Source organism: Rhodoferax sp., assembly GCF_023700745.1.
Classification (GTDB): domain Bacteria; phylum Pseudomonadota; class Gammaproteobacteria; order Burkholderiales; family Burkholderiaceae_C; genus Rhodoferax.
This window is the reverse complement of record NZ_JAMPYG010000006.1, coordinates 55707-153501: the sequence shown is the minus strand read 5'-3', so window position 1 is coordinate 153501 and position 97795 is coordinate 55707. Positions and strand designations below refer to the sequence as shown.

Below are 97795 nucleotides of genomic sequence, written 5' to 3'. Positions count from 1 at the left end.
GCGAGCTTTTGCACCGCCACGGGCGAGTCGAATGACGACCATGATGTATCCTTTGGGGAAGTGGAATAACTTCCACGAAAATTGGCATTTAACCTGGCGTTTGAGACACGCGACATAACCACCCGGTTATGCGACACGCCAGACAGCCGCACATTATATCGTTCTTCACTACCATGCCCATTATTCGTCCCGGCCAATTCAGCGACATTGCACAAATTACAGCCATTTATGCCCACCATGTGTTGCATGGCACAGGAACTTTCGAGGTCGATCCGCCCACTGAGGCGGACATGGCACAGCGGCGGGCAGATGTCTTGGGCAGGAATTTGCCGTATTTGGTCGCGGTGGAGGGCCCTCAGGTGCTGGGATTCGCCTATTGCAACTGGTTCAAACCTCGCCCCGCTTACCGGTATTCGGCAGAAGATTCCATTTATCTTGCCCCAACCGCGATGGGGCAGGGGTTGGGTCGTTCATTGCTGGCCGAACTGATCAGTCAGGCCGAGCGTGCCGGCGTGCGCAAACTGATTGCCGTGATTGGAGACTCCAATAACCTGGGTTCCATTGGTGTCCACCAAAGCGCTGGCTTTGGCCATGTCGGCACACTCAAGTCATGCGGATGGAAGTTCGAGCGCTGGCTGGATGTGGTGCTGATGGACAAGGCCTTGGGCCTGGGCGATAGCGCTGCCCCGTTATGACACGGGACAAAGCGCATCAAAACACTTGCAAACTGATCCAGTAAGCCACCGCAGCGACAAACGCACTGGCCGGAATGGTCAGAATCCAGGCCCAGATGATGTTGCCGGCGACGCCCCAGCGCACGGCGCTGGCACGCCTCGTGGCACCCACGCCCACAATCGCACCGGTGATGGTGTGCGTGGTCGAGACAGGTACACCCAGTGCAGTGGCCAGAAATAAGGTGATGGCGCCGCCGGTTTCGGCGCAAAAACCACCAACCGGTTTGAGTTTGGTGATTTTTTGCCCCATGGTTTTCACAATCCGCCAGCCACCAAACATGGTGCCCAAGCCAATGGCCGAGTAGCAGATCAAAATGACCCAGGTCGGTGGACTCTGGTCTGCCACGTTGGTATAGCCGGTGGCGATCAACAACATCCAGATGATGCCGATGGTTTTTTGGGCATCATTGCCGCCATGGCCCAGGCTGTAAGCCCCAGCGGATACCAATTGCCAACGTCTGAACCATTTGTCAACCTTGAGGGGCCGGAAATTGCGAAAACTCCACGACACCAGAATCATCATGGCGGATCCCAGTAAAAAACCCAGCAGGGGAGAAACAAAAATAAATAGCACCGTTTTCAGGATGCCGGCAGAAATCAGGGAATCGACACCCGCCTTGGCAATGGCCGCACCCACAATGCCGCCAATCAAGGCGTGTGAAGAACTGCTGGGGATGCCGTAATACCAGGTGATGAAATTCCAGGTAATGGCGCCTACCAAAGCACCAAATACGACATGGGTGTCCACTACGCCTGGCAATACGATGCCTTTACCTACTGTGGCCGCCACACTCAAATGAAAAACAAAAATGGCTATTACATTGAAAAATGCAGCAAAAACAACGGCTTGGCCTGGTTTGAGGACGCCCGTGGAGACCACGGTGGCAATGGAGTTGGCGGCATCGTGAAAGCCGTTCATGAAGTCAAAAATAATGGCCATCAATACCAGAACAACTACCACCCATAACGCGGTTTGTACAGTTTCCATAGTTCTGAGCCTCGTGCCAATCAGGAGTTCTCGAGGACAACACCCTCGATCAGGTTGGCCACGTCTTCACAGCGGTCAGTTATGGTCTCCAGCAATTCGTAAATGGCTTTGAGTTTGATGAGTTCGCGGACATCAGGCTCTTCACGAAACAATTTGCTCATGGCGGTGCGCATGACCCGGTCGGCATCGCTTTCCAGCTTGTCAATTTCGTCGCAGGTTTTCAGTGCGGCATCGGCGGTGGAGGCATCGGCTATTTTGCTCAGCAATTGCACCGCATCACGGACACGCTCACAGCATTTCACGCTCAGATCGGTGAGCCGGCTGATCTCATCGGTCATGTGGTGTATGTCATACAAGGCCATGGTCTCGGCAGAATCCTGAATCAGGTCGGCCACATCATCCATGGTGTTGATCAGGCTGTGGATTTGTTCCCGATCGATAGGTGTGATGAAGGTCTTGTGGAGGGCTTTATTGACCTCATGGGTGATGCGGTCTGCAGCGCCCTCGGCATGGTTTACTTCACGGTGGTATTTTTCTCGCAGGGTCAGATCGTTGTAATTGGCAACGAGCTTGGAAAATGCATAAGCTGCCTCGACGATATGGTTGGCGTGTTGGTTGAATAGTTTGAAAAAATTGGTGTCGCGTGGAAGCAGTTTGCCAAAAAACACGGGGAACTCCTTGGGAATATTTCAATACCATGACGGTTTGATGATGGGCATGAGTTTAACTGTCAGCCAGTCAACGCCAGAAACAAAAACGCCTCGCAGCTGCAACTGCGAGGCGTTTTAAAACTGGCCGGCATCATTCAGATGCCAGCTCCTCAAGGTCATTTAGACCGCGGCAGTATCTTTCACAGACGCCGCTGCGTCGGTGTAATCCTGTACCTTGTCGAAGTTCAGGTATTGGTAGATTTTGCTGCTGGCCGCTGTCAAGACACCCATGTCGGCCATGTATTCTTCCTTGGTCGGAATCCGGCCCAGCTTCGAGCAGATGGCGGCCAGTTCGGCGCTACCCAGGTAGACATTGCTGTTTTTGCCCAAGCGGTTCGGGAAGTTGCGGGTGGAAGTGGAGAACACGGTCGCGCCTTCCTTGACCTGCGCCTGGTTGCCCATGCACAGGCTGCAGCCCGGCATTTCCATGCGGGCACCAGCAGAACCCAGCACGCCGTAATGGCCTTCTTCGGTGAGTTGTTTGGCATCCATCTTGGTGGGCGGTGCCATCCACAGCTTGACCGGGATGTCACGCTTGTTTTCCAGCAACTTGGAGGCGGCGCGGAAGTGGCCAATGTTGGTCATGCAGGAACCGATGAATACCTCGTCGATTTTGGCGCCGGCCACGTCGGACAGGGTTTTCACGTCGTCCGGGTCGTTCGGGCAGGCCACGATCGGTTCATGAATGTCAGCCAGGTCGATTTCGATCACGCTGGCGTATTCGGCATCTGCGTCGGCCTTGAGCAAATCTGGTTTGGCCAGCCAGGCTTCCATGGCCTTGATGCGGCGGTTGATGGTGCGCACATCCGAGTAGCCATTGGCAATCATCCACTTCAACATCACGATGTTGCTGTTGATGTACTCGATGATGGGTTCTTTGTTCAGGTGCACGGTGCAACCGGCGGCACTGCGCTCAGCCGACGCGTCACTTAGCTCGAAGGCTTGCTCGACCTTGAGGTCGGGCAAACCTTCAATTTCAAGAATGCGGCCGGAGAACACGTTTTTCTTGCCCTGTTTGGCCACGGTGAGTTCGCCGGACTTGATGGCGTACAAGGGGATGGCGTTGACCAGGTCACGCAGCGTGACGCCGGGCTGCATCTGGCCTTTGAAGCGTACCAGCACGCTCTCGGGCATGTCGAGCGGCATGACGCCCGTGGCCGCGCCAAACGCCACCAGGCCGGAACCTGCGGGGAAGCTGATGCCGATGGGGAAGCGGGTATGGCTGTCGCCGCCGGTGCCCACGGTGTCGGGCAACAGCATGCGGTTGAGCCAGCTGTGGATGATGCCGTCGCCCGGACGCAGCGGAATGCCGCCGCGGTTGCTGATGAACTCGGGCAACTCGTGGTGCATTTTCACGTCCACCGGCTTGGGGTAAGCCGCAGTGTGGCAGAAGGATTGCATCACCAGGTCAGCGCTGAAGCCCAGGCAGGCCAGGTCTTTCAACTCGTCACGCGTCATTGGGCCGGTGGTGTCCTGCGAGCCGACACTGGTCATTTTGGGTTCGCAGTAGGTGCCCGGCAACACGCCCTGACCTTCGGGCAAGCCGCAGGCGCGACCAACCATTTTTTGCGCCAGGGTGAAACCCTTGCCTGTGGCTTTGGGGTTTTGCGGCAGGCGGAACAGGGTCGACACCGGCAGACCCAGGGCCTCGCGCGCCTTGGCGGTCAGGCCGCGGCCAATGATCAAGGGAATGCGTCCGCCGGCGCGCACTTCGTCAAACAACACCTCGCTCTTGAGCTTGAACTCGGCAATGACTTTGCCGTCTTTCAGGGCTTTGCCCTCATAGGGGCGCAGTTCAATGGTGTCGCCCATGTTCATCTGGCTCACGTCGAGTTCGATCGGCAGGGCCCCGGCATCTTCCATAGTGTTGTAGAAAATGGGGGCAATCTTGGCGCCTAGGCAGACACCGCCAAAACGCTTGTTTGGCACAAACGGGATGTCTTCCCCGGTGAACCAGAGTACGCTGTTGGTGGCCGACTTGCGGCTGGAGCCGGTGCCGACCACGTCACCCACGTAGGCGACCAGGTTGCCACGGGCGCGCAAGTCTTCGATGAACTTGACTGGGCCGCGCTTGCCGTCTTCCTCGGGCGTGATGCCGTCACGCTTGTTTTTCAGCATGGCCAGAGCGTGCAGCGGAATGTCCGGGCGGCTCCAGGCGTCAGGTGCCGGTGACAGGTCATCGGTATTGGTTTCGCCCGTGACCTTGAGCACGGTCAGCGTGATGCTTTGCGGCACTTCGGGGCGGCTGGTGAACCACTCGGCATCGGCCCAGCTTTGCAGCACGGCTTTGGCGTGCGCGTTGCCTTGATCTGCCTTTTCCTTGACATCATGGAACTGGTCGAACATCAACAGGGTTTTCTTCAGGGCGTCAGCCGCCACGCCTGCAACTGCAGCGTCGTCAAGCAAATCGATCAAGGGCGTCAGGTTGTAGCCACCCAGCATGGTGCCGAGCAATTCGGTGGCTTTTTCACGGCTGATGAGCGTGCACTTTTCGGTGCCGTGTGCTACGGCAGCCAGGTAGCTGGCCTTGACCTTGGCTGCATCATCCACACCGGCGGGGACGCGGTGCGTGATCAGCTCCAGCAGCGTGGCTTCTTCACCCTGGGGCGGGTTCTTGAGCAGTTCGATCAACTCAGCGGTTTGCTGGGCCGTCAAGGGCAGTGCGGGGATGCCGAGAACGGCGCGTTCGGCGACGTGGGCGCGGTAGGCTTGCAACATGGTCAACTCCTTATCAATCAAAAAATACAATCAGCGGTAACAGGACAAGTGTCTGTCACGAGTGACAGACAGGGGGCAAAAAGGAGCGGTTTGATCATCAGGCAGAGAAAAAAACCTGGGCGGGATCATGGGCTGGCAACCTGGCGGTTTGGTGGGCACGCACCAGCACCTGCCAAAAATAGCGGTAACTGGCACGGTCATGCAAATGACCTTCGATTGAAATGGGCGCCCAGTCGGCAGCGTGCGCAGCACAAACAATGCGACTGGCCTGGTCCACTTCATTGGCTGCTGGCGCAAAGGCCGCCAGAATGGGGCGAATCTGATCCGGGTGGATGCTCCACATGCGGCCAAAGCCCAGAGCACGACTGGCGTACCTGGCTGCAGCTTCCAATTTTGCAATGTTTTTAAACTCGGTCACCACGCAATGAGAGGCTGTCTTGCCAAAGGCATGACATGCTGCAGTGATCGCCAACTTGGCACGCAACACCAAGGGGTGGCTGAACTGGTCGAGGTCTTCGGGCCGACTGAGTTCCGACGTACTCATGGCGCTTGCAGGAATCGCACCACCATGGGCCGAAACATAGTCCATCAGGCCAAAACTGAGTGATTCAACGCGGGGGTGCGCGGCAATGGTCGCCACGTGGTGTACCGCCAGCGGTGATTCGATCAGCACATGTATTGGCAAGGGTGTGGTACGACCGTTGGTTTTCAGCGCTTGATCAATGTGGGTCAGGGCGTGCTCGATGTCTGCTACGGTGTCCACTTTGGGGATCATGACATGGCACAGGGCCTGCGCAGAGCGCCCGATGATGGTCGCTACATCCTGCGCAAACGCGGGGTGGTCAACCGGATGCACCCGGGCCGCAACTCTGGGGCGACTCTGGGGCGGCTGCTTCTGGCTGGCAGCCCATGCGTTGGTAGCCAGCTCAGCGACCATTTGCGCATGGTCCTGCGCGCCGCCCACGGGCGCACCATCTTCGCAATCGAGTGTCACATCAAACGCACAAGTACCCAGTTCTTGCGCCAGCTCGGTTTGCAAAGCCAGACTTTTGACCATGCGCGACTGGATGCCACAATAGTGGTCGCACACTGGCAGCGGTGCCACCGCTGCCGGGCCCAGTAATGCGTCGTGTGGAGAGGTCACGAGCCTGACTTTGAACTGGATTTACAACAGGTGGGCTACGCCGGCCTGCTCGTCCTGCAGTTCTTTGAGTGTTTTGTTGATGCATTCCTGGCTGAACGCGTCGACCGACAAACCTTCGACCAACTTGTACTCGCCGCCAGCACAGGTCACCGGAAAACCGAACATGGTGTCTTTCGGAATGCCATACTCGCCATTGGAAGGTATACCCATGGTGACCCATTTGCCGTTGGTGCCCAAAGCCCAGTCGCGCATGTGGTCGATCGCTGCGTTGGCAGCCGAGGCAGCCGACGACACGCCGCGCGCGGCAATGATGGCGGCGCCACGCTTGCCGACGGTGGGCAGGAATGTGTTGGCGTTCCAGTCGGCGTCGTTGATCATGTCCTTGACGCTTTCGCCATTGATGGTGGCAAAACGGTAGTCGGCGTACATGGTGGGCGAGTGGTTACCCCAAACTGCCATTTTTTCGATGTCAGCGACTGCTTTGCCGATCTTGGAGGCCAGTTGGCTCAAGGCACGGTTGTGGTCCAGACGCAGCATGGCGGTGAAGTTCTTGCGTGGCAGATCGGGTGCGCTCTTCATGGCAATGTAGGCGTTGGTGTTGGCAGGATTGCCCACCACCAGGACGCGCACATCGCGGCTGGCCACGGCATTCAGGGCCTTGCCCTGGGCGGTGAAAATTTCAGCATTCACAGCCAGCAATTCTGCGCGTTCCATGCCCGGGCCACGGGGACGTGAACCAATCAGCAAGGCGTAATCCACGTCCTTGAAAGCGGTCATGGGGTCACTGTGGGCTTCCATGCCAACCAGCAATGGGAATGCGCAATCCTGCAATTCCATCATCACGCCTTGCAAGGCTTGTTGTGCTTTCTCAACGGGGACTTCCAGCAGGCTCAAAACGATGGGCTGATCCTTGCCGAGCATTTCACCTGAAGCGATACGAAACAGGATGGCGTAACCAATTTGACCTGCGGCACCAGTAACGGCTACACGGACGGGTTTTTTGCTCATGGTGGAATCTCCAAAAGGTTGAGGTAAAAATTCAGTGGGCGTAGGGCAAACAGGACATGGCCAGCCCCTTAGCGTGCGAAGTGTACTCTGGAAAACCCTGAGTTGTCAATTTGTCTTATGTCTTATATAAGATATGATTCGAGCAAAATGGCAATGCCGCAAATCGAGACAAATACAACATGCAAACCTTTCCTGAACCTGTCATTGAGCCCGTCTTGACGTCACCGGAGTCCGCCATTTCACAGGCCTCCTCGGCAACACCGGCATTCAGTCCGCTGTACCAGCAGATCAAGGGGTTGATCCTCAACAGTCTGCGTGTGGGTGAATGGAAGCCTGGTGAAATGATTCCCAGTGAAATGGATCTGGCGGGGCGCTTCCATGTAAGTCAAGGCACGGTGCGCAAGGCGATTGATGAGTTGGCTGCCGAGAATTTACTTTTGCGGCGTCAGGGCAAGGGCACTTTTGTCTCCACCCATGCCGAGCAACAGGTGCAATTCAGGTTTCTCAAATTAGTGCCTGACAGTGGGACCCGGGGCAGTGAAGGTCCGGCACAGCGCGACATCATTGAATGCAAGCGCAGTCGCGCCGCTGCCGATGTGGCGCGGGCATTGGCCTTGCGCCACGGTGATACGGTCCTGCAGGCCAGGCGGGTGCTCAGCTTTGGTGGGGTCCCCATCATTCTGGAAGATATCTGGTTGCCAGCAGCGCCGTTCAAAGGCTTGACCGCCGAGCAGCTGGCCAATTACCAGGGGCCCATGTACGCCTTGTTTGAGACCGAATTCAATGTCCGCATGGTGCGTGCCGAAGAAAAAATACGTGCCATTGCCGCAACGCAATTGCATGTGCAGCACCTGAACGTGGCGCTCGGCACCCCCTTGTTGAGCGTTGAACGTGTCGCCTATACCTATCGTGATGAGCCTATGGAACTGCGTCGGGGTTATTACCGAACCGACACCCATCACTACCATAACGCGCTGGGTTGATGAATAGTTTTTTAGCCGGATGTCAGCTTGAAGTCCGTTTGACGTGTCATTCTGGTAAAAGAAGACAAAGTGTTGACTGACATCAAACGAATGATGGCTTCGGCGCTTGACGCATTGCAATAGAATTTGTAAGTTATCCATTTACTCAGGGTTACCACGTTGTTACCCCCAACCATGAAAGCATCGTATGTCTGAATCAGCGGCCAGCACAGCAAAAAAACGTCCCGAGTTCTACAACATTGATGGCAAATCCCTGATCAGCTACCGATGGCCGCTGGCATCCATTGCTTCAGGCATGCACCGTGTCAGTGGTGCCATTCTGTTTTTCCTGATGCCTTTCATCATCTGGATGTTTGACAACTCCATTTCTTCAGAAATTTCTTTTTTGAAATTCAAGGCAGCCTTTAATGAGGGTATGCTGGGTTTGCCCGGCTTTATCTGGAAGCTCGTGGTTTTGGCCATCATCTGGGCCAGTCTGCACCACTTTATCGCCGGCATGCGCCACCTCTGGATGGATACCCACCACGAACACGTGACCAAGGATTTTGGTCGGCAAACCGCTGCGGTTGTTCTGGTGCTCACTCTCTCGTTGACACTGGTGTTGGGTGCCAAGCTTTTTGGTCTTTATTAAACCGAATGTCCCCGGACAGACTGCTGCCAGCTGCGTTGTGCAAGCGCTGTTCTGAATTGATTAAAAAAGGAGTTTGAATATGTCTGTTAATTTCGGATCCCATCGTCTGGTTGTTGGTGCCCACTACGGCATGCGCGACTGGCTGTCACAACGCGTCACCGCTGTCATCATGGCCTTGTTCACTGTGCTGGTGCTGGCGCAACTGATTTTCAGCAAGGGTCCGATCGGCTATGAGCTGTGGGCTGGCATTTTTTCGCCGCAATGGATGAAGTCGCTGACCTTTCTGGTCATTCTTTCCATGCTTTACCACGTCTGGGTTGGCATGCGCAACATTTTTCAGGATTACGTCAAACCCTATTGGGTGCGTTTCGTCATGCACGTGTTTGCCATTGCCTGGCTGATCGCCTGCACCGGTGGCGCTATTGAAGCGCTGTGGCGCTTGTAAACCTTTCTTTCCAACAAGGAAGTCATTGCGCACCCGGTCAATCGTCAGAGTGTGCTGTACCCAATCATCAAGACAAAACAATTACCATGACTGCAACCTCCAAACTTCAAAAGCGTAAATTTGACGTCGTCATCATCGGTGCTGGCGGCGCTGGCATGAGTGCTTCGCTGCAACTGGCCAATGCCGGCCTGAATGTCGCCGTGCTGTCCAAGGTGTTTCCCACACGATCTCACACCGTTGCGGCCCAGGGTGGCATCGGCGCCAGTCTGGGCAACATGGCCGAGGACAACTGGCATTACCATTTTTACGACACCATCAAGGGATCTGACTGGCTGGGTGACCAGGATGCGATCGAGTTCATGTGCCGTGAGGCACCCAAGGTGGTCTATGAGCTGGAACACTTCGGCATGCCGTTTGACCGCAATCCCGATGGCACCATTTACCAGCGTCCTTTTGGTGGCCATTCCAGCAATTACGGTGAAAAACCGGTGCAGCGCGCCTGCGCTGCAGCGGACCGTACCGGCCATGCCATGCTGCACACCCTTTACCAGCAAAACGTCAAGGCCAGAACCAATTTCTTTGTCGAATGGATGGCACTGGATTTGATTCGCGATGCCGATGGCGATGTTGTCGGCGTCACGGCACTGGAGATGGAAACCGGTGAAGTCCACATTCTGCAGGCCAAAAGCGTGATGATGGCTTCTGGCGGCGCAGGCCGCATCTTTGCGGCATCAACCAATGCCTACATCAACACGGGTGATGGTTTGGGCATGGCCGCACGCGCCAATATTCCGCTGCAGGATATGGAGTTCTGGCAGTTTCACCCGACTGGTGTGGCCGGTGCAGGCGTGCTGTTGACAGAGGGTTGCCGTGGTGAAGGCGCCATACTGCGCAACAGCAACGGTGAACGCTTCATGGAGCGCTATGCACCTACGATGAAAGACCTGGCACCACGTGATTTCGTGTCGCGTTGCATGGACCAGGAAATCAAGGAAGGACGCGGTTGCGGACCTAAAAAGGACTACATCAACCTGGACATGACGCATCTGGGTGCCGAGACGATCGCCCTTCGCTTGCCGAGTGTGTTTGAAATCGGCCATAACTTTGCCAATGTGGACATCACCAAAGAACCCATTCCGGTGATCCCGACCAACCACTACCAGATGGGCGGTATCCCCAGCAACATCTACGGCCAGGTTGTTGTTCCTGGCAGCAGTGGCGCACAGGAAGTTGTCAACGGTTTGTACGCCGTCGGCGAGTGCGCCTGTGTCAGTGTGCATGGTGCCAATCGGTTGGGTACCAACTCCTTGCTGGATATCGTGGTTTTTGGTCGTGCCGCAGGCTTGCATATCATTGACTTCAATGAGAAAAACAAGGAGCACAAAGAGCTGCCGGCCAACGCTGCCGACATTTCCCTGGAGCGTCTGGACCGGCTGAATTCGGCTACGACGGGCGAATATGCACAGGTTGTCGCCAACGACATGCGCGACATCATGCAACAACACGCCAGCGTGTTCCGGACCCAGGCCAGCATGGACGAGGGAGTTGCCAAGATTGCCCAATTGCGTCAGCGTGTCACTGATATCAAATTGACCGACAAGTCACAAATTTTCAATACCGAGCGCATCGAGGCACTCGAAGTTGAGAACATGATTGAAGTCGCGCAGTCAACCATGGTGTCGGCAGCCGCACGGCATGAATGCCGTGGTGCCCACAGTGTGGCGGATTACGACCGGCCTGCCGATGACCCGACGTGCCCGCTGGGTCGGGACGATGTCAATTGGCTCAAGCACACCTTGTGGGACAAAGCGACCAACAGCCTGAGTTACAAGCCGGTTAACCTCAAGCCGCTGACAGTGGCTTCCGTGCCACCCAAAATCCGTACCTTCTAAAGTTCGGCTTTGCTGCCTTTGACCCTCATCGATATCTTGCAAGACCGATCTTCAAGCGTGCCTGCATCCAAGGAAGAAAATCATGGCTAAACGTACTATTCAAATTTATCGCTACAACCCCGACACCGATGTCAAGCCGTATATGCAGACCATCGAGATTGAACTTGATGGCAGTGAGCGCATGTTGCTCGATGTTTTGACCAAGCTGAAAGCGATCGATCCAACACTGTCTTACCGACGTTCGTGCCGTGAAGGTATTTGTGGCTCGGACGCCATGAACATCAATGGCAAAAATGGCTTGGCCTGTCTGGTCAACATGCTGACGCTGCCCGATACCATCGTGCTCAAGCCGCTGCCTGGCCTGCCTGTGGTGCGTGACCTGATCGTCGACATGACGCTGTTTTTCAAGCAGTACCACTCGATCAAACCTTACCTTGTCAACGACACCCGGCCACCAGAAAAAGAGCGCCTCCAAAGCCCGGAAGAGCGTGAAGAACTCAACGGCCTCTACGAGTGTATTTTGTGCGCCAGTTGCTCCACCAGCTGCCCTGTGTTCTGGTGGAATCCAGACAAATTTGTCGGCCCGGCAGGTTTGTTGCAAGCCTACCGCTTTATTGCTGACAGCCGTGATGAAGCCACCAGTGAGCGTCTGGACAATCTGGAAGATCCCTACCGTTTGTTCCGCTGCACCACCATCATGAACTGCGTGGATGTCTGCCCGAAAGGCCTGAACCCGACCAAGGCGATTGGCAAGATCAAGGAACTGATGGTGCGTCGCGCCATCTGATGCGGCACTGATGGACACCACTGGCATGGAGACAGGCGACGCCTTGATCGATGAAAGAGTGCTGAGCAAACTCAAGTGGCGCTGCCGCCGGGGTCTGCTCGAAAACGATATTTTCATCGAGCGTTTCTTCAAGCGATTCGAATCCACGCTCACCGTCAAGCAGGCGCAAGGTCTGAACGTTCTAATGGATTTAAGCGATTCAGACCTGCTGGATTTGCACCTTGGGCGCAAAACTTTGGCGCAACTGGATGCCAATCTGGTTCAGGACGAAGTTTGCGAAGTTTTAAGTATGTTAAAAAAACCACCTGAAAGGTCACTATGAAGCTAGCTGAAAATAAAGCCACCCTGTCGTTCAGTAACGGCACTCCAAGTGTCGACTTGCCGGTTTACCAGGGTACCGTAGGTCCGGATGTGATCGATATTCGCAAGCTCTATGGCCAAAGCGGGATGTTCACTTATGACCCGGGTTTTTTGTCAACGGCGTCGTGCCAGTCGGCCATCACCTACATTGATGGTGACAAGGGCGAACTCCTGTACCGTGGCTATCCCATCGAGCAATTGGCAACGCAGTGCGATTACCTCGATACCTGCCATTTGTTGCTCAAGGGTGAATTGCCCAACCTGCAAGAGCGCCAGGACTTCCACAAGCTCGTCATCAACCACACGATGGTCAACGAGCAGATGCAATTTTTCCTGCGTGGTTTCCGCCGCGATGCACACCCGATGGCGGTGCTGACCGGCCTGGTGGGTGCCCTGTCGGCCTTTTACCATGACAGCACCGACATCAACAACCCCGCGCATCGGGAAATTTCAGCCATTCGCCTGATTGCCAAAATGCCCACGTTGGTGGCCATGGCCTACAAGTACGGTATTGGTCAGCCCTACATGTACCCGCAGAATGACCTCAGCTACGCTGGCAACTTCCTGCGCATGATGTTCGGTACACCGTGCGAAGAGTATGTTGTCAACCCGGTGCTGGAGCGCGCCCTGGACCGCATCTTCATTTTGCATGCTGACCACGAGCAGAATGCTTCCACCTCGACTGTGCGCCTGTGCGGCTCGTCCGGCACCAACCCGTTTGCGGCGATTGCGGCGGGTGTGGCCTGCCTCTGGGGTCCGGCCCACGGCGGCGCCAATGAAGCCTGCCTGAATATGCTGGAAGACATTCAGCGCCAGGGTGGTGTTGCCAAGGTGGGTGAATTCATGGAGCAGGTCAAGGACAAGAACTCCGGTGTCAAGCTGATGGGCTTCGGTCATCGGGTTTACAAAAACTACGACCCACGCGCCACCCTGATGCAGGAAACCTGCAACGAGGTGCTGCAAGAACTCGGGTTGGAAAATGACCCCTTGTTCAAACTGGCCAAGGAAGTTGAGAAAATTGCCCTCGAAGACGATTACTTTGTGTCGCGCAAGCTCTACCCGAACGTTGATTTTTATTCTGGTATCGTCCAGCGCGCCATCGGCATCCCTGTCAACCTGTTTACCGGTGTCTTTTCACTGGCACGTACCGTTGGCTGGATCGCCCAGCTCAACGAAATGATCAGCGACCCCGAATACAAGATCGGCCGTCCGCGCCAGTTGTTCACAGGTGCAGTGACTCGTAAAGTTTTGCCCGTGGCTGAACGCTAAATAAACCTGCGTTCCCGAAAACCCGCCGACTGGCAACAGCGGCGGGTTTTTTTACGGTCATGATGGACGGCGTCTCAGCCGTTTAAAATCTGCAATTCACCGAGGAAACCACATGGGACGCACCCTTTACGACAAACTCTGGGACGAACACGTCGTCCATACCGAAGAAGACGGCACCGCACTGCTCTACATCGATCGCCATCTGGTACACGAAGTCACCAGCCCGCAGGCGTTCGAGGGTCTGCGGCAGTCCAAACGACCCGTCTGGCGTATCAGTTCGATCGTGGCCACGGCAGACCACAATACCCCCACCACCGGCTGGGAGCTGGGCTATGACGGCATCACCGACCCCACCAGCAAAGAACAGGTTTTGACGCTGGACGCCAACATCAAGGAATATGGTGCGGCTGCCTATTTCCCGTTCATGTCGCGGCGCCAGGGCATCGTCCATGTGATTGGCCCGGAAAACGGTGCCACGCTGCCCGGCATGACGGTGGTCTGCGGCGATTCGCACACCTCCACCCATGGCGCTTTCGGTGCTTTGGCGCACGGCATTGGCACCAGCGAGGTCGAGCACGTCATGGCCACGCAAACGCTGCTGGCCAAAAAAGCCAAGAACATGCTGGTGCGGGTCGGGGGTGTTTTGCCGCGCGGCTGTACCGGCAAGGATATTGTGCTGGCGGTGATCGGGAAAATTGGCACGGCTGGCGGTACCGGCTACACCATTGAGTTCGGCGGTGCTGCCATCCGTGCACTAAGCATGGAGGGGCGCATGACCGTTTGCAACATGGCGATCGAAGCCGGTGCCCGTGCAGGTTTGGTGGCCGTGGATGAAAAAACCATTCAGTATGTGAAAGGTCGACCTCTTGCCCCAGGCTACGACGCGCCCAATGAGCCGGCCGCAGCCGTGGAGTGGGAACAGGCGGTGGCCTATTGGAAAACGCTGCATTCGGATGCAGATGCTCACTTTGACGCCGTGGTCGACATTGATGCCTCGCAGCTGGTGCCCCAGGTCACTTGGGGCACCTCGCCCGAGATGGTGTTGGGCATTGATGAGCGGGTTCCTGATCCCGAACGCGAAAAAGATGCCAGCAAGCGCGGCGCCATCGAACGTGCCTTGGCCTACATGGGGCTGGAACCGGGCAAAGCGCTCAACGACCTGTACGTGGACAAGGTATTTATTGGCTCCTGCACCAACAGCCGGATTGAAGACATGCGTGAAGCGGCCGCCATCGTGAAGACACTGGGTCGCAAAGTGGCACCCAACATCCGGCTGGCGATGGTGGTGCCGGGCTCCGGTCTGGTCAAGGCGCAGGCGGAGCGTGAGGGTCTGCACGAGATATTTCGTGCCGCTGGTTTTGAGTGGCGTGAGCCCGGTTGTTCCATGTGTCTGGCCATGAATGCCGACCGGCTGGAGCCCGGAGAACGTTGCGCTTCCACCAGCAACCGCAACTTTGAAGGCCGTCAGGGTGCCGGGGGCCGCACCCATCTGGTCAGCCCTGCGATGGCAGCAGCAGCAGCCATCTATGGTCATTTTGTTGACGTGCGCAAAATTGTCTAACCTACGCCTCAAGGACACCACCATGAAATCATCGACCGCTTTGTTGATCGCTGCCGCGCTGCTGGCTCTGGTCGGCTGCAATACCGTCAAAGGCGTAGGTCAGGACCTGCAAAAAGCAGGTGAAACCATCGAAGATGCCGTCAAAAAGAAATAGGACAAACCATGCAAAAATTCACCTTGCTCAAAGGTCTGGTTGCCCCGATGGATCGGGAAAATGTGGATACCGATGCCATCATTCCCAAGCAGTTCCTCAAATCGATCCGAAAAACCGGCTTTGGTCAAAATCTGTTTGACGAGTGGCGCTATCTGGATGCGGGCTACCCCGGACAAGACCCTGCCAGTCGCAAACCCAACCCGGACTTTGTCCTGAATCAGCCGCGTTTCCAGGGTGCCTCCATTTTGCTGGCGCGCAAGAACTTTGGTTGTGGTTCCTCCCGTGAGCATGCCCCCTGGGCACTGGACCAGTTTGGTTTTCGCGCCATCATTGCCCCCAGCTATGCCGACATCTTCTTCAACAACAGTTTCAAGAATGGCTTGCTGCCCATTGTGCTGACTGAAGTCCAGGTGGCGCAATTGTTTGACGACGTGGCGGCTTTCCCAGGCTATGCCCTGACCATTGACCTGGAACGCCAGCGGGTGATCAAACCCAACGGTGAGGAACTACCGTTCGAGGTGCAGGCCTTCCGCAAATACTGTTTGCTCAACGGTCTCGACGACATCGGCCTGACCTTGCGCCATGCCGACAAAATCAAGGCCTTCGAGGCCGAACGCCTGGCGCAAAAGCCCTGGTTGGCGCATAGCATGCTGGCCTAAGTTATTCAAATCATTCATCACAACCATGAAAATTGCAGTTTTACCCGGCGACGGAATTGGTACCGAAATTGTGGCCGAGGCCGTCAAGGTCCTTCAAGCCCTGGATTTACGTTTTGAAATGGAGACTGCACTGGTCGGCGGTGCTGGCTATGAAGCCCATGGTCATCCTTTGCCCGAGTCCACCCTGAACCTGGCCAAAGAGGCTGATGCCATCCTGTTTGGCGCTGTTGGTGACTGGAAATATGACACACTCGACCGCCCGTTGCGTCCGGAACAGGCTATTCTGGGCCTGCGCAAGCATCTTGGCCTGTTTGCCAATTTCCGTCCGGCAATTTGTTACGAAGAACTGGTGAATGCGTCCAGTCTCAAACCGGAACTGATTGCGGGTCTGGATATCCTGATCATTCGCGAATTGACCGGCGATATCTACTTTGGGCAGCCGCGCGGCCGACGCATTGCCACTGACGGACATTTCCCCGGTGCCGAAGAAGCCTTTGACACCATGCGCTACAGCCGTCCCGAGATCGAACGCATTGCCCATGTGGCATTCCAGGCGGCCCGCACGCGCAAGGCTGCCGGTTCAGAAGGGCGTGTCACCAGTGTTGACAAGGCCAACGTGCTGGAAACCTTCCAGTTCTGGAAAGACATCGTCACCGAGGTCGGCCTCCAATACCCCGATATTGCGCTGGACCACATGTATGTCGACAATGCCGCCATGCAACTGGTGCGGGCGCCCAAGAAATTCGACGTGGTAGTCACCGGCAACATGTTTGGTGACATCCTGAGTGATGAAGCCTCCATGCTGACGGGTTCGATCGGCATGTTGCCTTCGGCCTCCATGAATGCCAATAGCCAGGGCCTGTTCGAGCCGAGCCATGGCAGCGCGCCCGACATTGCCGGCAAGGGCATTGCCAATCCGTTGGCGACCATTTTGAGCGCGGCCATGATGCTGCGCTTCAGCCTGGACCAGGCGGAGGCGGCTGGCCGCATTGAAGCTGCCGTCAAGGCGGTGCTGGCCCAAGGCTTGCGCACGGCCGACATCTTCAGTGCGGGCAGCACCCGCGTCAGCACCCGTGAGATGGGTGACGCGGTGGTCAGGGCATTGCAGTAAAACTATTTAATTGATCTGAAAAGGATGCGTGATGAAAGTTGGTAACTTGGTTGGTTTGGTGGGCTGGCGTGGCATGGTGGGCTCGGTGTTGATGGACCGGATGCAGTCCGAGGGAGATTTCGCCCTGATCGAGCCAGTGTTTTTTTCCACTTCCAACGCGGGCGGTGCGGCACCGTCATGGGCCAAGAATGAGACCACGCTGAAAGATGCGTTTGATATTGACGCGCTCAAAAAATGCGACATCATCATCAGTGCCCAGGGTGGTGACTACACCACCGAGGTTTTCCCGAAATTGCGCGCCGCGGGCTGGACCGGTCACTGGATCGACGCAGCGTCAACGCTGCGCATGAAAGACGATGCCATCATCATCCTGGATCCGGTCAACCTGCCGGTCATCCAGACCGCCCTGAAAAAGGGTGGTAACAACTGGATTGGCGGCAACTGCACGGTGAGCTGCATGCTGATGGGTGTTGGCGCCCTGTACAAGGCGGGCCTGGTCGAGTGGATGAGCACCCAGACTTATCAAGCGGCCAGCGGTGGCGGTGCCCAGCACATGCGCGAGTTGCTGACGCAGTTCGGCACCCTCAATGCCGAAGTCAAGGCCTTGCTCGACGACCCCAAGTCCGCCATTCTGGAAATTGACCGCAAGGTGATCGCCAAGCAGCGCGCCCTGAGCGCCAGCGAGACGGCCAACTTTGGCGTTCCGCTGGGGGGCTCGCTGATTCCCTGGATCGACAAAGACCTCGGGCTGGGCAAGCAGTCGGACGAGCCCGGCTGGGGCATGTCGCGCGAAGAATGGAAGGGTATGGCCGAGACCAACAAGATATTGGGCCAGGGCGCGGTTTTTGGCAGCGCCGAGACGCCCGTGGATGGTTTCTGCGTGCGTGTCGGAGCCATGCGCTGCCACAGCCAGGCGCTCACCTTCAAACTCAAGAAAAACGTGCCTTCGGCAGATATCGAAGCCCTGCTCGCTGCCGACAACGAATGGGTCAAGGTGGTGCCCAACACCCGTGAAGCAACGGTCAAGGACCTGACGCCGGTGGCGGTCACTGGTACCCTGAGCATTCCTGTGGGCCGTATCCGCAAGCTGGCCATGGGGCCCGAGTACGTGGGTGCCTTTACTATTGGTGATCAGCTGCTGTGGGGTGCCGCCGAGCCCTTGCGTCGGATGTTGCGAATCTTGCTGCAAGCCTGAACGGTGTCAGATGCACCTGCATGAAAGACATGGGATGCATCTGAAGGCCACCCGGGAGCTCATTTCACCCTATAGAATCGCCAGCTGACAGCCCCTGTGTCCATACCGCTGAGCGCATATCGGCGTGTGTCATTTAAGGGCATTGAGGCTTGGGCGTGTTCCTGTCTTTTACGGGTTGAAAACTGGAGTAAAAATTGATTGTTAAGTCCTGTCGATGGGAACTCAAGGCCGTGACGTTTGCAACGCTTTTGGCTTTGAGTGGAACCAATGCGCTGGCCCTGTCGCTTGGACGAATCACCGTTCAATCTGCTTTGGGTGAGCCTTTGAATGCTGAAATTGACATTCCGGATATCAATGCGGAAGAGGCGGCCTCGCTCAAGGTTCAAGTTGCTTCGCCGGCAAATTTCAGGTCTGCAGGGCTTGATTACAGCCCGGTTCTGACCGGCCTCAGGATGGTGTTGCAAAAACGACCTGATGGCCGTACCTACTTGCGCCTGAGCAACGATCGATTGGTTCAGGAGCCATTTGTGGACCTGATCCTGGATGCCGGTTGGCATAGCGGCCGCGTGGTTCGCAACTACACCATGCTGTTTGATCCACCCAATATGCGTCCGACGCCGATGGCGCAGCCACTGACTTCAACTTTGCCTGCGCCCCTTGCCGCACCATCATCCGTGACCGTGCCCCGGCAGGCTCTGCCGCCGCGTTCTGCACCACAGGCAAGTCCGCCTGAAAGGCGCCAACCCGCAGTCGCCGTTGAGCCTAAATCTGCGCCGGCGGTGGCCAGCAACGCGAGTAAAAAGGTGACGGTGCGAGCGGGCGATACCGCCAGCAAAATTGCCAGGACCCACATGGTGTCCAATGTGTCCTTGGATCAAATGCTGGTGGCCATGCAGCGCGGCAACCCCAATGCTTTTATTGAGGGCAATGTCAACCGTATCAAAGCTGGCGCTATCCTGGCGCTGCCCACTGAAAAGCAGGCCACGGTGGTTTCTGCAACCCAAGCCAGCCAAATCATCACAGCGCAGAGCCAGGACTTCAATCGTTACCGGCTTTCGCTTGCCAACAACGCGAATGTGACTGATCTGGCTCCTGCCGAGCGCAACGTCAGCGGTACCATCAAGGCCACGGTGGAAGACAAAAAACCGGCAGCACAAATACCCGACAAGCTGACCTTGTCCAAGGGGTCGGTTCAAAGCACGACGGACCTCGAACAACTGGCTTTGGACCGCAATGCCGAAGACAGTGCCAAACGGGCCGCACAGATCAGTCAAAACACCAGCGAACTCAATCAACTGGCGCAAACAGCTGCATCCCTGGCTGCTGCTGGTGCAGCTTCAGGTACAGCCAATGGCTCTGCAGCTCCGATGGCTGTTGCACCTGTCTCGGCACCTGGCGCTGAAAAGCCGGTTTCTCCGAAACTCGCAACGATGCCCCCGGCCATCGTGCCTGAGCCAGCCTCCAGTTTCTTGGATGCGCTGATGGACAACCCCTTGTTGCCGGCAAGTGCCACCTCCCTGCTGGCGTTACTGGCCGGTTTGGGTTTTTACAAAGTCCGTCAACGCCAGAAACAAGCAGCAGCTGACGATGACTCCTTTATTGAAAGTGCTTTTCAGGCCGAGTCATTTTTTGGCAACAGTGGTGGCCAGAAAGTGGACACGCAAGAGTCATCGGTGACAAGTTCTGCGATGGTGTACCCAAGCAGCCAGCTGGATGCGGTAGAAGATACAGATACCGACCCGTTGACTGAGGCCGATGTTTACCTGGCTTACGGACGTGACGAACAGGCGGAGGACATCTTGAAGGAAGCCCTGCGGAAGCAGCCTGAGCGCTTGGCGATTCATCAGAAACTGTTGGCCATCTATGCCAAACGCGAGGATGCTGCATCTTATGCAGCCATGGCGGCCCTTGCTTATCCCCTGCTGAAAAACAACGCACCTCAATGGGCTCAGATTTGTACGACCGGGCTGGTGTTGGAACCAGGTAACACCATGTACCTGGCGGGAGGGCAACCGGTCGCCGAGACGGCCGCATCGCCAATGCCACCTCTGCCTGCTATCCCGTCGGCGGGTGCGACGGAAGTTGCGCTCAGCGGGATTCATGACACCGCGGCTGACCATGCGCTGGATCTGGATTTTGATCTTGATTTTTCGCTGGATGAACCGAAGCCGATTGATGTGGCGGGATCTGCCGGGTCAGCGCTGCCTGTCATCGCAGAGAGTTCTCTGCCAGAACCGGAGACGGCTTCAACCAGTTCCGGGCCAGTGGGCGAAGCCACCGCCCCGACGGCTGCCAGCCAGCCCCTCGACATGATGGAATTTGACTTTGACAATTTGTCGCTTGACCTGGACGACAATGATGTCGTGCCGACCCAGCAGCCATTCATGACCAATGCTGATGCGCTGGAATCTAAATTGGCACTGGCCAAAGAATTCAGGGCAAATGGTGACGATGAAGGTGCACGTGAATTGATTCAGCAGGTTATCAACGAGGCTGATGATGGTCCCCTCAAGGCCCGGGCACAACTGGTGCTGAGCCAAATTTGATGGTCGTCACGGATGGGACGTGAGCCGCCCGCACTTGTCCGTGTCGCATTAGGGATCAGCTACCACGGCGGGCATTACCAGGGTTGGCAAAGCCAGCCGTCCGGGCAAACCGTGCAGGACCAACTCGAAAAAGCCTTGTCACGTTTTGCCAATCACCGGGTTTCCACCCTGTGCGCGGGCCGCACGGATGCGGGTGTACACGGCCTGATGCAGGTGGTGCATTTCGACACCCCGCTGGATCGCCCTGAGGCCGCCTGGGTGCGCGGCCCCAACGCCTTGCTGCCACGCGACATCGCGGTGCAGTGGGCCAGGGTGGTGCCCAGGGCGTTTCACTGCCGTGCCAGTGCGACCTCGCGTCGTTATGTGTATGTGGTGTTGCAGTCGCCGGTGCGCCCCAGTCTGGATCAGGGCCGGGTGGGCTGGGTCTACCGCCCCCTGCAAATCGATCTGATGCAGCAGGCCGCGCAACAACTCATTGGTGAGCATGATTTCACCTCGTTTCGGGCCAGTGCCTGTCAGGCTTTGTCGCCCGTCAAGAACATGCTGCGCATTGGAATTTCCCGGCGTGGTGCCTATTGGCGTTTCGAGTTTGAGGCCAATGCGTTTTTGCATCACATGATCCGCAACATCATGGGCTGCCTGCTCTACATTGGCGAACAGCGCCAGCCCGTGGAATGGATGCAGCAGGTCATGCAAGCGCGCGACCGCGATGCCGCCGCGCCCACGTTTTCACCCGACGGCCTGTACTTTTTGGGGCCCCGTTATGACCCACAATGGGGTTTGCCCGAAGATTCCCTCTTGCTCGATGGATTGCCATGAACCCGACTGTCGAACCGGCCTTGCCGGGCCTGCACCGCACCCGCATCAAGATCTGCGGCCTCACCCGCGAGGCTGATGTCGACGCTGCCGTGGCCGCAGGCGTTGATGCCCTGGGCTTTGTGCTGTACACCAAAAGCCCGCGCGCTGTCGCTGCCGCGCGTGCGGCAGAACTGGCCCGTCGACTGCCGCCCTTCGTCACGCCGGTGCTGCTGTTTGTCAACGAAACGCTGGCCAACATCACTGCTGCCAGCGCCCAGGTGCCGGGTGCCATCCTTCAATTCCATGGTGACGAATCGCCGCAAGCCTGCTGGGCCGCCAGTGTGCAGTGCCAGCGTCCGTACCTGCGTGCGGCACGAATTCCCCTGGGGGAAGCCGGCCGCGGCTTTGATCTCTTAAAATTCGCGCAAGATTATTCACAGGCCCAAGGCCTCCTGCTCGACGCGCAAGTGGACGGGTATGGCGGCGGCGGGCACGCATTCAATTGGTCACTGCTTCCTCCAAACGTCAACGCTCACCTCGTCTTGAGTGGTGGGCTGAACGCTGCCAACGTGATCGACGGCATCCTGCAGCTGCGCCCGCGCTGCAAAACGCTGTCGGTTGACATCAGCTCCGGGGTCGAGGTGCCGGGACAAAAAGGCATCAAGGACCCCCTCAGAATCCGTGAGTTTGTTGCCGCCGTCCGTCAGGCAGACCTTCAACTCAATTTAGTCAGGCCCTAACCCATGTTTACTTACCAACAACCCGACCTGCGCGGTCACTTCGGCATCTATGGTGGCAGTTTTGCCTCCGAGACGCTGACCCATGCCATCAACGAGCTCAAGGCGGCTTACGCCAGGTACCAGTTCGACCCTGAATTTGTCGCTGAATTCAACTACGAGCTGGCGCATTTTGTCGGTCGCCCCAGCCCGGTTTACCATGCCGCGCGTATGAGCCGGGAGCAGGGCGGGGCGCAAATTTTCCTGAAACGTGAAGACCTCAATCACACCGGCGCGCACAAGATCAACAACACCATTGGCCAGGCCATGCTGGCCAAGCGCATGGGCAAGCCGCGCATCATTGCTGAAACCGGCGCCGGCCAGCATGGCGTGGCCACCGCCACCATCTGCGCGCGCTACGGCCTCGAATGCGTGGTCTACATGGGCAGCGAAGACGTCAAGCGCCAAAGCCCCAATGTCTACCGCATGAAATTGCTCGGCGCCACCGTGGTGCCAGTCACCAGCGGCAGTTGCACACTGAAGGACGCGCTCAACGAAGCCATGCGCGACTGGGTCGCCAACGTTGACAGCACCTTCTACATCATCGGCACCGTGGCCGGCCCGCACCCCTACCCGATGATGGTGCGCGATTTCCAAAGTGTCATCGGCAAGGAATGCCTGGTGCAAATGCCCGAGATGCTGCAGGCCGCTGGCTGTCAGACCGGTCAGCCGGATGCCGTTGTCGCATGCGTCGGCGGCGGCAGCAATGCCATGGGCATTTTTTACCCCTACATTGCGCATGAAACCACGCAGCTGATTGGCGTCGAGGCGGCAGGCGAAGGCATGGACTCTGGCCGCCACTCGGCCTCCATCCAGCGTGGCAGCCCCGGCGTGCTGCACGGCAACCGCACCTATGTGCTGCAGGACGACAACGGCCAGGTTACTGAAACGCACAGCATCAGCGCCGGCCTCGACTACCCCGGTGTCGGCCCCGAACACGCTTACCTGCACGACATTGGCCGTGCCCAGTACGTCGGCATCACCGACACCGAGGCGCTGGAGGCCTTCCACTACCTGTGCCGCACCGAGGGCATCATTCCGGCGCTGGAATCCAGCCACGCCGTGGCCTACGCCATGAAGCTGGCCAAAACCATGCGACCCGACCAGTCGATCCTGGTCAACCTGTCGGGCCGCGGTGACAAGGACATCGGCACGGTGGCCGACCTGAGTCACGCCGATTTTTTCTGTCGTCCCAGTTGCCAGGGTCAGTCCGTCAAGGGTGGTCTGGCTGCGGACGAAGCCATTGTGAAGGTTGTCAAATGAGCCGCATTGCCGCTACGTTTACCCGGTTGCAAGCCCAGGGCCGCAAGGCGCTGATTCCGTTTGTCACCGCCGGTTTTCCCTACGCCGACGTCACCCCTGAGCTGATGCATGCTTTCGTTGCGGGCGGCGCCGACGTGATCGAGCTCGGCGTGCCTTTTTCCGACCCCAGCGCTGACGGCCCGGTCATTCAGCAAGCCGGCGACAAGGCGCTGGCTGCCGGGATCGGCCTGGTACAGGTGCTGGCCATGGTACGTGAATTCCGTCAGACCAACAACAGCACACCGGTGGTGCTGATGGGCTACGCCAACCCGGTGGAGCGCTACAGCCAAAAGCACCGGCGGGCTGATACCCAGGCAGGCACCAGCGCCTTTGTGCAGGACGCCGCAGCGGCAGGTGTCGACGGTGTGCTCATCGTCGACTACCCGCCTGAAGAATGTGAAGAGTTTGCCGCCGAGCTCAAAGCAAAGCAGATGGATCTGATTTTTTTGCTGGCGCCAACCTCAACAGACGAACGCATGCAGCAGGTGGCCCGCATTGCCAGTGGCTATGTTTACTACGTGTCGCTCAAAGGTGTTACTGGTTCGGGCGCGCTCGACACCGACGCGGTCGAGGCCATGCTGCCGCGCATTCGCCAGCATGTTAGCGTGCCGGTGGGTGTGGGTTTTGGCATCCGCGACGCCAGCACGGCCCGCGCCATCAGCCGTGTGGCAGATGCGGTGGTGATCGGCAGTCGTATCATCCAGCTCATTGACGGGCAGCCGCGCGATCAGGTGGCCGTCACGGCCGAAAAGTTCCTGCGCGAGATCCGCTCCGCCCTCGATTCATAATTCGCCATTTTCCAAAAGACTGACAAGGATTCCCCATGAGTTGGCTTGAAAAACTGCTTCCCCCCAAAATCCAGCATACCAATCCGGAAGACCGCCGCAGCGTGCCGGGCGGGTTGTGGATCAAATGCCCCAGCTGTGACACGGTGCTCTACAAAACCGACCTCGAGCAAAACCAGAATGTGTGTCCAAGTTGTAGCCACCACCACCGCATCGGGGCGCGGGCGCGGTTGAATTTCTTTCTGGACAACGAGGGCCGCTATGAAATCGGCCAGGAAGTGTTACCGGTGGATGCGCTCAAGTTCAAGGACAGCCGCAAGTACCCCGAACGCCTGAAAGAAGCGCTGGAAAACACCGGGGAAACCGACGCACTGGTGGTCATCGGAGGATCGGTGCTGGGAATCGGTCTGGTCGCGGCCTGTTTTGAATTTGAATTCATGGGCGGCAGCATGGGTTCGGTGGTGGGTGAGCGTTTTGTGCGCGGTGTGCACACGGCCATTGAGCAAAAAGTGCCGTTTGTCTGTTTTACCGCCACCGGTGGTGCGCGCATGCAGGAAGGTTTGCTGAGCCTGATGCAGATGGCAAAAACCAATGCATCACTCACGCACCTGGCCAAAAATGGCTTGCCATTCATCAGCGTGCTGACCGATCCGACGATGGGTGGTGTCAGTGCCGGTTTTGCCTTTCTGGGTGATGTGGTGATTGCCGAACCCAAGGCCCTGATCGGTTTTGCCGGGCCGCGCGTGATTGAATCGACGGTGCGCGTCAAACTGCCCGAAGGTTTTCAGCGCGCTGAATTCCTGCAGACCAAGGGCGCTGTGGACCTGATTTGTGATCGCCGGGAATTGCGCAAGACCATCGCCAACACGCTGGCCATGCTGACGCGCCAGAGCGCGGACGCGGTGGCGTGAGCGCTGCTGTGTGAATGTGGTCCCGCCGACAGGAATCGAAAATCAACCTGTAACCCTCATGAATCCTAGCTTTTTGGCGTTCGGTGGCAGAAAATACCCCCAAATGTACCCCCAAATTGCAAAGGATGCCTATCATGCCCCTGACCGATGCGCAGCTACGCAACCTGACAGAGCCCGGTAAATACTTTGACGGCGGCGGGCTTTTCCTTGATCTGACCAAAGCGGGCGGGCGTTACTGGCGCTTGAAGTTCCGGCACGGCGGAAAAGAAAAACTCCTGGCGCTGGGCGTGTACCCCACGGTAAGTCTCAAGGCCGCCCGCGACCTGGCAAGCGATGCCCGCAAAACCCTCAAGGGCGGCTGCGATCCCGGCGCATTACGCAAAGCCGAAAAGGCCAAGGTGGTACAAGAAACCGTGAATACGCTTGAGGCGGTTTCCCGTGACTGGTTGATCCACCAGGCGGCCCGCTGGGCACCCGTGACACTTGCCCGCATTCGCGCATCCCTTGAAGCTGACATTTTCCCGACGCTGGGCGCGCGGCCTATCGCCAGCATTAAACCTGGCGAGGTCATGTCAGCGGTAAAAAAGGTAGAGGCACGAGGCGCGGCTGACCAGGCGGACCGGGTTTTGAAGCGAGTCAAGGCGGTTTACCGTTGGGCGGTGACCCATGAGCGCATCGAATCAAACCCGATGGTTGATCTGGTGCCGTCTGAAATACTCAAACCCCGGCACGTGACACACCGCCCGGCACTGGCAGATAGCGACCTACCCGCATTCCTGGCCAAACTGGCGGCCTATGACGGCGACCCCCACACCGTGAACGCTTTGCGGCTGCTGATGCTGACCGCAACCCGGCCCGGCGAAACACGCGGGGCGCTATGGGCAGAGTTTGACCTTGACGCGGCGCTGTGGATCATCCCGGCGGTGCGAATGAAAATGAAGCTTGAGCACCGCGTGCCACTGTCACGGCAAGCCGTGGAGGTACTGCGCACCATGCAATCCCTGAGCGGTGATCGCGAGCTGGTGTTCCCAAGCCCGTTCTATCCCAGCAAGTCATTGTCTGAAAATACCTTCAATTCGGCCCTGGCACGCATGGGCTTCAAAGGTACCGCTACTGCCCACGGTTTCCGTGCGCTTTTTTCCACGGTGGCCAATGAATGCAATTGGAACCCGGACGTAATCGAGCGCCAGTTAGCCCACGTTGAACGCAACGGCGTGCGAGCCGCTTACCACCGCTCGACCTACCTTGATGACCGCGTCAAACTGATGCAATGGTGGGCTGATTACCTTGACGGGCGCAAGACTGGCAAGGTTCTGAAAATGAAGAAGCGGGCCGCCTGATGCGCCCGCCCGGCAAGTTTTGCCATTTTTACCAGCTGATACCCGCTGAAAACGTGGGGGCAGTGGGTGTAAACGGGCGAAACCTAGCAACCATGCGGGTTTGCGGCTGTTTTGGGAGTGGGGGCAAATTGTGGGCGGAGTGGAGGCAAAGTGGGGGCAGTTCTATATGAGGAGGTTGATTTATTCACTAATTCATGCATGTTTGTCCTTTGCATCAATTCCCTGCAGGAATTCCTGACCACCGGCACCTTGTCGTGCTGGCCAACGACAGAATAGTTTGCAATACACCAGGCAAGGACGAGTCAAGCGAAGCGCGACATGCTAATCGTTGGTTGACTGGGGTCTCGGGGTATCGCCCTGAGCAGGGGGCCGCTGCCAAGTTTTATGCGCAGCAGAAGACGTGGGCACAAGGCCCTTACCCTGCACAGTGAGTTTCTGTCACTCCCATGCTGTTGGTGAAATGATTTGCCTGTCAGCACGCCTGTCGTTGTGCATTCTGGTTCGCCTGTCGATTTGCCTGTCGCCTATGCACTGACGAAATTGATTCGCCTGTCAGAACGACTGTCGTGCATGGTTGTGTCGCCTGTCGAGTCACCTGTCATGTCACCTGCCGTGGCCATTCACGAGTTGGGAACGTCCGATGCAAATAATCACATGCGTAAGGCAGGGTATTTCCACGCTGCTGGTGAATTTATTCGCCTGTCAGCACGCCTGTCGTTGCATTTTGCTTCGCCTGTCACGCATTTTGTTGCACCTGTGGCACCACCTGTCGTATCGACTGTCACGCCATGACACTTGCAGGATGTTCGGTGGCGGCTTGCAGCTTTCAATCCTGCTCAAGTCGGGGCAGCCGAAGTCAGCGCCAGATAGCCGGCATCCAGGAATCGGCGTTGCCTTGTAGTGAATGACTGCAAGCAGGATGCCCCATCTGCATAGTGATCGTCGCTTCACGACCAATTGCGGGTGCTCATGGGTGGCAGCTTTCGGGCAGCAGAAAGATTTTCACTGCCGAGGTTCCATAAAACTGTCATTCAATTGACGGCGTCCGATCCGCATTGCTGACATTGGCTGCGGGCAACTCTGAGACAGGACTGCAGCGTAAGCAGGTCTTCAGAAATTCAAAATGCCCGCCCGATACCTGACATTGGTGCCGGTTGGCCAAGCAAGGGGGGCGGCAAATCCAGGAAGGGGTCACCCGGATCGCAGGGTGATCAGGAGTGTTGCGGTAGAGGCCATTAAGCTCGCCCCCATGATGAAATTGCGCAAAGTCTGCACTGCCATGATGTCTTTTGAGTCGTTGCTCATCACGTTGGCAACCCACAGTGTGCGGGCGAGTTGATTGACGCCGTGAATCGTATAAGTCGGGTTTGCCTTGACTTTAATGTGGAGCCACAAGTAGTACAGCGCGACAAAACCACAGCTCAGGGTGAATGCAGCCAGGTCACTGCCAAATTGATTGACCCATTGTTCGAGGTTCATGTGCGGCGTCCTTTCAATGTTTGCCAAGCCAGCCGAACACAAGGCGGTTGACAAGCGCAACGCTCCAGCAAATCCAGATTGTCCACAGGGTGTGGCTGGGGTAGTGCGCGCCGCGCAGGGTTTGCGCCAATCCAAACACCAATCCCAAAAAAAGCACCAGCAACAACAGCCATTGGCCTCTGCGGCGCAGGCTGGCCTGGCCTGAAAACAACCAAGGCAAGGCCAGCGCGATGAACGCCAGGGCCGAAGACGCGTGGCCCGCTGGAAAGCAATGCCCGGCGCCGCCATCGCGGGCGCCCCAGGTCCAATGCGACACATACCAGGCCTTGCCGCCAAAGTCCTGCAAGTCCCAGGGGCAACTGGTCAAGCTGAAATGCTTCAGGGTGCTGATGGTCAGCAGCGACAGGGCGATGCCCAGCACGATCTCGATGCGCTGCCAGCGGGTCAGTGCGCGAAACCAGCCGACGGGCCACCAAATCATGGCCATCACTGCGAGAAAAACGACAAGAGCCAGTTGCCTGCTGCGGGTGTGAAGCACCTCCGCCAGCCACCAGTTGTCGCGCATGGCAAAGCCTTGTTCGTTGGCCAAGCCATGCATCACGGTCAGGTCCAGCCCGGACGCATCCCACATCAGCAGGCCGATCAGCGCCGCCCCGGTGACGAGGGCGGTGGGCAAGAAAAGTGGCTTCTGCACGGGTGCGAAAGGGGTTTTGGCTTTTGGCATAGATTGGACTGGTCTTGGTGATTGGATTATGGGCGGGCGCGAGTTAATGCTGCGTTAATTCTGGGTATCAATAATCGCGTCTTTACTTCCACCGGCACGCATTGATGACCTTCTCGCTTACTTCGCATCGTCCGCTCCACCCGGTTCTCATGTCGCTGGTTTTGGCCCTTTGGTTGAGCACGGTTGGCAATGCGCCGCTGTGGATGGCCATGCTTGGCCTGCCCGAATCCAACACGCCAAGGGCTTGGCTTGGTGTTGCAGGTTTTGGCCTGGTGCTGTTGGCCGCGACGGTGGCATTCCTGAGTCTGGTGGTCTGGCCGCGGTGGCGCAAACCGGTCGGTCTTGTTTTGCTGGTAACGACCGCCTTCAGCAGCTATTTCATGTTCAGCTATGGCGTGGTCATCGACCCCAGCATGCTGGCCAATGCGGTTCAGACCGATGCGCGGGAGGTGCGCGATCTTTTGTCGTGGTCAATGCTGCCGGTCTTCATGCTGGGCGTGGCGCTGCCAGGCTGGTGGTGGTGGAAGCAACCGGTGCGGCAAATTCCTGTCAAGTCCCTTCTGGTCAGGCAAACCGGCCTGGCCGTGCTGGCCACTTTGGTCATGCTGGTGATGGTTTGGCTGTCGTTTCAGGACCTGGCCTCCACCATGCGCAACCACAAATCCTTGCGCTACATGGTCAACCCGTTCAACACGGTCTACGCCACCACGCGCCTCGTGTTAGGCCGGACGGCGCATGCCAGCCAGGCCGTTCAGCCGATTGGCGAGGATGCGACCCTGATGGGCAGCGCCAGTGACGTGGACAAGTCGCCCCTGATCGTGCTGGTGGTGGGTGAAACGGTGCGGGCCGCCAACGTCGGTCTGGCAGGTTATGCCCGTGACACCACGCCGCGCCTGAGGCAGTTGCAGGACCGTGGCGAACTGGTTTATTTTTCCAATGTTTCATCCTGCGGCACCAACACCCAGGTGTCGGTGCCTTGCATGTTTTCAGGCCTGGGTCGCGAGGCTTATGGAAAAACTGGTGCGCAATTCGAGAACCTGCTGGATGTGGTGCAACGTGCCGGCTTGGCGGTGTTGTGGCTGGACAACCAGTCGGGTTGCAAAGGCGTGTGTGATCGCGTGCCGCACGCTGAAATCCGCGAACTCAAAGACTCGGCGCTGTGCCCCGAAGGCGAATGCTTTGACGAAGAGATGTTGCGCGTGCTGCCGGAACGTCTGGCCCTGCTGGACCCGGTTCGGCGTGCGCGCGGCACCGTGGTCGTGATGCACCAAATGGGCAGCCATGGACCGGCCTATTACAAACGCACGCCCACTGACTTCAAGGTGTTCATGCCGGAGTGCCGAAGCAATGTGCTGCAGGAATGCTCCGGCCAGGAGATCGTCAACGCCTATGACAACTCGGTGCGTTACACCGACCATTTTCTGGGCCAGACCGTGGCGTGGCTGAAGGAACAAAAACGCCCGACGGCCTTGGTCTATGTCTCTGACCATGGCGAATCACTGGGCGAAAAAGGCTTGTACCTGCATGGCATGCCTCACGCCATGGCTCCCAAGGAACAAACCAGCGTGCCCATGGCCGCGTGGTTCTCCCAGCCCATGCTGGGCCGCCTGGGCTGGGATCAATCCTGCTGGCAGGGCCAGGCCACGCAGCCGATCACGCACGACAACCTGTTCAGCTCCATGCTGACGCTGGCCCAGGTACAGACGCATTTGTATGACCCACAGCTCGACGTCTTTTCCGCGTGCACATCAGCTCATCGGCAGGGTCAGGCCGTCGCTGGCTCGTCTGGCGTCAAAGGGCGCGAAACCCAGACCTTGCCCGTCACGGTTCAACTTTGATGAAGATGGGGTATGCCGGCCCAGCTGGATCTGGAGAGGCGAAACTGCCGCCCTGCGCACCCAGCCGTCGCACGGTGGATGCCTTCACGCGGGCTTTGCATGCCTTGTTGGCCTTGAGTTTTGTTGGCGCCTACAGCACCCGCGAAAGTGAGCTGTTTGGATGGATGCATGTGACATTGGGCTACACCATGGGCGGCTTGCTGCTGATGCGCCTGGCCTGGGGTTTGGCCGGCCCCCGCCATGCGCGCTTGTCGGCATTATTGGGTAAACTGCGGGGCCTTCGGACCTGGAGTCGCGGGGTCGGCAAGCTGCAAGTCGTCTGCATGGCTTTTTCCGTGGTCGTCTTGTTGCTGGTCATTGCGCCTGTGGTGGTCACGGGCTATGTCGCGAAACATGAGTTGACCGGTGAATGGATGGTGGCGGTTCACGAGTTTTTTGGCAACTTCTTGCTGTTGGCATTTTTGGCCCATGTTGGGGCGGTGATCGTGTTCAGTTTGCTGCGACGCCGAAACCTTGCAGTGCCGATGCTGACCGGGCGCGCGGCAGGTCCGGGGCCTGATTTGATTCGGTGCAACCATGTTTTTTTTGCGGTCTTGCTGCTGGGTTCGGTCTTGTCGTTCTGGGTGTGGCAGTGGCAACATGCATGGTGACATGGACATGAAGCCATGCAAACGCTGAGATCGGCTCTGCCCAGATCCAAGGTGTTAATTTATCGTTTTCTGTGACGTCAAATTCCTCACAAAACAGCCTAGAGCCGGAAAATAGACATCGGAAATAAATAAAATTTTCATTGTCAGTTCAGTAAGACCAATGCCCAGACGGTAACGAGATTGAGCAGGCAGATCAGGACCGAGGCGCTGCCAATGTCCTTGGCGCGCTTGGCAAGCGGGTGATCTTCGAGCGAGATGCGGTCGACCGTTGCTTCGATGGCTGAATTGAGCAACTCGACGATAAGAACCAAAAACACGCTTGAGATCATCAAAATCCGACCTGTCAGTTGGCTTTCTAGCCAAAAAGCAAGTGGAATCAAAACCACGGCGAGGACAACTTCCTGGCGGAAAGCATCTTCATGGCGAATGGCTTCGCGCAAGCCCGCGCAAGAGTAGCTGAATGCATTGACCAGGCGATTGATGCCTGTTTTTCCTTTGTAAGGGCTTTCCATTGGTTGTCTCTTAAATGTTGGCAACTTGACTTGCACCGGCTTTGGGAACTGCACCCGTTAAAACCAGTTCCATGATAAAGCAACATCCATTTTGCAAATTCCGATTTTGGTTCTGGAGTTGTTGCGCAATGCATCGGCTCAAGGCTTCATGTTCATTCGGAAAATTACAGAACGAATGTTGCACTACCTGCTCGTCACCGTTGAACGTCGCTCGCCAGCCGCGTTCGTCGCGACTGGAAGTCATGGATTGCGGCACGTCTGCTGCCAAAGGCTCGCCCTTGACAAAAAGTATGCGGCGCTTCTTGGCCGTGTCCCAGCGCAGTTCGACCGTCGCAGTGCCGTCGAAACCACGGCGAATCACCCAAGCCTCGCAGTAGCGTGTCTGCGTGAAGGCCGGTTCCCCGCGCTGAAAGTCATGCCTTCATCTGAAATGACGACTGTGGGCACGGTGCCGACCGACACGAACCGCTCCCCGACCGGAGTCGAATTGGTATCCAGGAAGCTGCCGGCCACGGACGACTGCTTAGGGTCTTCAAGAGCCAGTCCGAGGTTGGCATGGGCGGTCGCATTCCATTTTTGATGACAATCTGAAATTTCAAACTGCCTGCTCCAAAGCTGACGATCAGCATGGCCACTCCAGTCAAAAAGCAGGAGAGTTGAATTCCTTTTAACTACAAGGAGTTCATCATGGACGAATCTCGCAACAAGTCCCACCACGAACCGTGGAACAAGGACAAGCTGGTGGGCCAAAAGGCACCATTCAAGCTGAAGGAAATCTGGGCCATCCGCGTGCGATTGCAAGTCGAACATCGGGTCAGGGAGTTGGCCTTGTTTGATTTGGGGCTCGACAGCAAGCTACGGGCTTGCGATCTGGTCAAACTCAAGGTTCGCGACATCTGTCACGGTGATCGCGTGGCTGCGCGCGCCATCATCATGCAACAGAAGACTGCCAGACCAGTCCAATTCGAAATAACTGAGTCGACACGGGAAGCGGTGAGCGCCTGGATCAAAGACGCCAAACTGAAATCTGAAGACTTTCTCTTTCCAAGTCGAATCCATGCCTCTCCGCATTTGGGAACCCGTCAGTACGCACGCATCGTGGACAGTTGGGTGCAACAAATTGGCCTCGACCCAGCCTCCTACGGCACGCATTCCATGCGGCGGACCAAGGCATCGCTCATCTACCGGCGAACCAAAAATCTCCGGGCTGTGCAACTTTTACTTGGTCACGCCAAAATTGAAAGCACAGTGCGTTACCTGGGCATTGACGTTGATGACGCGCTGGAGATGGCAGAGGACACTGAGGCTTGACGCAACCGGGGATCACACAATTGGCGTGAAATATGGCGATTCGGCTCAGCAAGCTTTGGAGCTTCGGGCAAGCGCCTGATTTGATAGTCTTGATGCTGTTTACCCGCAACCGCTGAGCGTCAGCTTTGGAGCAGCCAGTTTGAGGTGTGAAATCGCCGTGGATGAGGGTCAGCTGCCACTCAAGATTTCACACCGTCGGACCTTTTAAGACCCATTGCGGCTGTACAGATCTCCAAACTGCATGATCTAAACCAGCCATTGGCATACTAGCCGACGGTCATCAATCCGGTGTAGCCGTCAACCAATCGAGATCACCATGTTAGACTTAGCTCGTCATTGGGGAGTAGCCGCTCTTCGCCTCGAAGAGGCTTACGTCAACACACTTGGCCCGCAGGTCATGGCGTAAGCAGTTCCCGCACCTGGCAAGACCTTTGACCACAACGCCTCCGACTTGGCCGGGGATGCGTGGTGGTCAATCGTTCGTATCCGGCCTGGAAACATTCATGGAATCTCTATTCGTCTCCACCGGAGTTGTCGCCCTTGCCGAAATTGGCGACAAGACTCAGCTCCTGGCATTCATCCTGGCTGCACGCTTTAAAAAGCCTGTTCCGATCATTCTGGGCATCTTGGTGGCAACCATCGTCAACCATGGCCTCGCAGGGGCATTGGGTGCCTGGATCACCAGCACAGTCACACCCGAAGTCTTGCGCTGGGTGCTTGGTATCTCGTTCATTGGCATGGCCGTCTGGACGATGATCCCCGACAAGATCGAAGAGGAGGAAACCCAGGTCGCCAAACGCTTTGGTGTTTTTGGTGCCACGCTGATCACCTTCTTCCTCGCAGAAATGGGTGACAAGACGCAGATTGCCACCGTTGCAATGGCCGCTCACTACGCATCACCGTTGCTGGTGGTGATCGGCACCACGCTGGGTATGTTGATCGCCGATGTGCCTGCTGTGTTTGTCGGTGACAAGCTTGCCGACAGAATCCCGATGAAGCTGGTGCATTCGATTGCCGCTGCGATCTTCGCGCTTCTGGGCATCGCCACTCTGCTGGGTGCAGGTTCCAGTCTCGGATTTTGAAAAGTAAATACATGCACACGGAAAACCTCTCTCGTTGGGTACACGACCATGTCTTTGATTCCGGCAGCGATGTTGCCGAACGCAGCACGCGCATCGTGATGTGGATCACAGCGGCCATGATGGTGGTCGAAATTACCGCTGGCTGGTGGTTCAACTCCATGGCCCTCTTGGCTGACGGTTGGCACATGAGTTCCCATGCCGTGGCAATCGGCCTGTCGACGCTGGCCTACTCGACGGCTCGCAAATATTCAAAAGATCCACGATTTGCGTTTGGCACCTGGAAGATTGAGGTGCTGGGCGGATTCGCCAGTGCGATATTCCTGCTTGGCGTTGCGGTCATGATGCTGGTCGGATCAACGGAGCGGATCATCACGCCCCAGTCAATCCAGTACAAAGAAGCGATCGTGATTGCCATTCTTGGACTGGTCGTCAACGTCGTCTGCGCTGTCATCCTCGGAAAAGCCCATCATCACGATCATGGTCACGGCCATTCGCATGGTCACGATCATCACCACGACCATGGAGACCATCACGACCTCAACCTGAAATCAGCCTACGTGCATGTGATTGCTGACGCCGCCACCTCGGTACTCGCCATCGTGGCCTTGTTTGGGGGATGGATCTACGGGTGGTCCTGGCTGGACCCGGTCATGGGAATGGTTGGTGCTGTATTGGTCGCAGTATGGGCCAAAGGACTCATCGTCGATACGGGCAAGGTGCTGCTTGACCGTGAGATGGATCATCCGGTGGTTGATGAAATTCGAGAAGTGGTGGAGACGGCTGCAGATTCAGGTGAGACGCGAATCACAGACCTGCACGTCTGGCGCGTGGGCAAGGCGGTCTATTCGTGCGCTTTGACTGTGGTGACCCACGATTTGACGCTGACCCCCGATGTTGTCCGTGAGCGGCTGTCGGTACACGAAGAAATTGTGCATTCCACCATCGAAATCCATCACTACTGCCCCGATGAGCATTCAAGAACTGCAAAATCGTTGGTATGAAGACTTTTTTCCTCTATCTCGCCACGGCGATTGCGGAAATTGTCGGCTGCTATTTGCCGTGGTTGTGGCTGCGACAAGGTAGCTCCGCATGGCTTCTTCTGCCTGCTGCGGCAAGTCTTGCCGCATTTGCCTGGCTTCTGACTCTGCATCCGGCTGCATCCGGACGGGTGTACGCAGCCTACGGCGGGGTCTACATCAGCGTTGCTATTGCCTGGCTTTGGGCTGTTGATGGCATACGCCCGTCCATCTGGGATGTGGCAGGTGTTGCCATCGCCTTGACGGGTATGTGCCTCATTGCCTTTCAACCACGCTAGACTTCCCGAATGCTGCCTGTGGTGAACGACACTTAACGCTGCGTTGCAGATCCAGAACTTTCTCCAGACTTGACGTTCGATTTTGGCGGACGACTTCATGAAATTTTGACCGGCTCCGGTAGGTAGAGTAGAGCTTTGGCGCGTTAGGTTCAGTGTAAGCGGCTACAGCAACAGCAGTTACATCCATCAACTTTCAGCCAAAAAAAAGCCCAGCGGGTAAGGTTGGGCAAATTCTTGTTCTCGCTGCTCAAGCTGAGACAAGCATCATGAAATCATCTCAGACTGTATCAGTCTGCCGTCGGCTACGTACACGGGTAAACCCTTGCTACATTGCCCTCACCATCGTATTCACGAATCAGGTTAAGAGCCCAGCAGTGAGGCCGGGTCAGTCTCTTTCGAACCACGCACAGACAGTGAAGCTACCGCCATCGAACCGGATTGCGCTTGATCGCCAAGAATGCATTCCCTCGAACGTCAACAGGGACATGGTTCAGCAGCACACTGAACTTTGCCTTCTTCCTCAGCCTTCATTCGATCCTGTATTGTCACGCTGTTACCAAAGCAGCACTGCCACTCCCTAAGCCGCGGCTAAGGCAACCCTAAGGCGAGCCTAAGTCCGAGTTCATACAGTTGCGCTCAGTTGGCTAGCAACCAACCTAGCCGTCACTGACCTCAACCAGCCATCAAAGGATCCATCATGAAATCAAGCATTACCGCTCTTTGCATCGCCGCCGGCCTCTTGGGGTCCAGCCTGTCATTTGCAGCTGCACCCGTAGCACCCGCAGCATCAACTGCCACGTCTGCAGCTGCCGGCACCTCTGCTTCGGCGACCACGCCTGCCAAGAAAACAGTCAAGAAGCACGCTGTGAAAAAGCATGCTGCGAAGAAAGTCGCCAAGAAGGCCTCTGCTGCGCAGTAATCGCCAATTGAAGGCGGGTGATGCCCGCCTCAAGAGGGTGGGTATTCTGCCCACTCAGTTTGACACTCACCGCCAACCTACATGGGAAACAAAATGAAATCTGTTCGTACTCTCTCTATCGCTGTCAGTATGTTTTGCTGCGCAGCAGCATTCGCACAAACTACAGCCCCCGCTGCAAAAGCCAGCGTACCTGTCACGACTTCTGCAGCGGCTACAGCAACGCTTGCCAAGCCTGCAACCACTGTGGCTGCAAAGACTGCAGTTCCCGCGGCAAGCGCCGCTGCCAAGACCTCAGTGACTGCAAAAACTGCAGTTGGTGGCGGAGCCGGCAAGGTCTGGGTAAATTCCGGATCTAAGGTCTACCACTGCGAAGGTTCAAAATTCTACGGTAAGACAAAGGCCGGTGAGTACATGACGGAAGCCGAGGCAAAGGCCAAGGGCAGCCACGCTGACCACGGCAAGGCTTGCACGAAATAACTCGACCTACTTTCAAAAAAGGGCGCAATAGCGCCCTTTTTTATTGATGTGCCGAACATGGGCACACTCATGCCATTCAGGCAAAGAACTTTCCCTTCAGCAGATTCATCCCCTGCGCCAAGAGATCTCCACCTTCAGGGAGTGTGCCGTTCGGTGTAAGCTTATCAATCACTTGTGGCAGATATTCAGCGAGGCGGGCTGACGCCTGATCGGGGTCAATGCCCAATTGGCTGGCAAAATTTTTGATTTGCTCGCTGCCCAGCACGCTTTGGATTTGTTCAGCGGAAATAGATTGATTTTGGCCCGTCGAGACCCAGGACTTAACAACTTCGCCCATACCACCTGCTTCAAAGGACTGAAGGATTCCAGAAATGCCACCGGTCTGAGGGTTGTTGACCAATTGCAGAATTGCGCCGAACGGTGAGCTACCGCCTTCGCCCTGTTGATCTGACAGACCTCCCGTTGCGCTAAGAATCTGATCGAACAAACCCATGATGAAGTCCTTTCGGAAAAAGTGAAGGCTGCAAGTTTACTGAATTACGGCCATGTTGCTTTTTGACAATCTAACGAAGCGTAACCATTACGTCGCATTGTTTTATATGGCTGATTGATCCACAATGTCCGCCGAATAATCGATAAAAACAACAACTCTGTAAGCATCGGGATTCATGAAGTGCTGTCACCGAAAAACATTGTCCGCATCACTTAACGAAAGCATCAAATGAGCATTGCATCTGACTTCAAAGAGTTTGCCATGAAAGGCAATGTGGTTGACCTCGCGGTGGGTGTCATCATTGGCGCGGCATTCGGCAAGATTGTTGATTCAATCGTCAAAGATCTCATCATGCCCTTGGTCGGCAGGGTCGTGGGCGGTCTTGATTTCTCCAACTACTTTATTCTGCTTTCTGACCCGCCAGCGGCATTCAAGGGCCCAATGACCTATGAGGCACTGACCAAGGCTGGCGTTCCGGTCTTCGCCTACGGAAACTTCATCACAGTGGCTGTGAACTTCGTGATCCTGGCATTCATCATCTTCATCATGATCCGACAGATTAACCGCATGAAGAAAGAATCGCCAACTGCACCACCACCGGCCACGCCGGAAGACATCGTACTGTTGCGGCAGATTCGCGATGCGCTATCAAAGTAATTCCTCCGATCTGTAGATTTGATTTTTGCCAATATCGGTTAGCTGTATTCTTGATTCAATTCCTGACACCCGAGGTTTAACCACCCAAGGCGACCTTTTAAAAGGACTCTCCTGTGAAAAAGATCACGAAATTCATTGTTGCTCTGAGTGTCGGGCTGGCCACGACATTTATTCAAGCCGCAGGACTGTCCGACATCAGTAGCAGTGATGCCAGTGCCAGCGTCAAGGAAGCACTGACGACGGGCGCCAAATACGCCGTGTCATCACTTGGCAAGGAAAATGGGTTCCTGGACAACAGCAAGGTCAAAATCCCATTGCCAGATCCGCTCAATCGCGTTGAAGGATTGTTGCGTACTTTTGGTATGGGAAAACAGGCCGACGAACTGATCGAAACGATGAACCATGCGGCCGAAGCTGCTGTCGCCCAAACTGGGCCAATTCTGTTGGATTCCATCAAGAAAATGTCAGTCAGAGACGCAAAAGACATTCTCACTGGTGGTGACGACAGCGTATCTCAGTATTTCAGACGAACGTCGAGCGACGCTTTGACACAGAAGTTCGGACCCATCGTCAAGAAGGCGACGCAAAAAGTGCAACTTGGCGATAAGTACAACAGCATCGCGGGAAAGGCCGCCAGCGTCGGCCTGATCGACCAGAAGAATGCCGATCTGGACAGTTATGTGACCCAGAAGAGTCTGGATGGATTATTCGCAGTGATTGCTGAACAAGAAAAGTCCTTGCGTTCAAACCCGCTGGGGGCAAGCAGCAGCTTGCTGAAGAAAGTCTTCGGTGCACTGTGATCAACATATCGACATCCAAATATTCCAGAATCTGACGTGGAGATGAGCCAGTCAGCAGGGCTGATTCTTCCCTATGTCAAGCTGCTGCATGGTTTGAACAATTGACAATAAGCAACACAAGCGAACGGTGTTTTGCCTAGGCTGCACGGTACGGCGCAGGGGATGCATTTGAAGGCCGTATCCGAATTAGACGGCGGGTCAGGCGGCTTGAAAAGATGATTGGCGCACCTTTTTTTGGAATGGAGCAATTCATGGACACCGGAAAAATTAGCACCTGGATGGATCAGGCACAGCCCATTCTGGTGGCCTTTGGCCTCAAGGTTATCGGCGCCATTGCCGTCTTTGTGGTGGGCCGCTGGCTAATCAGCCTGGTGACGAAGCTGGTCGGTGCCGCCATGACCCGGCAACAGCTGGACCCAACGGTGCAGCGCTACCTTGTGAGCTTCATCACGGTCGCGCTGAACATCATCCTGGTGGTCGCCATTCTGGGCTACTTCGGTGTCGAGACGACGTCATTTGCTGCCCTGGTTGCGGGTGCCGGAGTGGCAATTGGTGCGGCGTGGAGCGGATTGCTTGGCAATTTTGCGGCAGGCATCTTCCTGCTGGTGCTGCGCCCGTACCAGGTGACTGACTACGTGATGATTGGCGGCGTCGAAGGTACGGTGCTAGAGCTGGGTCTGTTTGGCACGACGCTCACCACGCCAGACAACGTCAAGACCATCGTCGGCAATGGCAAGATCATGGGCAGTGATATCAAAAATTACTCGGCCAATCCTTATCGGCGGGTTGAACTGGTGGCGCAACTCGCAGGCAGTGCCGATGTTCACAAGGCGATTGCTCTGTTGAAACAAGAGGTGTCGAAGGTGGCCAACACAAGCACGAGCCCGCCGGTCGACGTCGAGATCCTGGAATTCAACGAGTTTGGTCCCAAGCTGGCGGTGCGGCCTTATTGTCATACCGCGCACTACTGGCAAGTCTATTTCGATACCAACAAGACGATTGCTGATGCCCTAGGTGCTGCGGGCTTCCCGGTCGCTACCCACCCGGTCAAGGTCTACCCGGTCTGACATGAGCTCAGGCACAAATCGGGCGTGTCAGCGCGGAACATCGGGAAACAGTGCATCCAGTCAGCAGTATGAACGATGCGGTTAGATTGGCCATCTGTTGGTAAAAAAGTCCAGACAAGCCGATTCTTCGTTGAACTCGGGCTTGACCTTGTTCAGCTTCCTTGCTGCAGTTTATGCCACCGGCAATGATGGACTTGGCGCCAAGACTGCATTGATGTCGCTGGTTACATCGACAACATTGGTGGCTTGTGTCGCACGCTGCCAACGCCGCCAAATGTAGAAGGCGTCGGGTGTGATGTCGCTGCAGTGTCTTAATCTGTAGACCGTGCCGTTCTCAGTCAAGACAGTACGACTATCGGGGTCAACTGACACCAACGCACTGGTTACGCAGCCCTGTCTTGCATCGTGGCCGTCTTGAACCCGGCAAATACTGCCCACAATGTGATGGGTGCGTTCTGTACTGCCGGCTTGGAGCAATTCAAAACAGCGCCAATCGTGCAGATTGTCGATGTTCGCGGGCTGAGCGTCAGCTTTCTCGATGCTCTGTTTAGCCGATCTGCTTTTCATTTTTCCAGAAACACCATAGGGTCAAATGCAAGAATGTGAAGTCTATGGACATTTTGTTGCAGTCGTGTGTCGGTCACATAATTGACATGCTACAGCATCATATACCGCTCCAGATTTCAATGCGACTGGTTGGCTTTGGGTCTGGTCTGGACGATGGAGGCTGCGCCAAACAGTTTTCCAAGTCATTACCGACCTCAGACCCTTATGCACAGCTCATAGTTACTCCAGCTTTGCAGTGGATCCAGACCCGGAAACAACCAGCCACCGTGAAGCATCTATTCCTAGGCATGTGCAACGCGCCACCACACGCGCAGGCGCTCTAGCAGGACCGGAGAGATCATGGCGTACCGGTCCTTGGGGCCTTTGCCTTGCTCCACGCGCAGCGTCATGCGTTTGCTGTCAATGTCGCTGACTTTGAGCGCGACGACCTCGCCCACCTGTAATCCCGTGACGTAGGCCAGCGACAGTTCCGTCTGGTGTTTGATGTGACCGACATAGGCAATCAGGTGGGTTGCTGAATTTGATCTGGAACGTCAGTCAGCTACGCATTGGACCGATCCCGTGCTTAGGTACGCAAGGCTGAATTCTTTGATGAGGGTGCCGGCTGGTGGTCGACAAAGCCAACCACGCTTAAACATGAAGGAAGCGCAAATGCGAATGAAGAAGGGGGGTTTACTTCCCGGCGTTTTGGTGAGAGACTGAGCCCTCCAACTTAAAAGGAATACACCATGTCAGGTTATTTCGAGCTCAAATCCTCGGCAGGTGCCCAATTCATGTTCAACCTGAAGGCCGGGAACCACGAGGTAATATTGACAAGCGAGCGGTATGCGACCAAGGTGAGCGCTGAAAACGGCATTGCATCCGTCAAGGAAAACGCTGCATTTGACGAACGCTTCCAACGCAAGTTGTCAAAGGATAATTCGCCGTATTTCGTGTTGTTGGCCGCCAACGGACAGACCCTTGGCAAGAGTGAAATGTATTCTTCCAGCAAGGCAATGGAAGGCGGTATCGCGTCGGTCAAGGCGAATGCCCCAGGAGCTCCGACGAAAGTGCTGGAAGGGAAATGAGAGCGCCCTGACACTGATCACGGAGGCATAGACGCTGGGTGGCCGCCATTGGGTCTTATATATGGGAATTGGGCACGGCTTGTCGCAACCGACAGGGCTTCGTGATCGCCTAAGCGCGCAACCACAGTTGGCCCAGTAGCTGTTGCCGCCGGTACCAATGTGACTACCCATGCCGATTTTGACTGATCAGCGGCAAAATCTCGGCAACCTGCTCAAGCAGCTAGTTCTCACGCGGCATGGAGTGATCACTGACTTCTGACACCCTTGGTCAAATCACTATCGGCGGTAATAGTAGACCTATGTCAGCTCCCACTGCTCTGCCGACCGATACTGGCCACAACTGATCTCGTCCACGAATGACCGGTGACGATTTGTGAGGCCAGAAAAATGATGTGATTGGACCCGTGACGCCAATGACCGGTTACGAAATCCCAATGAAATCCAAGCCTTCGCCGCGACCGACCGCTTGCGCTGCACAACCGAATTCCGATTTTCCGGCCCCAATGTCAGCAATACGGTTCTGTCGTGGTCAATTGAAAGGCCGCTTTGTGGAACCCCACCGTCAATCCGGTGACCATCAGTTGAGCTGTTCAACAGCCGGTATCGGGCAGGCATTTCCAGAAAGTCATCGTCGGCAATGGGCACATTCTTCGCGATCACGACTGGCTGCTGTATGGAAGCTTGATTTATTGATTGTCGCAATGTCAAGTTTCGGGCGAGCACTTTATGGTCACAACTGGCTCTTCACAACCAGTGGCTACGTAGTTGAACGTCACCACTACGACAAACTAGATTGATCAGGAATCCAAACGCAAACGATATGTTTTAGAACTCAAAACTATGACTGTAGTTGTGCCACATTGATACAATGAACTCCATATGCCAACCCTATCAGGTCACACTAGATGAAGCGCTGCGTTGTCGGTATCCGCAGCCCCGGCGAGTCGGAAGTCACAGCCAAGGGCAAGGACGCTCCCACTGTTTGGTTTCCGTCGATGGCCACGATGGCAGCCGTGCTTTCGGAGGACAACCGGGCACTGTTACGCCTCATTCGTGATGCCAAGCCCAAGACGTTGACCGAGCTGGCTGCACTGTCCGGTCGTCAGGTGCCGAACCTGTCGCGCACGCTGCGGATGATGGAGGGTTACGGTCTGGTGGCGTTGAAGAAGAACATACGCGAAATCGAACCGATTACGCTGGCAACCAGTTTTACGATTCTGATTGATTAAGGGGCAATAATGACAAAGGGGGCGATGCGAGAAGGCGTGATTACCGAAGCAGATACCTGTCGCGAATTTGTGACCCCCCAATTGATTGAAGCGGGATGGTCTGCCTCTCCTCATACGATTGGCGAGCAGCGCACCTTCACCAATGGCCGGATCATCGTAACTGGTGGGCAGGTTCGGCGCGGCAAGCAAAAACGGGCAGATTACCTGCTCTATTTCCGCCGCGATTTTCCTTTGGCCGTGGTCGAAGCCAAAGAAATCAGCCTTCCGGCAGAGAGCGGTGTCCAACAAGCCCGAGACTATGCCGAAATCCTGGGCCTCAAGTTTGCCTATGCCACCAACGGTCATCGCATCATTGAAATCGACTACACCACAGGCACCGAGCAGGAAGTAGAGCGCTACGCAACGCCCGCCGAGCTATTTGCCCGGCTGACGGCGGCGGCACAATTGCCAGCGTCGGCAACGGCTCATCTCCTGGAGCCTTTCAATCTGGCTTCCGGCAAAGTGCCACGCTATTACCAGCAGATAGCCATCCATCGCGTGATCGAGGCCATTTTGCTCGGCCAGAAGCGGATTCTGGCAACGCTCGCCACCGGCACCGGAAAGACCTGTATTGCTTTTCAGTTGTGTTGGAAACTCTGGCACAGCCGCTGGAATAGCACCGGTGAATACCGCCGCCCAAAAATTCTGTTTCTGGCTGATCGCAACCTCCTGGTGGATGATCCGATGGCCAAGATGTTTGCGCCCTTTGGTGATGCCCGTCACAAGATCGTCGGTGGTGATGTCAGCCAGAGCCGCGACATGTACTTTGGTATCTATCAGGCGCTGACCACAGCCAATGACGAAGTTTTTCGTCAGTACCGGCCAGATTTTTTCGACCTGATCATCATCGACGAATGCCATCGGGGTTCGAGTCGCGACGAAAGCAGTTGGCGTGCTGTGCTGGATTACTTCGAACCAGCGGTGCAGTTCGGAATGACGGCAACGCCACTGCGAGAAGAGTCGCGTGACTCCTATGACTATTTCGGCAACCCGGTCTATACCTACAGCTTGCGACAAGGTATTGAGGATGGCTTCCTTGCGCCTTACCGCGTTCACCGCGTCATCACCACCGTGGATGCCGCTGGCTGGCGGCCCAGCAAAGACGAGATGGATCGGTATGGTCGCGAAGTGCCTGACGATGAATACCAGACCAAGGACTTCGAGCGAGTTGTTGCGTTGCGCTCGCGTACCCGGGCAATGGCCAAACACCTCACGGACTTTCTCAAGGGCACAGACCGTTTTGCCAAGACGCTGATATTTTGTGTCGATCAGGAGCACGCCGCAGAAATGCGCCAGGAGCTGCTGAACCTGAACAGCGACTTGGTCAAAAAATACCCCGACTACGTCTGCCGCGTCACCGCAGATGAAGGGGCCATTGGGCTGACGCATCTGTCGCACTTTCAGGATGTAGACAAACCTACGCCGGTCATCCTCACCACCTCGCAGTTGCTCACCACCGGCGTCGATGCCGAGATGGTCAAAAACGTCGTGCTGGCCCGCGTCGTCGGCTCCCGCTCAGAGTTCAAGCAGATTATCGGGCGCGGTACGCGACTCAAGGTCGATTACGGAAAGGAATACTTCAACATCATCGACTTCACCGGCACTGCCACCAGCCATTTTGCCGACCCGGATTTCGATGGCGATCCCGCACGCATTGAAGAGGTGATCGTCAACGAATCCGGCGAGCAGATCAGCGCTACCGAGACGGAACCGGAACCTTCGCCGGAAGACTTGCCTCTGGAATACGAGACCACAGAAGAACAGATCGGCCCCGGCGCAGGCCTCATGGTCAGCGAGCCGCCCGTCGAACCGCGCAAGTTCTACATTGATGGCGGCGAAGTCGAAGTCATCGGCCATCTGGTCTATGACCTCGACACCGACGGCAAAAAACTGCAGGTCGTTCGCTATACCGAATACTCCGGCCGCGCCCTGCGATCGATGTACCCCACTCGCGACGCGCTTCTTTCAGCGTGGGCCAACCCGGACACCCGTACTGAAGTACTGCGCGAACTGACCGAGCGCGGCATCAGCTTCGCAGAGCTGGCCGCCAGTAGCGACCAGCCCGACGCCGATCCTTTTGATCTGCTGTGTCATCTGGCGTGGAACGCACCACTACTCACCCGCCGCCAGCGCGCAGATAAAGCTCGCCGTGCCACGCAGGACCTGTTCAGTGAGTACGGCGAAACTGCTCGCGAGGTGCTATCGCTGCTGCTCGACAAATACATCGAGCGCGGCATCATCCAGTTCAACACGCTGTCCGACCTGATGAAGATTCAGCCCTTCGATCGCTTCGGGTCTCCGCCTGAGATTGCCAACCGCTATTTTGGTGGCGTCAAAGGCTTGAAAGACGCCGTATCGCGTCTGCAGACAGCGATCTACCAGTAACGAACCCAATTCCGAGAACCTCATTCAATGGCAAAAATCCCAACAGAAAAGAAGCAACGGGTTCTGCGCAAAACCAAAACAGCACTGACCACGCGTGAAAACCTGTCCGCGCTGATTGGTACGGCGCGCAAGATTCTGCGCAAGGACAAGGGCCTCAATGGCGATGTGGATCGTCTGCCGTTGCTCACTTGGGTGATGTTCCTCAAGTTTCTCGACGACCTTGAAATCGCTCACGAAGAAGAAGCCGAGCTGGATGGCAAGCCCTACCAGCCCATCATCGAAGCACCCTACCGCTGGCGTGATTGGGCGGCGCGCGAAGATGGCATCACCGGCGACGAACTGCTGGCCTTCATTAGCCAGGAGCAAACGGTGCGCGCCAACGGTAGCAGCGGTCCAGGTTTGTTCGTCTATTTGCGTAGTCTGGCGGGCGAAAGCGAAAAAGGCAGCCAGCGCGAGGTGGTGGCCAACGTCTTCAAGGGTGTTCAAAACCGCATGGTCAGCGGCTACCTGCTACGCGACATCGTCAACAAAATTCACGGCATCCATTTCAGTGCCAGCGAAGAAATCCACACCCTTTCGCACCTGTACGAATCCATGCTGCGCGAAATGCGCGATGCGGCGGGCGATGCCGGGGAGTTCTACACGCCGCGCCCGGTTGTGCGCTTCATGGTGCAAGTCAGCGACCCGCGTCTGGGCGAAACCGTGCTTGACCCGGCCTGCGGCACCGGCGGCTTTCTGGTGGAAGCCTACGATCACATCGCGCCACAAGTGAGCACACCCGATGAGCGTCGCGCCCTGCAACGATCAAGCCTGTACGGCCAAGAAGCCAAACCGTTGCCTTATATGCTGGCACAGATGAACCTGCTGCTGCACGGTCTGGAAGCACCGCAGATCGCCTACGGCAACACACTGGAGCGACGCGTCAGCGAAATCGGCCACAGCGAGCGCGTCGATGTCATCCTCACCAATCCGCCTTTCGGCGGAGAAGAAGAGGCCGGCATCAAAGCCAACTTCCCTCCCAATATGCAGACCGCAGAAACCGCACTGCTGTTTCTGCAATACATCATGCGCAAACTGCGCGTCGCCGGTTTCGGCGCCGATCGCGGCGGTCGGGCTGCCGTGGTGGTGCCCAACGGCACCCTGTTTGGCGATGGTGTCTGTGCCGTTATCAAAGAGGAAATGCTCAAGGAATTCCGCCTGCACACCGTCGTGCGCCTGCCGCAGGGTGTGTTCGCACCGTACACAGACATTCCGGCCAATCTGCTGTTCTTCGAGCGCGGCGGCCCGACCGATACCATCTGGTACTACGAGTTGCCGCTGCCTGAAGGCCGCAAGAAATACAGCAAAACCGCCCCCTTGCAATTCGACGAATTCGCCGCTGCGCAAGCTTGGTGGAATGCCCGCCAAGAAACCCCGCAAGCTTGGAAGATAGATTTCGCCGCCAAGCGCAGCGCCGCCATTGACGCCGCCACACCCCACTGGCAGCGCGCCGAAGCCGAACACACAGCGGCGTTGGCATTGGGCAAGCCGCTGCGCCAGCTTGAGCAGGACATCAGCGCCGAAAAAGGCAATAAATCCGCGCTGCAGGAGCGCCTGCGCACGCTCAAGGCACAGCAACAGGTGCATGAACAAACGGCCAAATCGGCGCAGGCAGAAGGCGATGCGCTCTACTGGCCAATCTACAACCTCGACCTGAAAAACCCCCACGCCAAAGCAGGCTTGGAACACGCCGACCCCAAAGATCTGATCGCCCGTATGCGCGGCCACGAGGTCGAGGTGATGCGCCTGCTGGGTGAGATCGAAGTGCTGGTGAATGAGGTGCAGGCATGAGCAAGCTTGTGCACCCCAGCGCCGACTACAGCGGCATGCATGGCGACATCGTCGCCTTGCTGGAAGCCGCCCGTCGCACGGCTGCCCGCAACGTCAATGCGCTGATGACCGCCAGCTATTGGGAAATCGGTCGCCGTATTGTCGAATTTGAGCAGGGTGGGCAAGAGCGGGCGGAGTATGGCGAAGCCTTACTCTTGCGTCTTGCAGAAGATTTGTCAGCCCGTTTTGGATCGGGGTTCAGTAGGCGCAATCTGCAACAAATGCGCCTGTTCTATTTGGCATGGCCAACGGAACAGATTTGGCAGACACCGTCTGCCAAATCGTCCGTCTCTCCAACCCCCCAGCCATCGTCAGTTGAATTTCTGGCCTTGGCCAATTTCGAGACACGGTCTCGGAATTCCATTGACCTGCCGTCCCTTGCCAAAGCATTCCCCTTGCCCTGGTCAGCCTACGTTCGATTGCTCTCGGTCAAAAACGAGATGGCCCGCCGTTTTTACGAAACCGAAGCCTTGCGCTGCGGCTGGTCGGTGCGCCAACTGGATAGGCAAGTCAACAGCCAGTTCTACGAACGCATTGCCCTCTCGCGCAACAAGGCCGCCATGCTGAAAAAGGCCGAAGCAGCCCAGCCGGACGATGTCGTTACACCAGAGCAGGCCATCAAAGACCCGTTCGTTCTGGAGTTCCTCAACCTCAAGGACGAATACTCCGAATCCGAGCTTGAAGAGGCATTGATTCACCATCTGGCCGACTTTTTGCTGGAATTGGGCGACGACTTCAGCTTCGTTGGCCGCCAGCGCCGCCTGCGTCTTGACGATACGTGGTTCCGCGTCGATCTGCTGTTTTTCCACCGCCAGCTCAAGTGTCTGGTGGTCATCGACCTCAAGATCGGCAAGTTCAGCTACGCCGATGCCGGGCAGATGCACATGTATTTGAACTACGCCCGTGAGCATTGGATGAAGCCGGGCGAGAACCCGCCGGTGGGGCTGGTCCTGTGCGCTGGCAAGGGCTCGGCAGAAGCTCATTACGCACTGGAAGGATTGTCTACCAAAGTATTGACCGCTGAATACCAGACCGTGCTGCCAGATGAAAAACTGTTAGCTGACGAACTGGACAGGACACGGCGGGAACTGGAGGCACGGCGTATAGGCCGTGCGGGCGATACGGAGGCCACGGAATGAAATCCGGCCTGAAAGTTCAGTTGGGGCAAGACAGCCATACGCCCTATCTCACACTCGCTGAAGTAGCCCCCTTGGTGCGCCGCGAAGTGAGCATTGACCCAGACACCACCTACATCGAACTCGGCGTCCGCAGTTTTCACAAAGGCACGTTTCATCGCCGCACGCTGAAGGGCGCCGAATTTACCTGGCAAGGGTTGTACCGCATCCACCAAGACGATCTGGTCTTCAGCAACATCATGGCGTGGGAGGGGGCAGTGGCAATGGCTAAGCCAGAAGATGATGGGTGCATTGGCAACCATCGCATGCTGACTTGCGCCTGCGATCCCGGCCGCATCAACCCAGCGTTCCTGGCGCACTACTTCAAGACCGCTGAAGGAATGGTGAAGCTGGTAGGTGCATCCACCGGCACTGTCGCTCGCAATCGGACATTAACCGCCACATCGTTGGCAAAAATTATGGTACCGGTGCCAGCCTTAAGCACCCAAGATCGTGTCGTGCAGCATTTCAAGGAGCTGACCGAGAAAACCCGTGAACTTGAAGCGCATCTGGATGCCGTCGAACGCGATGCCGAACACCTTCTGGCCTTGCGCTTCCGCGATGCGATTGCCCATGCCCCGCTGCGGCCAATGGCGGAAGTTGCACCCGTCGTTCGCCGCAATGTTGAGATCGACATATCACTGCGCTACCGCGAGCTTGGTGCGCGCTCCTTTGGTAAGGGCTTGTTCATTAAACCTGACTTCGATGGCGCTGAAGCGACATGGCAAAAGCCCGTTTGGATCAAGGCTGGCGATTTGGTTCTCAGCAACATCAAGGCTTGGGAAGGGGCTATTGGGGTTGCAAGAGAGATACACGATGGATGTATCGCATCTCATCGCTACATTGCTTGCGTTCCCGATGCTGAGTTGGCCACAGCCGGATTTCTTGCCTACTACCTTTTGAGCGAAGACGGCCTGGAGAAAATCGGCTTTGCATCGCCAGGCACCGCTGACCGAAATCGAACTTTGAGTCTGGGCAATCTCGGGAAAATCGAAGTGCCCACTCCGTCGTTGGCCACGCAACAAACCTTCGATCGCCTGCAAACCGACATCACCGCACTCAAAGCCAAACACTCCGCCATCCGCGCCGCCAATGCCGCGCTGCTGCCCGCGACGCTGGAACGTGTATTTTCGGAACCGGCCTGACGATGCAGTTTGTTCAGCACGGCCCAGACATTCCCAATCCGCTCACGGCGCTGCAAACCGAAAACGCCAGACTGATCGCGCTGCTGGACAGTCACGGTATCGAATGGCGTTTGACGCATCAGCCAATTCCGCCTGAACCAACGCCGCCCGTCCCGGAGCCGGAACCATCCCGTCTTTCCACCGCCGAAAAAGTGGCGCTGTTTCGTCGGCTGTTTTGTGGCCGCACGGATGTCTACCCCATCCGCTGGGAAAGCAAAACAACCGGCAAGTCCGGCTACGCACCGGCTTGTGGCAATGAGTGGCTGGCCGGTGTTTGCGAAAAGCCGCGTATCAAATGCGGGGAATGCAACAACCGTCTGCTGATTCCGTTGTCGGATCAGGTGATCTACGAGCATCTCGCAGGCAAACGCACCATTGGCGTCTATCCGCTGCTGGCCGATGACACCTGCCATTTCCTCGCCGCGGATTTCGACGAGGCGGAATGGCGGGAGGATGCCAGTGCGTTTTACCAGTCGTGTCACGAACTGGGCGTGCCGGTCGCCCTCGAGATTTCGCGCTCCGGCAACGGTGCACACGCGTGGGTTTTCTTCTCGGGTAGCGTGTCTGCACGTGATGCGCGCCGACTCGGCACAGCCATCATCAGCCACACCTGCGCCCGCACCCGCCAACTCAAGCTCGAATCCTACGACCGTTTGTTCCCCAATCAGGATTCAATGCCCAAAGGCGGTTTCGGTAATCTGATCGCGCTGCCACTGCAGAAGCATCCGCGTGAGAAGGGGTTCAGTGTGTTCGTCGATGCTGACCTGCGACCGTACCGGGATCAATGGGCGTTTCTGGCTGCCGTCGTGCCGATGCCTGCACACGATATCGAACCCACTATCCTGCGGGCGACGGGCAATGCGCACCCACTCGATGTCACGTTCATCGATGAGGAAGATCAAAAGGAGCCGTGGAAACGATCCGCATCCGCCAGCAAGAAGCTGGTCGGGTTGATGCCGAAATCGCTCACGGTAACACTGGCCAACCTGGTCTATTTTGAGAAGTCACAACTGCCGCAGTCACTGGCCAACCGACTGATTCGTTTGGCGGCCTTTCAGAATCCGGAGTTTTACAAGAAACAGGCGATGCGCTTCTCTGTGTGGGATGAACCGCGCATCATCGGCTGCGCCGAAAACTATCCCAATCACATTGCATTGCCACGTGGCTGCCTGGATGCTGCGCTGGAGCTACTTCGTGACAACGCCATTGGCTGCGAGCTGATCGACGAGCGATACGTAGGTTCGCCGCTGGACGTGGCTTTTGCCGGTACTTTGCGGCTGGATCAAGAATTCGCCGTAACCGCCATGCTGCATCACGATGCAGGCGTGCTGTGCGCGCCGACGGCCTTTGGCAAAACAGTCACGGCTGCTGCGATGATTGCGCGCCGTGGCGTCAACACGCTGGTGCTGGTGCATCGAACCGAACTGCTCAAACAATGGCAGGAGCGCTTGCAATCATTCTTGGGTGTTGGCAAAGGCGTGGTTGGCACCATAGGTGCCGGCAAGGTCAAGCCGACAGGCAAAGTCGATATCGCGGTGATGCAATCATTGTCGCGCCAGGGAGAAGTGAATCTGCTGGTCGAAAACTACGGTCACGTGATTGTGGACGAATGCCATCATGTCGGCGCGGCGTCATTCGATGCGATTTTGAAGCAGGCCAAAGCCAAATACGTGCTCGGCTTGACGGCAACACCGATTCGCCGCGATGGCCAGCAGCCGATTATTTTCATGCAATGCGGGCCAACTCGCCACACCGCCGCCAAGCCCTCGGGTGCGCCGCACGACCTGGCTGTCACGCCGTGCACATTGCACTCGCGGATTGACTTGCCTCCGGATTCTGGAATTCAGGATGTATTCCGGCACCTTGCCATTGACCAAGCCCGAACGGCCACGATTGCCGCCGAAGTCATCAATGCCTATGGACAAGGCCGGAAGGTATTGGTGCTGACCGAGCGCACCGAACATCTCGATGCCATCCAAACGGCCTTGGGCGACGAGGTGCCATCTTTGTTTGTCCTGCACGGGCGGATAGCCAAAAAGCAGCGCGCCACCCTGATCGCGAAACTCAATACGCTGCCACCCGATGCCCCGCGTGTTCTGCTTGCGACTGGCAAGCTGGTTGGTGAAGGATTCGACCATCCGCCGCTTGATACCTTGGTGCTGGCCATGCCAGTTTCGTGGAAGGGAACGTTGCAGCAATATGCAGGCCGACTTCACCGCGAGCACGCCACCAAGACCGACGTGCGCATCATCGACTTCGTGGACACCGGTCACCCGGCGCTGCTGCGGATGTGGGACAAACGCCAGCGTGGATACCGGGCGATGGGCTACCGGATGAATGAAAAACCGATGTAAGTTGACGCGAGACCTGCGCCATTCCTGACATGTCCCACGTCGTTGCCTGCAATCTTGGTTGACACCCACCAAGCACGTTTGGCCAACCACGTGTGTTTGGGTGCTTAGCAAGGCGCGCAGTCACCCAGGCAAGCCGCCTGACACCCCTGCAAGCCATGATCGAGCACCTCGGCCAGATCACCAGCGGGCAGGTCTGAACCAGGCCGCTGCCAAGCCGGGCAAGCTGGACTTGCGCATCGCACGTATATGGATGGTGACGAACGACGTGCCCCGTGCCCTATCGCCAGGTCAGAAGACCGTGCGAATTGTTGACCAATGGGGTTTCAGACCACAGAGCGTTCCACTGTTCATTAACGTTTTCAACGCAAGGAAAGACATGAAAGCCCAAGTAAACCCGCCCGCACCACCCGCTGAAACCCTGCTGCGCCTGCCCGCAGTGGTGGCACGTGTCGGGCTTCAAAAATCAGCGATTTACGAGATGATCAATCGCAACCCACCCGCATTCCCGCGCCCCCTGAAACTGAGCCGACGCGCCGTGTGCTGGCCAGCATCCAAGATCGACCAATGGATTGCCGAGCGCATCCAAGCAGCCGAGCGGTCATGATCGACGCATGGACTGCGGGACACGCGTCATGGACACCATCAATGCAGACCAGGCTGGTCAGGTGCTCACCAGCGTCATGCCAGCGAAGCGAGCCAGTACGACTGCACGCCAGGCCAGCGTGCCCAGTGATGCGTCAGGTGGCAGCGGGGATGATGGCTGCAACGGTAGCAACTATGAACGCATGTTCGACCCGTTCACGGTTGACGATAACGGCGTGTGGTTTTGCGGTGCCGACCAGGACGGCAAACGCAAACCGCCTGAATGGCTTTGCAGCCGCTTGGATGTTGAGGCGTTGACCCGCGACCAGGACGGCGGCGGCTGGGGTTACCTGCTGGCCTTTGCCGATCCGCTGGGGCACCGCAAGACCTGGGCTATGCCCGCTCGCATGCTCAGCGCTGACGGCGGCGAGTACCGCGCCACACTGCTGAACATGGGCCTGCGCATCGCTACCACGCAACGCGCACGCACACGGTTGACTCATTACATTCAAACTCGCACGCCTGAAAGCTTTGCAAGCTGCACCGACCGCATCGGCTGGCATGGCCGCGCTTTTGTGCTGCCAAAGGAAACCATCGGCGATGATGCTGAGCGCATCGTTTTTCAGAGTGACAACCCGGTGGAAAACACGTTTCGCGTCAAGGGCACACCCGACCAATGGCGCGTGCGTGTAGGCGCCTTGTGTGTTGGCAATTCGCGTCTGACCTTTGCGGTGGCGTGTGCTTTTGCCGGGCCACTGCTGCGCCCGGCGGGTATGGAGAGTGGCGGGTTTCATTACCGGGGTGATTCATCAAGCGGCAAAACCACGGCACTGAAAGCGGCCGCCAGCGTCTACGGTGGTGCCAGCTATTTGCAGCGCTGGCGCAGCACCGACAACGCACTTGAAGCCACGGCGGCGCAACACTGCGATGGGCTGCTGATTCTTGACGAACTGGCTCAGATCGACCCCAAGACGGCGGGCGAATGCGCCTACATGCTGGCCAATGAACAAGGCAAAGCCCGCGCCACCCGCACTGGCACGCCACGCGCCCGCCAGGTATGGCGGCTGCTGTTCCTGTCTGCTGGCGAAGTGGGTTTGTCAGATCACATGGCCGAGGGCATGAAGCGCACCCGCACCGGGCAAGAAGTGCGCATGGCCGACATTCCCGCCGATGCCGGGGCCGGGCTGGGCGCCTTTGAAAACCTGCACGGCAAGGAAGGCGGTGCAGCCTTTGCAAAGCACATCACCGTGCAAACCCAAACGGTGTACGGAGCCACCGGCCGCGCCTGGCTGCATTGGTTGACTGAACATTCCGACACCCTGAAGGCGGGCATTCACAACGCATCAGACGCCCTGGCGCAATTGATGATCCCCAAGGATTGCAGCGGGCAGGTTGAGCGGGTGGGTGCACGCTTTGCACTGGTGGGTGCCGCTGGCGAGATGGCAACGGCGGCGGGACTGACCGGCTGGTCAGTGGGCGAGAGCGAACGTGCCGCTCGTTGCTGCTTCAATGCCTGGCTGACTGCCCGCGGTGGCATCGGCAATGGCGAGATCGTGACCATGTTGCGGCAAGTGCGGCGATTCTTGGAGCTCAACGCTGAGGGCCGCTTTGCCATGTGGCACCGGGGCAGCGATGACCAGGCCCCCAAGACTTTGAGCCGAGCGGGCGTGCGGCGGATGTTGAACGATGATGGTCAGCCCATCAAAGGTAATTCGCAATTGGGCACCGCGTTTGGCGACCGAATGCCGGCGACGCTGGGTGAGGGTGTGAGCTTTGAATATTTCATTCTGTCCGAGACATTCAAAGCCGAGGTTTGCCAAGGCTTCGACCATAAGATGGTGGCCCGTGTGCTGCTCGATCATGGCTGCCTGATGCCCGACAAAGGCCGTGCATTCGACTGTAGACCGCGCCTGCCTGGCATTGGCAATACGTGGTGTTACCGCATACCGCCTGGGATCTTTGCGCTTGATTTGTGATCGTCACGAAATGGCAGGTGCCATGAACCTGATGGCCAGCCGATCCCGGTGGTCAAAGCGGCGCAAATGACCGGGCGTTAGCGAAAGCCCTTGAAACTGACTGCAGCCCAAGTGCCCCCGGTCAAGGTGGGGGCAGAATTCGTCAATACTGACAATCAGTTAGGGTAGTTATCCACAGTTGCCCCCAGTGCCCCCACTTCTTTTGTCTATACCCCGAAGAAAAACGTCCCTGAAGCTTGGCGAATGCTGACAAAAATACCCCCAGTTTGTGCCGCAAGTACCCCCGATTTGGGGGTACTTTTGCGCAAGTTTCCTCCAGCTTCGCGCCCTGGCCAGCGAGAGCGCATCAGGCGCTAAGCCGGGGAAACCCGGCAAATCGAATGAGTCACGGCCCACGTCTTGGCCATATACCCCCAATTGTTTAAAAAATACCCCCAAATGTACCCCCGTGTTTGTCTGGAACGTGCCAAACTATGGCGAACGTCACTGAACGCAAAAAGCAGGTTTTCATAGGGGAAAATAAAAAAGCCGGATGGTAAAAAACCAATCCGGCTTCAAATCTGGTCCCGCCGACAGGAATCGAACCTGTATTTCACGCTTAGGAGGCATGCGCACTGTCCATTGTGCTACGGTGGGAATGCCTGATTTTACCGGCTGAATCCAAGCTGTTCGGCTTTTGCCTGTCCGGAAATTGATGGTGCGAAGACTCTGAAGTGATCGGGGTCTGGGACCTTGTGAATTTTTTCGTTGGCCCCCTCGTTTCTTCAGCGCATCTGCAGAGTTTTCACTTTGCAGGCCCTGAAGAAAACGGCGTTACCTACTGTCAAACGATGGCACTATTTTGAGAGCGCATCGCGAATCTGCCGCAACAGCACGATGTCCTCCGGCGTGGCCGGTGGTGGCGCAGCAGGCGCCGGTGGCGCTGCTTTCTTCATGCGGTTGATCTGGCGGATCATGATGAAAATGATGAACGCCAGGATCAAGAAGTTCACAGCCACAGAGATGAAGTTCCCGTAAGCGAATAGCGGCACGCCAGCTTTCGTCAGCGCCTCATAGGTCATTGGCCCATTAAATGCAGCAGGCGGGTCGGAAAGCAGTAGAAAGTAGTTGGAAAAATCGAGGCCGCCCACGGCTTTGCCAACCAGCGGCATGATCAGATCTTTGACGATTGAATCGACAATTTTGCCGAATGCGGCACCAATGATGACACCGACCGCAAGATCGACGACATTGCCCTTCAAGGCAAACTCTTTGAATTCAGATGCAATACTCATGTGATGCTTTCATTAAATAGTGTGGACAATAATTTCCTGTAGCAACTCATCGCAAGTGGAAGAATACACCAGAACTGGCTGTGCGATTCTGGGCTGGGTGGCTCAGTCGTAACGCAAGGTCCAGATCAGATCGACGGCGCTTTGCTCGCCGGTCTGGGCGCGCAGTGTCAGGCGCCGGGACAGATCATAAAAAATGGTGAAAACACCCATGGTACCCGCCAGGCCGTTTTCATAAGCCACGTAAAAATCCTTGCTGAGCCGTTTTCCGATCGTGACCGTGGCGCCCGAGGCGGTGTCGCGGCCATTGCTGCCACTGAAGCTCAAGTCATCCAGCCCCAGCGCCTGCGTCAGGCTGGCACTCGGTCCCTGGCCGCTGCCACCGAGCAAGGCCAGCGCCGCCTGCTGCAGCAAGGCGGCCTCACCACCACGGCCGCTGGCAGAGCGGCCCAGCACCAGCCAGGCCAGTTTTTCGGCCTCCGGCAGGTCAGGTTCGGCGTACAGCCGCACGATGGGAGACAGTGCCGTGCCATTCACCTGCACCCCCACCCGCTGGCTGAGTTGGGGGCGAATCGCCAGAATGTCCAGCATCGGGTTATCGACCGCGCCGACAAAACGGACGATGCCGTGCTCAATATCCAGACGCTGGCCATAAGCCCGGTAGGTGCCGCGCACCGTGCGCACCGTACCGGTCAGGTTGGGACGTTCCCTGTCAATGGCGTGCAGCGACAGCTTGCCGGCGAGCCGGGTGTCCAGGCCGCGGCCCCGCATCTGAAAGTCGGGGCCGAGATCAAGTTCGATGAGCAAGTCGGTCACAAGGTGCGGGTCCGGGCTGGCGGTTTTGTCCGGTGCGACAGGTGTTTGTACCTTGGCTGTCTTGCCACGCACCAGCACATCATCACTGAGTTGTGGCGCGCTGTCATCGGGCAGCATGATCAGTGCCTGGTCGGCGGCCAAATTGCCACGCAGTGTCAAGCGGGAATCCCTCAACTGGGTCGCCAATTTGCCAGAGACCACCAGGCGCCGGTCGGACCGGTTGCTCAGGCGCAAGGCTTTGGCTTGTACATCCAGTGCCATCGACAGGTGCGACAAAAAATCGGCTTCGGTCTTGCTGGCCAGCCAGAACACCGAGCCGGTCATCGTCAGTTCGCCACCGCTCCCCGCTGAGGTGGCAGCGCCCTGCAAGGTGAATTCTTCAATGTCCATTTGTTGCCCATGCAGCCGGGCGCTGAGTCTGCCCTGGCTGAAGTCGATGCCGTCCACCACCGAACGCACCGCCAGGTCACGCGCTTGCAAGCGGCCATCCCATTGGGGCAAGGCCAGGGTGCCGGAGAGCGTGATGTTGGCATCCATGGTGCCGCGCAGGCGCCAGCCGGGTGGTGCCAATACCGACCAGGCGTCCACGGGGGGCATCTGGATCTGCAGGCTGCCGCCAATCGGTACCTGCTGGTCCAGGCGCCAGCCGTTACCCTGCGGCTGGAGTTGGGTACTGAAGGCCATCAATGCCTTACCGGCACGCACGCTGTCCCAGCGCAGGCTGCTCGACAGGGCGCCGGCGTCGAGGTTGATTTCCAGCCGGGCTTCGCGCATGCCGGCGGGTAAGGCATCCTGGCGGTTTTGATCGGCGCGCAGGCGCAGGTCGCCCGAGATCCGCTCCAGCGTGGCGCTCAGGTGCAAGGCATCGGTTTGCCTGGCCTCCCAGCTGCCGCCAAGAATCAGATCGCTGCTCAAACCCAGGTCGGCCATGGTCTTGTCGCTCAGGGCTTCGAGCCAGGCCAGCGGCAGGTGGCTGATCCGGCCCTGGCTGTACCACTGTGCTTGGGAGCTGGATTGTTTTGCGGCCTGGGCCAGCGGCTGTGACCAGCGCATGGGCTGCCAGCTCAGGCGGGCCTCTTCTGGCTGAGGACCTTGCAGCCGGGCACTACCGGCCGACAAGGTCAGGGTGTGCTCCAGGCTGCTGGTTAGCCAGTCCAGCATCACGGGCGGGTTGTTGCCGGTGTCCGCCTGCAATGTCCAAAGTCCTGGCTGCTTGCCGTCCCTGGCCGTGAGTTTGAGTTGATCCAGGCTGCCTTGCCAGTGGCCAGCCTTGCGCCATCCGGCCCTGGCTTGCGCTTGCCAATCCAACTGGCGAACGCCGATGTCGGCACGGCCCTGGGTGCGCAATGTCAGGGCGGGCAGGGTGCCAGACAGGTCAGCCTCAAGCCCAAGCAGCCGCCCCTCGTCGGGTGTAGCCCCTTGGCTGGCTGGATTGCTGCGCCAGACCAGTTGTGGCGCACGCAGTCTGGCATCCATGAACAGGGTTCGCCCCTGCTGTTGCCAACCACCTTGCCAGCGGGCATCGAGACGGGCCGCCCCACCCAGGCGGGTGTCCGGCAAGGCGCTGGCCACCGCCGGCCAGCGCTTGAGCCATTGGCTGGCCAGGCTGGCATCCGTCATGTTGATCGCCAGTGTGCCTTGGCCTTCCTGGCTGGCCAGGCGGCCGTCCAGGTCGGCCCTCAGGCCGGGCAGGTTCAAGGCCAATTTGCCTTGCGTCGCCCGTGTGTCCTGGTGGTAGGCGAGACTGCCCTCAAGGTGCGCGTCCTGCGCATCAATGGTGAGCGCGCTCAGGGTCAAATGGGGGGCTGCCCACACGCCTTGCGCTTGCAGGTGTTGCAACTGCAGGGCGTGCAGACGGGTCGCGAGCTGGCTGGCTTTGCCTGATTTGCCCTTGCTGGGGGCTGCTGCCAACTGCGCTTTGAAGGCAATGCCCTTGGAGGTTTGCTCGGCCTGCAGCTCGCCGCTTATGGTCGCATTGGCCAGCCGCGAGTCGATGGCACCGGGATTGAGCTTGTTCAGGCTGGTCTTGCCTTGCCACTGGCCGGCCTTGAATTGGCCTGCACCTGTGATGCTGCCGCCAGCGCCCTCGGCATGGACGGATTGCAGTGCCCATTGACCATGGTCATAGGTCAAACTGGCCTGCAAGCTGTCAAACGGCAGGCGTTGCTGGTTCCATGGGCCGGGTCGGGCGTTGGCTAGTTTGATCAGGCCCTGCCAGGCCGCGGCGTGCGGTGTCACGCTGGCCTCGCCGCTGAGCTGGGTTTGCGGCGCCTGAGGCCACAGTGCCGCCAGATCCAGCGCTTGCCAGCGGGCCTGGGCTTGGGTCAGGGGCTGGGCCTGCCAGGGACTGATTTGTGCAGACACCTCGGCGTGCATGGCTTCTGAGGAGGCGGGCCGCGCAGTCGGACCAGCGGCTGCCTCCGGGTTCAAGCTGGCCTGCAAGGCCAGCGCCGCATCCGGCCCGTCCAGCTCGCCCGTGATCTGGGCCGTCGCCGCGACCAGCAAGGGCTGCGGGCTGGATGGCAGGGTGGTTTGCACCAACCCCTGGACTTGCAGCGTCAGTGCCATCGGAGCGGTCGCCTGCAATTGGCCGCTGAGTTGGTAATTTCCGGCCGAAACCAGGCTGCGCCCCTGTTCCAGGGTGTGGTTTTGACCGTCAAACCGGTAGTGACCGCTGACCCCGGTGATCTGCAGCGTGGTGCTGCCGGTCCAGTTGAGGCTGGCGACTTTGAACGGCACATCCACGTTGATTGGCAGACGCAAATCGGTGGGTGGCGTGGGGGGGCCGGCGTTGGCACTGGGGCGCTGGTCGTCAACGGTCAGGGCCGCGATGCTAAGCTCGCTCAGGCGCAGTTGTTTGTTGAGCAGGGGGGCCAGTGTCCAGGCGATGCCAATGTCCTGCATTTCCACACTGAGCGCGCCGCTTCGCCAGCGCAGCCAGTCGATGTGACCGCCCGCGCGCAGCGAACCCTGCACACCCTTGGCCTCCAGCGTTTGTCCGGCCGGCAAGAAACGCTGCAAGCGCGTCAGCAGGGTCGCGAGCGAGTCGCTGGCGCCGCTCCATAGCCACAGTGCCGCCGTCAGCGCCAGCATGGTCAGCAGTGACGCGGCCAGTAGTTTCAGACCCAGGCGCAGGGCGTTCATCAGAAGGTAAAGCCCAGGTTCATGTGCAAACGCAAACGCTGAACATCGACACCGTAAGCCAGGTCAATCTGCAGCGGTCCGACCGGGCTTTTCCAGCGTGCGCCGACACCCACGCCGACCTTGGCTGTGAGCTCGGCTGGCTTGTTGGCCACGGCCCCGGCGTCCACAAACACTGTGCTTTCCCAGTCGCTCGGCTTGCCATCGAGCCGGATCGGGCGCTGCCACTCCAAGCTGCCCGTAGCCAGGTAACGCCCTGCGGTGATGCTGCCGTCGGCCAACGTCACACCGATGTCATTGAAGCCATAGCCGCGCACGCTGTTGTCACCACCCGCCAAAAACAACTGGGTACTGGGCAGGTTGATGCCGTCTTTGGCGATCACGGCGCCCGCCATGGCGCGCATTGCCAGGCGGCCAGCGCTGGCGCGGGTGCTGCCTTCCTGGCCCAGTCCCCAAAACCCCTGCCAGCGGGTCAGCAAGCGGGTGTAGGCCTGGCGCTCGCTGCCCAGAGTGGTGCCCCCGCCCACCTCGGCGCCCCAACCCCAGCCGCTTGATGGGAAAGGCAGGCTGTCGTAGTTGCGCACGGTAAAGGCGTAGTTGGCGCTCAGGGACTGGGCGATGACGGGTTGTGTGGTGTCGGTGTCCACTGTTTCGGCGCGGTCGTACTGGACATACAGGTTGCGATCGATGCGTTCATTATTTTGCTTGCGCCCGCCACGCAAACGCTGGCTGGTGACATCCAGTGTGCCCAATTGCTGGTTTTGCAGCAAACCAGAGACCGCCCAGCGCCAATTGGATGGGTCGGGTGGGGCGCTCAACTCGCTGCCGATGGCGCGGGTTTCACGGTCCAGTTGCAGCTTGCTTTGCGCACGCCAGCCGATGCCGGGTACTTTGTGGTGGGTGTGCTCTGCCGACAGCCGTGGCCCGCTGTCGGTGCTGGCACCGATACCGAGCACCAGTTTTTGCAGCCGGGCTTCGCGCAGTTTCACCTGCACCGGGGCCGCATCCGGGTTGGCACTGGTGTCCAGAGAAACAAAGGCCGAGTCAAAGTAGCCGCTGTCGGACAGGCGTTGCTGGGCCGCCACCAGCTCGGCCTGGCTGTAATCGTCCCCCAGGCTGAGACGGGCAAGGCGTTGCACCAGCGCCATGTCATAACGCTGCAAACCCTCAATGCTCAGTTCCCCCATGCGATAGGCAGGACCGGAGTCCAGCGTGAGCTGCAAGTGCGCCTGTCGGGTTTCGGGGTCAATCTCGGCCAGCGAGGCGCCGATGCGCCCGGCCGGGAAACGCAGCGTGGTGAGTTGGCGCAGGGCTTGTTGCTTGGCCGCATCCCAGGCATTCTGGGTGAAGCGGCTGCCTGCGCGCAGTGACCAACTGTCCTGGATCTGCTCGCGCTGGGCGGTGGCCAGCGCGTCGCTGGCAATGGCACCGGTAAATTGAATCGTGACTTGTTCGATGCGCGTGGCTGCACCGGGTGTAACCGTGATGTTGACCACCCGCGTACCGGCAACAGCCGTTTCGACCGCCATGGCGATGACCGGCGAAAAATAGCCCAGCGTGCCGAGCAGCCGGCGTGCGTCCCCCTGTGCCTGGCGCATCAGGCGCGCCAGTTCGTCATCGCTCAGGTCGGTCAGCTCGCGGTAGCGCTGCAGTTCCAGGTGGCGCGTGAGCAGATCCTTGATGTCATCTGGTGCCTCAATATTGAGCACAAAGGCCGGCCTGACCCGCATGTCGCTGGGTTCCGTCAGCGCCGGTTCTGCGGCCACGACCCAAGGTAACAACAGCATCAGGGCGACGGTCAGACAACAGCGCTTCATTTGCTCAGCAGTCGCATGCTGTCTTCCAGCCCCTTGAGGGTGAGCGGGAACATGCGCTGGCTCATGAGTTGCTGCACGATGCTGATGCTCTGGCGGTATTGCCACACGCCCTGCGGTTCAGGGTTGATCCAGGCAAAGCGGGGGAAGGCGCTGGTCAGGCGTCCCAGCCACTCGACACCGGCCTCTTCGTTGTTGTATTCGACGCTGCCACCGGGCTGCAAAATTTCATACGGGCTCATGGTGGCGTCGCCGATGAAGATCAGCTTGTAGTCCTTGTTGTATTTGCGGATGATGTCCCAGGTGGCAAATTTTTCGGCATAGCGGCGCCGGTTGTTTTTCCACATGAAGTCATAGACGCAGTTGTGGAAGTAATAAAACTCCAGGTGCTTGAACTCGGTTTTGGCGGCTGAAAACAGCTCTTCGACCCGCGCAATGTGCTCGTCCATGGTGCCGCCCACATCCATCAGCAGCAACACCTTGACGTTGTTGTGGCGCTCCGGCACCATTTTGATGTCAAGGTAGCCGGCATTGGCGGCCGTGGCGCGGATGGTGTCAGGCAGGTCCAGCTCTTCCACATGGCCTTCGCGGGCAAACTTGCGCAGGCGGCGCAGCGCCACCTTGATGTTGCGCGTGCCCAGCTCCTGGCTGTCGTCGTAATCCTTGTAGGCGCGCTGCTCCCACACCTTCACCGCGTTTTTGTTTTTACCGGCACCGCCAATGCGGATGCCTTGCGGGTTGTAGCCACCGTGGCCAAAGGGGCTGGTGCCGCCGGTGCCAATCCATTTGCTGCCGCCTTCGTGGCGTTCTTTCTGCTCTTCCAGCCGTTTTTTGAGCGTCTCCATGAGCTCGTCCCAGCCCATCTTTTCGATCGCGGCTTTTTCTTCGGGGCTCAGGTGCTTTTCCAGGGTCTGGCGCAGCCAGTCCAGCGGAACGTCCTGGGTGAAATCGGTCACCAACTCGATGCCCTTGAAGTAGGCAGAAAAAGCCTTGTCGAACTTGTCGTAATGCTTTTCGTCCTTGACCAGGGTGGCACGGGAAAGAAAATAAAAATCGTCAATCTTGTAGCCGATGGGGTTGTTGCTGTCGTCGTTGGACCGGGCCGTCTTGGGCCCGACCACACCGAGTTTCAGCGCTTCGAGCAGGGTCAGGAATTCCTTGACCGAAACCGGTAGTTTGGCTGCGCGCAGGGTGTAAAAGAAGTCGATCAGCATGGGACGTCAGGGGCGTGGTTTATCCAGCAGGTACTGCAACTGTGCCCGGACCTCGGGCCATTCGCCAGCCCGCAGGCTGTACATCACGGTGTCGCGGATGGTGCCGTCGCGGCGCAGGGCGTGGCCACGGATGATGCCATCTTTTTTGGCACCGAGTCGTTCGATGGCGGCTTGGCTGGCAAAGTTGAAGTTGTCGGTGCGCCAGCCCACCACGTGGCAGCCCAGCGTATCAAACGCGTGCGTCAGCAACAGCATCTTGCAGGTGCTGTTGACGTGCGTGCGCTGTACGCTTTTGGCATACCAGGTGTAGCCGATTTCGACACGTTTGACAGCGGGAATGATGTCGTGGTAGCTGGTGCAACCCAGTACTTTGCCGGTGCCGGTCTCTGTGACAGCAAACGCAAAACGGTTGCCGGCCTCGCGCATGGCCAGCGCATCTTCGATGTATTGGCGGGTATTTTCTGGCTCGGGCACCGAGGTGACCCGAATGTTCCAGAGCTCGCCATCCGCTGCAGCCTGGCGCAGGCCGTCTTCGTGCACCAGGCTCAGAGGGCTCAGCGTGATGCCGTTTTGTGTCAGGGTGACCGGTTCGACAAAAGCCATGGTTTTCTCCATCTGTCATTTTTCAAGCAGAGGTGCCTTGGTATTGATGGGTCAGAGCGGTGAGCGGGACAGACCCACTGGGCGGCTGACGATTTCTGGTACCCCAGTATGAGGAAGCTGCCCAGTGGGCCTGCCGCGCGGGTGACGCACCCCATGTTCTTGGACTGTGTGTCCACTCGCAGGCTCCGAGGGCTTTACCATGGGCAACACCACTTACCGATTGCGGCTCTGCATGAACACCAGTTTTTCAAACAGGGTCACGTCCTGTTCGTTTTTCAGCAACGCGCCGACCAGCGGTGGCACCGCCACCTTGTCGTCCTGGGTTTGCAGGGCCGACAGCGGAATGTCCTGCGCCAGCAGCAGCTTGAGCCAGTCGAGCAACTCGCTGGTGGACGGTTTCTTTTTCAGGCCCGGCAAGTTGCGCACGTCAAAAAAGGTTTTCATGGCGGCACTCAGCAACTCGGCCTTGAGGCCGGGGAAGTGCACGTCCACAATCTGCTTCATGGTCGCCGCGTCGGGGAACCTGATGTAGTGGAAAAAGCAGCGCCGCAAAAAAGCGTCGGGCAGTTCCTTTTCGTTGTTGGACGTGATGAAGACCAGCGGGCGATGCTTGGCCCGGACGAGTTCGCGGGTTTCGTAGCAGTAAAACTCCATGCGGTCGATTTCGCGCAACAGGTCGTTGGGGAATTCAATGTCGGCCTTGTCGATCTCGTCAATCAGCAGGGCGACCGGTTGCTCGGCGGTAAAGGCTTGCCACAGCACGCCTTTGACGATGTAGTTGTGGATGTTTTTGACGCGTTCGCCGCCGTCCACATCGGCCAGTTGCGAGTCGCGCAAACGGCTGACCGCATCGTATTCGTACAAACCCTGCTGCGCCTTGGTGGTGGATTTGATGTGCCATTGCAGCAAGGGCACATTCAGTGCGGTGGCCACCTCTTCGGCCAGCATGGTTTTGCCGGTGCCGGGTTCGCCTTTGACGAGCAACGGGCGTTGCAAGGTGATGGCTGCGTTCACCGACAGCATCAGGTCGTCCGTGGCGACATAGTTGTGGGTACCTTGGAATTTCAGGGTATTTTTCATTGACATTTAGCAATTTAAGAAATGCACTTTGTACAAGCTGCCATGGCATACAAGGCTACCACATCGGGTTTCCAGAGGTACACAAGGTTGGCAAAATCCCCGGCCAGGGCGCAGGCGTCACCTCGCCTGGCGAAATGCAGGTGGTGCAGTGCAACCGTATCAAATAACCAGCTTAACGGCAAACTTCAATCGCGGGTGGCGTGGCGCTGCACGCACGCCACATAAGCATTGCCGTCGGGCGATTGGCCGTTGCGCTGGCTGTCCCAAAGCATTTGTCCCAGACATTCCATGGCGACGTGATGCGCATCGTGCAGCGAGTCACGCCGGTGCGTGAGCAATTCAACCGCTTGGCGGATGCCGCGTGGCTGGTCAATGCTGCATTGTTCGGTGATTGACAAGTGCATCGACAAATGCAGAAAGCAACTGGTTTGGCCTTTTTCTTCCTGATCCAGTGCGGCCAGTGCCGCCTCCACATTGGCGAGTTCACCGTGGTACTCGGGGTGTTCGTCAATCCACAGACTGGCGATAGTTTCAATGGCTTCCATGGTCTGGCCCGACTGGGCTTTGGCATATACAGCGCAAAAAAATCGGCGGACATCGGCTTTGGATGGGTTGAACATGGAGGTTGTCGGTGTCAAGGTTAAAAACAAGCCAGATTGTCGCGTCAAGCCAGTCCTGGCATCTGCGGGGCTGAACAAGTCCTAAGTCTTTCCTAAGTTATCCCTAAGCGCGGGCTAAGTTTGACCCGGTACAGTCACTCGCAGTTGGTTTCGAGCCAACACAACAACCCACGAATTAACCATCGTCATTGAAAGGATTCATCATGAAATCAAGCATTACCGCTCTCTGCCTCGCTGCCGGCCTGTTCGCCACTGGCCTGACATTTGCTGCTGCTCCTGCAGCTTCTGCAGCAGCTCCAGCAACCCCTGCCGTTAAAGCCGAGCCAGCTACCAAGGCCACGCCAGCAACGCCTGCAACGCCAGCTGCCAAGGCTGCTCCCGCAGCTACGACCGATGCCGTGACCGCACCTGCCAAGAAAGAAGTGAAAAAACATGCCGCGAAAAAGGCTGCCAAGAAAGCCTCTTCTGCTTCCTAAGCACTGAACCCGTCGGGGTCAGTTCCGGACGAACGACAAGGGCCGCGCAATTTGCGCGGCCCTTGTCGTTCCTGGGTCGTGATAAGCTGAATGCCGTTTTAAAAACAGGTATTGACAATGCGTGTGTTGCTGGTTGAAGACGATCCCCTGATCGGCGAAGCGGTCCGTGTTGGTCTGGCCCGGATGGGCATTACTGTCGACTGGGTGCGTGATGGCAAACTTGGCTTGCAGTGCGCCCGCAGCGAGCCCTTTGATGCCATGGTGCTTGACCTTGGCCTGCCAGGGCGCGATGGCATGCAGGTACTGAGGGATTTGCGTGCAGACGGTTACAAGCAGCCGATTCTGGTGGTGACGGCGCGTGATGCGCTGGCTGATCGCGTGGCGGGTCTGGACGCGGGAGCGGATGACTACATTCTCAAGCCCTTCGAAATTGAAGAACTGGCGGCACGACTGCGCTCCACTGTTCGGAGCCGCTCTGGTCAGTCCGATCCGGTGTTGCGCAGTGGCGCCATCGCCTTGCACCCCGATACCAAAATGGTGACCAAGGATGGCGTTGCGGTTAACTTGTCAGCGCGGGAATTGGCCTTGCTTGAGCTCCTGATGCGTCGTCCTGGCATACCCATGTCGCGGGCAAATCTCGAGGAGCGCTTGCTGGGATGGGGCGAAGAAGTGTCCAGCAATGCCCTGGAGGTGAATATTTACAACCTGCGGCGCAAACTGGGCGCGACATGCATTCTCAACATTCGGGGTGTCGGCTATTTCGTGGCGAAGGACAGTTAGCCGTGTACTCGCTGGAAGCCCGTCTCAAGCGCCGCCTGCTGGTGGGGGTGTTACTGGTCAGCGTCGTGCTGGGTATTGCGGTGCGTACCGAAGTCAATCGGCAGCAACGCGAAATGCTGGACTACCAGTTGGAGCAGGTGGCGCGCGCCATGCTCCTGAGCGATTTGCAGGACCTGCAAGCCTGGGATGACGACCCGGCCCTGCACCTCGACATGCAGATATGGGATCGCGCCGGCAACCGACTTTACCGATCCAGCACACAAATCGGCCTGGGCGCCGATACCCGCCCTGGATTTTCTGTTTTGCCGAGTGGTCCGCAAGCGGATGCGGTGATCCTCAGGGTGTTCACACTGAAAGGCACTGAACGTACCATCCAGGTCATGCACTCCCGGGAACTGCGCAGGGCGCTCAGTCGTGATGCCGAGCTCCAGGTGCTGTTGCCAACGCTGCTGGCCATGCTCTTTGTTGCCATCATGGTGGGGGCAACCATCAGGAAGGGGCTTGAACCCATTCGTGAGCTGGACGAGGAACTCAGCCAGCGTGATGTTGCATCGCTTCAACCCGTCAGTTTGGTGCATGCGCCGGTCGAACTCGACAGGGTGGTTCGCACGTTCAACCGCTTGTTGCTGCAACTCGATGCCAGCATACAAGCCCACAAACGTTTCATTGCCAATGCGGCGCACGAATTGCGTACCCCCATCACCGCCTTGCGTCTGGAAGTCGACAATCTGGCCCACGGAGAAGATCCGGTGCAGGTCAAGGGGGCTGTCCGGCGACTGACAATAGGGGTTCACAGGGCGCAGCGTTTATTGCAGCAAATGCTGACCCTGGCGCGCCTGGAGGCGAGAACCAATTCGCGACCCTGGACATCAGTCGATCTGGTCGGTCTGGCTCAGGAGTCCATGATGGATCTGTCCGTGCTGGGTAGCCAGCGCGGAATCGAGTTCGCCTTTGAAGCGAGCGGTTCGACCGTGGTGCAGGGCGATCCAGACGATCTGCGCCTGCTGCTTGATAACCTGCTTGGCAATGCACTGAAATTTTCACCGCCAAATACGTCAGTGGAGTTGAGCATTCATCAGCAGGGCGATGCTGTCATCCTGCTGCTGCGCGATCACGGCCGGGGCATTGCACCCGCACTGCGCGAGCGGGTGCTCATGCCTTTTGTGCGGTCAAACCCGGCGATCGAGGGGTCTGGTTTGGGTCTGACCATCGTATTTGAGGTGATCCAGAGTCACGGCGCCACCTTGCAGCTGGAGGATCCGCCTGAGGGTCAGGGCCTGCAAGTGCGTGTCAGCTTTGGTGTGAACCGTCCGGTGCTGCAGACCGAGAATCAAAAAAATCAAGCTTGATTGATTCTGAATCGGCACGGGCTTTTTGCTCAATCAACTTGCCAGGCCGGTAATTGCCAGTTACGCCACACGGCCAAACCCCGCAGGCCGGCTGTGATCGTGACGCAGGCCACCAAGGCCAACCAACCCGGCGCGCCCAGTAGCCACAGGCCCACGTAGACCCAGCCGCCGGCAAAAGCGCAGACCGCATAGGGGCGGTGGTCGCTGAACGCTGTCGGAATTTCGTTGCAGACAATGTCACGCAACACACCGCCGAAGACCCCGGTGATCAGGCCCATCAACACCGCCACCAGGGCCGGCATGCCACTCAGCAAAGCTTGGTGCACGCCGGTGGCGGTAAATAGCCCCAGCCCCAGTGCGTCGGGCCACTCGATGGCTTTGCGCGTGAGTTCAAAATGGTGGCGCCGCATGAACAGCATGGCGAGGGCACACAAGGCCAGCACCCCCCATAGCATTTCCGTGTGCCGTACCCAGAAAAACGGCCGAACATCGAGCAACAAGTCGCGCAATGTGCCGCCGCCAAATGCGGCCAGAAAGCCCACCACGCACACGCCCACGGCGTCCAGGCGCTTATGTGCTGCTTTCAAAACCCCCGACAAGGCGAACGCAGCAGTACCGCTGATCTCCACCAGAAGTCGCAGGGTTTGACCCCACAGTTGAATGTTGTCAATGTTCGCGCTGTTCATTCACGGATTGTCACACCATGTTTTTGACAGGGATCAGGCTGCCGTTAGCTGCCTTGTGATGGCTCTTCAGACGTCCAGATTGTCAATCAGGCGGGTGCTGCCGATGCGCGCTGCGCCCAGCACCACCAGGCCATTGCTGTTTGCCAATCTGGCAATTTCAGCTTCCACAGGCACCTGCAAATCAACACTCCGGCGCACCGCCAGGTAGTCAGGCTGCCAGCCGCGTGCACCCAAACCGGCCATGGCTTCCTGCTCCAGGCTGGTGATGTCCGTGTTGCCGCCACGCAGGGCTTGCGCCATAGCTGTGAGGGCGATTGACAGTTGCACGGCTTCCAGCCGGTCCGCTGGTTTGAGGTAATTGTTGCGTGAGGACAGCGCCAGGCCGTCGGCTGCGCGCAGGGTGGTGCCGCCAATGACCTCGATGGGCAAGGCAAACTGACGTACCATGCGCTGGATCACCATGAGTTGCTGGTAATCCTTTTTGCCGAACAGCGCGACCCGTGGTCCGACGCAGGCAAATAGTTTCATCACCACGGTGCAAACACCGACGAAAAACCCCGGCCTGAAATGGCCTTCGAGGATGTTGGCGATCTCTGAAGGCGGCTGGATGGTGAAGCCCTGGGGTTCCGGGTAAAGCTCTTTTTCGCTGGGCGCAAACACCATATCACAGCCGGCCGCTTCCAGCGCCTCGCAATCGGCTTCCCAGGTGCGCGGGTAGGTGTCAAAGTCCTCGTGCGGCAGGAACTGCAGGCGGTTGACAAAAATACTGACCACCACCACGTCACCCAGTGGTTTTGCCTGGCGCACCAGCGCCAGATGGCCATCGTGCAGGTTGCCCATGGTGGGCACAAAAGCGGGATGTTTGAAGCTGGCCAGGTGCGCGCGCAGTTCGGAGATGGTGTGGAGGATATGCATACAAAATCTACCAGGCGTGCTGTGCGTTGTCGGGGAAACTGCCATTCTTGACGGCAGCAACATAAGCCTGCATGGCTTCCTTGATGCCGTGCTGGCCTTGCACGCCTGGCAGGTCGGTCATGAAATTGCGTACAAATTTGGGCATCTTGCCCAGATTCAGCCCCAGCATGTCGTGCAGCACCAGCACCTGTCCCGCCGTGCCGTTGCCGGCACCAATGCCAATGGTCGGGCAATGCGACAATTCCGCGGTGAGTTCGGCCGACAATGCAGCCGGTACCATTTCAAGTACCAGCAGGGAGGCGCCGGCATCCTGCAATGCATGCGCGTGGCGCTTCAGGATGGCGGCAGATTCAACCGTTTTGCCCTGTACCCGGTAGCCGCCCAGGGCGTGTACGGTTTGTGGTGTCAGACCCAGATGGGCACAGACCGGAATACCGCGTTCGACCAGAAAATGCACGATGTCGGTGGTCCAGCCGCCGCCCTCCAGCTTGACCATGTGGGCGCCGGCCTGCATCAGCACAGCGGCACTGCGCAGTGCTTGTTCCCTGGACTCCAGGTAAGTGCCATAGGGCAGGTCGCCAATGATCCAGGCTGTGCCCTGCACCCGGCGCACGCCGCGTGTCACGCTTTCGACGTGGTAGCGCATGGTTTCCAGCGTCACCCCCACCGTGCTGCTCAAACCCTGGCACACCATGCCCAGCGAATCACCGACCAGAATGCAGTCGACACCGGCGGCATCGGCGATCGCGGCAAAGGTGGCATCGTAGGCCGTGAGCATGGCGATTTTTTCACCGCGGGCGTGCATTTCCAGCAAGCGCGGCAAGCTCACCGGTTTGCGCAGGGCTGGGTTGCTGGCAGGAGGCAGGGTGCCGTAGGGCGAAGCGCTTTGCGTGGCAGGCTGGTTCATCGGGTGATCCCCCAAAAAAATGTGGCGCGAGTCTAACGCAGACCCGGGCTTTTGAATATCAAGGTTTGGGACTCAGGGTGGTGGGCAGGGCCTGCGCCAGCATCTGGGGATAGTCGCGGCTGAAATGCAGGCCACGGCTTTCGTGGCGGGCCTGGGCGCTGCGCACGATCAAATCAGCCACCTGTACCAGGTTGCGTAGTTCCAGCAGGTCACGGGTGACGTGGAAAGCGGCGTAAAACTCGTGGATTTCATCTTGCAGCAAGGCCACGCGGTGGGCAGCCCGGTCGAGGCGTTTGTTGGTACGCACAATGCCCACGTAGTCCCACATGAAGCGCCGCAGTTCGTCCCAGTTATGTGAAATCACCACCGTCTCGTCGGCATCGCTGACCTGGCTGTCATCCCAGGCCGGCAGTTGGGGGGTGGCGTTGCGCGTGCTGTGCTCGATGTCCCGGGCGGCCGCCTGGGCAAACACCATGCACTCGACCAATGAGTTGCTGGCCAGCCGGTTGGCCCCGTGCAGGCCGCTGCAGGCGGTTTCGCCAATGGCGTACAGGCCATCAATGTCGGTGCGGCCCTCCAGGTCGGCGAGTACGCCGCCACAGGTGTAGTGGGCTGCCGGCACCACCGGGATGGGTTGTTTGGAGATGTCGATGCCGAGCTCAAGACAACGTGCGTAAATGTTGGGGAAATGCTCCTGCAGGAAGCTCAAAGGCTGGTGCGAGATGTCGAGGTAGACACAATCAAAGCCGCCCTTTTTCATCTCGAAGTCGATGGCGCGCGCCACCACGTCACGCGGTGCCAGCTCCAGTCGCGCATCGTGCGCGGGCATGAAACGGGTGCCATCGGGCAGCAACAGGCGGCCCCCTTCGCCGCGCACCGCTTCGCTGATCAGGAAGGACTTGGCGTGTGGATGGTACAGGCAGGTCGGGTGAAACTGGATGAACTCCATGTTTTGCACCCGGCAACCGGCGCGCCAGGCGGCGGCAATGCCGTCGCCGGTGGCTGTGTCAGGGTTGGTGGTGTAGAGGTAGACCTTGCCGGCGCCGCCACTGGCCAGTATTGTTTGAGGCGCCTCAAAGGTGAGCACCTGGTCGGTCGCATCGTCCAGCGCATAGAGCCCCAGGCAACGCTTGCCGGGCAGGCCCAGTTTTTCTGTGGTGATCAGGTCCACCAGCGTGTGTTGCTCAAACAGCGTGATGTTGGGGGTTTTCTGCACCTGCTCGATCAGGGTGCGCTGGACGGCGGCTCCGGTGGCATCGGTCACATGCACAATGCGTCGGGCGCTGTGGCCGCCTTCGCGGGTCAGGTGCAGTTGGCCATCTTCTTCGGAGAATGGCACACCCAGGGTTTGCAGCCAGGCGATGGCCTGGGGTGCGTTTTCCACCACGCGGCGGGTTGCTGCCAGGTCACACAAGCCGGCACCAGCCACCAGCGTGTCTGCAATGTGGGCGTCGAAGCTGTCGTCCTTGCTCCACACCGCAGCGATGCCGCCCTGGGCCCAGCCGGTGGAGCCCTCGGAAGCCGCGCGTTTGGTGATCACGGCCACGCGTTTGGTCGGTGCCAGCAACAGGGCCGAACTTAATCCGGCCAGGCCGCTGCCCACAATCAGGACATCAAAGTGGAGCGTGGCGGGGGTGGAAATGGATTGGCGAATAGGCATGAATAGTCCCGTCAGGGGTTAAGAGGGTGTGTAGGCCAGCCGCACATAGATAGGTGCAAAGGCTTCGGCCTGGGTGATATCGATCAGGGTTTCCTTGGCCAGTTCGAGCAGTGCGATGAAGGTGACCACCAGCACCGCTACGCCTTTTGTCGGGTCGAACAGGGTTTCAAACTCGACAAATCGCTGGCCCTGCAATTTTTTCAGCACCATACTCATGTGCTCTCGCACCGAGAGTTCCTCGCGCGTGATTCGGTGGTGCTGCACCAGCGTGGCGCGCTTCAGGATGCTTTGCCAGGCTTCCTGCAGGTCGCTCAGGGAAACCTCTGGGAAACGGGGTACCAGTGATTGTTCGATGTAAACCTGGGCGCGCAGAAAATCGCGCCCGAGCTGGGGCAGTGTATTGAGTTGTACTGCGGCCAGTTTCATCTGCTCGTATTCCAGCAAGCGGCGCACCAGCTCGGCGCGCGGGTCTTCGGCCTCCTGGCCATTGGCCACCTGTCTGGGCGGCAGCAGCATGCGCGACTTGATCTCGATGAGCATGGCCGCCATCAACAGGTATTCGGCGGCAAGTTCCAGATTGCGATGGCGGATTTCGTCGACATAAGCCAGGTACTGCTGTGTCAGACCTGCCATCGGAATGTCCAGAATATTGAAGTCCTGTTTGCGAATCAGGTAGAGCAGCAAATCCAGCGGGCCTTCAAAGGCTTCCAGAAAAACCTCCAGCGCATCCGGCGGGATGTACAAATCCTGCGGCATGGCAAAGAGCGGCTCGCCATAGAGCCGTGCCACGGCAACCTGGTCAACGACCGTTGGCATGTCGGCCAGGCTCTGGCAGTCGCCAGCGTTGAACGTGGCTGAGTCAACCATGGCGCATCCGGATGCTATTTGAGATCTGGCGACCTGCCCTTGTTGAAAGGGCTGTTGGCAAAAATTATTTCTTGCCTTCGTTCAGATAGACGTAGGGTTTTTGCGCTACCTGCGCTGCGCGGAACTCTTGCCAGGCTTCGCGGTCGACCGGCTTGTCCCAGAGCAGTTCGCGGCCCTCGCGCTGTCGCACTTCGATGCCTGGGTCTTTGGCAACGAGCTGATCGATGAACTCGGTGGCATCGGATTTATAAAGGGGGCGGTAAAAAATGTGCATGTCAGTAACCTCTTGCTGGCATTCTAACGGTGTTGTGACTGACGCAAAACCGCCCCAGCGTCGTTGTTCATCCTTGCCGTACGTCTGTACCGCCTGCGTCGGAGCGCCTAGCCGGGACAATTTTGCGTAAGTCCTAGGTGCGCGCTGACGCCATTTTTTGATCAATTTAAGTCGGGTGTAATATCCAAACTCAAATTCACAGTGACACCTGACTCGGCTCATGACTTCTTTTTTCCATCCTGCAAGCTGGATCCATCTGGACTGGGTATTGCTTGTGGTGGTGGCTTGGTTGCTGATCGGCGTGCTTGGGGTCATGGCGCTGCGACGCTTCAGGCTGGTGGCCATCGTGCTGTTTCCGCTGGGTGCGGTTTTTTCGGTGCTGTTGCTGGCGGTGGCTCTGAGTGCGCTGTTCAGTGACCCGGAAACTGCGATGCTGCCGCTCGGCCTGCCGCAACTCCCCTTCCATTTGCGCCTAGACAGCTTGTCAGCCTTCTTTTTGATCCTGATTGGCGGTGTCTCGGCTGGTGTATCCGCTTTTGCCGCAGGTTATTTTCGCAAGGGCGAGGGCACACCACCTGGCCTGATCTGTCTGGAGTACCACGTGTTTCTGGCCAGCATTGCCATGGTGGTGCTGGCCGATGATGCATATGTCTTCATGGTGGCGTGGGAAACCATGGCGTTTTCATCTTTCTTTCTGGTGCTGGCCAACCATCGCATTGCCGAGATTCGCAGCGCTGGCTACCTCTATATGCTGGTGGCGCATGTCGGTGCGCTCGGCATTCTGCTGTGCTTTGGTTTGTTGCAGGCCAATACCGGCGACTACACTTTTGCCAACATGCGTGCGCAGCACCTGACACCCTTCTGGGGTTCTCTGGCATTTGTGCTGGCGGTGTTTGGCTTTGGTGCCAAGGCCGGCTTGTTGCCGCTGCACGTCTGGCTGCCCGAAGCACACCCGGCGGCGCCGTCACCTTTTTCCGCGCTGATGAGCGGCGTGATGCTCAAGATTGCGCTTTACGGCCTGCTGCGCATTGCTTTCGACTTGCTGCAGGAGCAGATCTGGTGGTGGGGCGTGTTGCTGATGGGTGTTGGTTTAATCACCGCCGTGTTTGGCGTGGTGTTCTCCACCGTGCAGGTGGAAATGAAACGTTTGCTGGCCTATTCAAGCATTGAAAACATCGGTCTGATGTGTGCGGGTCTGGGCTTGTCGCTGTTGTTTCTGGCCTATGACATGAAGGCCTTGTCGGCGCTGGCATTGACTGCTTCGATGTACCAGATGCTGGCCCATGCCTTTTTCAAGAGCCTGTTGTTTTGCAGCACCGGGGCCGTGATGCATGCCACCGGCGAGCGCAGCCTGGGCAAACTCGGAGGCCTGATGCGCTACATGCCCTGGGTGGCCTGGCCGACTTTGCTTGGGGTACTGGCCTGTGCTGGATTGCCTCCGTTTGGGGGTTTTGTGGCCGAATGGCTGTTATTGCAAAGCTTCCTGTTCACCACCGGTTTGCCCAGTTCTTTCCTCGACATGCTGGTGCCGGTGATGGCCGCCCTGATTGCACTGGTTGCCGCGCTCTCGGGCTACACCATGGTCAAGTATTTTGGCGTAATTTTTCTGGGTCAGCCGCGCGAGGAAAGCCTGTCGCATGCGCACGATGCTGGTCGCTGGGAACGTCTGGGCATGGTATGGCTGGTACTGGGGTGCGTGTTGCTGGGCTTGTTCCCCAACCAAGTCATTGCCTTGATCGACCCGACCACCCGATTGCTGGTGGGAGCGGGGCTGGCGCACACTGTGGCCGACAGCGGCTGGCTGCTGGTGCCGGTGAGCGTCGAGCGCGCCAGCTACGCGCCTGCGATCTTTCTGCTGGGCGTGCTGGCCAGTTTTGGCCTGGCGTTTTTGTTGGTGCGCAAGCTCTACCACGGACGCCTGCGCCGGGTGCCACCCTGGGACTGTGGTTATCCCTGGCAAACCCCGCGCATGCAGGATACTGCCGAAGGTTTTGGTCAACCGATCCGGCAGATTTTTGAGCCTTTTTTCCGCATGAAGCGACAACTGCCGAGCGCCTTTGATCTGCAACCCAGTTACCAGGTCACAGTTGAAGACCCACTCTGGTACTGGATCTACCTGCCCGTCGCCAACTTGGTGGAGCGCGTTTCGCGCATCATCGGGGTGCTGCAACAGGGCCGCATTTCGGTGTACCTGATGTACAGCTTTGTCACGCTGATTGTGGTCTTGCTGGTGGTGAAACGATGAGCTGGATCGGCGTTTTTTCGCAATTGCTGGCACTGGTGATGGCGCTGTTGCTGGCGCCCCTGCTCACGGGTTGGATCAACCAGTGGCGCGCGTGGCTGCAAAACAAGTCAGCGCCGGGTTTGCTGCAGCCCTACCGCATGCTGCACAAGCTGTTCAACAAGGAGTCGGTGATGGCCGAGCACGCCTCGCCGCTGTACCGGACCGCACCGTATCTGATTTTTAGCTGCATGCTGCTGGCTTGCGCCATCGTTCCCACGCTGTCAACCGACCTGCCTCTGTCGCCGGCAGCAGATGCGATTGCCCTGGTGGGGCTGTTTGCCTTGGCCCGGGTCTTCATTTCCCTGGCGGCCATGGATGTAGGCACCGCCTTTGGCAGCCTGGGTGCACGCCGTGAAATGCTGGTGGGTTTTCTGGCTGAACCCGCCTTGCTGATGGTGCTGTTTTGCGCGTCCATGATCACGCGCTCCACCTCGCTGACCACCATGGTGGAGACACTGGCACACCGGGAGCTCGCTATTTACCCCAGCCTGTTGTTGGCCGGTGTGGCGTTTGTCATGGTGTCGCTGGCTGAAAACGCCCGGGTGCCGGTGGATAACCCCGACACCCATCTGGAACTCACGATGATCCACGAGGCGCTGATCCTGGAGTATTCGGCGCGTCACCTGGCGCTGCTCGAATGGGCTGCCAGCCTGAAGCTGTTTGCCTACTCTTGCATTGGTCTGGCGCTGTTTTTCCCTTGGGGCGTGGCCGATGCCAGTGCCCCGCTGGCGCTGTTGCTGGCCTTGCCGGTACTGGTGATCAAACTGGCGATCGGTGGCGTGGTGCTGGCCCTGATTGAAACCCTGAGCGCCAAAATGCGTATCTTCCGGGTGCCCGAGTTTCTCGGCACGGCGTTTCTGGTGGCGGTGATTGGTTTGTTGGTCAATGTCTTGCTGGGGGCCGGATGATCAAATTTGCGCCGCAACTGATCAATCTGTTTGCCACCCTGATCCTGCTGTTGTCGTTCGCCATGATCTCGCAGCGGCGCATTGTCTCGCTGATCAATCTGTTCATGATGCAGGGCGTGGCCCTGGTGCTCACCTCGTTTTTGCTGGGCTATGCAACGGACCAGCCTGACCTTTATGTGTCGGGTGCGCTCACGCTGGTGCTCAAGGTGATCCTGATTCCCTGGATGCTGCACCGGATGATTCGCAAGCTCAATGTGCGCTGGGACATCGAGACGCTGATGAACGTGCCGACCACCATGCTGGTGGGCATTGCGCTGGTGATCTTTTCCTTCAGCCTGGCGCTGCCGGTATCAAGGCTGTCCAGCTCGCTGGCCGGCGGCTCGCTCGGCATTGCCTTGTCGTGTGTGATGCTGTCGTTTCTGATGCTGATCACCCGCTCCAAGGCCGTGCCCCAGGTGATTGGCTTTTTGTCGATGGAAAACGGGCTGATCTTTGCTGCCACGGCAGTCACCAACGGCATGCCCATGATCGTTGAATTCGGCATTGCATTGGACGTGCTGGTAGGCGTGCTGATTCTGGGTGTCTTCATGTTCCAGATCCGGGAGAAATTTGATACGCTGGACATTCACCACCTTGAAACGCTCAAGGAAGACTGAGCATGACGCCCCTGTTTTTTGTTTTGGGTGTGCCGCTGCTGGGTGGTCTGGCGTTGGCACTGACCGGCCACCGTGGCTATGCGCGCGACATCAATGTGGGCTTCAGCCTGCTCACTTTTCTGGCTGCCTGCGTGCTCACGGCGCAGGTGATGGCGCAGGGCCCCCAGCTGCTCTGGCACCAGCAGTTTTACATTGACCCGCTCAATGTGTTCCTGGTCACGCTCACTGCCTTTGTCGGTCTGACCACGGCCATTTTTTCGCGCCCCTACATGCGCATCGAGCAGGACCACGGCAAGATGACGTTTGCGCGCATGCGGCTGTACCACAGCATGTACCAGCTGTTCAGCTTCACCATGCTGCTGGGCTTTACCACCAACAATTTAGGGATCATCTGGGTCGCCATGGAAGCGGCCACCCTGACCACCGTGCTGCTGGTCAGTGTCTACCGCACCACCGCCAGCCTGGAGGCGGCCTGGAAATATTTCATCCTGTGCGGCGTGGGTATTGCCCAGGCGCTGTTCGGCACCATCCTGATGTACATGGCCGCCGAAAAAGTGCTGGGTCCCGAACACGCCACCTTGCTCTGGACCGGCCTCAATGACATCAAGGGCCAGCTTGATCCCACCATCGTGTCGCTGGCCTTTGTCTTTCTGCTGATTGGCTACGGTACCAAGATCGGCCTGGTGCCGCTGCACAGCTGGCTGCCCGACGCCCATGCCGAAGGTCCGACGCCGGTATCGGCCGTGCTCTCGGGGCTGCTGCTCAATGTGGCCATGTACGCCGTGCTGCGCTGCAAGGTGCTCACCGATGGCGCGCTTGACAGCAACATGGCAGGTCAATTGATGATGGGTTTTGGCCTGCTGTCGGTGACCGTGGCGGCGTTTTTCCTGTCCAGGCAAAAGGACGTCAAACGCATGTTTTCCTACTCGTCAATCGAGCACATGGGCCTGATCACCTTTGCCTTTGGCATGGGCGGCCCGCTGGCCAATTTTGCCGGCTTGTTGCACATGACGGTGCACTCGCTGGTCAAGTCCGCCATTTTCTTCACGGTTGGCCATGCCACGCAAAAGGCCGGTACCCAGCTGATGAGCGAGATTCGCGGCCTGATCAAGGTCAATCCCACCGTGGGCTGGGGCCTGATGCTGGGTGTGATGGCCATATTGGGCATGCCGCCCTTTGGCGTTTTTGCCAGTGAATTCCTGATTCTGACCACCGCCATGCGCGAGCAACCCTGGGCTGCACTGTTTTTGTTTCTGGCGCTGGGTGTGGCCTTTGCCTCCATCCTGATCCGGGTCCTGCCCATGGTCTTTGGTGACACCAGCCTGAAACCGCTGGCACATCCGCCGGCCCTGATCCCGGTGTTTGTGCACCTGGCCCTGGCGCTGGTGCTGGGCTTGTACATTCCACCCTATTTGAACGGCTGGTACGTGCAGGCAGCCAGCATGTTGGGAGGTTAAGGGCATGCAGATCCCCGGACTCGACCTTGAATTTGACGCCCTGCCTGCGCCGGTGCCAATCTGGAACGCCCAGGTGAGCTTTGCACAGTGGCAAAGCGCCGCTACGGCGGTGCGTGACGCAGGTGGCCGCCTGCTTGCCGTGTGGGCCGGTTCGATGGCACAAAAACCGCCCTGCATGTGCGCGGCTTACGTTACGCTTGACGGCGCGTTCTGGCTGTCGCTGCCCCTGAACCAACAGGAGGGGCGCTGGGTCTATCCCGACCTTGCCGCGGTGTTCCCGGACGCCGTGCGCATGCAACGGGCCGCCGCCGACCTGTCAGGCGTGTTCGCGCTGGGCGCCCATGACATGCGTGCCTGGCTCAACCACGGCGCCTGGCCGCAAGACCATTTCCCGCTGCAGCAAGACCCCGGCCAGTTGCCGCTGCTGGCGGCGACCGAGCTCGTCAACTACCCGTTTGTGCGCGTGGAAGGCGACGGCGTTCATGAGATTGCCGTGGGCCCGGTCCATGCCGGCATCATCGAGCCCGGCCATTTTCGTTTTTCGGCCGTGGGGGAAAAAGTGCTGCGTCTGGAGCAGCGCCTGGGCTATACGCACAAGGGCATTGAGCATCGCATGACGCAGTTGGCGCCGTTGGACGCCTGCCGGCTGGCCGGGCGCGTTTCGGGCGATACCACCGTCGGCTACGCCTGGGTCTATTGCATGGCACTTGAATCGGCCACGCAAACCACCGTTCCCGAGCGGGCTGCCTGGTTGCGCGCGCTGATGCTGGAGCGTGAGCGCATTGCCAACCATCTGGGCGACCTGGGCGCTCTGGGCAACGATGCCGCCTTTGCCTTTGGCCTGGCCCAGTTTTCCCGGCTGCGTGAAGACTGGCTGCGTGTTTCCAAACAGGTGTTTGGCCACCGCCTGATGATGGACTGCATCGTTCCAGGCGGTGTCCAAAGCGACATTAACGTGGCCCAGCGCGAGCTGCTGCTGCAACAGTGCGAAGCGGTTGAAAAGGATGTGCGCAGCCTGTTCAACATTTACGAGGCCCATGCCGGTTTGCAAGACCGTTTCATGACCACCGGGCGCGTCTCGCCAGCATTGGCCGCAAGCCTGGGGTTGACGGGCCTCGCCGGGCGCGCCAGCAGCCAGAGCTGGGATCTGCGCTGTGACCAACCCTGGCTGCCTTACAGCGTAATGCAGGTTGCCATGACCACCCAGCACAACGGCGATGTGGCCGCCCGCGTGGCGGTGCGTTTTGACGAAGTGTTTGAATCCCTGCGCCTGATCCGGCGCATTCTGGTGGAAATGCCGCTGGGCGACGTGGCCTGCCCGGTGCAGTTGCCACCACAGGCATCCTGCGGTGCAGGCTGGGTGGAAGGCTGGCGTGGTGAGTTGTTCGTGGCACTGGAGTTGGCGGGTTCGGATCAGATGAGCCGCATCAGGCGCTGTCACCTGCACGATCCCTCGTGGCAGAACTGGCCGGTGCTGGAACATGCCATCATGGGCAATATCGTGCCCGACTTTCCGCTCATCAACAAGTCGTTCAATCTCAGCTATTCAGGGCAAGACCTATGATCTGGAAAGTGGTCAAGCAAATCGCCAGGACCGGTATGCGCACCGAGCCCGCGCCCGACATTGGCGCAGATGTTGCCGCGCAAGCCGCGCGCATCCAGCGGGAATTGCTCGACATCCTGGGCCAGGCCCTGACCATCCGCGAGGTCGATGCCGGCTCCTGCAACGGCTGCGAGCTGGAAATCAACGCGCTGGGCAATCCCTATTACAACCTGCAGGGTCTGGGCATCAAGTTTGTCGCCAGCCCGCGCCATGCCGACCTGCTGCTGGTGACTGGCCCGGTATCGCGCAACATGGAGACCGCCTTGAGGCGTACCTATGATGCCACCCCCGAACCGAAACTGGTGGTGGCGGTGGGCGACTGCGCCTGTGACGGCGGCCTGTTTGGCGAGAGCTATGCCACCTGTGGTCGCGTGGCCAACGTGATTCCGGTTGATGAAACCATTCCTGGTTGCCCGCCTGCGCCGCTGGACATCTTGCATGGCATTTTGAAAGCGGTAAGGCGACGCGTGCAGGTGGGTCGCCCCGGTCCGGGCGTGATGCGTTTGAACTCAAGGGCGGTGCGGGTCGATCCAGTGTCTGGCATCGTTGAGCAAGGGATGCCAGACCAGCAGCAGCAACAGGATGGACAGGGGTACGGTGGTGATGAAACCGATGGCCTTGAAACCGATGGCACCGACCAGTCCACCAACGAAAAAACTGCCGATCAGCTTGGCCAGCAGTCCTAATTTCTGGCGATTGGCACGCACCAGGGTCTCTCGGGTCAGCCGGTTGATGTAGAACAATTTGCCCAACTCGATGCCCAGGTCCGTGACCAGGCCAGTGACGTGGGTGGTGCGGATTTCAGCATGGGATATTTTGGTGATGACGGCGTTTTGCAGACCCATGATGAAGCACAACACCAGCACCGTCAGCGGCACAAAAAGTACAGCAAAAAAACTGATCCCGGAGCCGAACAGCCCAAATAACAGCAACAGGGCTGCTTCCAGCAGCAAGGGTCGGCCGTAGGCGCTCTGCAGCTTGCGACGCAGTCCCCAATTGACCATCCAGGCGCTGGTCATGGCGCCACCGAGGAAGGCCAGCAATGCAATGGCGCCAGCCAGTGCCAGATAAATCTGGCCCGTGACCAGGTTGTCTGCCACAGAGGACAGCACACCCGTCATGTGCGAGGTGTATTGGCCCACGGCCAGAAAGCCACCGGCATTGGTGGCCCCCGCAACAAAGCAGAGCATGATGCCCAACTGCAGGTTGCTTTGGGCGGTACGCTGAACCGCCGTCCAGCCGCGCAGCAGGGGAATCATGCCGTTTTTGGGTTCAGTGCACCCGCATGCCAGGCTGGGCGCCGGCGAAGGGCTCCAGCACGTAGATGCCGGGCTGGGCTTTTTCGTCGGCGTGGCTGGCAGCCAGCACCATGCCTTCGGAGACGCCAAATTTCATCTTGCGCGGCGCCAGGTTGGCGACCATCACGGTGAGTTTGCCGACCAGTTGCTCCGGTTGGTAGCTGCTGGCAATGCCACTGAAAACGTTGCGCATTTTGGGCTGGCCGGCATCATCCAATTCACCCACATCCAGCGTCAGTTGCAGCAGTTTGCTTGAACCCGCCACTGCCTGGCAGTCAACGATCCTGGCAATGCGCAGGTCAATTTTGGCAAAGTCGTCGATGCCGATGGTGGGGGCGATGGCCTCACCACCCGGATGGAAAATTTCTTGCGATGCAGCCGGCTCCGGCGCTTCGAACAGGGCCTCCAGCTGCTTGACGTCGACGCGCTGCATCAGGTGCTGGTAGTTGCCAATCACATGGCCGGCTTTCATGGGCTGGACAATGTTGGCGTAGTTGAGCGGTTCGATGTTGAGGAAGGCTTCCACCTGCGTGGCCAGCGCCGGCAACACGGGCTTGAGGTAGCAGGTGAGGATGCGGAAGGCCTTGATGCACACGGTGCAGACGTCCTGCAGGCGGTTTTCCTGATCGGGTTTTTTGGCCAGGTCCCAGGGCTTGTTGGCGTCCACATAGGCATTGACCTTGTCTGCCAGCAACATGGTTTCGCGCAGCGCCTTGGCGTAGTCACGGGACTCGTAGAACTGCTCGATGGCGCTCACTTCACCGCGCAACAGGTGCAAGAGCGCGGCGCCGTCTTCCGTGACCTCGCCCAGTTTGCCCTCAAAGCGCTTGGTGATGAAGCCGGCTGCACGGGAGGCGATGTTGATGTATTTGCCGATCAGGTCGCTGTTGACGCGGGCCATGAAGTCGTCGGCGTTGAAGTCGATGTCTTCGTTGCGGTTGGACAGCTTGGCCGCCAGGTAGTAGCGCAGCCATTCGGGGTTCATGCCCAGGCTCAGGTATTTGAGCGGGTCCAGCCCGGTGCCCCGGCTCTTGCTCATCTTCTCGCCGTTGTTCACCGTCAAAAAGCCGTGCACAAAAATGTTGTCCGGGGTTTTTCGGCCGCTGAAGTGCAGTGTGGCGGGCCAGAACAGGGTGTGAAAGGTCACGATGTCCTTGCCGATGAAGTGGTACTGCTCCAGTTCCGGGTTGGCCATGTAGGTGTCGTAGTCCAACCCGCGTTTGCCCAGCAGGTTTTTCAGCGAGGCCAGGTAGCCGATCGGCGCGTCCAGCCAGACATAAAAATATTTGCCCGGTGCGTCCGGGATCTCGATGCCGAAGTAGGGGGCGTCACGGCTGATGTCCCAATCGCCCAGACCTTCGCTGGTGCTGCCGTCCGGGTTGGTGCGCACGGTGAACCATTCCTTGATCTTGTTGGCCACCTCGGGTTGCAACTTGCCGTCCTGCGTCCATTGCTGCAGGAATTCAACGCAGCGCGGATCTGAAAGCTTGAAGAAAAAGTGCACCGAGTTGCGCAGTTCTGGCTTGGCGCCTGACAGCGCCGAGTAGGGCTTGATCAGGTCGGTCGGTGTATAGACCGCACCGCAGACCTCGCAATTGTCGCCGTATTGGTCCTTGGCGTGGCACTTGGGGCACTCGCCCTTGATGAAACGGTCAGGCAGAAACATGCCCTTGTCAGGGTCAAAAAACTGCTCGATGGTGCGGGAGTCGATCAGCGAGCCATCCTTGTTGTCGCGCAGGTCGCGGTAAATCTGCCGGGCCAGTTCATGGTTTTCCGGGCCGTCGGTGCTGTGCCAGTTGTCAAAACCGATGTGGAAACCGTCCAGGTAGGGCTTGCGGCCAGCGGCTATGTCAGCCACGAACTGTTGCGGCGTCTTGCCGGCTTTTTCGGCGGCGATCATGATCGGCGCGCCGTGGGTGTCGTCGGCTCCGACAAAATCGACCGCGTTGCCCAGCATGCGCTGGTGCCGCACCCAGATGTCGGCCTGGATGTACTCCATGATGTGGCCGATGTGGAAATTGCCATTGGCGTAGGGCAGGGCGGTGGTGACAAAGAGTTGGCGGGGCATGGAATGGGCTTTCAGGACAAGGAGATGATTTTAATCAGGGCAGCCGCAGCGGGTCGCGCCGGCGATCCATCTCCTCTTGGGAAGCTTCCTTGGTCGCTGCAGACACCGAAGCGGTAGCGCGCCAGTCGAAAAACTGGCAAATTTCAGCTTGCTGGCGCATGGCGTCAGCGTAACCGAGCGCCATGAGTTCCCGTGTGTAGCCCGGCTCGAACAGCAGATAACTGGCCAGCGCCGAACCCTTGATGTCGGCCGCATGGGACGACACCCCGAGGCCGCCCAGCAGGGTGCGCACGGCTTTCGGCAGCTCATCAATGTGGCGCGCCGCAATGTGGTCGAGCCGTTGCGACGGCGAAATCAGCAGCAGGTCCACCGGCCGCAGATGGCTGGCGCTGCGCAGTTCCGGCGGCACCAGGCTCAGGGTCTGGTTGACACGCCGAATGCGCTCTACATCGACGGCCAGGGCATCGAGAAAGATGTTGGACAGGGCGTGGCCGGCGATTTGCGCCAGGGTCGGATACAGGGCTTCAGCGACGGCAGCAGGTTGTGTCCGGGGTTCGTGCATCAGGCCGGCGCCAATCACACAAATGCGCTCGGCACCGAGATGGATGGCTGGCGCCACCGGCGCTGTCTGGCGCATGGAGCCGTCTCCAAAATAGGCCGTTTGCCCTTCAAACGGCAGCGCCATGGCCGGGAAAATGAACGGGATCGCGCTGGAAGCCAGCAAGTGCTGGTGGGTGATCTTGTCGCGCAGGCCGCGGCGATGCGAGCGAATCCATGGCGCGAGTTGGCGGTCGCCCTGGAAAAAAGTGATGTGTTCGCCCGAGCTGTAACTCGAGGCCGTCACCGCCAGCGCCCGCAGGTGGCCTTTGCGGATGAGCCACGGCAGGCGCTCCAGTGGCACCCATCGTTTGAGCAGCTCGGCCAGCGGCGTGTTATCGAGCAAGGAACGGGGCTTGAGCCGCCGCCACTTGGCAATCAGCCAGCCCATGGACAACAGGGTCATCCAGCTGGCGCCGCTGCGCAGCATGCTCACGGAATCTGCCCGGTAAACATCCTGGGCATGAAAATCGCGCCATATGGCAACGAGCTTGCGCACCGTGCCATCAAAATCATCGCAACCGCAAGCCAGGGCCGAAGCATTCAGCGCGCCGGACGAGGTACCGCAAATGATGGGAAACGGGTTGGCGTCGTGCAGTGCGCCACAGTCGCGTCGCAGGTCGGCAATGGCTTCCAGTACCCCGACCTGGTAGGCAGCCCGTGCTCCGCCACCGGTGAGCATCAGGGCAGTGGTCGGCGGAATATGGACGGGTGATTCAGAGGGGGCAAAAGGATCATGGGCCATGGCTTGATTATCCGCAGCGAACAAGGCCAAACTTATCTTGGCTAGACTAGAGGATTATCAGGAGAAATAAATGGCAGTAGTTGAGCAGACCGTGCTGGATGCCCTGAAGGGCGTGATCGACCCCAATACCGGGCGCGATTTTGTGTCGAGCAAATCCATCAGGAATTTGACCGTGACCGACGGCGACGTGGCTTTTGAGGTGACCCTGGGTTACCCCGCCAAGAGCCAGATTCCGGGTTTTCGCAAAGCGCTTGTCGCCGCCGCCAAAAGCGTCGCGGGCGTGGCCAATGTGTCGGTCAACATCGTCACCAACATCACGGCGCACGCTGTGCAGCGCGGCGTGGCCTTGTTGCCCAAGGTGAAAAATATTGTCGCTGTGGCATCGGGCAAGGGCGGCGTGGGCAAGAGCACCACTGCGGTCAACCTGGCGCTGGCACTGGCGGCCGAGGGCGCCAACGTGGGCATTCTGGACGCCGACATTTACGGTCCCAGCATTCCCATGATGATGGGCATCGAGGGCCGACCCGAAAGCGCCGACGGCCAGACCATGGAGCCCATGGAGAACTACGGCGTGCAGGTGATGTCGATCGGTTTTCTGGTGGCACAGGACGAGGCCATGATCTGGCGCGGCCCCATGGCTACCCAGGCATTGGAGCAGTTGTTGCGCCAGACCAACTGGAAAGACCTGGATTACCTGATCGTCGACATGCCCCCGGGCACCGGCGACATCCAGCTTACGCTTAGCCAGCGCGTGCCCATGACCGGCGCCGTGGTGGTGACCACGCCGCAGGACATCGCCCTGCTCGATGCCAAGAAAGGCATCAAGATGTTTGAAAAAGTGGGCGTGCCGATTCTGGGGATCGTGGAAAACATGGCGGTGCACGTGTGCAGCAACTGCGGCCATATCGAGCATATCTTTGGTGCCGATGGCGGCAAGAAAATGGCCCAGGAATACGGCATGGACTACCTGGGCGCGCTGCCACTCAACATGCAGATTCGCCTGCAGGCCGACAGCGGCAAACCGACCGTGGTGTCGGACCCCGACAGCGAAGTGGCCGGGCTTTACAAAACAATGGCACGCAAGGTGGCATTGGCCATTGCGGCCAAGAACAAGGACTTTTCCAGCAAGTTTCCGAACATCAAGATTTCCAAGGAAACCTGAAGCGGCAAGACGTGGGGTCAGGGCTTGGCCTTGGCGCCCCACAGTTGCGCCAGGCGGGCATCGCGGCCGCAGCCCTGGCGGTAAAAGTCGTAGCGCACCGGGTTGACCTGGTGGTAGTTCTGATGCTCGGCCTCGGCCGGGTAAAAGTCATCAGCCATCAGCAACTGCGTCACGATGGGTTCGGCAAAGGGTTTGCTTGCTTCCAGCGCCGCGCGTGAGGCCTGGGCCGTTTGCAACTGCTCGGGGCTGGTGGCAAAAATGGCGGTACGGTAGGGCGTTCCAATGTCACAAAACTGACGGTCTTTGACCGTCGGGTCAATGGTGTGCCAGAAATAGTCCACCAGCTGCCGGTAACTCACCTGGCTGGGGTCAAACACCACTTGCACGGCCTCGGCGTGGCCGGTGGTGTGGCTGGACACCTCGGCATACGTGGGGTTGGCGGTCTTGCCGCCGGTGTAGCCCGAGGTGGTGGCCAGCACACCTGGCACTTTGTCAAAGTCAGCTTCGGTGCACCAGAAGCAGCCACCGGCAAACACCGCTACCTCGCTGCCGGCTGGCAATACCGCAGTAACAGTCTGGCCGGGTGCATCGGGTGCCTGGCGCGGGGAGGCATAGAACCACCAGCCAATCAAGCCCAGAATAAGCGCCAGGGCAAGCCAGAATGCGGGCTGTTTGGGTTGGGTGGCTGGCTTATTTGGCGGGGTGTTCATGCCGCATGGTAAATCAAGGTGAGCTGTGACTCTAGATGCCAAATCCGCTCATAACGTGGACGCCATGACACTGCGCGTGACCCGGGGTGGGGACGCGCCGATGTGAAAGGCCAGCTTGCGATCATGCAGCGCCACATCGGCCGCCGTCACGCGGTCAAAACGGCGCAGGTGATCGGTCCAGGACTCGTCCTCGATCATCTCGACAAAGCGCCCGGGCTCGTTGATGTCCTGCAGCAGTTCCCACGACAGGGCGCCATGACGCAAGCGACTGCTGCGGCTCTCGCGCATCAGGGCATGGAACTCGGCCGTGCGCGCCGGATCAATCTGGTACTCGATCATCACCATCACATGACCCTGCTCAGGGGGCTCGTCGGCCTGCGGCACCTTGAATGAATGGGAAGGTGTCAAATCCTCGACCATGCCTTGTCCGGGCATGAGGCGATTGACCAGCGCCATGGTCAGCACACCGGCCAAAGCCGCCAGTACAACACTGATAGACACGCTGCTGAGCGTGGCCACCTGGCCCCAGACGGCAGCGCCGCTGGCGCTGGCACCCATGATGGCCATTTGGTACATGGACATGCCGCGGGCGCGCACCCAGTCGGGCAGGCCCATCTGGGCGGAGACGCTCAGCGTGTTGGCCGTGGTGATCCAGGCCGCACCCGCACACAGCATGGCTGGCGCCGCGACCCAGGTATGGGGTGTCAGGGCAATCACGAGCATCGCGAGCGACTGCAAGGCGGCGCCACTCAGGATCAGGCGATCGCGTGGGAATTGACGGCGCAGCCTTGGGAGAAAACCGGTGGCGGCAATGGCGCCTGCGCCCATGCAGGCCAGCAGCAGGGTAAAGGTGCCGGCTCCGCCGCCATGCAGACCGCGTGCCACCAGCGGCAGCAAGGCCAGCAGTCCGGTGGAGGTAAAGAAGAAGACGGCAATGCGCAGCAACACCCCTTTGAGGTGGGCCGACTGGGACACATACTGCAGCCCGATGCGCATGGCGCTGACCAGGCGCTCGCGCCCCAGGTGGTGTGGGCGGTGCTCGCGCTTCCAGCGCGAAATCACCACTGCGGCAACCAAGGACAGCACCGCATTGAGTAAAAACACCCAGGCGCTGCCCACGCTGGCGATGATGGCGCCGGCCAGCAGCGGACCGATGATGCGCGAGGCGTTCATGGAAACGCCGTTGAGCGCCAGGGCGGCGGGCAATTGGGCGCGCGAAACCAGTTCGGGGACGATGGCCGAGAACACCGGCCAGCGCATCGCCAGGCCAATGCCGTTGGCAAACACCAGAACCAGCAGCAACCCCGGCGACAACAGGTCCAGAAAGATCGTCAGGCTCAGCAGGCTCGCCACAAAAGCAATCCAGACCTGGGTCATGAGGAAATAGCGCCTGCGGTCCAGAATGTCTGCAAAGGCGCCGCTGGGCAGGCCCAGCAGGAACATCGGCAAACTGGCGGCCGTCTGTACCAGGGCCACCCACAGCGGGGTGGTGGTCAGCGAGGTCATCATCCAGGCGGCAGCCACCTCGCTCATCCACAGGCAGATGTTGGCCACCAGCCAGGTGCTCCACAGCATGCGAAACACCGGCGAGCGAAACGGTGCCAGGGGCGAGAGTTCGTCGTCGGGAACGCTCATTTGCCCCGAAGGTATGCGCTGTTCAGACATGGATGGGGATGATAGGCGAATTCATCACCCGGTCCGCTCGAGTCGATGCATCTGGCCGCTTGACTTCCATGCTGCTCCAGATATTTCTTGCATCGGTTCAGCTTTCGTTCATGTACGAAAGCGCAAGATGTGATCCATACCAACGCAAGGAGTTTTTATGAAACATCTTATTTCCCCCAAATCGATGGCAGCAGTTGCGCTCGCACTGGGCGCTTTCGCGGCGGCTTCGTCGGCGCACGCCCGCAGCGATGTGTACTTTTCCATCGGTGTGCAGGTACCAGGCGTTTACGTGCAACCAGCACCTGTTTATGTACAACCAGCACCTGTTTATATACAACCGGCGCCTGTGTATGTGCAACCCCGGCCAGTCTTCATGCCCGTGCCCGGTCACTATCAGCGCTTTGACAATGGTCGGCACTATGGCTGGCAGAACTGGCAACGCCGCGGCTCTTATGGCGACCGCGACCACGATGGCATCATGAACCGGTGGGACCGCGATCGTGACGGCGATGGTGTTCGCAATCGCTACGACCGCCTCCCGGACAATCCATACCGCAGGTAAACCTCAATGTAAGTCAGGCACGCACAATTCGGGCAGACACATGCACCGTTCGCTGTCGTGATGCCTCGGCGGCCCGGTGCTGGCAAGGTGCATTTGAATCCGTTACAGTTCAAAGCCTTATGTCGACCTTACGCCCGTTCATTGAAGTTGCCGTGATCATGCAGCGCTTGGCCAACACCGGGCCGGCTGCCCGCTGGCAGCCCTGGCGTTGGCAGCTCGCCGAAGTGGTCATGAACGAAGCCGGCTTTGGCACCGAGCCGCGCCTGCTGTACCAAAATGAGCAAGAGCAACGTTGGTTGCACGGCGGCCTGAAGGTGGAGCTGTTCAAGGACGATGGCGAGGGCTATTACCTCAATGCCAGCACCGACGTGCCCAGCTGGTTTGTCTTGTGGCGCATGGAGGACGAACCCAGCGTGGCTGCAGAGCCTATCCCGAAGCCGGTGGTGGTCAGCCTGAGCTATTACGACGCGGGCCGCTGGCTCGATGCCCAGGAAACCGTTGAGCAGGTGGCCGCCCCCGTACCGGTGGTGCAGTGGTTGCAGGCCTTTGTGGATGAACATTACGTGGTTGAGCCCAAACGGCGCAAGCGGCCCGAGAGCTTCAAGTCGCTCACCGACCGTTTTGGCAATCCGGTTTCCATCAGCACCGGAAAATCCTTTGGCAAAGATCAGGGGGACCATCGTGGCTGACGGTTTTTTGAGCCGCTGGTCGCAGCGTAAACAGGCGTTGCGCGAGGGTAGGGACGTGCCAGAACCACCCATCGACCAGCGTGTTTGGGTCGCTGAAACTGAAACTGAGACTGAGACTGGTTCAGTGCCTGAAACCTCAAGGCCGCAAGCTCAGGAGTGTGCGCCGGCGCCAGTCCCGACACTGGTCGATGTGCAGGCCTTGCGCGCTGACAGCAACTTTGCCCCTTTTCTTGCGCGTGACGTGGCGCCCGAGGTGCGCAACGCTGCCATGAAAAAGCTTTTTACCGATCCGCATTACAACGTGATGGACGGCTTGGACATTTACATCGACGACTATTCCCGGCCCGACCCCATGCCCGCTGCCATGTTGCGCCAGATGGCCAGCGCCAAGTTTCTCAAGTTGTTTGACGACGAAGAACAAATGCCAGTTTCTGAGTCAATACCGCCCGCCAGTTCGGCCATGCCTGCACCTCCAGCGGTGGGCATGACTCCACCACAAGATCCGGACCCTCACCATGACCACACTGATTTGCGACTGCAACCGGACCATGCCGCTCGACCCGCAGGCCCTGAGTGCGAGCCTGAACGAGCCGCTGACCCTGCATTCGAGCCTGTGCCGCCGCCAGGCCGCTGAGTTCCTGCAAGCGGCCGGTCAGGGCGGGGAACTGGTGGTGGCCTGCACCCAGGAAACCCGCTTGTTCAACGAACTGGCTGACCAGGCCAAATTGAGCACACCGATCAGATTCGTCAACATCCGCGAAACCGGTGGCTGGAGCCGCGACGCGACCCAGGCCAGCCCCAAGATCGCCGCCCTGCTGGCGGCGGCGCATCTGCCTGAACCCGAACCTGTGGCCACCGTCAGCTACCAGAGTGCCGGGCGGGCCCTGGTGATTGGTGAGCTGGGGGCGGCGGAGCTGGCGGCCGGCTTGCTGGGTGATGCGTTGGATGTCACCCTGTTCACACAAGGCGCCGGCGACCTGGGCGCGGCGCAGGAGCGGCGTTACCCGGTGCTCGGTGGCCAGATCCAGTCACTGACAGGCTGGCTCGGCGCGTTCGAGCTGAACTGGCAGCAAAACAATCCGATCGATCTGGACCTGTGCACCCGTTGCAATGCCTGCTTGGCTGTCTGCCCCGAAGACGCCATTGGCCTGGACTACCAGATCGACCTGCAGGCTTGCGATGCCAACCGCGTCTGCGTCAAGGTGTGCAAGGTGGCCGGTGCCATCGACTTCAACCGCGCGCCGCAAAGCCATACCGACAGCTTTGACCTCGTGCTGGACTTGCGGCCAACGCCCGCATTCAGCCAGCATGCCAAGCCGCAGGGTTACCTGCATTGGAACGGGCGCGATGTGACCGCGCTGCTGGCCTGGCGCGAGCTGGTCGGCGAGTTCGAAAAACCGAAGTTCTTCAGCTACCGGCAAAAGCTCTGCGCCCACAGCCGCAACGACAAGCTGGGCTGCACGGCCTGCATCGACGTCTGTTCGGCCAGTGCCATCAGCAGTGATTTCAAGCGTCAACAAATCAAGGTGAACCCCAACTTGTGCGTAGGGTGCGGCACCTGCAGCACGGTGTGCCCGACCGGGGCCATGGGCTTCGCTTACCCGCGCGCCAGCGACCAGGGCGTTAAGTTCAAAACGCTGCTGGCCACTTACCAGCGCAGCGGCGGCAAGGACGCCGCGCTGCTGTTGCACAGCCAGGGCTTGGGGGCGCGCCTGCTGGGCGACCTGGGCCGCGCCGCGCAACTGGAAAAGGGCCAAAAGGATGGCACCCATGGCGTGCCTGCGCGCGTGCTGCCGGTGGCACTGTGGCACACGGCATCGACCGGCCTGGAGCTGTGGCTGAGCGCCGTGGCCTATGGTGCAAGTCAGGTCTGGCTGCTGCTGACCGACGAGGAAGCACCGCAGTATGCCGAGGCGTTGCGCGCGCAGATGGCCGTGGCCCAGGCGATCCTGACCGGACTGGGCTACGCCGGCGAACATTTCAAACTACTGCAGGTGCGCGATGCGCGCGACCTGGCGGCGCTCGACCGCGACTTGCGAGCGGCTCCCGCGCAGGCCCCGGCGCGCCATGCTGGTTTTGCGGTTCAGCTGGACAAACGCGCCACGCTGGAGCTGGCGCTGGACCACCTGATCAGCCACGCGCCCAAGCCCGGCGCTGAGTGCATTGCCTTGCCAGCCAGTGCTTCGCCGCTGGGCGGTCTGGCCATCAACAAGGACAGCTGCACGCTGTGCCTGAGCTGCGTCAATGCCTGCCCGGCCAGCGCACTGGCCGACAACGCCCAGGCGCCGCAGCTTCGTTTTATTGAGAAAAATTGTGTGCAGTGCGGCCTGTGTGTCGCAACCTGTCCGGAAAAAGCACTCAGTCTGGTGCCCCGGCTCAATCTCGACACACGGCGCAAGGCGCATGTGGTGCTCAACGAGATGCAGCCCTACGCCTGCGTGCGCTGCGGCAAACCCTTTGGCACGCTCAAGGCGATCGAGGGCATGTTGGGCAAATTGGCGGGTCACAGCATGTTCCAGGGCGCGGCGCTGGAGCGGCTGAAAATGTGCGGTGACTGCCGCGTCATCGACATTTATTCGGCCGACAACGAAATCAAAATCACGGATCTCGAATCATGATGCCATTGCCAGAAACTGCCACGAGCAGCGCGCTCGACGAGGAAACGGCCCGGGCCGAGTTGTATGGTCTGCTGGCCCAGCTGTACTATGCGCCACCCAGCCCGCAATTGTTGGCGAATGTGCGTGTGGCCGTCACCGAGTCACCAGCGGCTGGCGGCTTTCTGGAGGCCCCCTGGCGCACCCTGGTCGGGCTGGCCCGCGAGTTGGGCGATGACGACATGGCCGATGAGTACAACGCCCTGTTTGGCGGTGTTGGCAAGCCCGAGGTCTACCTGTATGGCTCGCATTACCTGAGCGGATTCCTCAACGAAAAACCACTGGCACGCTTGCGCACCGAACTCAATAGCCTGGGTTTGGCGCGGGATGAAGCCATGTCGGACACCGAAGACCATATCGCCTACCTGTGCGAGGTGATGCGTTACCTGATTGCCGGTGACGATGTGGCGGTGGCCAACCTGGCGCGTCAGCAAGCCTTTTTTGCCGTCCATCTGCAGCCTTGGGTGGGGCAGATGTGCGATGCCATTCAACAGCACCCCAAAGCGCGTTTTTATTCGGCGTTGGCAGAGCTGACCCGTGCCTTTGCGAGTGTCGAGGCACAAGGCTTCGACATGTTGTCAGCCTAGCTTGACCTGACACGTCCATATCCTGATTGACCACCCGCAAGGGCTGGTTGGATAAGCTTCTGCGGAGGCTTGATTCACGTAAAAGATCAGCGCCATTGCGAACCCAGTGACCGCCACAGCACCGTCATGGCGAGGCGCGGTGAAAGCCATCGTGATTAGGTATAAACCCTTATTTGATTCATTAATCGAACAATAATGAGCGATTAACGAACGACTATGAACAATTTAGTTCAAAATTTTTTTGTGAAATAGATAAAGTAGCGAGACTTTTTGGGATTTATCTGTTTATCGCACGTTTGGGTCACTTCTCAAAGACAACACAGTTCATTCATATCAGGAGACAAAAATGCAGGATCTGATTTCGCACCAACTGGTCAAGTACCTTGAAGACCGCGGCGTTGAGTACCTTTTTGGCCTCTGCGGCCATACCAACATTGCTGTGCTGACAGCGCTGGAAAAAAGCAGCATCAAATTCATCAACACCCGCCACGAGCAGGTGGCTGCCCATGCCGCCGACGGTTACGCCCGCGCCAAAAAAACCACTGCGGTGGTCCTGAGCCACCTCGGCCCCGGCCTGACCAACGCCTCCACCGGTGTCGCCAATGCGGCGCTGGATTCGGTGCCGATGGTGGTCATTGCCGGTGACGTGCCAAGCCACTACTATGGCAAGCACCCGCACCAGGAAGTCAACCTGCATGCGGACGCAGCACAGTCGGAAATCTACCGCCCGTTCTGCAAGCGCGTCTGGCGTGTCGAGCGCCCCGACCTGTTCCCCGAAATCCTGGAAAAAGCCTTCCAGCTGGCCGAGAGCGGCCGTCCCGGCCCGGTGCTGGTGTCGGTGCCGATGGACATTTTCTCCAAGGAAGTGGACGTTGAACTGTTTGCCAAACTGAAGCTGCACACCAAGAAGTTGCACACGCCGTCGATTGACGACGAGGTCGCCACGCAAATCATCGAGGCCCTGGTGGCCGCCAAGCGTCCTCAGCTCCACGTCGGTGGCGGCGTGGTGCTGGCCAATGCCACGGCCGAGCTCGAAGAGTTTGTCAATCACATGAGCCTGCCGGTGTCGCACAGCCTGATGGGCAAGGGTGTGCTGCCGGACGACCATCCCTTCATTTTGGGTATGACCGGCTTCTGGGGCACCCAGTTCATCAATGACAAGTGCCTCCATGCGGACCTGGTGTTCGGCCTGGGCACGCGTTTTGCCGAAGCCGATTGCAGCTCCTGGGAAAACGAGTACACCTTTGACTTCACCAAGACCAAGCTGATCCACATCGACATCGACCCCAGCGAAATCGGCCGCAATTACCCGGTCCAGATCGGTGCCGTGGCCGACCTCAAGCAGGCGTTGAAAGTCTTGAACCGTGTCGCCAAACAGCGCTATCCGCAGGGTTTCAGGAATGATGCACTGAAAGCCGAGATGGCTGTCAACCGCAGCACCTTCAAGGCCGGTCTGGTGGCTGCCCAGCAAAGCCAGGCCTTCCCGATGCGCCCCGAGCGCATTCTGGCCGATGCCCGTGCGGTCCTGCCGCGTGACGTCATCATCACCACCGACGTGGGCTGGAACAAGAATGGCGTGGGTCAGCAGTTCGACATCTACACCCCGGGCAGCATCCTGACCCCCGGTGGTTTCGCCACCATGGGTTTTGGTGCACCGGCAGCCATTGGTGCCAAGCTGGCCTGCCCGGACCGTGTGGTGGTGTCGCTGGTGGGTGACGGCGGTTTTGGCCAGAACCCGGCCATGCTGGCCACCGCGGTGGAAAGCAATGTGCCTGTCATCTGGGTGATCATGAACAACTGCGCCTTCGGCACCATTGCCGGGCTGCAACTGGCGCACTACGGCACGACCGTCGGCACGCTGTTCTTCAAGGACGGCGCACCGTTCCAGGCCGACTTTGCGGCCATCGCCCGGGCCTACGGTGCCGAAGGTGTGCGTGTGACTTCGGCGGACGAATTCAAACCCGCGCTGGAAAAGGCCATGGCCGCCAAGCGCCCGTTTGTCATCGACGTGGCCATGCAAAACGCGCCGGTCGAGACCGCTGGCCACTGGAACATCATGGACATCTACTCGCCCGGCAAGAAAGTGCACCACGCCGATACCAGCGCCATCGCTGCGGCGGGAGGACAGGTCAAATAAGTCCTTCTGTCTTTGTAGGAGCGGCGCCCCCGCCGCGAAGGCCCGCACACCAGCAGCCTTGTCGTGAGCGCGCGACGCCTGCAAAAAATCAAATCAAAAAATCATTATGAAACACGATTACTCACTGGCCCACCTGACAGCCATGGCGCTGCCTCCGGTGGATTTGATTGAAGTGGCTGCCAAAACCGGCTACGACTTTGTGGGTCTGCGTCTAAGTCGGGTCACCGATGCCGAGCCGCTGTACCCCATCATCACCAGCAAGACGGCCATGGCCGCCACCAAAGCCAGACTGGCTGCCACAGGCGTCAAGGTGTGGGACGTTGAGCTGGCCCGCATGGACCCCAGCCACGATGCCGAGAGCTATATTCCGATGCTGGAAGCCACGGCGGAGCTGGGCGCGCACCACGTCATTTGCCAATTGCCCGATCCCAATCGCGAGCGTGCCCACGAGCGTTTTGCCAAGCTGTGTGATTACGCCAAGCCGCTGGGCATCACCGTCAGCCTGGAATTTCCGTGGTGGACCGAGACCGGCAACCTGGAAACAGCGACCACCGTGCTCAACACCGTCAAGCGTGACAACGCCGGCATGTTGGTTGACATGCTGCATTTCTTTCGCTCCAATTCCAGCCTGGAAGCGCTGAAAGTCCTGCCGCGTGAATGGTTCCACTTTGCCCACGTGTGCGACGGCCCCAGAACCATCGCCCCCGGCATGGACAGCATCCTGCACGAAGCCCGCAGCCTGCGCTACTTCCCTGGTGATGGCGACTTTGGCGTGAAAGATATCCTGGCCTGCCTGCCTGACCCGATCACCTACTGCCTGGAAATTCCGGGTGACGCGCTGGCTGCTGAAATCGGTTTTGAAGAATACGCCCGCCGGGCCCTGAAAACCGCACAGGCGCACCTGGATTGAGACGCGAGCAGTACCACTTGTTGGTTGCATCGCAAGGACGCATCCTTAACCTACCTACCACCCTACAGGAGATCCACCATGAGCAATATTCCGCCCGAACTCAAAAAGACCGAGATCAACGCCGAACAGCGCGAAGAACTCGACAACGCCTTTGCCCGCGCCCGCGCCGCACTGGCCATCATCGAAACCTACGACCAGGCTCGTGTTGACCGCCTGTGCCAGGCGGTGGCCTGGGCCGTGGCCAACAAGAAGACCTTCACCAATCTGGTGGCGCAAGGCATTGCCGAGAGCCGCTTGGGCGACCCGGACAGCCGCATGGGCAAGCGCCTGAAAATCCGTGGCATCCTGCGTGATGCGCTGCGCCAGAAGAGCGTGGGCATCATCGAGGAAATCCCTGAAAAAGGCATCGTCAAATACGGCAAACCCGCCGGCGTCGTGGCTTGCATCGTGCCCACCACCAACCCCGACCTGACCCCCGCTGGCAACGCCATCTACGCCATCAAGGCACGTGATGCCGTCATCTTCTCGCCGCACCCGCGTGCCAAGAAGACCAGTTTTGAGACCGTTCGCCTGATGCGCGAAGCGCTGGAACGCGAAGGCGCACCGGCTGACCTGCTGCAATGCCTGACCAAGGTGAATATCCCGATGTCGCAAGCCCTGATGGCCGAAGCCGACCTGGTGATCGCCACCGGCGGTCAGCCCATGGTGCGTGCCGCCTACAGCTCCGGCACCCCGGCATACGGCGTGGGCGCCGGCAACTCGACCATGGTGATCGACGAGACCGCCAACATCGAGGAAGCTGCGCTGAACACCCGTTTGAGCAAGACCTCCGACTTTGGCTCGGGCTGCTCGGCCGACGGCAACCTGATCATCCAGGAATCGATTTTTGACGCGATGCTGGCGCAGTTGCAGAAAGAAGGCGGCTACCTGGCCAATGACGAAGAAAAAGCCAAGCTGCGCAAAGCCATGTGGGACGACGAAGGTCATCGCCTGGCCGACACCGTGGCCGTGGCACCGCAAAAGCTGGCCGAGGCCGCTGGTTTCAGCATCCCGGCCGACCGCAAGTTCATCATCGTGCGCGGTGACGGCATCGGCAAAGCCTACCCCTACTCGGGTGAGAAGCTCACCACGCTGCTGGCGGTTTACAAGTACGGCACGTTTGACGAAGCCCTGAGCATGATGCGCGGCATTTACAACGTGGGCGGCAAGGGCCACTCCTGCGGCATCTATTCCTTCAACCCCGAGCACATCCACCAGCTGGCGATGGCCGCGCCGGTGAGCCGCATGATGGTGCGCCAGCCACAAAGCAAGGCCAACGCGGGCGCCTTCAACAACGGCATGCCGATGACCTCCAGCCTGGGCTGCGGTACCTGGGGCGGCAACGTGATCAGCGAAAACGTGAGCCTCAAGCACTACATGAACACCACCTGGGTGTCGGTGCCGATCAAGGAAGACCGCCCCTCTGACCAGGAGCTGTTTGGCGAGTTCTATGATCCGGCCCTGGAAGAAGGCGATTTCACCGCCGAGGACATGGCCAGCGCCTGCTGAAAGTGCTGCAATTTGTAGGAGCGGCGCCCTCGCAGCGCGTGGGGGCCTGCCTTTGTGGAAGGCCCGCCCTCGGGCCGAAGGCTGTTCAGGGGGTATTCGCGGCGAGGGCGCCGCTCCCACAGGGTGCAGCTCCTTCAGGCCATATCGCGTTAAAGTGCCTGCTTGTGCCCTCAGGGCGCTGGCAGGCTTTTTTTATTAATGGAGCAAAACATGCAAACATCCAGACCCATTGAATTGCACGGACAACCCATCGCCGGCGGAAAATTTCCGCTGATCTGCACCCCGCTGGTCGGCCGTACACAGGAACAGCTGCTGGCTGAACTGGCCGTGGTGCTGCCCAAGCAGCCCGACGTGCTGGAATGGCGGGTTGACTTTTTTGAAGCCATTGGTGACAGCGCTGCCGTCATTGCCACGGCGCGTGCCATCAAGCAGGCCGCGGGCAACATCCCCGTGTTGTTCACCCGCCGTTCCACCCTTGAGGGCGGCGAAAAAATCGCGTTGAACGAAGACCAGGTGATTGCCAT

At 58.6% G+C, this 97795-nt stretch carries 88 protein-coding genes, 1 tRNA gene, 2 pseudogenes and 1 riboswitch (1 of these 92 running past the window's edge); of the genes and pseudogenes, 60 read left to right on the top strand and 31 right to left on the bottom strand.

The features are described from left to right. Window positions 1–173 precede the first annotated feature (173 nt). Window positions 174–695, top strand: a complete 522-nt coding sequence (locus NDJ10_RS07580; RefSeq protein ID WP_296160743.1) for a GNAT family N-acetyltransferase — start codon at window positions 174–176, stop codon at window positions 693–695. 16 nt (window positions 696–711) lie between these two features. Here the strand turns inward: NDJ10_RS07580 and NDJ10_RS07575 are convergent, their stop codons facing one another. The 5 genes from NDJ10_RS07575 to NDJ10_RS07555 form a co-directional block, all read right to left on the bottom strand. Beyond that, window positions 712–1722 (bottom strand): inorganic phosphate transporter, encoded by a 1011-nt coding sequence (locus NDJ10_RS07575; protein WP_296160742.1) that lies wholly within the window; start codon window positions 1720–1722, stop codon window positions 712–714. Between the two features lie 20 nt (window positions 1723–1742). Continuing rightward, complete coding sequence (locus NDJ10_RS07570) at window positions 1743–2390, bottom strand: DUF47 domain-containing protein (RefSeq protein ID WP_296160740.1); 648 nt, start codon at window positions 2388–2390, stop codon at window positions 1743–1745. Between the two features lie 162 nt (window positions 2391–2552). Further along, a complete protein-coding gene (acnB, locus tag NDJ10_RS07565; protein ID WP_296160738.1) occupies window positions 2553–5150 on the bottom strand; it encodes a bifunctional aconitate hydratase 2/2-methylisocitrate dehydratase in 2598 nt (865 codons plus the stop codon). Between the two features lie 97 nt (window positions 5151–5247). Beyond that, complete coding sequence (locus NDJ10_RS07560; protein ID WP_296160736.1) at window positions 5248–6294, bottom strand: aldolase/citrate lyase family protein; 1047 nt, start codon at window positions 6292–6294, stop codon at window positions 5248–5250. A 21-nt stretch (window positions 6295–6315) separates the two neighbouring features. Then, window positions 6316–7302: a malate dehydrogenase gene (locus NDJ10_RS07555; protein WP_296160733.1), complete on the bottom strand. Its 987-nt coding sequence runs from the start codon at window positions 7300–7302 to the stop codon at window positions 6316–6318. A 179-nt stretch (window positions 7303–7481) separates the two neighbouring features. On the opposite strand from NDJ10_RS07555, the gene NDJ10_RS07550 reads away from it, so the two are divergent. The 20 genes from NDJ10_RS07550 (at window position 7482) to NDJ10_RS07455 (ending at window position 27599) form a co-directional block, all read left to right on the top strand. Next, window positions 7482–8285, top strand: a complete 804-nt coding sequence (locus NDJ10_RS07550) for a GntR family transcriptional regulator (protein WP_296160732.1) — start codon at window positions 7482–7484, stop codon at window positions 8283–8285. Between the two features lie 187 nt (window positions 8286–8472). Continuing rightward, window positions 8473–8916, top strand: a complete 444-nt coding sequence (gene sdhC / locus NDJ10_RS07545; protein ID WP_296160728.1) for a succinate dehydrogenase, cytochrome b556 subunit — start codon at window positions 8473–8475, stop codon at window positions 8914–8916. Between the two features lie 79 nt (window positions 8917–8995). Beyond that, window positions 8996–9361 carry a succinate dehydrogenase, hydrophobic membrane anchor protein gene (sdhD, locus tag NDJ10_RS07540; RefSeq protein ID WP_296160726.1) on the top strand — a complete coding sequence of 122 codons (366 nt, stop codon included), beginning with the start codon at window positions 8996–8998 and terminating at the stop codon, window positions 9359–9361. Between the two features lie 86 nt (window positions 9362–9447). Further along, the gene (gene sdhA / locus NDJ10_RS07535; protein ID WP_296160723.1) at window positions 9448–11253 is read left to right on the top strand and encodes a succinate dehydrogenase flavoprotein subunit; all 1806 of its coding nucleotides are present in this window, start codon (window positions 9448–9450) and stop codon (window positions 11251–11253) included. Between the two features lie 82 nt (window positions 11254–11335). After that, entirely contained in the window at window positions 11336–12040 is a 705-nt protein-coding gene (locus NDJ10_RS07530; protein WP_296160722.1) for a succinate dehydrogenase iron-sulfur subunit, read from the top strand. Window positions 12041–12050: 10 nt separating this feature from the next. Continuing rightward, a complete protein-coding gene (locus tag NDJ10_RS07525; RefSeq protein WP_296160720.1) occupies window positions 12051–12362 on the top strand; it encodes a succinate dehydrogenase assembly factor 2 in 312 nt (103 codons plus the stop codon). Beyond that, window positions 12359–13669: a citrate synthase gene (locus NDJ10_RS07520; RefSeq protein ID WP_296160718.1), complete on the top strand. Its 1311-nt coding sequence runs from the start codon at window positions 12359–12361 to the stop codon at window positions 13667–13669. The genes NDJ10_RS07525 and NDJ10_RS07520 overlap by 4 nt, the downstream gene beginning before the upstream one ends. A gap of 112 nt (window positions 13670–13781) precedes the next feature. Further along, a complete protein-coding gene (gene leuC, locus NDJ10_RS07515; RefSeq protein WP_296160715.1) occupies window positions 13782–15230 on the top strand; it encodes a 3-isopropylmalate dehydratase large subunit in 1449 nt (482 codons plus the stop codon). Between the two features lie 22 nt (window positions 15231–15252). Beyond that, window positions 15253–15384, top strand: coding sequence for an entericidin A/B family lipoprotein (locus NDJ10_RS07510; RefSeq protein ID WP_296160713.1), 132 nt, complete (start codon window positions 15253–15255; stop codon window positions 15382–15384). Between the two features lie 8 nt (window positions 15385–15392). Continuing rightward, window positions 15393–16043, top strand: coding sequence for a 3-isopropylmalate dehydratase small subunit (gene leuD, locus NDJ10_RS07505; protein ID WP_296160711.1), 651 nt, complete (start codon window positions 15393–15395; stop codon window positions 16041–16043). A 25-nt stretch (window positions 16044–16068) separates the two neighbouring features. Then, complete coding sequence (gene leuB, locus NDJ10_RS07500) at window positions 16069–17154, top strand: 3-isopropylmalate dehydrogenase (protein ID WP_296160709.1); 1086 nt, start codon at window positions 16069–16071, stop codon at window positions 17152–17154. Window positions 17155–17185: 31 nt separating this feature from the next. Next, entirely contained in the window at window positions 17186–18349 is a 1164-nt protein-coding gene (asd, locus tag NDJ10_RS07495; protein WP_296160706.1) for an aspartate-semialdehyde dehydrogenase, read from the top strand. A 323-nt stretch (window positions 18350–18672) separates the two neighbouring features. Continuing rightward, on the top strand, window positions 18673–20895 hold the full coding sequence (locus tag NDJ10_RS07490) for a FimV/HubP family polar landmark protein (protein WP_296160704.1): 2223 nt from the start codon (window positions 18673–18675) through the stop codon (window positions 20893–20895). Between the two features lie 12 nt (window positions 20896–20907). After that, on the top strand, window positions 20908–21714 hold the full coding sequence (truA, locus tag NDJ10_RS07485; protein ID WP_296160700.1) for a tRNA pseudouridine(38-40) synthase TruA: 807 nt from the start codon (window positions 20908–20910) through the stop codon (window positions 21712–21714). Then, window positions 21711–22433 carry a phosphoribosylanthranilate isomerase gene (locus tag NDJ10_RS07480; RefSeq protein ID WP_296160698.1) on the top strand — a complete coding sequence of 241 codons (723 nt, stop codon included), beginning with the start codon at window positions 21711–21713 and terminating at the stop codon, window positions 22431–22433. Before truA ends, NDJ10_RS07480 begins: the two co-directional genes overlap by 4 nt. A gap of 3 nt (window positions 22434–22436) precedes the next feature. Then, a complete protein-coding gene (gene trpB / locus NDJ10_RS07475; protein WP_296160696.1) occupies window positions 22437–23732 on the top strand; it encodes a tryptophan synthase subunit beta in 1296 nt (431 codons plus the stop codon). Further along, window positions 23729–24559, top strand: a complete 831-nt coding sequence (gene trpA, locus NDJ10_RS07470) for a tryptophan synthase subunit alpha (protein WP_296160694.1) — start codon at window positions 23729–23731, stop codon at window positions 24557–24559. The genes trpB and trpA overlap by 4 nt, the downstream gene beginning before the upstream one ends. Before the next feature lie 35 nt (window positions 24560–24594). Then, window positions 24595–25467 carry an acetyl-CoA carboxylase, carboxyltransferase subunit beta gene (gene accD, locus NDJ10_RS07465; protein WP_296160692.1) on the top strand — a complete coding sequence of 291 codons (873 nt, stop codon included), beginning with the start codon at window positions 24595–24597 and terminating at the stop codon, window positions 25465–25467. Window positions 25468–25601: 134 nt separating this feature from the next. Beyond that, on the top strand, window positions 25602–26807 hold the full coding sequence (locus NDJ10_RS07460) for an integrase arm-type DNA-binding domain-containing protein (RefSeq protein WP_296160691.1): 1206 nt from the start codon (window positions 25602–25604) through the stop codon (window positions 26805–26807). Window positions 26808–27272: 465 nt separating this feature from the next. Then, a complete protein-coding gene (locus tag NDJ10_RS07455) occupies window positions 27273–27599 on the top strand; it encodes a hypothetical protein (protein WP_296160689.1) in 327 nt (108 codons plus the stop codon). 399 nt (window positions 27600–27998) lie between these two features. On the opposite strand, the gene NDJ10_RS07450 is transcribed toward NDJ10_RS07455, so the two are convergent. Both NDJ10_RS07450 and NDJ10_RS07445 read right to left on the bottom strand, forming a co-directional pair. Beyond that, a complete protein-coding gene (locus tag NDJ10_RS07450; protein ID WP_296160688.1) occupies window positions 27999–28286 on the bottom strand; it encodes a DUF599 family protein in 288 nt (95 codons plus the stop codon). A gap of 13 nt (window positions 28287–28299) precedes the next feature. Further along, window positions 28300–28980 (bottom strand): phosphatase PAP2 family protein, encoded by a 681-nt coding sequence (locus tag NDJ10_RS07445; protein WP_296160685.1) that lies wholly within the window; start codon window positions 28978–28980, stop codon window positions 28300–28302. A gap of 134 nt (window positions 28981–29114) precedes the next feature. On the opposite strand from NDJ10_RS07445, the gene NDJ10_RS07440 reads away from it, so the two are divergent. Together NDJ10_RS07440 and NDJ10_RS07435 are read left to right on the top strand one after the other, a co-directional pair. Then, a complete protein-coding gene (locus NDJ10_RS07440; RefSeq protein ID WP_296160683.1) occupies window positions 29115–30848 on the top strand; it encodes a phosphoethanolamine--lipid A transferase in 1734 nt (577 codons plus the stop codon). Between the two features lie 74 nt (window positions 30849–30922). Then, the gene (locus tag NDJ10_RS07435; protein WP_296160681.1) at window positions 30923–31498 is read left to right on the top strand and encodes a cytochrome b/b6 domain-containing protein; all 576 of its coding nucleotides are present in this window, start codon (window positions 30923–30925) and stop codon (window positions 31496–31498) included. A 143-nt stretch (window positions 31499–31641) separates the two neighbouring features. On the opposite strand, the gene NDJ10_RS07430 is transcribed toward NDJ10_RS07435, so the two are convergent. Together NDJ10_RS07430 and NDJ10_RS07425 are read right to left on the bottom strand one after the other, a co-directional pair. After that, on the bottom strand, window positions 31642–32010 hold the full coding sequence (locus NDJ10_RS07430) for a diacylglycerol kinase (RefSeq protein WP_296160679.1): 369 nt from the start codon (window positions 32008–32010) through the stop codon (window positions 31642–31644). A gap of 10 nt (window positions 32011–32020) precedes the next feature. Continuing rightward, complete coding sequence (locus NDJ10_RS07425; RefSeq protein WP_296160678.1) at window positions 32021–32371, bottom strand: hypothetical protein; 351 nt, start codon at window positions 32369–32371, stop codon at window positions 32021–32023. A 326-nt stretch (window positions 32372–32697) separates the two neighbouring features. On the opposite strand from NDJ10_RS07425, the gene NDJ10_RS07420 reads away from it, so the two are divergent. The 6 genes from NDJ10_RS07420 (at window position 32698) to NDJ10_RS07395 (ending at window position 37114) form a co-directional block, all read left to right on the top strand. Further along, window positions 32698–33321, top strand: coding sequence for a tyrosine-type recombinase/integrase (locus NDJ10_RS07420; RefSeq protein WP_296160677.1), 624 nt, complete (start codon window positions 32698–32700; stop codon window positions 33319–33321). 326 nt (window positions 33322–33647) lie between these two features. Continuing rightward, a riboswitch (yybP-ykoY riboswitch) is annotated at window positions 33648–33820 on the top strand. Between the two features lie 4 nt (window positions 33821–33824). Continuing rightward, window positions 33825–34403 carry a TMEM165/GDT1 family protein gene (locus NDJ10_RS07415; RefSeq protein ID WP_296160753.1) on the top strand — a complete coding sequence of 193 codons (579 nt, stop codon included), beginning with the start codon at window positions 33825–33827 and terminating at the stop codon, window positions 34401–34403. A gap of 11 nt (window positions 34404–34414) precedes the next feature. Beyond that, window positions 34415–35404, top strand: coding sequence for a CDF family Co(II)/Ni(II) efflux transporter DmeF (dmeF, locus tag NDJ10_RS07410; RefSeq protein ID WP_296160674.1), 990 nt, complete (start codon window positions 34415–34417; stop codon window positions 35402–35404). Beyond that, window positions 35401–35718, top strand: a complete 318-nt coding sequence (locus NDJ10_RS07405; protein WP_296160671.1) for a YnfA family protein — start codon at window positions 35401–35403, stop codon at window positions 35716–35718. The genes dmeF and NDJ10_RS07405 overlap by 4 nt, the downstream gene beginning before the upstream one ends. Window positions 35719–36415: 697 nt before the next feature. Continuing rightward, complete coding sequence (locus NDJ10_RS07400) at window positions 36416–36637, top strand: hypothetical protein (protein ID WP_296160670.1); 222 nt, start codon at window positions 36416–36418, stop codon at window positions 36635–36637. A gap of 93 nt (window positions 36638–36730) precedes the next feature. After that, complete coding sequence (locus NDJ10_RS07395) at window positions 36731–37114, top strand: signal protein (RefSeq protein WP_296160668.1); 384 nt, start codon at window positions 36731–36733, stop codon at window positions 37112–37114. A gap of 76 nt (window positions 37115–37190) precedes the next feature. Here the strand turns inward: NDJ10_RS07395 and NDJ10_RS07390 are convergent, their stop codons facing one another. Beyond that, entirely contained in the window at window positions 37191–37607 is a 417-nt protein-coding gene (locus NDJ10_RS07390; protein ID WP_296160665.1) for a YidB family protein, read from the bottom strand. Between the two features lie 228 nt (window positions 37608–37835). Between NDJ10_RS07390 and mscL (NDJ10_RS07385) the strand changes: the two genes are divergently transcribed. The 3 genes from mscL (NDJ10_RS07385) to NDJ10_RS07375 all read left to right on the top strand — a co-directional run bounded on the left by mscL (NDJ10_RS07385) (window position 37836) and on the right by NDJ10_RS07375 (window position 40131). Further along, a complete protein-coding gene (gene mscL / locus NDJ10_RS07385) occupies window positions 37836–38264 on the top strand; it encodes a large conductance mechanosensitive channel protein MscL (protein ID WP_296160663.1) in 429 nt (142 codons plus the stop codon). A 113-nt stretch (window positions 38265–38377) separates the two neighbouring features. Continuing rightward, on the top strand, window positions 38378–39064 hold the full coding sequence (locus tag NDJ10_RS07380; protein ID WP_296160662.1) for a DUF4197 domain-containing protein: 687 nt from the start codon (window positions 38378–38380) through the stop codon (window positions 39062–39064). Window positions 39065–39315: 251 nt separating this feature from the next. Further along, entirely contained in the window at window positions 39316–40131 is an 816-nt protein-coding gene (locus tag NDJ10_RS07375; protein ID WP_296160660.1) for a mechanosensitive ion channel family protein, read from the top strand. A 171-nt stretch (window positions 40132–40302) separates the two neighbouring features. Here the strand turns inward: NDJ10_RS07375 and NDJ10_RS07370 are convergent, their stop codons facing one another. Both NDJ10_RS07370 and NDJ10_RS07365 read right to left on the bottom strand, forming a co-directional pair. After that, complete coding sequence (locus NDJ10_RS07370) at window positions 40303–40698, bottom strand: hypothetical protein (RefSeq protein ID WP_296160658.1); 396 nt, start codon at window positions 40696–40698, stop codon at window positions 40303–40305. A 284-nt stretch (window positions 40699–40982) separates the two neighbouring features. Beyond that, a pseudogene (locus NDJ10_RS07365) lies at window positions 40983–41204 on the bottom strand (tyrosine-type recombinase/integrase); the annotation flags it as partial. Between the two features lie 222 nt (window positions 41205–41426). On the opposite strand from NDJ10_RS07365, the gene NDJ10_RS07360 reads away from it, so the two are divergent. From NDJ10_RS07360 to NDJ10_RS07320, 9 genes are all read left to right on the top strand, one after another. Next, window positions 41427–41765 (top strand): YegP family protein, encoded by a 339-nt coding sequence (locus NDJ10_RS07360; protein WP_296160656.1) that lies wholly within the window; start codon window positions 41427–41429, stop codon window positions 41763–41765. Window positions 41766–42670: 905 nt separating this feature from the next. Continuing rightward, complete coding sequence (locus tag NDJ10_RS07355) at window positions 42671–42994, top strand: MarR family transcriptional regulator (protein WP_296160654.1); 324 nt, start codon at window positions 42671–42673, stop codon at window positions 42992–42994. A 24-nt stretch (window positions 42995–43018) separates the two neighbouring features. Beyond that, the gene (gene hsdR, locus NDJ10_RS07350) at window positions 43019–45418 is read left to right on the top strand and encodes an EcoAI/FtnUII family type I restriction enzme subunit R (RefSeq protein WP_363318693.1); all 2400 of its coding nucleotides are present in this window, start codon (window positions 43019–43021) and stop codon (window positions 45416–45418) included. Between the two features lie 27 nt (window positions 45419–45445). Further along, window positions 45446–47248, top strand: coding sequence for a class I SAM-dependent DNA methyltransferase (locus NDJ10_RS07345; protein ID WP_296160649.1), 1803 nt, complete (start codon window positions 45446–45448; stop codon window positions 47246–47248). Beyond that, window positions 47245–48426 (top strand): PDDEXK nuclease domain-containing protein, encoded by a 1182-nt coding sequence (locus NDJ10_RS07340; protein ID WP_296160648.1) that lies wholly within the window; start codon window positions 47245–47247, stop codon window positions 48424–48426. Before NDJ10_RS07345 ends, NDJ10_RS07340 begins: the two co-directional genes overlap by 4 nt. Next, on the top strand, window positions 48423–49607 hold the full coding sequence (locus NDJ10_RS07335) for a restriction endonuclease subunit S (protein WP_296160647.1): 1185 nt from the start codon (window positions 48423–48425) through the stop codon (window positions 49605–49607). Before NDJ10_RS07340 ends, NDJ10_RS07335 begins: the two co-directional genes overlap by 4 nt. Window positions 49608–49609: 2 nt before the next feature. Continuing rightward, entirely contained in the window at window positions 49610–52000 is a 2391-nt protein-coding gene (locus tag NDJ10_RS07330) for a DEAD/DEAH box helicase family protein (protein WP_296160645.1), read from the top strand. Window positions 52001–52376: 376 nt separating this feature from the next. Then, window positions 52377–52604: an AlpA family phage regulatory protein gene (locus NDJ10_RS07325; protein WP_296160643.1), complete on the top strand. Its 228-nt coding sequence runs from the start codon at window positions 52377–52379 to the stop codon at window positions 52602–52604. Window positions 52605–52632: 28 nt separating this feature from the next. Next, window positions 52633–54558, top strand: coding sequence for a DUF927 domain-containing protein (locus NDJ10_RS07320; protein WP_296160641.1), 1926 nt, complete (start codon window positions 52633–52635; stop codon window positions 54556–54558). Window positions 54559–55119: 561 nt separating this feature from the next. Here NDJ10_RS07320 and NDJ10_RS07315 read toward each other — a convergent pair. From NDJ10_RS07315 to NDJ10_RS07280, 8 genes are all read right to left on the bottom strand, one after another. After that, a tRNA-Arg gene (locus tag NDJ10_RS07315) sits at window positions 55120–55194 on the bottom strand. Window positions 55195–55394: 200 nt separating this feature from the next. Further along, window positions 55395–55832 (bottom strand): large conductance mechanosensitive channel protein MscL, encoded by a 438-nt coding sequence (mscL, locus tag NDJ10_RS07310; protein WP_296160639.1) that lies wholly within the window; start codon window positions 55830–55832, stop codon window positions 55395–55397. Window positions 55833–55934: 102 nt separating this feature from the next. Then, on the bottom strand, window positions 55935–59789 hold the full coding sequence (locus NDJ10_RS07305) for a translocation/assembly module TamB domain-containing protein (RefSeq protein WP_296160635.1): 3855 nt from the start codon (window positions 59787–59789) through the stop codon (window positions 55935–55937). Continuing rightward, complete coding sequence (locus NDJ10_RS07300) at window positions 59789–61603, bottom strand: autotransporter assembly complex family protein (protein ID WP_296160634.1); 1815 nt, start codon at window positions 61601–61603, stop codon at window positions 59789–59791. Before NDJ10_RS07300 ends, NDJ10_RS07305 begins: the two co-directional genes overlap by 1 nt. Beyond that, the gene (locus tag NDJ10_RS07295) at window positions 61600–62814 is read right to left on the bottom strand and encodes a VWA domain-containing protein (RefSeq protein WP_296160632.1); all 1215 of its coding nucleotides are present in this window, start codon (window positions 62812–62814) and stop codon (window positions 61600–61602) included. Before NDJ10_RS07295 ends, NDJ10_RS07300 begins: the two co-directional genes overlap by 4 nt. A gap of 6 nt (window positions 62815–62820) precedes the next feature. Continuing rightward, on the bottom strand, window positions 62821–63417 hold the full coding sequence (locus NDJ10_RS07290) for a GNAT family protein (RefSeq protein ID WP_296160630.1): 597 nt from the start codon (window positions 63415–63417) through the stop codon (window positions 62821–62823). Window positions 63418–63630: 213 nt separating this feature from the next. Further along, entirely contained in the window at window positions 63631–64485 is an 855-nt protein-coding gene (locus NDJ10_RS07285) for a MoxR family ATPase (protein ID WP_296160750.1), read from the bottom strand. Between the two features lie 197 nt (window positions 64486–64682). Beyond that, a complete protein-coding gene (locus NDJ10_RS07280) occupies window positions 64683–65117 on the bottom strand; it encodes a DUF1841 family protein (protein WP_296160629.1) in 435 nt (144 codons plus the stop codon). 203 nt (window positions 65118–65320) lie between these two features. On the opposite strand from NDJ10_RS07280, the gene NDJ10_RS07275 reads away from it, so the two are divergent. The 3 genes from NDJ10_RS07275 (at window position 65321) to NDJ10_RS07265 (ending at window position 67722) form a co-directional block, all read left to right on the top strand. Then, window positions 65321–65593 carry a hypothetical protein gene (locus NDJ10_RS07275; protein WP_296160626.1) on the top strand — a complete coding sequence of 91 codons (273 nt, stop codon included), beginning with the start codon at window positions 65321–65323 and terminating at the stop codon, window positions 65591–65593. A gap of 117 nt (window positions 65594–65710) precedes the next feature. Next, a complete protein-coding gene (locus tag NDJ10_RS07270) occupies window positions 65711–66373 on the top strand; it encodes a response regulator (protein WP_296160623.1) in 663 nt (220 codons plus the stop codon). Between the two features lie 2 nt (window positions 66374–66375). Next, on the top strand, window positions 66376–67722 hold the full coding sequence (locus tag NDJ10_RS07265) for a HAMP domain-containing sensor histidine kinase (protein ID WP_296160619.1): 1347 nt from the start codon (window positions 66376–66378) through the stop codon (window positions 67720–67722). 29 nt (window positions 67723–67751) lie between these two features. On the opposite strand, the gene NDJ10_RS07260 is transcribed toward NDJ10_RS07265, so the two are convergent. The 6 genes from NDJ10_RS07260 to NDJ10_RS07235 form a co-directional block, all read right to left on the bottom strand. Then, window positions 67752–68408, bottom strand: a complete 657-nt coding sequence (locus tag NDJ10_RS07260) for a trimeric intracellular cation channel family protein (RefSeq protein WP_296160617.1) — start codon at window positions 68406–68408, stop codon at window positions 67752–67754. Window positions 68409–68474: 66 nt separating this feature from the next. After that, the gene (gene panC / locus NDJ10_RS07255) at window positions 68475–69323 is read right to left on the bottom strand and encodes a pantoate--beta-alanine ligase (RefSeq protein ID WP_296160616.1); all 849 of its coding nucleotides are present in this window, start codon (window positions 69321–69323) and stop codon (window positions 68475–68477) included. Window positions 69324–69330: 7 nt separating this feature from the next. Continuing rightward, window positions 69331–70230, bottom strand: coding sequence for a 3-methyl-2-oxobutanoate hydroxymethyltransferase (gene panB, locus NDJ10_RS07250; protein ID WP_296160613.1), 900 nt, complete (start codon window positions 70228–70230; stop codon window positions 69331–69333). 58 nt (window positions 70231–70288) lie between these two features. After that, window positions 70289–71890, bottom strand: a complete 1602-nt coding sequence (gene nadB, locus NDJ10_RS07245) for an L-aspartate oxidase (RefSeq protein WP_296160611.1) — start codon at window positions 71888–71890, stop codon at window positions 70289–70291. A gap of 18 nt (window positions 71891–71908) precedes the next feature. Then, window positions 71909–72757 carry a ScpA family protein gene (locus tag NDJ10_RS07240; RefSeq protein WP_296160609.1) on the bottom strand — a complete coding sequence of 283 codons (849 nt, stop codon included), beginning with the start codon at window positions 72755–72757 and terminating at the stop codon, window positions 71909–71911. Window positions 72758–72821: 64 nt separating this feature from the next. Then, on the bottom strand, window positions 72822–73031 hold the full coding sequence (locus NDJ10_RS07235) for a DUF3460 family protein (protein WP_296160607.1): 210 nt from the start codon (window positions 73029–73031) through the stop codon (window positions 72822–72824). Window positions 73032–73251: 220 nt separating this feature from the next. Between NDJ10_RS07235 and hyfB the strand changes: the two genes are divergently transcribed. The 6 genes and pseudogenes from hyfB to NDJ10_RS07205 form a co-directional block, all read left to right on the top strand. Then, a complete protein-coding gene (gene hyfB, locus NDJ10_RS07230) occupies window positions 73252–75276 on the top strand; it encodes a hydrogenase 4 subunit B (RefSeq protein ID WP_296160604.1) in 2025 nt (674 codons plus the stop codon). After that, window positions 75273–76223 (top strand): NADH-quinone oxidoreductase subunit H, encoded by a 951-nt coding sequence (locus NDJ10_RS07225; RefSeq protein WP_296160601.1) that lies wholly within the window; start codon window positions 75273–75275, stop codon window positions 76221–76223. Before hyfB ends, NDJ10_RS07225 begins: the two co-directional genes overlap by 4 nt. Further along, window positions 76220–76879, top strand: a complete 660-nt coding sequence (locus tag NDJ10_RS07220) for a formate hydrogenlyase (protein ID WP_296160598.1) — start codon at window positions 76220–76222, stop codon at window positions 76877–76879. The genes NDJ10_RS07225 and NDJ10_RS07220 overlap by 4 nt, the downstream gene beginning before the upstream one ends. Before the next feature lie 2 nt (window positions 76880–76881). After that, window positions 76882–78336, top strand: a complete 1455-nt coding sequence (locus tag NDJ10_RS07215; protein ID WP_296160596.1) for a hydrogenase 4 subunit F — start codon at window positions 76882–76884, stop codon at window positions 78334–78336. A gap of 4 nt (window positions 78337–78340) precedes the next feature. Then, the gene (locus NDJ10_RS07210; RefSeq protein ID WP_296160593.1) at window positions 78341–79900 is read left to right on the top strand and encodes an NADH-quinone oxidoreductase subunit C; all 1560 of its coding nucleotides are present in this window, start codon (window positions 78341–78343) and stop codon (window positions 79898–79900) included. Further along, window positions 79900–80406 (top strand): annotated as a pseudogene (locus tag NDJ10_RS07205) (NADH-quinone oxidoreductase subunit B family protein); the annotation flags it as partial. The gene NDJ10_RS07210 and the pseudogene NDJ10_RS07205, both read left to right, overlap by 1 nt. A gap of 42 nt (window positions 80407–80448) precedes the next feature. Here NDJ10_RS07205 and NDJ10_RS07200 read toward each other — a convergent pair. The 3 genes from NDJ10_RS07200 to NDJ10_RS07190 are packed head-to-tail and all read right to left on the bottom strand — an operon-like array spanning window position 80449 to window position 84647. After that, on the bottom strand, window positions 80449–81195 hold the full coding sequence (locus NDJ10_RS07200) for a YoaK family protein (protein WP_296160748.1): 747 nt from the start codon (window positions 81193–81195) through the stop codon (window positions 80449–80451). 16 nt (window positions 81196–81211) lie between these two features. Further along, a complete protein-coding gene (gene metG, locus NDJ10_RS07195) occupies window positions 81212–83305 on the bottom strand; it encodes a methionine--tRNA ligase (protein WP_296160591.1) in 2094 nt (697 codons plus the stop codon). Between the two features lie 34 nt (window positions 83306–83339). Next, entirely contained in the window at window positions 83340–84647 is a 1308-nt protein-coding gene (locus NDJ10_RS07190) for a patatin-like phospholipase family protein (RefSeq protein WP_296160588.1), read from the bottom strand. A 70-nt stretch (window positions 84648–84717) separates the two neighbouring features. Here NDJ10_RS07190 and apbC point away from each other — a divergent pair, with 70 nt between their 5' ends. Further along, entirely contained in the window at window positions 84718–85809 is a 1092-nt protein-coding gene (apbC, locus tag NDJ10_RS07185) for an iron-sulfur cluster carrier protein ApbC (protein ID WP_296160586.1), read from the top strand. Between the two features lie 17 nt (window positions 85810–85826). On the opposite strand, the gene msrA is transcribed toward apbC, so the two are convergent. Continuing rightward, a complete protein-coding gene (gene msrA / locus NDJ10_RS07180; protein ID WP_296160583.1) occupies window positions 85827–86519 on the bottom strand; it encodes a peptide-methionine (S)-S-oxide reductase MsrA in 693 nt (230 codons plus the stop codon). A 48-nt stretch (window positions 86520–86567) separates the two neighbouring features. Beyond that, window positions 86568–88154 carry an MFS transporter gene (locus tag NDJ10_RS07175; RefSeq protein ID WP_296160582.1) on the bottom strand — a complete coding sequence of 529 codons (1587 nt, stop codon included), beginning with the start codon at window positions 88152–88154 and terminating at the stop codon, window positions 86568–86570. A 187-nt stretch (window positions 88155–88341) separates the two neighbouring features. On the opposite strand from NDJ10_RS07175, the gene NDJ10_RS07170 reads away from it, so the two are divergent. The 9 genes from NDJ10_RS07170 to aroD form a co-directional block, all read left to right on the top strand. Further along, window positions 88342–88746 carry a PXPV repeat protein gene (locus tag NDJ10_RS07170; RefSeq protein WP_296160581.1) on the top strand — a complete coding sequence of 135 codons (405 nt, stop codon included), beginning with the start codon at window positions 88342–88344 and terminating at the stop codon, window positions 88744–88746. A gap of 119 nt (window positions 88747–88865) precedes the next feature. Beyond that, window positions 88866–89435, top strand: a complete 570-nt coding sequence (locus NDJ10_RS07165) for a DUF3305 domain-containing protein (protein WP_296160579.1) — start codon at window positions 88866–88868, stop codon at window positions 89433–89435. Beyond that, on the top strand, window positions 89428–90069 hold the full coding sequence (locus NDJ10_RS07160) for a DUF3306 domain-containing protein (RefSeq protein WP_296160577.1): 642 nt from the start codon (window positions 89428–89430) through the stop codon (window positions 90067–90069). Before NDJ10_RS07165 ends, NDJ10_RS07160 begins: the two co-directional genes overlap by 8 nt. Further along, window positions 89951–92053: a 4Fe-4S binding protein gene (locus NDJ10_RS07155; RefSeq protein WP_296160575.1), complete on the top strand. Its 2103-nt coding sequence runs from the start codon at window positions 89951–89953 to the stop codon at window positions 92051–92053. The genes NDJ10_RS07160 and NDJ10_RS07155 overlap by 119 nt, the downstream gene beginning before the upstream one ends. Continuing rightward, window positions 92050–92676, top strand: a complete 627-nt coding sequence (locus NDJ10_RS07150) for a molecular chaperone TorD family protein (protein ID WP_296160573.1) — start codon at window positions 92050–92052, stop codon at window positions 92674–92676. The genes NDJ10_RS07155 and NDJ10_RS07150 overlap by 4 nt, the downstream gene beginning before the upstream one ends. A gap of 346 nt (window positions 92677–93022) precedes the next feature. Then, entirely contained in the window at window positions 93023–94813 is a 1791-nt protein-coding gene (locus NDJ10_RS07145; protein ID WP_296160571.1) for a thiamine pyrophosphate-binding protein, read from the top strand. 106 nt (window positions 94814–94919) lie between these two features. Further along, entirely contained in the window at window positions 94920–95723 is an 804-nt protein-coding gene (locus NDJ10_RS07140; protein WP_296160569.1) for a sugar phosphate isomerase/epimerase, read from the top strand. Window positions 95724–95801: 78 nt separating this feature from the next. Continuing rightward, window positions 95802–97271, top strand: a complete 1470-nt coding sequence (locus NDJ10_RS07135) for an aldehyde dehydrogenase family protein (protein WP_296160567.1) — start codon at window positions 95802–95804, stop codon at window positions 97269–97271. Window positions 97272–97481: 210 nt separating this feature from the next. After that, window positions 97482–97795 carry the 5' end (the start) of a type I 3-dehydroquinate dehydratase gene (gene aroD, locus NDJ10_RS07130; protein WP_296160565.1) on the top strand. It continues 469 nt past the right edge of the window, so 314 of the gene's 783 nt are visible here — the first part of the coding sequence; its start codon is at window positions 97482–97484; its stop codon lies off the right edge, out of view.

What these genes read in the sequence shown, in the direction of transcription:
- NDJ10_RS07580 (WP_296160743.1), top strand. Translation starts at nt 174, where the DNA reads ATGCCCATTATTCGTCCCGGCCAATTCAGCGACATTGCACAAATTACA.
- NDJ10_RS07575 (WP_296160742.1), bottom strand. Translation starts at nt 1,722, where the DNA reads ATGGAAACTGTACAAACCGCGTTATGGGTGGTAGTTGTTCTGGTATTG.
- acnB (WP_296160738.1), bottom strand. Translation starts at nt 5,150, where the DNA reads ATGTTGCAAGCCTACCGCGCCCACGTCGCCGAACGCGCCGTTCTCGGC.
- NDJ10_RS07555 (WP_296160733.1), bottom strand. Translation starts at nt 7,302, where the DNA reads ATGAGCAAAAAACCCGTCCGTGTAGCCGTTACTGGTGCCGCAGGTCAA.
- NDJ10_RS07550 (WP_296160732.1), top strand. Translation starts at nt 7,482, where the DNA reads ATGCAAACCTTTCCTGAACCTGTCATTGAGCCCGTCTTGACGTCACCG.
- sdhC (WP_296160728.1), top strand. Translation starts at nt 8,473, where the DNA reads ATGTCTGAATCAGCGGCCAGCACAGCAAAAAAACGTCCCGAGTTCTAC.
- sdhD (WP_296160726.1), top strand. Translation starts at nt 8,996, where the DNA reads ATGTCTGTTAATTTCGGATCCCATCGTCTGGTTGTTGGTGCCCACTAC.
- sdhA (WP_296160723.1), top strand. Translation starts at nt 9,448, where the DNA reads ATGACTGCAACCTCCAAACTTCAAAAGCGTAAATTTGACGTCGTCATC.
- NDJ10_RS07530 (WP_296160722.1), top strand. Translation starts at nt 11,336, where the DNA reads ATGGCTAAACGTACTATTCAAATTTATCGCTACAACCCCGACACCGAT.
- NDJ10_RS07525 (WP_296160720.1), top strand. Translation starts at nt 12,051, where the DNA reads ATGGACACCACTGGCATGGAGACAGGCGACGCCTTGATCGATGAAAGA.
- NDJ10_RS07520 (WP_296160718.1), top strand. Translation starts at nt 12,359, where the DNA reads ATGAAGCTAGCTGAAAATAAAGCCACCCTGTCGTTCAGTAACGGCACT.
- leuC (WP_296160715.1), top strand. Translation starts at nt 13,782, where the DNA reads ATGGGACGCACCCTTTACGACAAACTCTGGGACGAACACGTCGTCCAT.
- NDJ10_RS07510 (WP_296160713.1), top strand. Translation starts at nt 15,253, where the DNA reads ATGAAATCATCGACCGCTTTGTTGATCGCTGCCGCGCTGCTGGCTCTG.
- leuD (WP_296160711.1), top strand. Translation starts at nt 15,393, where the DNA reads ATGCAAAAATTCACCTTGCTCAAAGGTCTGGTTGCCCCGATGGATCGG.
- leuB (WP_296160709.1), top strand. Translation starts at nt 16,069, where the DNA reads ATGAAAATTGCAGTTTTACCCGGCGACGGAATTGGTACCGAAATTGTG.
- asd (WP_296160706.1), top strand. Translation starts at nt 17,186, where the DNA reads ATGAAAGTTGGTAACTTGGTTGGTTTGGTGGGCTGGCGTGGCATGGTG.
- truA (WP_296160700.1), top strand. Translation starts at nt 20,908, where the DNA reads ATGGGACGTGAGCCGCCCGCACTTGTCCGTGTCGCATTAGGGATCAGC.
- NDJ10_RS07480 (WP_296160698.1), top strand. Translation starts at nt 21,711, where the DNA reads ATGAACCCGACTGTCGAACCGGCCTTGCCGGGCCTGCACCGCACCCGC.
- trpB (WP_296160696.1), top strand. Translation starts at nt 22,437, where the DNA reads ATGTTTACTTACCAACAACCCGACCTGCGCGGTCACTTCGGCATCTAT.
- trpA (WP_296160694.1), top strand. Translation starts at nt 23,729, where the DNA reads ATGAGCCGCATTGCCGCTACGTTTACCCGGTTGCAAGCCCAGGGCCGC.
- accD (WP_296160692.1), top strand. Translation starts at nt 24,595, where the DNA reads ATGAGTTGGCTTGAAAAACTGCTTCCCCCCAAAATCCAGCATACCAAT.
- NDJ10_RS07460 (WP_296160691.1), top strand. Translation starts at nt 25,602, where the DNA reads ATGCCCCTGACCGATGCGCAGCTACGCAACCTGACAGAGCCCGGTAAA.
- NDJ10_RS07450 (WP_296160688.1), bottom strand. Translation starts at nt 28,286, where the DNA reads ATGAACCTCGAACAATGGGTCAATCAATTTGGCAGTGACCTGGCTGCA.
- NDJ10_RS07440 (WP_296160683.1), top strand. Translation starts at nt 29,115, where the DNA reads ATGACCTTCTCGCTTACTTCGCATCGTCCGCTCCACCCGGTTCTCATG.
- NDJ10_RS07430 (WP_296160679.1), bottom strand. Translation starts at nt 32,010, where the DNA reads ATGGAAAGCCCTTACAAAGGAAAAACAGGCATCAATCGCCTGGTCAAT.
- NDJ10_RS07420 (WP_296160677.1), top strand. Translation starts at nt 32,698, where the DNA reads ATGGACGAATCTCGCAACAAGTCCCACCACGAACCGTGGAACAAGGAC.
- NDJ10_RS07415 (WP_296160753.1), top strand. Translation starts at nt 33,825, where the DNA reads ATGGAATCTCTATTCGTCTCCACCGGAGTTGTCGCCCTTGCCGAAATT.
- dmeF (WP_296160674.1), top strand. Translation starts at nt 34,415, where the DNA reads ATGCACACGGAAAACCTCTCTCGTTGGGTACACGACCATGTCTTTGAT.
- NDJ10_RS07405 (WP_296160671.1), top strand. Translation starts at nt 35,401, where the DNA reads ATGAAGACTTTTTTCCTCTATCTCGCCACGGCGATTGCGGAAATTGTC.
- NDJ10_RS07400 (WP_296160670.1), top strand. Translation starts at nt 36,416, where the DNA reads ATGAAATCAAGCATTACCGCTCTTTGCATCGCCGCCGGCCTCTTGGGG.
- NDJ10_RS07395 (WP_296160668.1), top strand. Translation starts at nt 36,731, where the DNA reads ATGAAATCTGTTCGTACTCTCTCTATCGCTGTCAGTATGTTTTGCTGC.
- NDJ10_RS07390 (WP_296160665.1), bottom strand. Translation starts at nt 37,607, where the DNA reads ATGGGTTTGTTCGATCAGATTCTTAGCGCAACGGGAGGTCTGTCAGAT.
- mscL (WP_296160663.1), top strand. Translation starts at nt 37,836, where the DNA reads ATGAGCATTGCATCTGACTTCAAAGAGTTTGCCATGAAAGGCAATGTG.
- NDJ10_RS07375 (WP_296160660.1), top strand. Translation starts at nt 39,316, where the DNA reads ATGGACACCGGAAAAATTAGCACCTGGATGGATCAGGCACAGCCCATT.
- NDJ10_RS07370 (WP_296160658.1), bottom strand. Translation starts at nt 40,698, where the DNA reads ATGAAAAGCAGATCGGCTAAACAGAGCATCGAGAAAGCTGACGCTCAG.
- NDJ10_RS07360 (WP_296160656.1), top strand. Translation starts at nt 41,427, where the DNA reads ATGTCAGGTTATTTCGAGCTCAAATCCTCGGCAGGTGCCCAATTCATG.
- NDJ10_RS07355 (WP_296160654.1), top strand. Translation starts at nt 42,671, where the DNA reads ATGAAGCGCTGCGTTGTCGGTATCCGCAGCCCCGGCGAGTCGGAAGTC.
- hsdR (WP_363318693.1), top strand. Translation starts at nt 43,019, where the DNA reads ATGCGAGAAGGCGTGATTACCGAAGCAGATACCTGTCGCGAATTTGTG.
- NDJ10_RS07345 (WP_296160649.1), top strand. Translation starts at nt 45,446, where the DNA reads ATGGCAAAAATCCCAACAGAAAAGAAGCAACGGGTTCTGCGCAAAACC.
- NDJ10_RS07340 (WP_296160648.1), top strand. Translation starts at nt 47,245, where the DNA reads ATGAGCAAGCTTGTGCACCCCAGCGCCGACTACAGCGGCATGCATGGC.
- NDJ10_RS07335 (WP_296160647.1), top strand. Translation starts at nt 48,423, where the DNA reads ATGAAATCCGGCCTGAAAGTTCAGTTGGGGCAAGACAGCCATACGCCC.
- NDJ10_RS07330 (WP_296160645.1), top strand. Translation starts at nt 49,610, where the DNA reads ATGCAGTTTGTTCAGCACGGCCCAGACATTCCCAATCCGCTCACGGCG.
- NDJ10_RS07325 (WP_296160643.1), top strand. Translation starts at nt 52,377, where the DNA reads ATGAAAGCCCAAGTAAACCCGCCCGCACCACCCGCTGAAACCCTGCTG.
- NDJ10_RS07320 (WP_296160641.1), top strand. Translation starts at nt 52,633, where the DNA reads ATGGACACCATCAATGCAGACCAGGCTGGTCAGGTGCTCACCAGCGTC.
- mscL (WP_296160639.1), bottom strand. Translation starts at nt 55,832, where the DNA reads ATGAGTATTGCATCTGAATTCAAAGAGTTTGCCTTGAAGGGCAATGTC.
- NDJ10_RS07305 (WP_296160635.1), bottom strand. Translation starts at nt 59,789, where the DNA reads ATGAACGCCCTGCGCCTGGGTCTGAAACTACTGGCCGCGTCACTGCTG.
- NDJ10_RS07300 (WP_296160634.1), bottom strand. Translation starts at nt 61,603, where the DNA reads ATGAAGCGCTGTTGTCTGACCGTCGCCCTGATGCTGTTGTTACCTTGG.
- NDJ10_RS07295 (WP_296160632.1), bottom strand. Translation starts at nt 62,814, where the DNA reads ATGCTGATCGACTTCTTTTACACCCTGCGCGCAGCCAAACTACCGGTT.
- NDJ10_RS07290 (WP_296160630.1), bottom strand. Translation starts at nt 63,417, where the DNA reads ATGGCTTTTGTCGAACCGGTCACCCTGACACAAAACGGCATCACGCTG.
- NDJ10_RS07280 (WP_296160629.1), bottom strand. Translation starts at nt 65,117, where the DNA reads ATGTTCAACCCATCCAAAGCCGATGTCCGCCGATTTTTTTGCGCTGTA.
- NDJ10_RS07275 (WP_296160626.1), top strand. Translation starts at nt 65,321, where the DNA reads ATGAAATCAAGCATTACCGCTCTCTGCCTCGCTGCCGGCCTGTTCGCC.
- NDJ10_RS07270 (WP_296160623.1), top strand. Translation starts at nt 65,711, where the DNA reads ATGCGTGTGTTGCTGGTTGAAGACGATCCCCTGATCGGCGAAGCGGTC.
- NDJ10_RS07260 (WP_296160617.1), bottom strand. Translation starts at nt 68,408, where the DNA reads ATGAACAGCGCGAACATTGACAACATTCAACTGTGGGGTCAAACCCTG.
- panC (WP_296160616.1), bottom strand. Translation starts at nt 69,323, where the DNA reads ATGCATATCCTCCACACCATCTCCGAACTGCGCGCGCACCTGGCCAGC.
- panB (WP_296160613.1), bottom strand. Translation starts at nt 70,230, where the DNA reads ATGAACCAGCCTGCCACGCAAAGCGCTTCGCCCTACGGCACCCTGCCT.
- nadB (WP_296160611.1), bottom strand. Translation starts at nt 71,890, where the DNA reads ATGCCTATTCGCCAATCCATTTCCACCCCCGCCACGCTCCACTTTGAT.
- NDJ10_RS07240 (WP_296160609.1), bottom strand. Translation starts at nt 72,757, where the DNA reads ATGGTTGACTCAGCCACGTTCAACGCTGGCGACTGCCAGAGCCTGGCC.
- NDJ10_RS07235 (WP_296160607.1), bottom strand. Translation starts at nt 73,031, where the DNA reads ATGCACATTTTTTACCGCCCCCTTTATAAATCCGATGCCACCGAGTTC.
- hyfB (WP_296160604.1), top strand. Translation starts at nt 73,252, where the DNA reads ATGACTTCTTTTTTCCATCCTGCAAGCTGGATCCATCTGGACTGGGTA.
- NDJ10_RS07225 (WP_296160601.1), top strand. Translation starts at nt 75,273, where the DNA reads ATGAGCTGGATCGGCGTTTTTTCGCAATTGCTGGCACTGGTGATGGCG.
- NDJ10_RS07220 (WP_296160598.1), top strand. Translation starts at nt 76,220, where the DNA reads ATGATCAAATTTGCGCCGCAACTGATCAATCTGTTTGCCACCCTGATC.
- NDJ10_RS07215 (WP_296160596.1), top strand. Translation starts at nt 76,882, where the DNA reads ATGACGCCCCTGTTTTTTGTTTTGGGTGTGCCGCTGCTGGGTGGTCTG.
- NDJ10_RS07210 (WP_296160593.1), top strand. Translation starts at nt 78,341, where the DNA reads ATGCAGATCCCCGGACTCGACCTTGAATTTGACGCCCTGCCTGCGCCG.
- metG (WP_296160591.1), bottom strand. Translation starts at nt 83,305, where the DNA reads ATGCCCCGCCAACTCTTTGTCACCACCGCCCTGCCCTACGCCAATGGC.
- NDJ10_RS07190 (WP_296160588.1), bottom strand. Translation starts at nt 84,647, where the DNA reads ATGGCCCATGATCCTTTTGCCCCCTCTGAATCACCCGTCCATATTCCG.
- apbC (WP_296160586.1), top strand. Translation starts at nt 84,718, where the DNA reads ATGGCAGTAGTTGAGCAGACCGTGCTGGATGCCCTGAAGGGCGTGATC.
- msrA (WP_296160583.1), bottom strand. Translation starts at nt 86,519, where the DNA reads ATGAACACCCCGCCAAATAAGCCAGCCACCCAACCCAAACAGCCCGCA.
- NDJ10_RS07175 (WP_296160582.1), bottom strand. Translation starts at nt 88,154, where the DNA reads ATGAGCGTTCCCGACGACGAACTCTCGCCCCTGGCACCGTTTCGCTCG.
- NDJ10_RS07170 (WP_296160581.1), top strand. Translation starts at nt 88,342, where the DNA reads ATGAAACATCTTATTTCCCCCAAATCGATGGCAGCAGTTGCGCTCGCA.
- NDJ10_RS07165 (WP_296160579.1), top strand. Translation starts at nt 88,866, where the DNA reads ATGTCGACCTTACGCCCGTTCATTGAAGTTGCCGTGATCATGCAGCGC.
- NDJ10_RS07155 (WP_296160575.1), top strand. Translation starts at nt 89,951, where the DNA reads ATGACCACACTGATTTGCGACTGCAACCGGACCATGCCGCTCGACCCG.
- NDJ10_RS07150 (WP_296160573.1), top strand. Translation starts at nt 92,050, where the DNA reads ATGATGCCATTGCCAGAAACTGCCACGAGCAGCGCGCTCGACGAGGAA.
- NDJ10_RS07145 (WP_296160571.1), top strand. Translation starts at nt 93,023, where the DNA reads ATGCAGGATCTGATTTCGCACCAACTGGTCAAGTACCTTGAAGACCGC.
- NDJ10_RS07140 (WP_296160569.1), top strand. Translation starts at nt 94,920, where the DNA reads ATGAAACACGATTACTCACTGGCCCACCTGACAGCCATGGCGCTGCCT.
- NDJ10_RS07135 (WP_296160567.1), top strand. Translation starts at nt 95,802, where the DNA reads ATGAGCAATATTCCGCCCGAACTCAAAAAGACCGAGATCAACGCCGAA.